110 protein-coding genes (2 of these 110 running past the window's edge) are annotated in these 111,039 nt (G+C 70.8%); 51 read left to right on the forward strand and 59 right to left on the reverse strand.

The genetic code is table 11. The features are described 5' to 3' along the window. Positions 1-743, reverse strand: the start of a protein-coding gene (locus ACIBX3_RS28610) for a glycoside hydrolase family 9 protein (RefSeq protein WP_397122186.1). Its footprint begins 1,768 nt before the window's first position; the window shows 743 of its 2,511 coding nt (coding positions 1-743); it begins with the start codon at positions 741-743; the stop codon falls past the left edge of the window. 86 nt (positions 744-829) lie between these two features. After that, the gene (locus ACIBX3_RS28615; protein WP_397122188.1) at positions 830-4,225 is read right to left on the reverse strand and encodes an ATP-binding protein; all 3,396 of its coding nucleotides are present in this window, start codon (positions 4,223-4,225) and stop codon (positions 830-832) included. 171 nt (positions 4,226-4,396) lie between these two features. Between ACIBX3_RS28615 and ACIBX3_RS28620 the strand changes: the two genes are divergently transcribed. Continuing rightward, entirely contained in the window at positions 4,397-4,879 is a 483-nt protein-coding gene (locus ACIBX3_RS28620) for a hypothetical protein (RefSeq protein WP_397122190.1), read from the forward strand. Positions 4,880-4,922: 43 nt separating this feature from the next. On the opposite strand, the gene ACIBX3_RS28625 is transcribed toward ACIBX3_RS28620, so the two are convergent. The 3 genes from ACIBX3_RS28625 to ACIBX3_RS28635 are packed head-to-tail and all read right to left on the reverse strand — an operon-like array spanning position 4,923 to position 7,737. Next, the gene (locus tag ACIBX3_RS28625; RefSeq protein WP_397122192.1) at positions 4,923-5,573 is read right to left on the reverse strand and encodes a GNAT family N-acetyltransferase; all 651 of its coding nucleotides are present in this window, start codon (positions 5,571-5,573) and stop codon (positions 4,923-4,925) included. A 19-nt stretch (positions 5,574-5,592) separates the two neighbouring features. After that, positions 5,593-7,074, reverse strand: coding sequence for an APC family permease (locus ACIBX3_RS28630; protein WP_397122194.1), 1,482 nt, complete (start codon positions 7,072-7,074; stop codon positions 5,593-5,595). Positions 7,075-7,104: 30 nt separating this feature from the next. Beyond that, complete coding sequence (locus tag ACIBX3_RS28635) at positions 7,105-7,737, reverse strand: GPP34 family phosphoprotein (protein WP_397122196.1); 633 nt, start codon at positions 7,735-7,737, stop codon at positions 7,105-7,107. A gap of 348 nt (positions 7,738-8,085) precedes the next feature. On the opposite strand from ACIBX3_RS28635, the gene ACIBX3_RS28640 reads away from it, so the two are divergent. From ACIBX3_RS28640 to ACIBX3_RS28655, 4 genes are all read left to right on the forward strand, one after another. Then, positions 8,086-8,328, forward strand: coding sequence for a hypothetical protein (locus ACIBX3_RS28640; RefSeq protein ID WP_397122198.1), 243 nt, complete (start codon positions 8,086-8,088; stop codon positions 8,326-8,328). A gap of 519 nt (positions 8,329-8,847) precedes the next feature. After that, a complete protein-coding gene (locus ACIBX3_RS28645; protein WP_397122200.1) occupies positions 8,848-10,872 on the forward strand; it encodes a hypothetical protein in 2,025 nt (674 codons plus the stop codon). Between the two features lies 1 nt (position 10,873). Then, complete coding sequence (locus ACIBX3_RS28650) at positions 10,874-11,563, forward strand: hypothetical protein (protein WP_397122202.1); 690 nt, start codon at positions 10,874-10,876, stop codon at positions 11,561-11,563. 79 nt (positions 11,564-11,642) lie between these two features. Then, the gene (locus ACIBX3_RS28655; protein WP_397122204.1) at positions 11,643-12,431 is read left to right on the forward strand and encodes an N-acetylmuramoyl-L-alanine amidase; all 789 of its coding nucleotides are present in this window, start codon (positions 11,643-11,645) and stop codon (positions 12,429-12,431) included. On the opposite strand, the gene ACIBX3_RS28660 is transcribed toward ACIBX3_RS28655, so the two are convergent. Further along, positions 12,409-13,053 carry a TetR/AcrR family transcriptional regulator gene (locus ACIBX3_RS28660; RefSeq protein WP_397122206.1) on the reverse strand — a complete coding sequence of 215 codons (645 nt, stop codon included), beginning with the start codon at positions 13,051-13,053 and terminating at the stop codon, positions 12,409-12,411. The genes ACIBX3_RS28655 and ACIBX3_RS28660 overlap by 23 nt on opposite strands. 82 nt (positions 13,054-13,135) lie before the next feature. Here ACIBX3_RS28660 and ACIBX3_RS28665 point away from each other — a divergent pair, with 82 nt between their 5' ends. After that, complete coding sequence (locus tag ACIBX3_RS28665; protein WP_397122208.1) at positions 13,136-14,236, forward strand: serine hydrolase domain-containing protein; 1,101 nt, start codon at positions 13,136-13,138, stop codon at positions 14,234-14,236. A 14-nt stretch (positions 14,237-14,250) separates the two neighbouring features. Here ACIBX3_RS28665 and ACIBX3_RS28670 read toward each other — a convergent pair whose 3' ends face one another. Beyond that, the gene (locus tag ACIBX3_RS28670; protein ID WP_397122210.1) at positions 14,251-14,436 is read right to left on the reverse strand and encodes a hypothetical protein; all 186 of its coding nucleotides are present in this window, start codon (positions 14,434-14,436) and stop codon (positions 14,251-14,253) included. 270 nt (positions 14,437-14,706) lie between these two features. On the opposite strand from ACIBX3_RS28670, the gene ACIBX3_RS28675 reads away from it, so the two are divergent. After that, positions 14,707-15,525: an SAM-dependent methyltransferase gene (locus ACIBX3_RS28675; RefSeq protein WP_397122212.1), complete on the forward strand. Its 819-nt coding sequence runs from the start codon at positions 14,707-14,709 to the stop codon at positions 15,523-15,525. Here the strand turns inward: ACIBX3_RS28675 and ACIBX3_RS28680 are convergent. The 3 genes from ACIBX3_RS28680 to ACIBX3_RS28690 all read right to left on the reverse strand — a co-directional run bounded on the left by ACIBX3_RS28680 (position 15,515) and on the right by ACIBX3_RS28690 (position 20,639). Further along, positions 15,515-16,087 (reverse strand): hypothetical protein, encoded by a 573-nt coding sequence (locus ACIBX3_RS28680; RefSeq protein ID WP_397122214.1) that lies wholly within the window; start codon positions 16,085-16,087, stop codon positions 15,515-15,517. The two genes, ACIBX3_RS28675 and ACIBX3_RS28680, sit on opposite strands and share 11 nt — an antisense overlap. A 33-nt stretch (positions 16,088-16,120) precedes the next feature. After that, positions 16,121-17,266 (reverse strand): FAD-dependent monooxygenase, encoded by a 1,146-nt coding sequence (locus tag ACIBX3_RS28685; protein WP_397122216.1) that lies wholly within the window; start codon positions 17,264-17,266, stop codon positions 16,121-16,123. Positions 17,267-17,333: 67 nt separating this feature from the next. Beyond that, positions 17,334-20,639, reverse strand: coding sequence for a BTAD domain-containing putative transcriptional regulator (locus tag ACIBX3_RS28690; protein ID WP_397122218.1), 3,306 nt, complete (start codon positions 20,637-20,639; stop codon positions 17,334-17,336). A gap of 304 nt (positions 20,640-20,943) precedes the next feature. Between ACIBX3_RS28690 and ACIBX3_RS28695 the strand changes: the two genes are divergently transcribed. Beyond that, positions 20,944-21,762 (forward strand): BTAD domain-containing putative transcriptional regulator, encoded by an 819-nt coding sequence (locus tag ACIBX3_RS28695; protein ID WP_397122220.1) that lies wholly within the window; start codon positions 20,944-20,946, stop codon positions 21,760-21,762. Positions 21,763-21,767: 5 nt separating this feature from the next. Here the strand turns inward: ACIBX3_RS28695 and ACIBX3_RS28700 are convergent, their stop codons facing one another. The 7 genes from ACIBX3_RS28700 to ACIBX3_RS28730 all read right to left on the reverse strand — a co-directional run bounded on the left by ACIBX3_RS28700 (position 21,768) and on the right by ACIBX3_RS28730 (position 28,119). Further along, complete coding sequence (locus ACIBX3_RS28700) at positions 21,768-23,636, reverse strand: ABC transporter ATP-binding protein (RefSeq protein WP_397122222.1); 1,869 nt, start codon at positions 23,634-23,636, stop codon at positions 21,768-21,770. 5 nt (positions 23,637-23,641) lie between these two features. After that, entirely contained in the window at positions 23,642-24,187 is a 546-nt protein-coding gene (locus ACIBX3_RS28705; RefSeq protein ID WP_397122224.1) for a TlpA family protein disulfide reductase, read from the reverse strand. Between the two features lie 14 nt (positions 24,188-24,201). Beyond that, a complete protein-coding gene (locus ACIBX3_RS28710) occupies positions 24,202-24,717 on the reverse strand; it encodes a MauE/DoxX family redox-associated membrane protein (protein ID WP_397122226.1) in 516 nt (171 codons plus the stop codon). A gap of 14 nt (positions 24,718-24,731) precedes the next feature. Beyond that, a complete protein-coding gene (gene lepB / locus ACIBX3_RS28715; protein ID WP_397122228.1) occupies positions 24,732-25,184 on the reverse strand; it encodes a signal peptidase I in 453 nt (150 codons plus the stop codon). Positions 25,185-25,195: 11 nt separating this feature from the next. Further along, positions 25,196-25,375, reverse strand: coding sequence for a hypothetical protein (locus ACIBX3_RS28720; protein ID WP_397122230.1), 180 nt, complete (start codon positions 25,373-25,375; stop codon positions 25,196-25,198). Positions 25,376-25,558: 183 nt separating this feature from the next. After that, entirely contained in the window at positions 25,559-26,761 is a 1,203-nt protein-coding gene (locus tag ACIBX3_RS28725; protein ID WP_397122232.1) for a tetratricopeptide repeat protein, read from the reverse strand. Continuing rightward, on the reverse strand, positions 26,758-28,119 hold the full coding sequence (locus ACIBX3_RS28730) for an AAA family ATPase (RefSeq protein WP_397122234.1): 1,362 nt from the start codon (positions 28,117-28,119) through the stop codon (positions 26,758-26,760). Before ACIBX3_RS28730 ends, ACIBX3_RS28725 begins: the two co-directional genes overlap by 4 nt. 125 nt (positions 28,120-28,244) lie before the next feature. Between ACIBX3_RS28730 and ACIBX3_RS28735 the strand changes: the two genes are divergently transcribed. Beyond that, positions 28,245-28,958 (forward strand): hypothetical protein, encoded by a 714-nt coding sequence (locus tag ACIBX3_RS28735; RefSeq protein WP_397122236.1) that lies wholly within the window; start codon positions 28,245-28,247, stop codon positions 28,956-28,958. 7 nt (positions 28,959-28,965) lie between these two features. Here the strand turns inward: ACIBX3_RS28735 and ACIBX3_RS28740 are convergent, their stop codons facing one another. The 5 genes from ACIBX3_RS28740 to ACIBX3_RS28760 all read right to left on the reverse strand — a co-directional run bounded on the left by ACIBX3_RS28740 (position 28,966) and on the right by ACIBX3_RS28760 (position 32,780). Continuing rightward, positions 28,966-29,094: a hypothetical protein gene (locus ACIBX3_RS28740; RefSeq protein ID WP_397122238.1), complete on the reverse strand. Its 129-nt coding sequence runs from the start codon at positions 29,092-29,094 to the stop codon at positions 28,966-28,968. Positions 29,095-29,124: 30 nt separating this feature from the next. After that, entirely contained in the window at positions 29,125-29,874 is a 750-nt protein-coding gene (locus tag ACIBX3_RS28745) for a sulfite exporter TauE/SafE family protein (protein ID WP_397122240.1), read from the reverse strand. A gap of 272 nt (positions 29,875-30,146) precedes the next feature. Continuing rightward, positions 30,147-30,335, reverse strand: coding sequence for a YbdD/YjiX family protein (locus ACIBX3_RS28750; protein WP_397122242.1), 189 nt, complete (start codon positions 30,333-30,335; stop codon positions 30,147-30,149). Further along, positions 30,332-32,464: a carbon starvation CstA family protein gene (locus ACIBX3_RS28755; RefSeq protein ID WP_397122244.1), complete on the reverse strand. Its 2,133-nt coding sequence runs from the start codon at positions 32,462-32,464 to the stop codon at positions 30,332-30,334. Before ACIBX3_RS28755 ends, ACIBX3_RS28750 begins: the two co-directional genes overlap by 4 nt. A 79-nt stretch (positions 32,465-32,543) precedes the next feature. Continuing rightward, positions 32,544-32,780 (reverse strand): DUF3311 domain-containing protein, encoded by a 237-nt coding sequence (locus ACIBX3_RS28760; protein ID WP_397122246.1) that lies wholly within the window; start codon positions 32,778-32,780, stop codon positions 32,544-32,546. Between the two features lie 103 nt (positions 32,781-32,883). Here ACIBX3_RS28760 and ACIBX3_RS28765 point away from each other — a divergent pair, with 103 nt between their 5' ends. Genes ACIBX3_RS28765 through ACIBX3_RS28775 form a run of 3 tightly spaced genes read left to right on the forward strand, consistent with a single transcriptional unit; the run spans position 32,884 to position 35,248 of the window. Continuing rightward, positions 32,884-34,419, forward strand: a complete 1,536-nt coding sequence (locus ACIBX3_RS28765; RefSeq protein ID WP_397122248.1) for a sodium:solute symporter — start codon at positions 32,884-32,886, stop codon at positions 34,417-34,419. Further along, positions 34,416-34,967 carry an RNA polymerase sigma factor gene (locus tag ACIBX3_RS28770; RefSeq protein WP_397122250.1) on the forward strand — a complete coding sequence of 184 codons (552 nt, stop codon included), beginning with the start codon at positions 34,416-34,418 and terminating at the stop codon, positions 34,965-34,967. The genes ACIBX3_RS28765 and ACIBX3_RS28770 overlap by 4 nt, the downstream gene beginning before the upstream one ends. Continuing rightward, complete coding sequence (locus tag ACIBX3_RS28775) at positions 34,964-35,248, forward strand: hypothetical protein (RefSeq protein ID WP_397122252.1); 285 nt, start codon at positions 34,964-34,966, stop codon at positions 35,246-35,248. Before ACIBX3_RS28770 ends, ACIBX3_RS28775 begins: the two co-directional genes overlap by 4 nt. Before the next feature lie 20 nt (positions 35,249-35,268). On the opposite strand, the gene ACIBX3_RS28780 is transcribed toward ACIBX3_RS28775, so the two are convergent. Together ACIBX3_RS28780 and ACIBX3_RS28785 are read right to left on the reverse strand one after the other, a co-directional pair. Continuing rightward, positions 35,269-36,480: an MFS transporter gene (locus ACIBX3_RS28780; RefSeq protein WP_397122254.1), complete on the reverse strand. Its 1,212-nt coding sequence runs from the start codon at positions 36,478-36,480 to the stop codon at positions 35,269-35,271. Between the two features lie 19 nt (positions 36,481-36,499). Beyond that, positions 36,500-37,453 carry an NAD-dependent epimerase/dehydratase family protein gene (locus ACIBX3_RS28785; RefSeq protein WP_397122256.1) on the reverse strand — a complete coding sequence of 318 codons (954 nt, stop codon included), beginning with the start codon at positions 37,451-37,453 and terminating at the stop codon, positions 36,500-36,502. A 72-nt stretch (positions 37,454-37,525) separates the two neighbouring features. Between ACIBX3_RS28785 and ACIBX3_RS28790 the strand changes: the two genes are divergently transcribed. The 3 genes from ACIBX3_RS28790 to pyrH all read left to right on the forward strand — a co-directional run bounded on the left by ACIBX3_RS28790 (position 37,526) and on the right by pyrH (position 39,406). Next, positions 37,526-38,443 (forward strand): AEC family transporter, encoded by a 918-nt coding sequence (locus ACIBX3_RS28790; RefSeq protein WP_397122258.1) that lies wholly within the window; start codon positions 37,526-37,528, stop codon positions 38,441-38,443. A gap of 46 nt (positions 38,444-38,489) precedes the next feature. Next, positions 38,490-38,615 carry a hypothetical protein gene (locus tag ACIBX3_RS28795; protein ID WP_397122260.1) on the forward strand — a complete coding sequence of 42 codons (126 nt, stop codon included), beginning with the start codon at positions 38,490-38,492 and terminating at the stop codon, positions 38,613-38,615. Positions 38,616-38,686: 71 nt separating this feature from the next. Further along, positions 38,687-39,406 carry a UMP kinase gene (gene pyrH / locus ACIBX3_RS28800; RefSeq protein WP_397122262.1) on the forward strand — a complete coding sequence of 240 codons (720 nt, stop codon included), beginning with the start codon at positions 38,687-38,689 and terminating at the stop codon, positions 39,404-39,406. Between the two features lie 13 nt (positions 39,407-39,419). Here pyrH and ACIBX3_RS28805 read toward each other — a convergent pair whose 3' ends face one another. From ACIBX3_RS28805 to ACIBX3_RS28830, 6 genes are all read right to left on the reverse strand, one after another. Then, entirely contained in the window at positions 39,420-39,671 is a 252-nt protein-coding gene (locus ACIBX3_RS28805) for a hypothetical protein (RefSeq protein WP_397122264.1), read from the reverse strand. 204 nt (positions 39,672-39,875) lie between these two features. Further along, positions 39,876-42,962 carry an ATP-binding protein gene (locus tag ACIBX3_RS28810; RefSeq protein ID WP_397122266.1) on the reverse strand — a complete coding sequence of 1,029 codons (3,087 nt, stop codon included), beginning with the start codon at positions 42,960-42,962 and terminating at the stop codon, positions 39,876-39,878. Between the two features lie 44 nt (positions 42,963-43,006). Next, positions 43,007-44,203 carry a cytochrome P450 gene (locus ACIBX3_RS28815; RefSeq protein ID WP_397122268.1) on the reverse strand — a complete coding sequence of 399 codons (1,197 nt, stop codon included), beginning with the start codon at positions 44,201-44,203 and terminating at the stop codon, positions 43,007-43,009. A gap of 144 nt (positions 44,204-44,347) precedes the next feature. Then, positions 44,348-45,190: an ABC transporter permease gene (locus ACIBX3_RS28820; protein WP_397122270.1), complete on the reverse strand. Its 843-nt coding sequence runs from the start codon at positions 45,188-45,190 to the stop codon at positions 44,348-44,350. Next, the gene (locus ACIBX3_RS28825; RefSeq protein ID WP_397122272.1) at positions 45,187-46,155 is read right to left on the reverse strand and encodes an ATP-binding cassette domain-containing protein; all 969 of its coding nucleotides are present in this window, start codon (positions 46,153-46,155) and stop codon (positions 45,187-45,189) included. The genes ACIBX3_RS28820 and ACIBX3_RS28825 overlap by 4 nt, the downstream gene beginning before the upstream one ends. Before the next feature lie 10 nt (positions 46,156-46,165). Continuing rightward, on the reverse strand, positions 46,166-46,732 hold the full coding sequence (locus ACIBX3_RS28830; RefSeq protein ID WP_397122274.1) for an NADPH-dependent FMN reductase: 567 nt from the start codon (positions 46,730-46,732) through the stop codon (positions 46,166-46,168). Between the two features lie 412 nt (positions 46,733-47,144). Here ACIBX3_RS28830 and ACIBX3_RS28835 point away from each other — a divergent pair, with 412 nt between their 5' ends. Beyond that, positions 47,145-47,582, forward strand: coding sequence for a hypothetical protein (locus tag ACIBX3_RS28835; protein ID WP_397122276.1), 438 nt, complete (start codon positions 47,145-47,147; stop codon positions 47,580-47,582). A gap of 114 nt (positions 47,583-47,696) precedes the next feature. Here ACIBX3_RS28835 and ACIBX3_RS28840 read toward each other — a convergent pair whose 3' ends face one another. Together ACIBX3_RS28840 and ACIBX3_RS28845 are read right to left on the reverse strand one after the other, a co-directional pair. Further along, a complete protein-coding gene (locus tag ACIBX3_RS28840; RefSeq protein WP_397122278.1) occupies positions 47,697-48,692 on the reverse strand; it encodes a polysaccharide lyase family 1 protein in 996 nt (331 codons plus the stop codon). 106 nt (positions 48,693-48,798) lie between these two features. Further along, positions 48,799-49,812, reverse strand: coding sequence for a LacI family DNA-binding transcriptional regulator (locus ACIBX3_RS28845; protein ID WP_397122280.1), 1,014 nt, complete (start codon positions 49,810-49,812; stop codon positions 48,799-48,801). 251 nt (positions 49,813-50,063) lie between these two features. Here ACIBX3_RS28845 and ACIBX3_RS28850 point away from each other — a divergent pair, with 251 nt between their 5' ends. The 6 genes from ACIBX3_RS28850 to ACIBX3_RS28875 all read left to right on the forward strand — a co-directional run bounded on the left by ACIBX3_RS28850 (position 50,064) and on the right by ACIBX3_RS28875 (position 56,916). Further along, a complete protein-coding gene (locus ACIBX3_RS28850; protein WP_397122282.1) occupies positions 50,064-50,912 on the forward strand; it encodes a carbohydrate ABC transporter permease in 849 nt (282 codons plus the stop codon). Further along, a complete protein-coding gene (locus ACIBX3_RS28855) occupies positions 50,909-51,781 on the forward strand; it encodes a carbohydrate ABC transporter permease (RefSeq protein ID WP_397122284.1) in 873 nt (290 codons plus the stop codon). Before ACIBX3_RS28850 ends, ACIBX3_RS28855 begins: the two co-directional genes overlap by 4 nt. After that, complete coding sequence (locus ACIBX3_RS28860; protein ID WP_397122286.1) at positions 51,778-53,217, forward strand: glycoside hydrolase 43 family protein; 1,440 nt, start codon at positions 51,778-51,780, stop codon at positions 53,215-53,217. Before ACIBX3_RS28855 ends, ACIBX3_RS28860 begins: the two co-directional genes overlap by 4 nt. A gap of 6 nt (positions 53,218-53,223) precedes the next feature. Further along, positions 53,224-54,525: an ABC transporter substrate-binding protein gene (locus ACIBX3_RS28865; protein WP_397122288.1), complete on the forward strand. Its 1,302-nt coding sequence runs from the start codon at positions 53,224-53,226 to the stop codon at positions 54,523-54,525. A 70-nt stretch (positions 54,526-54,595) separates the two neighbouring features. Then, complete coding sequence (locus ACIBX3_RS28870; protein ID WP_397122290.1) at positions 54,596-55,399, forward strand: SAM-dependent methyltransferase; 804 nt, start codon at positions 54,596-54,598, stop codon at positions 55,397-55,399. A 107-nt stretch (positions 55,400-55,506) separates the two neighbouring features. After that, complete coding sequence (locus tag ACIBX3_RS28875; RefSeq protein WP_397122292.1) at positions 55,507-56,916, forward strand: hypothetical protein; 1,410 nt, start codon at positions 55,507-55,509, stop codon at positions 56,914-56,916. A 39-nt stretch (positions 56,917-56,955) separates the two neighbouring features. On the opposite strand, the gene ACIBX3_RS28880 is transcribed toward ACIBX3_RS28875, so the two are convergent. Then, positions 56,956-58,287: an esterase/lipase family protein gene (locus tag ACIBX3_RS28880; protein WP_397122294.1), complete on the reverse strand. Its 1,332-nt coding sequence runs from the start codon at positions 58,285-58,287 to the stop codon at positions 56,956-56,958. A 228-nt stretch (positions 58,288-58,515) separates the two neighbouring features. On the opposite strand from ACIBX3_RS28880, the gene ACIBX3_RS28885 reads away from it, so the two are divergent. Continuing rightward, positions 58,516-59,850, forward strand: a complete 1,335-nt coding sequence (locus ACIBX3_RS28885) for a trypsin-like peptidase domain-containing protein (RefSeq protein ID WP_397122296.1) — start codon at positions 58,516-58,518, stop codon at positions 59,848-59,850. 163 nt (positions 59,851-60,013) lie between these two features. Here the strand turns inward: ACIBX3_RS28885 and ACIBX3_RS28890 are convergent, their stop codons facing one another. Both ACIBX3_RS28890 and ACIBX3_RS28895 read right to left on the reverse strand, forming a co-directional pair. Further along, entirely contained in the window at positions 60,014-60,193 is a 180-nt protein-coding gene (locus ACIBX3_RS28890; RefSeq protein WP_397122298.1) for a helix-turn-helix domain-containing protein, read from the reverse strand. 14 nt (positions 60,194-60,207) lie between these two features. Then, the gene (locus ACIBX3_RS28895; RefSeq protein ID WP_397122300.1) at positions 60,208-61,386 is read right to left on the reverse strand and encodes a PucR family transcriptional regulator; all 1,179 of its coding nucleotides are present in this window, start codon (positions 61,384-61,386) and stop codon (positions 60,208-60,210) included. An 89-nt stretch (positions 61,387-61,475) separates the two neighbouring features. Between ACIBX3_RS28895 and ACIBX3_RS28900 the strand changes: the two genes are divergently transcribed. The 9 genes from ACIBX3_RS28900 (at position 61,476) to ACIBX3_RS28940 (ending at position 69,088) form a co-directional block, all read left to right on the forward strand. Next, the gene (locus ACIBX3_RS28900; RefSeq protein WP_397122302.1) at positions 61,476-62,627 is read left to right on the forward strand and encodes a lactate 2-monooxygenase; all 1,152 of its coding nucleotides are present in this window, start codon (positions 61,476-61,478) and stop codon (positions 62,625-62,627) included. Next, positions 62,624-63,406, forward strand: coding sequence for a class II aldolase/adducin family protein (locus ACIBX3_RS28905; RefSeq protein ID WP_397122304.1), 783 nt, complete (start codon positions 62,624-62,626; stop codon positions 63,404-63,406). Before ACIBX3_RS28900 ends, ACIBX3_RS28905 begins: the two co-directional genes overlap by 4 nt. Positions 63,407-63,672: 266 nt before the next feature. Beyond that, positions 63,673-64,131, forward strand: a complete 459-nt coding sequence (locus tag ACIBX3_RS28910) for an Hsp20/alpha crystallin family protein (RefSeq protein ID WP_397122306.1) — start codon at positions 63,673-63,675, stop codon at positions 64,129-64,131. Between the two features lie 21 nt (positions 64,132-64,152). Then, positions 64,153-64,722, forward strand: coding sequence for a hypothetical protein (locus ACIBX3_RS28915; protein WP_397122308.1), 570 nt, complete (start codon positions 64,153-64,155; stop codon positions 64,720-64,722). 6 nt (positions 64,723-64,728) lie between these two features. Next, entirely contained in the window at positions 64,729-65,079 is a 351-nt protein-coding gene (locus ACIBX3_RS28920) for a hypothetical protein (RefSeq protein WP_397122310.1), read from the forward strand. 39 nt (positions 65,080-65,118) lie between these two features. Continuing rightward, positions 65,119-65,394: a hypothetical protein gene (locus tag ACIBX3_RS28925; RefSeq protein ID WP_397122312.1), complete on the forward strand. Its 276-nt coding sequence runs from the start codon at positions 65,119-65,121 to the stop codon at positions 65,392-65,394. Between the two features lie 249 nt (positions 65,395-65,643). After that, positions 65,644-67,029: a family 2B encapsulin nanocompartment shell protein gene (locus ACIBX3_RS28930; protein ID WP_397122314.1), complete on the forward strand. Its 1,386-nt coding sequence runs from the start codon at positions 65,644-65,646 to the stop codon at positions 67,027-67,029. A 28-nt stretch (positions 67,030-67,057) separates the two neighbouring features. Beyond that, positions 67,058-68,215 carry a family 2 encapsulin nanocompartment cargo protein terpene cyclase gene (locus ACIBX3_RS28935; protein WP_397122316.1) on the forward strand — a complete coding sequence of 386 codons (1,158 nt, stop codon included), beginning with the start codon at positions 67,058-67,060 and terminating at the stop codon, positions 68,213-68,215. An 18-nt stretch (positions 68,216-68,233) separates the two neighbouring features. Then, the gene (locus ACIBX3_RS28940; RefSeq protein ID WP_397122318.1) at positions 68,234-69,088 is read left to right on the forward strand and encodes a geranyl diphosphate 2-C-methyltransferase; all 855 of its coding nucleotides are present in this window, start codon (positions 68,234-68,236) and stop codon (positions 69,086-69,088) included. Positions 69,089-69,143: 55 nt separating this feature from the next. Here ACIBX3_RS28940 and ACIBX3_RS28945 read toward each other — a convergent pair whose 3' ends face one another. The 6 genes from ACIBX3_RS28945 to ACIBX3_RS28970 form a co-directional block, all read right to left on the reverse strand. Then, on the reverse strand, positions 69,144-70,370 hold the full coding sequence (locus ACIBX3_RS28945; protein WP_397122320.1) for a S1C family serine protease: 1,227 nt from the start codon (positions 70,368-70,370) through the stop codon (positions 69,144-69,146). A gap of 219 nt (positions 70,371-70,589) precedes the next feature. Beyond that, positions 70,590-71,252: a class I SAM-dependent methyltransferase gene (locus tag ACIBX3_RS28950; protein WP_397122322.1), complete on the reverse strand. Its 663-nt coding sequence runs from the start codon at positions 71,250-71,252 to the stop codon at positions 70,590-70,592. Positions 71,253-71,310: 58 nt separating this feature from the next. Next, positions 71,311-71,994, reverse strand: a complete 684-nt coding sequence (locus tag ACIBX3_RS28955; RefSeq protein WP_397122324.1) for a response regulator — start codon at positions 71,992-71,994, stop codon at positions 71,311-71,313. Then, positions 71,991-73,259, reverse strand: a complete 1,269-nt coding sequence (locus tag ACIBX3_RS28960) for a sensor histidine kinase (RefSeq protein WP_397122326.1) — start codon at positions 73,257-73,259, stop codon at positions 71,991-71,993. The genes ACIBX3_RS28955 and ACIBX3_RS28960 overlap by 4 nt, the downstream gene beginning before the upstream one ends. 156 nt (positions 73,260-73,415) lie before the next feature. Further along, on the reverse strand, positions 73,416-73,799 hold the full coding sequence (locus ACIBX3_RS28965) for an STAS domain-containing protein (protein WP_397122328.1): 384 nt from the start codon (positions 73,797-73,799) through the stop codon (positions 73,416-73,418). Between the two features lie 157 nt (positions 73,800-73,956). Beyond that, positions 73,957-74,532 carry a helix-turn-helix domain-containing protein gene (locus ACIBX3_RS28970; protein ID WP_397122330.1) on the reverse strand — a complete coding sequence of 192 codons (576 nt, stop codon included), beginning with the start codon at positions 74,530-74,532 and terminating at the stop codon, positions 73,957-73,959. A 67-nt stretch (positions 74,533-74,599) separates the two neighbouring features. Here ACIBX3_RS28970 and ACIBX3_RS28975 point away from each other — a divergent pair, with 67 nt between their 5' ends. From ACIBX3_RS28975 to ACIBX3_RS28985, 3 genes are read left to right on the forward strand one after another with little or no spacing between them, the layout of a single operon-like run. Next, positions 74,600-75,175, forward strand: a complete 576-nt coding sequence (locus ACIBX3_RS28975; RefSeq protein WP_397122332.1) for a CGNR zinc finger domain-containing protein — start codon at positions 74,600-74,602, stop codon at positions 75,173-75,175. Continuing rightward, complete coding sequence (locus ACIBX3_RS28980) at positions 75,172-75,615, forward strand: protein-tyrosine phosphatase family protein (protein ID WP_397122334.1); 444 nt, start codon at positions 75,172-75,174, stop codon at positions 75,613-75,615. Before ACIBX3_RS28975 ends, ACIBX3_RS28980 begins: the two co-directional genes overlap by 4 nt. Positions 75,616-75,652: 37 nt before the next feature. Next, on the forward strand, positions 75,653-76,189 hold the full coding sequence (locus tag ACIBX3_RS28985) for a GNAT family N-acetyltransferase (RefSeq protein WP_397122336.1): 537 nt from the start codon (positions 75,653-75,655) through the stop codon (positions 76,187-76,189). Here the strand turns inward: ACIBX3_RS28985 and ACIBX3_RS28990 are convergent. After that, positions 76,176-77,570 carry a hypothetical protein gene (locus ACIBX3_RS28990; protein WP_397122338.1) on the reverse strand — a complete coding sequence of 465 codons (1,395 nt, stop codon included), beginning with the start codon at positions 77,568-77,570 and terminating at the stop codon, positions 76,176-76,178. The genes ACIBX3_RS28985 and ACIBX3_RS28990 overlap by 14 nt on opposite strands. A gap of 29 nt (positions 77,571-77,599) precedes the next feature. After that, positions 77,600-78,571, reverse strand: coding sequence for an SDR family oxidoreductase (locus tag ACIBX3_RS28995; protein ID WP_397122340.1), 972 nt, complete (start codon positions 78,569-78,571; stop codon positions 77,600-77,602). A gap of 105 nt (positions 78,572-78,676) precedes the next feature. Between ACIBX3_RS28995 and ACIBX3_RS29000 the strand changes: the two genes are divergently transcribed. After that, positions 78,677-79,870 carry a site-2 protease family protein gene (locus tag ACIBX3_RS29000; protein ID WP_397122342.1) on the forward strand — a complete coding sequence of 398 codons (1,194 nt, stop codon included), beginning with the start codon at positions 78,677-78,679 and terminating at the stop codon, positions 79,868-79,870. Positions 79,871-79,879: 9 nt separating this feature from the next. On the opposite strand, the gene ACIBX3_RS29005 is transcribed toward ACIBX3_RS29000, so the two are convergent. Then, positions 79,880-80,107 carry a hypothetical protein gene (locus ACIBX3_RS29005; RefSeq protein ID WP_397122344.1) on the reverse strand — a complete coding sequence of 76 codons (228 nt, stop codon included), beginning with the start codon at positions 80,105-80,107 and terminating at the stop codon, positions 79,880-79,882. A gap of 140 nt (positions 80,108-80,247) precedes the next feature. Then, positions 80,248-81,591: an MFS transporter gene (locus tag ACIBX3_RS29010; protein WP_397122346.1), complete on the reverse strand. Its 1,344-nt coding sequence runs from the start codon at positions 81,589-81,591 to the stop codon at positions 80,248-80,250. A gap of 165 nt (positions 81,592-81,756) precedes the next feature. Here ACIBX3_RS29010 and ACIBX3_RS29015 point away from each other — a divergent pair, with 165 nt between their 5' ends. The 4 genes from ACIBX3_RS29015 to ACIBX3_RS29030 all read left to right on the forward strand — a co-directional run bounded on the left by ACIBX3_RS29015 (position 81,757) and on the right by ACIBX3_RS29030 (position 85,411). After that, a complete protein-coding gene (locus ACIBX3_RS29015; protein WP_397122348.1) occupies positions 81,757-82,434 on the forward strand; it encodes a GntR family transcriptional regulator in 678 nt (225 codons plus the stop codon). A 48-nt stretch (positions 82,435-82,482) separates the two neighbouring features. After that, a complete protein-coding gene (locus ACIBX3_RS29020; RefSeq protein WP_397122350.1) occupies positions 82,483-83,373 on the forward strand; it encodes a dihydrodipicolinate synthase family protein in 891 nt (296 codons plus the stop codon). Continuing rightward, positions 83,370-84,506 (forward strand): exo-alpha-sialidase, encoded by a 1,137-nt coding sequence (locus ACIBX3_RS29025; RefSeq protein WP_397122352.1) that lies wholly within the window; start codon positions 83,370-83,372, stop codon positions 84,504-84,506. Before ACIBX3_RS29020 ends, ACIBX3_RS29025 begins: the two co-directional genes overlap by 4 nt. A gap of 107 nt (positions 84,507-84,613) precedes the next feature. After that, positions 84,614-85,411, forward strand: a complete 798-nt coding sequence (locus tag ACIBX3_RS29030) for a lytic polysaccharide monooxygenase (RefSeq protein ID WP_397122354.1) — start codon at positions 84,614-84,616, stop codon at positions 85,409-85,411. A gap of 56 nt (positions 85,412-85,467) precedes the next feature. On the opposite strand, the gene ACIBX3_RS29035 is transcribed toward ACIBX3_RS29030, so the two are convergent. After that, the gene (locus ACIBX3_RS29035) at positions 85,468-86,916 is read right to left on the reverse strand and encodes a serine/threonine-protein kinase (protein WP_397122356.1); all 1,449 of its coding nucleotides are present in this window, start codon (positions 86,914-86,916) and stop codon (positions 85,468-85,470) included. Positions 86,917-87,038: 122 nt separating this feature from the next. Here ACIBX3_RS29035 and ACIBX3_RS29040 point away from each other — a divergent pair, with 122 nt between their 5' ends. Both ACIBX3_RS29040 and ACIBX3_RS29045 read left to right on the forward strand, forming a co-directional pair. After that, on the forward strand, positions 87,039-87,467 hold the full coding sequence (locus ACIBX3_RS29040) for a hypothetical protein (RefSeq protein ID WP_397122358.1): 429 nt from the start codon (positions 87,039-87,041) through the stop codon (positions 87,465-87,467). Positions 87,468-87,506: 39 nt separating this feature from the next. Further along, positions 87,507-88,235, forward strand: coding sequence for a winged helix-turn-helix domain-containing protein (locus tag ACIBX3_RS29045; protein WP_397122360.1), 729 nt, complete (start codon positions 87,507-87,509; stop codon positions 88,233-88,235). Between the two features lie 23 nt (positions 88,236-88,258). On the opposite strand, the gene ACIBX3_RS29050 is transcribed toward ACIBX3_RS29045, so the two are convergent. Continuing rightward, a complete protein-coding gene (locus ACIBX3_RS29050; protein WP_397122362.1) occupies positions 88,259-88,600 on the reverse strand; it encodes an STAS domain-containing protein in 342 nt (113 codons plus the stop codon). A gap of 143 nt (positions 88,601-88,743) precedes the next feature. Continuing rightward, entirely contained in the window at positions 88,744-90,207 is a 1,464-nt protein-coding gene (locus ACIBX3_RS29055; protein WP_397122364.1) for a DUF5994 family protein, read from the reverse strand. 203 nt (positions 90,208-90,410) lie between these two features. Here ACIBX3_RS29055 and ACIBX3_RS29060 point away from each other — a divergent pair, with 203 nt between their 5' ends. Beyond that, the gene (locus ACIBX3_RS29060) at positions 90,411-90,614 is read left to right on the forward strand and encodes a cold-shock protein (RefSeq protein ID WP_397122366.1); all 204 of its coding nucleotides are present in this window, start codon (positions 90,411-90,413) and stop codon (positions 90,612-90,614) included. Positions 90,615-90,673: 59 nt separating this feature from the next. Here ACIBX3_RS29060 and ACIBX3_RS29065 read toward each other — a convergent pair whose 3' ends face one another. The 3 genes from ACIBX3_RS29065 to ACIBX3_RS29075 all read right to left on the reverse strand — a co-directional run bounded on the left by ACIBX3_RS29065 (position 90,674) and on the right by ACIBX3_RS29075 (position 92,776). Then, a complete protein-coding gene (locus tag ACIBX3_RS29065; RefSeq protein WP_397122367.1) occupies positions 90,674-91,084 on the reverse strand; it encodes an ATP-binding protein in 411 nt (136 codons plus the stop codon). 148 nt (positions 91,085-91,232) lie between these two features. Continuing rightward, positions 91,233-92,069 (reverse strand): SAM-dependent methyltransferase, encoded by an 837-nt coding sequence (locus ACIBX3_RS29070; RefSeq protein ID WP_397122369.1) that lies wholly within the window; start codon positions 92,067-92,069, stop codon positions 91,233-91,235. Between the two features lie 275 nt (positions 92,070-92,344). Next, positions 92,345-92,776: a VOC family protein gene (locus tag ACIBX3_RS29075; protein WP_397122371.1), complete on the reverse strand. Its 432-nt coding sequence runs from the start codon at positions 92,774-92,776 to the stop codon at positions 92,345-92,347. 311 nt (positions 92,777-93,087) lie between these two features. Between ACIBX3_RS29075 and ACIBX3_RS29080 the strand changes: the two genes are divergently transcribed. Next, on the forward strand, positions 93,088-93,822 hold the full coding sequence (locus tag ACIBX3_RS29080) for a response regulator transcription factor (protein WP_397122373.1): 735 nt from the start codon (positions 93,088-93,090) through the stop codon (positions 93,820-93,822). Positions 93,823-93,893: 71 nt separating this feature from the next. Here the strand turns inward: ACIBX3_RS29080 and ACIBX3_RS29085 are convergent, their stop codons facing one another. The 4 genes from ACIBX3_RS29085 to ACIBX3_RS29100 form a co-directional block, all read right to left on the reverse strand. After that, positions 93,894-94,313: a MerR family transcriptional regulator gene (locus ACIBX3_RS29085; protein WP_397122375.1), complete on the reverse strand. Its 420-nt coding sequence runs from the start codon at positions 94,311-94,313 to the stop codon at positions 93,894-93,896. Positions 94,314-94,389: 76 nt separating this feature from the next. Continuing rightward, entirely contained in the window at positions 94,390-95,142 is a 753-nt protein-coding gene (locus ACIBX3_RS29090) for an MBL fold metallo-hydrolase (protein WP_397122377.1), read from the reverse strand. A gap of 52 nt (positions 95,143-95,194) precedes the next feature. After that, a complete protein-coding gene (locus ACIBX3_RS29095) occupies positions 95,195-96,733 on the reverse strand; it encodes a multicopper oxidase family protein (protein ID WP_397122379.1) in 1,539 nt (512 codons plus the stop codon). An 11-nt stretch (positions 96,734-96,744) separates the two neighbouring features. Further along, positions 96,745-97,209, reverse strand: coding sequence for a hypothetical protein (locus tag ACIBX3_RS29100; RefSeq protein WP_397122381.1), 465 nt, complete (start codon positions 97,207-97,209; stop codon positions 96,745-96,747). A 206-nt stretch (positions 97,210-97,415) separates the two neighbouring features. Here ACIBX3_RS29100 and ACIBX3_RS29105 point away from each other — a divergent pair, with 206 nt between their 5' ends. The 3 genes from ACIBX3_RS29105 (at position 97,416) to ACIBX3_RS29115 (ending at position 99,041) form a co-directional block, all read left to right on the forward strand. After that, complete coding sequence (locus ACIBX3_RS29105; protein ID WP_397122383.1) at positions 97,416-97,883, forward strand: hypothetical protein; 468 nt, start codon at positions 97,416-97,418, stop codon at positions 97,881-97,883. An 83-nt stretch (positions 97,884-97,966) separates the two neighbouring features. Beyond that, a complete protein-coding gene (locus ACIBX3_RS29110; protein ID WP_397122385.1) occupies positions 97,967-98,599 on the forward strand; it encodes a TetR/AcrR family transcriptional regulator in 633 nt (210 codons plus the stop codon). Position 98,600: 1 nt separating this feature from the next. Then, positions 98,601-99,041, forward strand: coding sequence for an acyl-CoA thioesterase (locus ACIBX3_RS29115; protein ID WP_397122387.1), 441 nt, complete (start codon positions 98,601-98,603; stop codon positions 99,039-99,041). 75 nt (positions 99,042-99,116) lie between these two features. On the opposite strand, the gene ACIBX3_RS29120 is transcribed toward ACIBX3_RS29115, so the two are convergent. Both ACIBX3_RS29120 and ACIBX3_RS29125 read right to left on the reverse strand, forming a co-directional pair. Next, complete coding sequence (locus ACIBX3_RS29120) at positions 99,117-100,280, reverse strand: pectate lyase (RefSeq protein WP_397122389.1); 1,164 nt, start codon at positions 100,278-100,280, stop codon at positions 99,117-99,119. Positions 100,281-100,635: 355 nt separating this feature from the next. Beyond that, positions 100,636-103,620, reverse strand: a complete 2,985-nt coding sequence (locus tag ACIBX3_RS29125) for a BTAD domain-containing putative transcriptional regulator (RefSeq protein ID WP_397122391.1) — start codon at positions 103,618-103,620, stop codon at positions 100,636-100,638. Between the two features lie 338 nt (positions 103,621-103,958). Between ACIBX3_RS29125 and ACIBX3_RS29130 the strand changes: the two genes are divergently transcribed. After that, positions 103,959-104,693, forward strand: a complete 735-nt coding sequence (locus ACIBX3_RS29130) for a dienelactone hydrolase family protein (protein ID WP_397122393.1) — start codon at positions 103,959-103,961, stop codon at positions 104,691-104,693. Between the two features lie 55 nt (positions 104,694-104,748). Here the strand turns inward: ACIBX3_RS29130 and ACIBX3_RS29135 are convergent, their stop codons facing one another. Continuing rightward, the gene (locus ACIBX3_RS29135; RefSeq protein WP_397122395.1) at positions 104,749-105,318 is read right to left on the reverse strand and encodes a hypothetical protein; all 570 of its coding nucleotides are present in this window, start codon (positions 105,316-105,318) and stop codon (positions 104,749-104,751) included. A gap of 225 nt (positions 105,319-105,543) precedes the next feature. On the opposite strand from ACIBX3_RS29135, the gene ACIBX3_RS29140 reads away from it, so the two are divergent. Further along, positions 105,544-106,971, forward strand: a complete 1,428-nt coding sequence (locus ACIBX3_RS29140) for a ricin-type beta-trefoil lectin domain protein (protein WP_397122397.1) — start codon at positions 105,544-105,546, stop codon at positions 106,969-106,971. Positions 106,972-107,016: 45 nt separating this feature from the next. Here the strand turns inward: ACIBX3_RS29140 and ACIBX3_RS29145 are convergent, their stop codons facing one another. Continuing rightward, a complete protein-coding gene (locus ACIBX3_RS29145) occupies positions 107,017-108,045 on the reverse strand; it encodes a LacI family DNA-binding transcriptional regulator (RefSeq protein ID WP_397122399.1) in 1,029 nt (342 codons plus the stop codon). Between the two features lie 175 nt (positions 108,046-108,220). Here ACIBX3_RS29145 and ACIBX3_RS29150 point away from each other — a divergent pair, with 175 nt between their 5' ends. Together ACIBX3_RS29150 and ACIBX3_RS29155 are read left to right on the forward strand one after the other, a co-directional pair. Continuing rightward, complete coding sequence (locus ACIBX3_RS29150) at positions 108,221-109,717, forward strand: serine/threonine-protein kinase (protein WP_397122401.1); 1,497 nt, start codon at positions 108,221-108,223, stop codon at positions 109,715-109,717. A gap of 32 nt (positions 109,718-109,749) precedes the next feature. Next, positions 109,750-111,039 carry the 5' portion of a serine/threonine-protein kinase gene (locus ACIBX3_RS29155; protein WP_397122403.1) on the forward strand. Its footprint extends 153 nt past the window's final position, so the window shows 1,290 of its 1,443 coding nt (coding positions 1-1,290); the start codon lies at positions 109,750-109,752; the stop codon falls past the right edge of the window.

Genomic DNA, 111,039 nt, shown 5'->3' on the forward strand with positions numbered 1-111,039 from the left:
GGCTTGCGGTACGCGCTGAAGTCGAGCGTGTGGACGTTCTGCCCCGAGCTGGAGTCCACGCCTCTGGGAGTGGTCGTGCCCTTGGCGACGGTCTCCTTGGCGGCGTTCTTGAGCTCCCAGTTCAGCGCGGTGGTCGCGGTGGTGACCACGGTGGCCTTCTTGGGACCTGAGGGGAGGTAGCCGACCATGTTCACGCGGACGCGCGGGCCCGTGTCCGGCTCGTAGACCTCGGGCTCCGCGCCGCCCTTGAGCGACACGTCGTCCATGCAGAACCTCCAGGGCTCGGCGCTGCCACCCAGTTGGAACGCGACCTGGGCGTTCGGCAGCGACGCGGGGGCGGTGAACGTGTAGGAGTAGCTGTTGCCCGAGCCGCTCATCTCCGGAGCGGCCGACAGATACTGCGTCCACGGGTCCACGGGGAGCTGGATCAGGGCCCTGCCGACCTTGGCGGGGGTCGCGGAGGCGAAGAACCCGTAGGCGTAGGTCTCGCCTTCCACCAGCGGGATGTTGTCCTGGCCGATGATGACGTCCCACGGGTTGGCGGTGCCGCCGGGGATGTCGGCGCAGAGCCGTCCCTCGTCGAGGGTGAGGGTGACGTTGGCGGTGCCCCACCAGGGGGCGGTCGTGGTGTCGAAGGTGCCGTTCACGATCTGCTCGGGTCCCTCGTCGGCGTGCGCTGCCGTGACGGGGGACAGGGCGACCATGGTGAGGAGGGCCAGTAAGGCGGCCCGGCATCGGGTCATGAAGGTCCTCTGGAGAGTTGGGAGCGCTCCCAATAGGAGAGGATCCGATCCTCCTTTCCCACCGCCCCTCCGTCAACGGCTCGCGACTATCGGCCGAGGAAGACTGTGAAACTTTCATCCCCGGCGACCAGGCCGGCCACCTCCTCCGCCCTGCGGCGGTCGTACGGCGCGGACAGCCGCTCGGCGGCGGTCGCGGCCTGCTCCGCCGCCCTCAGGGCAGCCTTGCCCTTGCCCGCCGTGGCCAGCACCAAGGCCCGGGACCAGCCGATCCTGGCCGCCGCACCGGGGTTGTGGGCCGCGTACCGGGAGAGATGGGCGTGCAGCAGGCGCGCGCTCGCCCGCTCCTGCGGTTCGTCGATCCGCAGGCCGGTGGCGAGGGTGTGGGCATCCCAGAGCAACTCGGCGAGTCCGGCCCAGCACTCCAGCATGCCGGGCTGCCCTGCCGGCAACCGCGCCGCCAAGGCGAGTGCCTGGACCAGCGCGTCCCACGCCCTGGCGTGGCCCTCGCCCACCGGCTCCCGTCGCTCGGAACCGTCACTCATGGGGTCGTGCGGGGCACAGGCCAAGCCAGGCGTGGGCGGCCGGCGGAGGTCGAGGCGGGCGGTGGCGGTGAGAAGGCGCAGGCGCTGGGTCACTTGCGCGGCGGGGCCGTCACGCAGGCCCAGCTCCTTCGCGTGCGTGTGGCGGCGCTCGACCGAGGCGCGGGCGGCCGCCAACACGTCCCTGATCCGCTCCACCGGCACCCTGTCCAGGCGCAGCAGTGCCTCCGCTCGGCCGGTCAGGCACCAATGGCGGCCGATGTCGTCCCCGCCCACCCGGGCGACCGCCAGCTCCTCCGTTTCGGCGAACAGGCTCGCGGCGCCGGCGAAGTCCCCCTGCCACAGCGCGGTTTCCGCGAGCATCCCCGCGCAGTTCTCCGCCATCCGAGGGTCGAACGTCCTGGCCCGGCTTTCGGCGAACGAATGGCGGGCGGCCTCGAACGCGCCCGTATAGAGCTGGTGGAGCCCTCTTGCCAGCCGGGCGCGATTCGCGGCGTCTGTGGGGTGCCGGATGTCGGCCAGGGCGCGGTCGGCGAGCGTGCCGTAGCGGGTGGCCAGGCGGTGGAGCCGGGCGAGGTGGGCGATGGTGGCGAAGTTCGCGTACGCCTCGGCTTTCAGAGCGGGGTCCGATGCGCGGTCGGCGGCGTTGAGCTGGCGTAGCGAGGTCACCAGCATCGTGGTGAGATCCTGCTGGAGAAAGGCGAGCCGGGCCAGCAGCGTCAGTGCTTGTGCCGCCTCCGATCCGGCGGCGTCCGCGGGCCGGGTCGGCAGGAGATGGGGCAAGGGCTGCTGGGTGGATGGAAGGCGGGGCGCGGACCGGCGGGCAGGTAAAAGGCGATAGAGGGTCTGTCGCGCGGCGGCGGCCACCAGGGCGGCGGTGCGGCCGGCGGACGAGGTCGGCAGCGGCTCGCCCAAGGTGTCGAGCGCTTCCCCGGCCAGGCGGGTGGCCTCGCGTTCCCTGGCGAGCTGGTGCTCGCTCACCGCCGCCATCCTGAGCCGGCGCGCACGCAGGTGCCGCAGCTCGGGGACCTCCGGGATGCGGGCGAGGTGCCGCCGGACGATGGCCCCCGACTCCTCGTACAGGCGTAAACGCAGGCACAACGTCCAGTAGTGGTCCAGGAAACACGCCTTTCCTGACACCCAGGCCAGCCTGATGTTGTCCATCTCGACGCCCAGCACGCGGGTGACCTCGGTGTCCGATCCGTCCTGGAGGGCCGTGGCGTGCTCGTCGAGGAGGCGGGCGAAGTGGCGGGCGTGCCGCTGGTGTACGCGGGGGTCCTTCAAGTGGGTCGCGGCGAGCTGCTGGATGAGGGGATGGAGGGCGTAGCGGCCGGAAGGGGTGAGGTGGATCATGCTGTGGTCCACCAGGCGGACCAGCACGTCCGGGGTGGTTCCGGCGACCTCCAGGGCCGCGCCGAGCGTGCAGCCGCCCCCGAACACCGACAGGGCGGCCAGCGCCTCCTGCGCCGCCGGGTCCAGCAGGTGCCAGGACGTCTCGAAGACGGTACGCATGCTCGCATGCCGGGAGCGGGTGGCGGGCCCGGAGGTCGAGAGCAGGCCCGGGTCCACGCCGAGGCGCTGGGCCAGGTCGGCGCACGGGACGGCGCGCAGCAGGCTGGCCGCCAGCTCGATCGCCAAGGGGAGCCCGCCGGTCGCGGAGCAGATCGCGGCGACCAGCGGGGCCTCGCGATCGGGATCGAACGCCGGTTGGGCCTGCAGCGCCCGCGCGGCGAAGAGGGCTTCGGCGGCCGGACCCGGCAGGCCCTCCACCGGGACGATCAGCTGATCGGACAGCTCCAGCCGCCGCCTGCTGGTCACCAGCACGCGGACCCCCGGAGCGGCGCGCAGGATCTCGCCGATCACCACGTCGAAGGAGGGCAGGTGCTCGAGGTTGTCGAGCACGAGGAGGGTCGAGCGGCCGGCGAGGGCGGCGAGCAGCAGCTCCACCGCGGGGCGAGGCGGGGAGAGGTCCACGCCGAGACGGCGGGCGAGCGTGGTCACGGCCGCTTCCGGCCGCACGCCTACAAAGGAGACGAACGCGACATCGCACTCACCGTCCGTAGCCGCGGCGATGGCGAGACGGGTCTTGCCGATGCCGCCCGGGCCGAGAAGGGTGACCAGGCGTTCGCAGGCGAGCAGGGTGCGGAGATGCCTGATCTCGGCGTCTCTGCCGATCAGCTCCGTGCGGGGGACGGGCAGGGGAGCATGGCCTGGTGGCACAGGTCCCCGCGCAAGGCCCCGTCCGCCGCGCGGCGCAGGTCTCGGCGCCAGCTCCTGCCTGAGCGCCCGCGTCTCGGGCGCGGGGTCCACCCCCAGCTCTGTGGCCAGGCGCCGGCGCAGCTCCTCGTAACAGACCAGTGCCCCGGCCCGGTTGCCCGCCCGGGCCAGGGACGCGATCAGCAGCCGGTGCGCCTCCTCGTCGAACGGGTCCGGCTCGGTCACGATGCGCGCCAGCCGCACCACCTCGTCCGAGGCGGCGGGCCCGGTGCGTACGAGCAGGTCGCGAAGCAGCAGCCGGACCCGGTGCCGCTCCGACTCCAGCCACTCGGCGAAGGCGGGGGCGTCGCGGAAGGAGACGCCGTCCAGGAACTCCCCACGCCACAGCCGCAGCGCCGCGGCCACCGTCACGCCCTGCGCGAGCTGCCGGTGGTCCACGTAGCAGGTGTCGTCGGCGCGGAAGCGGACCTGCTCCCGGGTGATCTCCAGCCAGCCGCCCACCTCCCTGCGCAGCTCCGTCAGCGCCAGCCGCAGGCTGCCCCGGGCCTTGGCGTCGGGCCGCTCGCCCCACAGCAGCGCCGCCAGCTCCGCCCGCGAACGCGCACCCGGCGTGGCTGCGAGGTGGCAGAGCAGGGCCCGGGTCTTGGCCGATCGGATGCCCACCGGCGCCCCGTCGACGACCAGCTCCGGCGTGCCGAGCAGCAGCAGGGTGAGGGAGTCTCCCATACCTGAAGGAGACTAGACGCGAGCCTTCCGCCTGGCTGTGTCAAAGGGCACGGAGAGCATGTGCTCTGTGCTACTGACCTGCGGTCTAACGATGCGCTCACGATGCCTCTCCCACCCTGATGCCGCGTTTCGCGAAGGTCGCGAAGCGTCAGCATCTCGAGGGAGAACAGCATGCGCTCTCGTAAGACGATCGCCGCACTCGCGCTGGCAGGAGGCCTGGCCGCACCAGTGGTCCTGGCCGCGTCTCCGGCGGCCGCCATGGCCGCCACGTGCCGTGTGGAACTGTACGACATCGACGCCGGCAGTCCGGCCGAGCGGGACGGCCAGGACGAGCTCCGGTTCATAGTCCAGGGGAACCTGTTCCCCAGATTCGACGACACGCACTACCCCATGAGGTCCGGCGACGACGGGGACCCCGCCGACTTCGAGAACCCGACCGCGATCATCTCTTCCACCGAGAACGTCGCCTTCAATCTGCGCGAAGCCGACGGGCCGATCTGGGGGCAGGGCGACGGCCTCGGCATCGTGACCGCATTCGGCGCCACGTGCGCCGGACTCGACACGGATGAGACCGAAATCGTGGATGAGACCCTTGAGGGGTTCCAGCCGACGGAATACGACTACAGGGTCAGGCTGAAGATGACCGGCCTGTAACCGTCTTCACACGAAGGCCCCGCCCGTCCCCTCGGGGCCTTCATCACGCGTCACCGGGTGCACGGTCGTTTCCGGGTGCAGGGCCGTTTCCCGGTGCAGGGCCGTTTCCCGGTCGCCACATTGGCCAGAACAGTGTCCCGTCCGGCAGCGCGAACGGCTCCCGCGTCCGGTAGCCGTGCCTGGCGTACAGGTCCCGGCTGCGCGTGCTGCTGGCCTCCAGGTACGCCGGCATGCCGTTCATCCGGTCATGGTGGTGCCTCAGGAGGGACGAGCCGAGCCCTTGGTTCTGCCGGTCGGGGTGCACGGCCAGGAACGCCAGGTGGTGGTGCGGCTCGCCCGGATGGTGCTGCTCGAACAGCGTGTCGAGCACCCGGAAGCGGTCTGCCCACTCGCCGGTGCACTCGGCCAGGCGAACGTCGTAGTCGTGAGGGACAGGCAGCGGCGCGAGCCGGGGGAACCAGACGGCGACCGCCGGGCCGTCGTCGATGAGGTGGATCTCGCCGTGTTCGAGCGCGTGGTCCACGAAGATCTGGAAGTTCGCGGTGAGGATCTTGTGCCGGGACCGGCGGTCGGGCACGAGGTAGCTCACCGCCTTGAGCTCTGCGAACGCGGTCGCGATGAGCTCGGCGACCTGCGTCGCGTCCTCGGCCGTCGCCCGCCGGACGTCCGGCCGCATCGTGAAGGTCTCTCCCATGGCCCAGGTCTCCTCTCGGTCAGACGGTGTCCTGGGCGGCGGCCGCCTTGGCGCCCATCCCGACCAGAGAGTAGACCGCGGGCTGCCCGGAGCGCAGCACAAGCGCCCAGATCACGCCCACGACCGCGGCGAGAGCGTAGATCGCGGGCAGGATCCAGGCCAGCGGGTCGCCCTCGGGCACCCCCAGCAGCGTCGCGAAGTTGGACAGCGCCAGCCACACCATCACGGCCAGCGCGATCGCGGCGGGCACGGGAGCGACGAGCCGCCGCGTGACCGTCTCGCCGCTCGGCTCGCGGAGGAAGAACACAATGACCGCGATCGACGTCACGAAGATCAGCAGCAGCACCCCGAACCCGCCGAACGAGCCGCCGTAGAAGAACAGCTGCACCAGCGGGTCGAGCCCGAGCACCGCGTAGATCGCGATGACCGCCAGCCCGAACACGCTCTGCGCGATCGAGCCGGCCTTGGGCGCTCCGCTGCGCGCCCGCGTACGGCCGAACACGGCGGGCAGCACCCGCTCGCGCCCGAGCGCGAAGAAGTAGCGGGCCGTGGTGTTGTGGAAGGAGATCATCGCCGCGAACAGGCTGGTGGCGAAGAGCACCCGGGCGATGTCCACCACCGTGGCGCCCAGGTGCTGCTGGGCGAGCGCGAAGATGGTGTCGGCCTGGTCGCGCTGCGCCGTGGCCACGATGTTGCCCGGCCCGGTGGCGACCGTCATCGCCCAGGACGACAGCGCGTACACGAAGGCGATGATCGCCACCGCCGAGTACGTGGCCAGCGGCACGGTGCGCCGGGGCTCGCGGCTCTCCTCGGAGAACACCACGGACGACTCGAACCCCACGAACCCCAGCGTCGCGATCACCAGCAGCGCCCCCACGCCGTCCGCGAACAGCGCGCCGGGTGCCAGCGCCTCCATGGAGACGCCCGCCGGGCCAGGGTTGATCAGGTCGGCGAAGTCGAACAGCAGGATGACCGCCACCTCGGCGGTGAGCAGGACGCCCAGCAGCCGGCCGTTGACGTCCACCCGCATCACGCCCAGCGCCGCCACCAGCGCCCACGCGACCAGCGACACCACCCACCAGGGCGGCGTGACCCCGAACCACTGCTCGATCAGCGGAGTCGTCGCCGCGCCGAACGCGCCGTAAAGTCCCACCTGCAGCGCGTTGTACGCGATCAGCGCCACCCAGGCGGCCGCGATGCCCGCCGGGCGGCCGAGCCCCCGGGTGATGTAGGTGTAGAACGCGCCGGCGTTGGCCATGTGCCTGGCCATCGCCACGTATCCGATGGCGAACACCGCCAGGACGATCCCCACCACCACGAAAGCGATCGGCAGGCCGGTGATCCCGGTGACCGCGTACGCGGTGGTGACGACCCCGGCGACGACGGTCAGCGGCGCCGCGGCGGACAGGACGAAATAGACGACCGAGGGCGCGCCGAGCCGGTCGGCGGCCAGGGCGCCGGAGATCGGATCGGGTCCGGCGACGGTTCTCGCGGTACGCATCGTGTTCCTTTCTGGGGGGTGGAGGGCCGGTCAGATGCGGTAGGTCAGCACGGCGTCGCCCACGGCCGCGCTGACCTGGCGGCTCAGGTCGCTGAGCGGCGGGGGCATGGCGGCCAGCAGCGTGGTGAGGTATTGGCGGGCCACCCGCCGGTCGGCCGGGTCGTCCAGCACGGTGTCGGTCAGGTCGCACGCGTCCACGAGCGTGGCCAGCGCCATGTCCTGCGGCGACAGCGGCTCACACCGGACCAGCGCCAGGCGCAGCCGTGTCGCCGGCCACATGGCTCGGCTGAAATCACTGGAGGAAAAGCGGGGTTGTTTGCGCTTGAGGAGTTTCGGGGTTTCCCGTTGGACCAGCCCGACCGCCGTCAGCCGCCCGCTCACATCCGCTATCGAGCGTTGCGCGAGGTAAGCGAGCCACGTACGCACATCGGTATGTTGTGGGGAATTACAGATTTCGGACAGCACTTTGTCGGCCACGCTCTCCTGGACCCGCCGCGAGTCGGCCACGCCGAGTCGCACCCCGCGCACGGCGACCCGCTGCGCCAGCACCAGCTCCGCGATCAGCGCCCCGGCCAGGCCCAGTGCGATTCCCTGGAGGTGCATGCGCGGCTTGCCCGAGCCGGTCGTATCCCATGCGACGAGGAAGAAATCATCGGCAAGCACCTTAAATCGGTCCGCTCACTATGCTTATAAGGGATGACGGGCTGAGAAGGTAGTGCATAGCCGCCAGCGGAAATGTCTATCAAGAATGCCATCGTCCGGGTAGGCCCATTTCACGTTAGATCCTGGTGGACGACTATCCGTATTTATCCATTTGGGTTCGTGGAACGAGCCAGTTTGCCCCGCGGAGTGGCGAGGTCGCTCTCCGTGTCGGTGGACGGCCAGGTAGGCAAGGAAAGCCGTCTGGCTGGGGAGGCCTTCTGCCGTCTAAGATTTCCCATTCGTCCCGCAATCCGTTCACTTCCCAGTAGCGTGGTGTCATCTGGCATTAGAGGTACGAAAGGTGCATCTGTGGCGGACGTATTCGAGACGGCGATCGAGGAGCTCGCGGGGGAGGCCAACCAGCAGGTCGACTGGGCCACCGCGGCGGTCACCGAACAGGGAGGGCGGCTCCTGACGCCCCTCATCCCGGACGGCGTGCCCTTCGAGGCGGTCTTCGGGGAACGTGCCACGCTCGACGCGTTCCTCCCCGGCCCCGTGGAGCCCGCCCGCGACTACGAGCGGGCGGAGCTTTCGCCCGCCGGTGACACCTGATCATCCGTGGCACTCGACCGAGATCTTCCTCCCGGCCCCCGGGACCCTCGTCCCGGCTTCGGCGACACTCTCGACACTCTCGACGCCCCGGGACACCACCCGGCCTCCGGCCGTGCCCGCCACGCCGCGGACGATGCGCCCGGCTCCGTGACGAGTCCCCAGCCGGACTCGGACGCGGCCGTGCGCTCGGACCAGGGCACCTCGTTCAGCTGGTTCGCCGATTCGGCCACGGAAGCGCCCGATCAGTCCGCCGTTCCGGACGGTGAGCCGCGCCGTCCCGCCCCGGAACGTGCCGATACCGCGCCGCCCCGCCAGACCACGGGCGCGGCGGACGTCGCGCCGCCCCGTCATGCGGCGGGTGGGCCGGACGTAGTGCCGCCCCGTCATGCGGCGGGTGGGCCGGATGTCGCGACACCTCGTCATGCGGCGGGTGGGCCGGATGTCGCGACACCTCGTCACGCGGCGGGTGGGCCGGACGTCGAGCCGCCGCGTTCGGCGGGCGAGCGGGGCGCTGGGGCGGTGCCGCGTCAGGCGGATCTCCCCACCGTGCCCGACCAGGCCCCGGACGGCAGGCGCGGCGACAAGGTACGCATTCCGTTCGACCCCGAGCGGTTCCACAACGATCCGCGCTGGTCAGTGGAGGCCGGCAGGCTCGAGCAGCGTCTGGGCGCGTACTACGTCAACAGCCCGCAGGCCCTCGACGGCGCCCGCACCGCGCTGCGCAGGATGCGCGAAGTCCTCATGGACCTCACCCCGCGACGGCCGGACGAGGGCCCCGCGGACTTCGCCCGGCGCGTGGAGAGCGTCTTCTTCGCCGACGATTCCATCACCTCTGAGGAGGCAGGCACAGGCGGTGCCACCGTGGACGCCCTGCTCGAGCATGCGAACGTGCGCGAGCTGGTGACGGCCTTTGTCAACGCCGCCTACTACAACCGGCGCAACCCGTACGTCTTCGGCAACGCCCTGCTCGACATCATGGACACCGAAGCCTGGGATCGGGCCCGCGCCGCCGGCCTGGACGTCGACGCGATACGGCGCACCCAGCACGGGGAAGGCGTCGCGCTGGACGACACCACGTCGAGCCGGCGGGCGAGCAAGATCGCCAACGAGGACCTCCCCGTGGGCGACGGGATCTCGGGAACCGCGGCCAAGGTGCTCACCGCGGTCAAGTTCCTCACCCTGGGACCCAGCATGAACAAGCGCTTCCTCGGCGCGGTCATGGCCTGCATGCTGCCGGGTCAGAACCACTCGCTGTTCGAGGTCCTCAGGGGCGCGCAGATCGCCGACGTGGGCGGCGTACGGCTGGAGCCCGGCGCCTGGGCCACCGCCCTGGACTTCTACCGGAACCTGCCCTGTCTCGACCTGGGCACGCTCCGGCGCGAGATCCTGCCCGACGGCATGTTCCCGCACGAGTCCAGATATTTCGCGAACGCCACCGATCCCGCCGGTTTCTCAGAGACGCAGCACCCCGAGATCGGCTACCTCCGCGACCGCCTCTGGCCCCAGCTCGAAAGCGGCCGGGTGACGGACCCGGACCTCGCGGGCTGGCTGCACCGCAACGGCATCGATCCAGCAGACCCCGGGAAGGTGCGGGCGCTGGGCGAGCGGCTGTCGCCCGCACACGTGATGGCGCTGACCGTCTACACCAGGCACAGCCACTATCTGATCAACAACGTGACGCGCACCCACCCCTGGACCCCCGGCTCGTCGCCGTCGCTGGTCGAGCACGGCATGGTCAACAAGGTCAACACGCTGGTCGGCCACTACCTGGACAACCTCGCCGCGAACACGAAGGCGCTGCCGCTCCCCATGGCGCTGCGCCCCATGCTGCACGTGGGCGACGCCAACCTGGACTCGACCTCGCCCCTGAACCCGCTCGCCGAGTTCTACGTCCACGCTGTCCGGCGTACGGAGGAGGCCTCCCGACGGCTCGAGGAGTTTCGCGCGGAGGGACGTACGCACGAGGCACGTGAGGTGGGCAAGGAGCTCAGGGAGGCGCGCAGGGAGGCGCGGGCGGCGTTCAACGCGATCAAGGAGCGCCTCGGCCAGGTGACGCCGCGGTTGTTCGACGAGATGCGCCGGCACGCCGACATGGTGCACGAAGCCATGACGCAGCTGCCCGCGGTCGGTTCGCCCGACGCTCCCGTGCGGGCGTACCGCGGCGACTGGATCACGCCGCTCCACTCGCCGGTCTACGGATCGAAACCGTATCCGTACGGGACGGCCAGGGAGTTCCTCAGCGTGAGCAGGCAGATGGAGGTCGCGATCCGCTTCATGGCGGAGAACCCGGCGGGCAACCGCAAGGTCCTCGTCGTCTACCGGCTCACCGGGCAGCAGGCCAGGGACGTCTCGGTGTTCTCCTCGTACGCGGTGGACGAGGAGGCGGTCTTCCCGCCTCATTCGCTCACCCGCCGGGTCGACGATCCCGAACTGGCCGCGAGCGTGCGCGCGGAGGCGGACCGGCTGATGGCGGACATGTCCTGGCGCGGCGTCATCCCCGAGATTCCCCACGCCTACGAGATCATCATCATGGAGGAGGGCTGACGTGAGCGCCGGGTGGGGCGAGCTGGACGACAGGGCCTGGCACCTCTACGCCGGCGTGCACCGGCTGCTCCTGCGGCTGGCCGGGCAGGTCTCCGACGAGGTGCTCACCGGCGCCCGCGCCATGCTGGCCCAAGGTGATCTGTCCTACCTGCCGGACACGCTGACGATGGCCGTGGTCGAGCATGGGGCCCCGCTGACGGTGTGGGAGATCGGGATCCTGCGCGACCTGCTCGTGGCGCTGGGCATCGACGCCGAGCCCGCGGCCATGGACCGGGTGGCGATCGCCGACGTCGTCCCCGCGGGTGTTCACCGCTTCTTCCCCGACGCGGCCGATCCCGTACGCGTGCCCGCGGGTCTCGACCTGAGCGACGGCGTCCCCGCCGAGTTCGGCCGGCTGGAGGGGTTGTTCGACCTCACCGACCAGCTCGTGACCGACGCGCTCGGCCAGCACTCGGGCGTCGTGGGGGTCTGGCGTGCCTGGCGGTCGGGGCCGGTGCGCCGGCGGCGGGTCTACCTGGCCGAGGTGGAGCCGGGCGTGCCGGTTTGGAAGTTGACGCTGGAGGCCCAGGCGGAGCTGGCCCAGTCGGGTGAGCGCGATCCGCAGGTCGAGGTCTATTGGTACGGCGATGAGTTGCCGCCGTACCAGCGGGCCGCGCGCGACGGCGCGGTCCTGCTGTGGCGCCGCCGCTGAGCGCTCCTGCGCCGCGACATGAAATAGCAGGTCAGAGCGGTGCTGGGCTTGCCGTCCCGCGCCCGGTACGGTCGGAAGCATGCGCGCGTACCTCGTGGCACTGACTGCGCTGGCCGCGCTGTCCACCGCGTGTGGCGACGCCGCCCCCGCCGCTCGCGAGACGGCGCCTCCCGCGGCGCCGTCGCCCACCCCGTCGCCCGGCGGACGGGCCCTGGCCGGGAAGATCGTCGTGATCGACCCCGGCCACAACGGCGGCAACGCCTCCCACCCGGAGGAGATCAACCGCCAGGTCGACGTCATCACCGGCCGCAAGGCCTGCAACACCACCGGCACGCAGACCGACGACGGCTACCAGGAGCACGCCTTCACCTGGGACGTCGCCGGCCGGCTCAAGCCGGTTCTGGAACGTATGGGAGCCAAGGTCGTGCTCACCCGGCCCGACGACAAGGGCGTCGGCCCGTGCGTCACCGAGCGGGCCGCCATCGGCAACGAGGCCAGGGCGGACGCGGTCCTGTCCATCCACGCGGACGGCGCGGTGCCGGACGGTCACGGGTTCCATGTGATCATGCCGGGGCTGCTGCCCGGGCACAACGACGACGTCGTCAAGCCGTCCCGCCGGCTCGGGCGCGCCGTGCGCGACGCCTACCGGGCCGGCACCGGCCTGCCGTACTCGAACTACCGGGGTGAGGACGGCCTGCAGACCCGCACCGACCTGGGCGGGCTCAACCTGTCGAAGCGGCCGGCCGTGTTCATCGAGTGCGGCAACATGCGTAACCCAGGCGATGCGGCCAAGCTGTCCGATCCCGCCTTCCGCCGGCGCATCGCCGCCTCCCTCGCCGACGGGATCAAGAAGTTCCTGAACCGGTAGCCCCGTACGCGCGCAGGAACGCCGCGACGCCCGCCTCGGAGAGCCGGTCGAGGTCTGCCTGGGTGTAGTGGTCGCCGGCCCCGGAGAACATGACCTTGTTCACCGGGATCCACAGCAGCAGGCCCATGAAGTGATTGGCGGCCAGCCACGGATCGTCCAGGCGCAGCAGGCCGCGGTCGGCCAGGCCCGTGAAGGTGGTGGCCAGGGTGGCCAGCACGCGGTCGAAGCCCTGCTCGTACCAGGTCCGGCCGAGGTCGGGGAAACGGTCGGCCTCGGCGATGATCAGCCGGCGCAGGCGGAGCACGTCCGGCTGCATGAGCGAGTCGAGGAACCGCCTGGCCAGCTCGCGCAGGCCCTTCTCCGGATCGTCGCCCTGGTCCAGCGCCGCAGTGATCATCTTGGTCAGCGCGTCCAGCTGGCCCGTGGTGTCGAGGATGAGGCTCGTGAAGAGCTGCTCTTTGTCGGTGAAGTGCTTGTAGACGGTCTGCTTCGACACCGCCGCCAGTGCCGCCACCTCGTCCATGCTCGTGCCCACGTAGCCGTTGCGCAGGAACACCGGCCGCGCGGCCTCCAGGATCTGCCGGCGTTTGCGTGCGGTCCGGCTGTCTTCTTCCGCTGTCATGGAAGCACAGTACTAGACAGTTCCGTACTGTTGTCAGTACTGTACCGTCTAGTTCCAATGAGCGAGAGAGAAAGGCATCGTCATGAGCGACCTCCAGAAGCAGGTGCAGGAAGCCGCGGACAAGCTCGTCGAGTCCGGCGAGGAACGCGGGCTCCAGGTGGCCGTCTATCGCGACGGCAAGCAGATCGTGGACGTGGTGGCGGGTGTGGCCGACCCTGAGACCGGGCGGCCCGTCACCCCCGACACGCCTTTCTACAACTTCTCGATCGGCAAGGGCGCCACCGCGACGGTCGCGCACGTGCTGGTCGAGCGGGGCCTGTTCGGCTACGACACGCCCGTGGCCGAGCTGTGGCCGGAGTTCGGCCGGCACGGCAAGGAGGGGGTGACCGTGCGGCACGTGCTGTCGCACACGGCGGGCGTGCCGGGCGTGCCGCTCGACACCACGCCGGAGGACGTGTGCGACTGGGGCAAGATGGTCGCCGCGCTGGAGGACGCCGAGCTGTGGTGGGAGCCGGGCACCAAGGTCGGATACCACGCGTACACGTTCGGGTTCCTCGTCGGCGAGATCGTCCGGCGGGTCACCGGCAAGCCGATCTCGCAGGTCCTGCTCGAGGACGTGACGACGCCGCTGGGCGTGGCCGACGAGCTCTACTTCGGGATGCCGGAGAAGGAGCACGCGCGGCTGGCCGAACTGGAGGACGTCCCCATGGACATGTCCGCGTTCGCGGACATGCCGGACGACCTGCCGATGTTCAAGGCGGGCCCGATGACGCTGATGCCGAACGCCGAACTGGGCAACCGGCCCGACTACCTGTCCGCCGACATCCCCGCGGGCGGCAAGACCTCCGCCAGGGCCATGGCCCGCATGTACGCCGCGCTGCTCGGCGAGGTGGACGGGACGCGGCTGATCTCCGCCGAGCGGCTGCGCGAGGTGACGGCCGTGGTCGCCGGCGGCGTCGACGAGGTGTTCGGCATGCCTTCGTCATGGGGGCTCGGGTACGCCATCGGCGGCGTGACCTCGACGGCCGAGGAGAAGCCGACGGTGTTCGGGATGGCCGGCGCGGGCGGCAGCGCGGCATGGGCCGACACCGCGACCGGGGTGGCCGTCGCCGTCACCAAGAACCGGCTCACCAACGATTTCGCGGTCGCCGGGCTCATCGAGGGCATCGTGGAGCGCGGCTGATCGACTCAGGCCGCTCAGCCGTCGCGGCAGAGCGGTTTCCCGCCGACCACGCAGGCGATGTCGTCGAGCTGGCAACTGAGCAGGGTACCGTCCATACCGAGCACGAGCACGAGGTCGCGCCGATAAGGATGAGCCAGCATGACTCTGCCGACCACGCCATTGTCCAAGACCACGGTCGGGCGGCCTGCCGCGTTCTCCATGCCCTCGTGACTCCTCTCAGATGGGACCGTTCCCCACCAGGATGCACAGGCCTGAGGTCAAAGCGCATCGGTCCTTCGGCTGTATTTACAGTCCTGCCAGGCAGTACAATCCCGCCTCGGCAGCCCGGTCGATCAGCTGCCGGCGGAGCGCGTACGGGGCCTGGCCGTACGTCTGGCCGATTCTGTGAAAAATAAACCGTCTGGAACTTGGTTCGGTGCGTCAGAGTAGGATGGCTTCTACGCTGCATGTGGCTAAGGAGACGGCCTTTCGTGACCGAGCTAGAACGTGTTCCGCCCGGTGTCGACCCGAGCATCCCGAGTTCCGCCCGGGTCTACGACTACCTGCTCGGTGGCAAGGACAACCTGGCCGTCGACCGCGCCGTCGCCGAGAAGCTCCTCGCGGTCGCCCCTGACACCCGCCTCGTGGCCAGGGCCAACCGCCGCTTCCAGGTGGAGGCCGTCCGCTACCTCGCCGAGCAGGGCGTACGCCAGTTCATCGACCTGGGCACCGGCGTCCCGACCTCGCCCAGCATCCACGAGACCGCCCGCGAGGTGCACCCCTCCTGCCGGGTGATCTACGTGGACTACGACCCGGTGGTGCGGTTGCACGCCCAGGTCCTGCTGGCCGACGCCCCCGGGATCGCCTCCGTGCGGGCCGACCTGCGCCGCCCCGCGGACATCCTCACCGACCCGCACGTCACCGGCCTGATCGACTTCGAGCAGCCGGTGTGCGTGCTGATGATCGGCGTGCTCCACTTCGTCATGGACGAGGAGGACCCCGCCGGCATCGTGGCCGCCTTCAGGAAGCGTATGGCGCCCGACAGTTATCTGATCATCTCCCACGCGATGGCGGAGAGCGACCCGGAGGCGATCAGTCAGCTCCAGATGGCGACGGCGGGCACGTCGGCTCAGTCGAGGTTCCGCACCCATGAGGAGGTGCTGCGGTTCTTCGACGGGTTCGAGCTGGCCGGGCCGGGTCTCGTGCCGGTCCACGAGTGGCACGTCGGGCCCAAGGAAGATCACATCCCGCTGCTCGACGGCGTCCCGAGGCTTCTCGTCGAGGGCGGGGTCGGGCGGCTCAGAGCCTGATCCCCTTGATGATCTCGCCGAGCTGGGAGACCAAGGGCTCGGAGGCCATCACGGTGACGATCACGCCGTCGCGCTCGACCCAGCCGGCGTACCGGCCGTGGCCCAGTGCGCCGTCGCCCACCTTGGTGAGCACCTTGCGGCCGCCGATCTTCGCGGTCACCGCGGTGGCGAACGTGCCCTCCACCAACGGGGCCTTCCTCAGGTGGGCCAGTGTGCGCGCCTTCGGCCAGCACACCACCCGCACCCACAACGACTTGTGCTTCCTGTCGACGTCGTCGCGGTTGTCCGACCACCTGTAGCCGTACTCGGTGATGCCGTCGTGCTTGTTCACGTTGACCACGCCGTACGTGAAACCCTTCGGGATGCGGTTCACCCGGACGCCCTTGATGGCCGTCGCGCCCCTGGGGGGCTTGTCGGTCTTGGAGTCGTCCGAGCGCTTCGTCTCCGCCTTGGACGCGGTCGGGCACGACGGGCGTTCGGCGGCGTGGGCGGCGGGGGCGGCGATCACGGTGGCGGCGACGGCCGCGGCGGACAGAGCCGCCAGCTGGTGGAACTTGTTCATGTCCGGGTTGGATGCGGCTGATGTGACAAAGGTTCAATAGTTTTTGATCTCGATGTCGGTCGCGAACTTGTCGCCCATCTTCATCATCAAACCGAGCAGGAAGCGGTACTTGAAGATCCAGTTGCGCATCCGGATCCGGGCCGGGGTCGCGGGGGCGAGGAAGGGACCGGCGTTGCCGTTCTTGGCGATTTTGGCGTATCCGCGCAGCTGGCGCTCGTACTCGGCGAAGGCCACGTGGTGATCACCGCCGGCCGCGGCCAGCTCGCCCGCCAGCACGTACGCGCCCACCACGGCCAGGCCGCTGCCGAAGCCGCCCAGCGTGTTCCCGTACGCCGAGTCGCCGAGCAGCACCACGCGGCCCTTGTGGTAGCGGTCGATCCTGACCTGGCTGAGCGAGTCGAGGTAGACGTTGCCGGCGCGGCGCACCGCGTCCATGACTCTGGGGATCTGCCAGCCCATGCCCGCGTAGGCGCGTGCCAGGATGTCCTTCTGCTGCCGGACGTCGTAGCGGTCGTAGTCCAGCGGGTCGGAGGCGAAGACGAAGAACGCCGGCGCCTTCGGCCCGCCGACGGCCGCCAGCCTGCCGGGCTCGTTGTACATCCTCGGGACCGCGCCGAAGCCCTCGTCCAGCTCCACCAGGGCGTAGTAGTGGCCGAGGAATCTCACGTAGTCGGACTCGGGGCCGAAGGCCAGGCGGCGGACGTTGGAGTGGATCCCGTCCGCCCCCACCACCAGGTCGAACGTGCGGGGCGCGGAGCGCTCGAAGGTGACGTGCACGCCGCCGCTCGCGGTCTCGGTGAGCGAGGTGATCGAGTCGCCGAAGACGTACTCGCAGGCCGGGGCCGTCCGCTCGTACAGGAGCTGGGACAGGTCGCCGCGCCTGATCTCGAGGTCGCCGCCGGTGAACTCGCCGGGCATGATCGCCAGGGTGCGGCCGTTGGCGTCGACGATCTCCTGATCCGTGCCGCCGGTCTGGCGCTTGCGTACGTCGTCCAGGATGCCCATGCGGGCCAGGACCGTACGGTGGGTCTCGCCCTTGAAGTCGACCGCCTGGCCGCCGAGGCGCAGGGCAGGGGCCTTCTCGACGATCGTGACGGTGAAGCCGCGGCGGACGAGGCAGTGGGCGAGGGCCGGGCCGGCGATACTGGCGCCGGAGATGAGGATGTTCGCGTTCTTCATGCCCGGCAGCCTCGCCGCCGCCGCTGACAGCGCAGCCATCACCGGCTGACAGTCGCGCCACCGCCTGTCAGCGGCCACCCGACAGGACCGCCATCGCCGCGTCCCCGCCCATGCGTGCTCCCTTGGCGAAAGCCGCCGCGAAGCCCTCCGGGCCGAGGACGCCCGTGGCCTCGGCGGTGATCCTCGCAACGTCCCGATCGCCGGCCACCGTCGTCCCCCGCAGCCGCACCCCCACCCCGAGCAACACGGCCGCCCGCTCGGCCGCCCGGGCCATGCGGTTCGCCGTCCCGTCTGCCTGCGTGGCCGCACAAGCCGCAGGGCTCGCCGCGCCGGGCGCGTTCTCGTGTCCGGCGGGCGCCACGCCGGCGAGGAGGGCGTGTCCCGCCAGGCCCTCGGCGACGTCGGCCAGGTCGGTCGCCAGCGGGGATGCCAGAGCGGCGGTCAGCGCCTCGTGGTGCCTGCGTCCCGCCTCCGCCACATCGCCGTTCGCCTCGGCCAGGCGGCCGAGAGCCGTCAGCACGCGTGACCTCGTCCCCGTGGCCGTGAACGCGCCTGTCTCCGTTGACCTGCCCAGCGCCGCGCCGAGCCGGTCGGCGGCGTCGGCCAGGTCGCCCTCGAAACGGGCGATCTCGCCCAGCCGCAGGTGCACCACCGTCATCAGCTCGGGCCTGCCCATCCGGCGCACCAGATCCGCCGCACGCTCGCAGTCCGCGCGCGCCGCCCGGACATCCCCCGCCCGCCGGCGGGCCTCCGCCCGCCGGCCGAGCACGTCCACCAGCTCCTCCAGCGCGCCGAGCTCTTCGAGCAGCCCGATCGTGTCCTGCCACAGCCCCATGGCTCGCGCCCATTCACCACGCCACCCGGCGATCAGCGCGAGCCAGTCGAGCGCCTGCGCCTTCCCCCAGCGCTCGCCCACCGCGCCGAAGTCCGCCAGCACCGCGTCCAGTTCCCGCTCGGCCGGCGCGATCTGCCCGCTCAGCAGCGCGATCAACGCATGGCCGAGCCTGCCCAGCGCCCGGCTCCACGGATCCGTGTCCAGCAGCCGCGGCCCCCACCCCGTCGCCGGCTCGGGCGGGCCCGCGATCATCCCCCACAACGCCGGGCCGAACCGGGACCGCATCGGCCGGTCCAGCGCCCCGACGATCTCCCGCGCCCGCTCCCAATGCGGCGACCCGGCGTCAGGCGGGGCGTGGAGCACGGTCAGCGCGTACTCCTCGCCCAGCTCGGCAGGCGGTTCTGTGCCGATCGCGCCGAGGAGGCGTACGGCGTGCCCGGTGGCCTGGCCGCGCCGCCCGCTCAGCCACCAGTACATCGCCAGAGCCGCCACCAGCCGCAACGCCGTCGCCCTGTCGTGCTCCACGCTCCAGCGCAGCGCCGCCCGCAGGTTGGCGTTGTCGGCCGACAGGCGGGCCAGCCAGTCGAGCTGCTCGGCCCGGTACAGGTGGTCGTCGCCGCGGCGCGCCAGCTCCAGGAACCAGGCCGCGTGGGCCCGGCGCAGCCGTTCCTCCTCGCCTGCCGCGGCGAGCCGTTCCGCGCAGAACAGCCGGATGGTGTCGAGCATTTGGTAGCGCGCGCCGTCGGTCTCGATCAGCGACTTGTCCACCAGGCCCGCGAGCGGTCCGGCGGCGTCCTCGCCGCAGACCCGCTCGACCGCCTCCAGGGTCGCGCCCCCGGCGAACACCGAGAACCGCCTGGCCAGCGCCTGCTCCTCCGCGTCGAGCAGGCTCCAGCTCCACTCCACGACCGCGTGCAGCGTCTGGTGGCGGGCGGCGGCGGTGCGGTCGCCGCGCGAGAGGAGCTTGAACCTGCCGTGCTCGGCCAGGCGGGCGGCGATCTCGTCCACGCCGAACGTCCGCACCCGGGCCGCGGCCAGCTCGACGGCCAGCGGCAGGCCCTCCAGCGCCGCGCAAATGCGCAGGACCGCGTGCAGGTTGTCCGGGCCGACCGTGAAGCCCTGCCGCACGGCCGCCGCCCGGTCGGCGAACAGCCTGACGGCGGGGTAGCGGTACGGGTCCTCGGCGTTGGGCGGCGGGGTGGGCAGGGGAGCCAGCGGGACCAGGTGCTCGCCGGTGATGCCCAGCGGCTCCCTGCTGGTGGCCAGGATGGTCAGGCGGGGGCAGGCGGCGAGGAGGCGGCGGGCGAGCGTGGCGGCCTCGGCGATGACGTGCTCGCAGTTGTCGAGGGCGAGCGTCAGGTCCTGCTCGGCCAGCGCCGCCACCAGCCGCCCGGCGAGGTCTGGCGCCCCGGACCCGGCCGCGACCGGGGGCCCGAGCGCCGACTCCCGAAGTCCGAGCGCCCCAAGCACCGCCGGCGCGACCTGCCCCGCCTCATGCCCCCGCGTCGCACCGTCCACCGCCCGCGCCGCGTGCGCCACACCTCCCGCGCCGTCCACCAGCGACAGGTCCACGAAACACACCTCGCGCACCGGATCGCCTCCCGCTCCGATGGCCAGATCTTCGGCCGGTGTGGCGGGTCGGCGGGTCGCGGACTCGATGGCGAGGCGGGTCTTGCCCGTGCCGCCCGGGCCGACGATCGTCACCAGGCGGGCGTCGCGGAGGGCGGCGATGCGGGCCAGCTCGTCCTCCCGGCCCACGAAGCTGGTGAGCTGGGTCGGCGGGCGTACCCGGGCCACCCGCGCGCGCGGACGTCCGCCGCGCAGGATCTCCAGGTGCAGGGCGGCCAGCTCCGGTGACGGGTCGGCGCCGAGCTCGGCGGCGAGGAGCCGGCGTGTGTCCTCGAAGACGGCGAGTGCCTCCGCCTGCCGTCCGGCCGCGTCCAGAGCCCGCATCAGCAGGCCCCGCGCCCGCTCGCGCAGCGGATGGGCGGTCACCAACTCCCGCAGCGGGGCCACCGGGCTCGCCTCGGGGAGCGCCAGTTCGGCCTCCGCCAGGTCCTCCGCGGCAGACAGCCGCAGCTCATCCAGCCGCCGCGCCTGCGGCTCCGCGAAGGGCGCGCCGGCGACGTCCGCGAGCGCCGGCCCTCGCCACAGGTCCAGGGCATCTCTGAGCAGGGCGGCCGCCCCGGCGAAGAGTCCCCTCGCGAGCAGCCGCCTTCCCTCGCGGACGAGGCGCTCGAACCGGTGCGCGTCCACGTCCTCCCGGTCCAGGGCCAGCCGGTAACCCGACCCGTGGAACTCGATCAGGTGAGCGGGCAGGGCGCGCCTGAGCCGGGAGATCTGCGCCTGGATGGCGTTGGCGGCGCCGGCCGGGGGGTCGTCGCCGTACTGGCCGTCGATGAGACGCTCGACGCTCACCACCCGGCCCGCGTCGAGCAGCAGCAGCGCGAGCAGGGCACGTGGCCGGGGACCTCCGACCACGATCGCGTCGCCGTCGGGCGACCGCGCCACGAGCGGCCCCAGGATGCCGAACTGCACGCTCGTATCCTAAGGAGCGATTCGGGCCCGGGATTTCCCCGCGTCTCCGCCGCCAGGAGGCGGTCTGGGCGCGGGTGCGGGACGGTCTGGCGCGCGCACGGGCGTGAGCGAGCGCCCGTCCCGCGGTGGCCGTCGATAAACGCACCCTTCCTGCTGCCCTGACCTGGGAGAACGGCTGAAAGTTTCATGCCGTCCGGCCACTTCGGACACATCGCCCTTGCTGGGGTTGAGCGGCCATTGACACATGATCGACACGTACGTACCGTGTCGTGGGAGCGCTCCCATACTCGTGTTCGGGGGGAAAATGGGTCTTCGATTCGGCATCCTCGGACCGGTACGGCTGTGGCGAGACGGCACGATGGTGCCGCTGGGGACGATGAAACAGCGTCTCCTGCTCACCCGTCTCCTGCTGGAGCCGAACCGCGCGGTCTCTCACGATCGGCTGTTCAGCGCAATGTGGGAGGACAGCCCGCCGAAATCGGCCCTGGCCAACGTACGCAGCTACGCCAACCGGCTGCGCAAGGACCTCGCCGGCCGCCTGCGGGCGCACCCGCCCGGCTACCTCCTCGCCGTCGAAGCCGGTGAGCTGGACGTCGCGGAGTTCCACGAGCTGGTACGGCAAGGGCGTGGCGCGATGGGCGGCGACCGCTACGAGGAGGCGCTGGGTTACCTCACCGCGGCACTGGCGCTGTGGCGGGGCGCCGCGGCCGACGACATGCCGAGGACGGTCGGACTGGCCGCCCAGCTCGACGCGCTGGAAGAGCAGCGCTACCTGGCGATCGAGGAGTGCGCGCGGGCCCGGCTGGCGCTCGGCAGGCACAGCGAGATCATCGGCGGCCTCCGTGAGACGCTCGCGCTGCGGCCCACCAGAGAGCGCCTGTGGGGGCACCTCATGGTGGCCCTGTACCGGACCGGGGACGTGGCGGGCGCGCTGACCGTGTACGCCGAGGCGCGGCGGGCGCTCGACCGCGAGCTCGGCATCGCGCCCGGTCCGGAGCTGGCCGAGCTGCACCACCTCATGCTGAACCGGGATCCGCGCCTGAGCGGCCCGGCACTGGGCTGGCAGGGCCGCCGCCCCCGCTGCCCACGCCGCCCCCTCCGGCTCCGCTTCACGCGCCGATGATCGGATCAGGCGTCGGCGGGTTGATAACCCTGGGCCTGCAGGGTGAAGAGCCTCCGGTAGAGACCGTCGAGCATGATCAGCTCGTCGTGAGTTCCCTGCTCGGCCACCTGCCCGTCGTCGAGCACCACGAGCGCGTCCGCCTCCCGCACGGCCCCCAGCCGATGCGAGATCAGCAGGCTGGTACGCCCCGCCCGATACCGGCGCAGGCGGTTGTGGATCTCGTGCTCGGCCTCGGCGTCGAGCCCCGAACTCGGCTCGTCCAGGATCAGCAGATCACGCTCCGCACCCAGCATCGCCCTGGCCAGCGCGAGCCTCTGCCACTGTCCGCCCGACAACACCACCCCGGCCTCGGGGTCGGGTCCGAAGAACATCCTCGTCAGCAGCGTGTCGTAGCCGCGCGGCAGGGCGCTGACCGCGTCGTGGACGCCTGCCTCCCGCGCCGCGGCCTCGATCCGGCCGGCGGAGGCGGTCAGCCTGTCGCGGCCCGCCACGTCGCCGATCGCGATGTTCTCGGTGGCGGTCAGGTCGTACTCCATGTAGTCCTGGAACACGGCGCCGATGCGACCGCGCAGCTCCACGGGGTCGAGGTCGCGCAGGTCGACGCCGTCCCACAGGATCGACCCCCGGTCCGGGTCGTAGAACCGGCACAGCAGCTTGACGAGCGTGCTCTTGCCCGCGCCGTTCCTGCCGACCAGCGCGACCGCTGAGCCGTGCGGGATCGTGAGGCTGACGCCGCGCAGCGACCACGGATGGTCGGGGGAGTAACGGAACCACACGTCGCGGAGCTCGATGCCGCGCCTCAGCACGGGCGGCGGCACCGCCCGGGCGGGCACGGGCAGGTCGGGCTCGGCGCTGGTCACGGTCAGGTAGTGGTCGAAGTTGAGCAGCTGCTGGTGCGCCATCGTCACCTCGCGGACCAGCGCGGCGAGCGCCGACTGCACGCCGACGATCGAGGTGGCCAGCAGGGCGATGTCGCCCGCGGTGAGCCGGCCCTCGACGGCGGCGAACAAGGCCCAGATCAGCCCCGCCCCGGAGATCACGCCGGACAGCAGCCCGAGCCCGCCCTCGACGCCCAGCTCGCGGCGGTCGAGGTGGCGGCGTTCTGAGTCGGCGGCGACCCGCTCGGCGTTCATCCTCGACCGGAAATACCGGCCGGCGCCGAACAGACGCAGCTCCTTGGCGGCCCGCACGCTGGTCAGGAGCTGCCGGTAGAACAGCTCACGCCGTTCCATCGGCCCGATCCGCCACATCATGGACGCCCGCTGGCGCGACAGGCGCAGCTCGGCGGCCAGCGCGGGGAGCGCCGCCACCAGGACCGCGCCGGCCAGCAGCGGGCTGACGACCAGCAGGGAGCCGAGGAACCCCAGCACCGTGACGAACCCGCGGCAGATCGCCAGCGTCCCCGAGACCACCGCGCTCGGGGTGGCGCCGCCCGACGTGTGGGCCAGGCTCATCCGGTCCAGGAACGCGGGGTCCTCGAACTTGGCCAGGCCGGCGAGGCGCTCCACGCCGGCGAAGAGCTGGTCCTGAGCCAGTCGACCGGTGCGGCGCTGGAGCTCCTGGCGCAGATAGCTGGAGATGTGCGGGAGCGTGACGGCCGCCACGCCCGCCGCCGCCAGTCCCGCGCCCACCGCGACCAGCGTGGACGAACCCGACGTCCGGTGCGCGATCACGTCCAGCGCCGACTTGGTCAGCCAGGCTGCGGCCACGGGCACGGCCGCTTCGATCAGGGTCAGGACCGCGTACACGAGCACATGCCACCGGGCCGCCTGCCAGGCCAGCCCGAGCGCGCGGGCGAGAGCCGCAGGGCTCGCCTTCATCCGTACGTCCACCGCCGGCGCGGCGATCTCCGGGAAGGTGGTCTCCGAGGTCACGGCGGCTATGCCCGGGCGAACGAGAAGACCTGGTTCAGCCGCAGCCCGCTGGCCATGATCCGGCCGTCGCCGCCCACCAGCGCGAAGACCGGGAACGCCTGCACCTGCAGCGCCGACGTGACCGGCCCGCCCATCTCCTCGACGACCACCCGGGCCACCGGCTCCAGCTCGGCCCGCAGCGGTCCCGACTCCCCCTTCTGATCGACGATCACGGCGAGGACCTGCTCGGGGCCTCCGGGGAAACGTTCGGCCGAGGCGAGGAAGTCCGGCATCGCCTTGTGGCAGGCGTCGCAGCCGGGCGAGAAGACGCCCACCAGGACCGGCTGCGTGATCAGATCACGGGAGACGGTGGATCCATCGGTGGCCACGGTGTCGTACGGCGGCGCGACCGCGCCCTCGGGCAGGATCGCCTGCCGCCCGTGCCCGTCGTCGGAGCGGTCGGCGAGGGCCTCGGAATGCTTGCGCAGCCGCCGGATCACGCCGACGGTCAGCGCCAGGTTCAGCAGGCAGAGGACGCCCAGCAGGATGACGAGCGTGACGACATAGGGCATGGCTGACCTCCAGGTCAGGCAGTCGGGCTGAACAGGTCGATCAGGTCGTCGCCGAGGGCCACGACGATCGCGGCGACCGCTCCGGTGGCGACGGCGGTCAGCATGGCCGCCACGTCGCCGGTCACGGGCGCGTACGCGAGGAGTCCCAGGGCGGATACGGTCATGAGGATGAGGTTGCGTGCCACGTGGCCGTAGCCGAGCGGGCGGCCGGAGGCGCCGAAGCACGCGCAGGGAGCGCGCTCGGCCCGCCGCAACGCGGCTGCGATCGCGCAGGTGAACGCCGCCAGCAGGCCCAGCGCCAAGGCGAAACCCGCCCGTACGGTGCCGGGCACGACGACGAGCGCCGCGATCGCGAGCTCGGCGGCCACGACGGCCGCGCCCGCCACGCGGACCGGCGGCCACGGCGGCGCGAGCCTGCGGGTCGCGGCCAGGAAATCGGCGTACGCGCTCCTGCCGCGCAGCTTGCCCGCCGCCGACATGATGAACAGCAGGGCCACCAGGCTGCGGCAGCCGAGGGCAACGTACTCCACGGAGCCTTCCTCCACTAAGACAGACGGCGGAGCGCCACTCCGAGCAGGGTGCCGGCGTCGATGAGCCCGCACTGCCGGGAGTCGAAGCTGGCCGACGGGTTGTCGCCGAGGACGATCAGGCGGTCCGGCGCCACCCGGCGCTCCGGCACCACGGCCCGCACAGAGTCCGGGACCGGGTCACCGGGCAGCGCCACCACGCGCTTGACCATCCAGCGCCGCTCGGGCGGCGGCGGCTCGCCGATGCCCAGCCAGTCGGGCGTCTCGAACACGACGACGTCTCCGACGGAGATCCGGGCCAGCCGGGTCCGCCTGACCAGGAGCCGGTCGCCCGCGTGGAAGGCCGGCTCCATGCTGAGGCCGGACACCACGACGACGGCGAGCCGGCGCCGCAGGATCAGCAGGACCAGCAGGACCAGCAGGAGTCCGGCGACCACGAGGAGACCGGCCGTCCACGCGAACATGGTCATCTATGCGGTCGTCAGCAGCAGTTGCAGTGCCAGGGACCGCACGACTCGCCGGTACCGCAGGAGGCACCGTAGGTGCAGCACCTGCGGACCAGGCACGTGGTGCCCTCGTACCAGCACGGGCACGCGGCCTGCGCCGAGTGCTCCGGGACCACCTTGGCCAGCAGCCAGTCGCTCAACTTTCCGATTCTCACGCGAACCGCCTCTCTGTGGGCGTTTTGGGGATCACCGGAGACGTTAGAAACGGACGGGACAATTCACGTACCAGGCGGATACGTCACGCATACATTGAGGCCCGCCGCGGTTCCGCCGGGCGGGCGGACCGGCATGGCCCGGAAAGAGGCCCGAGCCATCGCCCGCCGCCCGCTCCGGAAGGGTCAGACCTCGGCACGGTTGTGGTCGCGGAAGAAGCGCCGTGCGCCGGCGGCCAGCCAGATCGTGCCGAGGCCGGCGTACACGCTCAGCAGCGCTCCGGGCTGGGAGCCGACGATCAGTGCCGTGGCGATGGCCGCCACCAGCAGGCCGGTCCAGGAGTACAGGACCCCGCGCCCGCGGGGCGAGCTGGTGTGCGTGGACTCCTGGACGGGGGTGATCAAGGCCATGATCGCCACGCCCGCCGTGCCGACGGCCTCCTGGCCGAGCGTGATGCCCAGCGCGAGCACACCGGCCCCGGCGAGCAGCAGGCCGCAGCACGCCATGGCCACGCGGGACTCGGCGCGCTCGAAAAGCAGCCGGGTGGCCCTGGAGCGGGCCAGCCGCAACACGGTCACCGACTCGGAGACCCACGCCGCCCAATGCAGCAACGCGACGAGAATGAAGATCGCGATGACCGGCGGAGCCACGGGCAGCAGGAAGACCAGCCGCCAGCCGCCGCGGTACCGGCGGCGCAGGTTCGACAACATCCGCTGGAGCGGATTGCGCTGCTTGAGCGCCGTCACCAGAAGGTCCCTGGCCGGGCCGTATTCGGGGTCGAGGCGGAGCACCTCCCGGAACGAGTCGGCGGCCCCCTTGGGGTCGCCGAAGGCCAGCGCCACCTGCCCGGCTACCAGGTGCGCGGTGGGGTGCTCCGGGTCCAGCTGGATGGCGTGCGCGGCGGCGGCCCTGGCCGGTTCGGCCTCTCCGAGCTTGGTGTAGGCGAAGGACAGCAGGCTCACCAGGACCGACACCTGTGGATCGACGGCCAGCCCGCTCCGGGCCGCGTCCGCCATCTCGGGCCACTGTCCCTTGCGATGGTGGGCACGGGCCAGCAGCTCCCACGTCGACGTGTGCTCGGTGGAGTGCTTCAGTGACTCCTTCGCGCAGTTGATCGCCGGGTCGGCCAGGCCGAGGTGCAAGAACACCTGCCCGGCCACGTAGTGCGGATACCAGTCGTCGGGCAGCAGGCGGATCGCCTCCCGCGCCGTGACCATCGCCTCGGCCGCCTTGCCCTGGTGAACCAGGGCGAAGGCCAGCAGGCAGTGCGCCATGTACTGTTGCGGCTCGACGGCGAGCACGCCGCGCAGCTCCCGCTCGGCGTCGGCCTGCCGCCGCAGCCGCAGCAACATCCTGGCCCGCTCGATCGACTCGTCGACCTTCGTCATTTGGCCTTGATCCACGGCATCAGCTCGTCCCACGCGCCGGACTCGTTGGCGTGCAGCACGTAGTTGCGGGCGGTGGCCAGCCACTCGCGTACCGCCGTGGGCCGGGTGCCCTTGGCGGCGGCCAGCAGGTCGGCGGTGGACATCGGGATGGGGCGGCCCGCGCTGATCGACTGCTGGAGCTTGACCTCCACCGCGCGGTCCACCACGCCCTTCAGGTCCGCGCCCACCATCTGCTCGGTGGCCCGGGCCACCGCGTCGAAGTCCATCTCGGCCAGCGGTTTGTCGCGGCAGAGGATGCGCAGGATGGCCGCGCGGGCCGCGGCGTCGGGCGGCGGCACGAACACCATCTGGTCGAACCGGCCCGGCCGGCGGAAGGCCCCGTCGATGTACCAGGGCGCGTTCGTGGCCGCCAGCACCAGAACGCCCTCGTTGGCGTTCTGGTCCACGCCGTCGAGCTCGGCCAGGAACTGGTTGACCAGCTGCCGGGTGTGCGCCTGCCGCATGTCGGAACGGCGGGCGGCCAGAGCGTCGACCTCGTCGAAGAACAGCACACAGGGGCGGTTGCGGCGGGCCAGGTCGAATGTGGCGCGCAGGTTGCGCTCACTGGAGCCGACGTACATGTCGAGGATGTCGGCCAGGCCGACGTCGACGAACGACGCGCCCAGTTCGCCGGCGGCGGCCCTGGCCAGGTGGGTCTTGCCCGCTCCCGGCGGGCCGTACAGCAGGACGCCGCCACCGGCGCGCTTGCCGTACGCGGCGAAGAGCTCCGGTTGCTGGATCGGGAGCAGCAGTTTGATCCGCAGTGACTCCTTGACCGCGTCCATCCCGGCCACGTCGGCGAAAGTCAGCTTCGACCGCTCCACCTCGCCCGGCTTCTCCTCCAGGGGCGCATGCACCGGTGCCGGTGGGCCCGACGGCGCCACCGCCGGGATCGTCATGCGGGATTCGAGCTCCGAGTCCGCGACGGACGGATCGCGTGAGACCGCCTCGTGGTAGCGATAGGCCGCCTTGCTCGTCTCGCCCTCCCCGAGCAGCGCCCGCGCCGCGACGATCCCGAGGCGGGGCGGGTATCCCGGCGCGGCGAGGAACGGCTCCAGCGCCGACAGCGCCGCACCATATGCGCTCTGCCGCACGAACGCCTCCGCCAGCCCTGCCGTGACGTCAGCGTCCTGGGGCGCGAGCACCAGTGCGGCGCGGAACTCGGCTTCAGCGTCCGCCAGGTATCCCCTGGTCAGGAGCTGCTCGGCGAGATGCCGCCGGAGCGGGAGATTGTCCGGTGACAGACGCGCCGCTTCGCGGAGCGCCTGGAGGCCGGGGTCGTCGAGCACCAGCTCGATCCCTTCTGTCGCGGAATTCACATCCGTATCAAGCTACGCAGGCTACCGAATACCAGCTCATAAGGTCTCAGGTAGTGCTGGGTATACCGGCCACTCTCGTGCCGGCACCCGTGTGCCCGAGCGCGGCCGCCGCTTGGATCGGTGGCATGACGATGACACATGTCCCGGGCCGCTGGGTCGAGGGCGCCGGGCTGGTGCTCGGGCCGCTCCTGCTGCTGGCCGGGGTGCTGGTCCGGGCCGGCGAGGACGACTTCTTCCACGGCCAGCTCGCCGCGTACGCCGCCGCGCCGGACAAGATGGTTCTCTCCTACAGTCTGTACGCGGCCGGAGCGGTGCTGTTGTGGCCTGCGGTCGTCGCCCTCGCCCGCGTGATCGGGGCGACGCGCCCGGGCTGGGCCACGTGGGGCGCCACGCTGGTGGTCCTCGGGCTGTTCGGGCGGGTGTTCCACGCCGGGGCGAGCCACCTGGCCTTCCGGATGGTGGACACGCTCGGGCTCGAGGCGGCGCAGCGGGCGGTCGCGGACACCTATGGCGCCTTCCACGTCTTCAAGGCCGTCAACATCTGCATCATGGCCGGCTGGATCGTGCTGGCCGTCGGCGCGTTCCTGTCCAAGGCCCTCGGCGCCACGGTGCTCGGCGTGATCAGGTGCGTCGCGCTGGCGTCGGCGGCGGGGCTGCCGCTCGGCGTGCTCAAGGGCAGCAGCGACCCGATCTCCCTGGTCGCGCTCGCCGGCCTCGCCGTCGCCCTGGTGCCCCTCGGCGTCTCCGTGCTGCGGAACGGCCCGGCGCCCCGCTGGTGGGCCGTCGCGCTCACGGTCGCGCTGATCCCCACCGCCTTCGTCCTGGGGCTGACCGGCTGATCGCGGCCTACTGGACGGGCACCTGGAGAGCACGGAAGGTCCCGATCTTGACGGTCAGCGTCGCGACACCCGAGGGCAGCTCGAACAGACCCCAGAACATCTTCTCCGCCTCGGGCCCGAACTTCTCGGTACCCAACCGCACCCCGTACTGGGTTGAGCATCCTCTCTAGTCTGTAAGGAGCTTCGCAATCGCCGCCACGCCGATGCAGACGATCAGGCCACGCAGGACCGGGGCCGGGAACCTGCGCCCGACCTTGGCCCCGAGGAAGCCGCCCGCCGTCGAGCCCAGCGCCACCAGGAGGACCGCGAGCCAGTCCACGTCCGCCACCAGCGTGTACAGCACGGCGGCCACGGTGTTCACCAGCAGCGCGAGCACGTTCTTGGCCGCGTTGAGCCGCTGCAGGTCCTCGTCGAGGAGGATGCCCATCAGGCCGAGGAGCATGATGCCCTGCCCGGCGCCGAAGTAGCCGCCGTAGGTGCCGGCGGCCAGCGTGCCCGCCCACAGCCACGGGCCGCCGTGCGTGCGCCCGGGGTGCGCGGCGAGCAGGCGGGTGAGTCTGGGCTGGATCAGGACCAGCACGCAGGACACCGCGATCAGCACGCTCACGATCAGGTTGAAGCTGCTCTCCGGCAGGTTGAGCAGCAGGAGGCCGCCGATCAGCGAGCCGATGACGGAGGCGGAGGCCAGCCTGAGCAGGCGCTCGCGCTGGCCCTTCAATTCCGGCCGGTAGCCCATGACGCCGGTGAAACCGCCGGGGACCAGGCCGATGTTGTTGGAGACGTTCGCGGTGATCGGCGGCAGGCCGACGGCCAGCAGGGTGGGGAACGTGATCAGCGATCCGGACCCGACGACGGTGTTGATGGCTCCGCCCGCCACGCCGGCCGCCAGCACCGCGGCCATCTCCCAAGGTGTCATGGCGGTTGACTCTAGGGCATGTCTTACTTAATAAGACGATCGCTCTCGAAATATGAGACACGGGTGATTGCCCGTTTGAGTATCTTGCCAGTGTGACTCACGGGAAGTTCGTCCACGAACGAAATGTGCCGGGGGTACTTGTACGCGGCCTGCCGCACCACCGGGTGCTCGTACAGGATGCAGAACGTCCAGATCGACACACGTAAGGAGTTCGGCCCGCTGGCGGGCTGAACCGGCTGGGGCGATCATGCGGAACATGATCGCCCCAGCCGTCAGCAGCACCGGGTGCCGGGGTTCTCGTCGAGGCGGGACAGGCGGCGCCGTTCGTACGCGCGCCTCGACAGGGCGGGGGAGCCCGGGTGGGTACGGTGGTGCCGCTCGACGTAGCGGTCGTAGCCGGCCTCACCGGTGAGCTCCCGCAGATACCACCGGACGAGACGGAGCAGGCGGGCGGGCGTCACGACCGGTCCGGCCCCCCATCGGCGCCGGCGCCCACCAGCTCTCGCCCGATCACCAGCCGCGACTCGACGTACGGCGCCTCCGTCGTCGGCAGCGGCTCGCGGGAGCGCACGGCCCGCAGGCACACCAGCACGGCGTTGCCGATGACCAGGATCACCAGCACCGCGAACAGGGCGGCGAGCACCCCGTCCACCGTGGAGTTGACGACGACGGTCCGCATCCCGTCCATGTCCTTGGCAGGCGCGAGCACCTTGCCCTGCTCGATGGCCTCGGCGAAGCGGGCCCGCTGGGCGAAGAAGCCGATCCTCGGGTCGGCGGAGAAGATCTTCTGCCAGCTCGCGGTCAGCGTGACCGCCGCGTCCCAGGCCAGCGGGAGGCCGGTGACCCAGGCCCACTTCAGCCGCCCGCTCTTGATCAGCACAGTGGTGGCGACGGTGAGCGCGACGGCGGCCAGCAACTGGTTGGCGATGCCGAACAGCGGGAAGAGCTGGTTGATGCCGCCCAGCGGGTCGTTCACCCCGGCCCACAGGAAGTAGCCCCACGCGAGCACGACCACGGCGCTCGTCCCCCACAGGCCCGGCTTCCAGCCCACCCGGCCGAGCGGCTTCCAGACGTTGCCCAGTGTGTCCTGCAGCATGAACCGGCCGACGCGGGTGCCGGCGTCCACCGTGGTCAGGATGAACAGGGCTTCGAACATGATCGCGAAGTGGTACCAGAAGGCCTTCATCGCGTCACCGCCGAGGACTGTGGAGAAGATCTCCGACATGCCGACCGCCAGCGTCGGGGCCCCTCCGGTACGGGCCACGAGGGTCTGCTCCTGCACCGCGGCGGCGGCCGCCTGGAGCTCCTGCGGCGAGATGGTGAATCCCAGGTCGGCCACGGCCGCCGACGCGCTCTCCACGGTCGTGCCGAGCAGACCGGCCGGGGAGTTCATGGCGAAGTACAGCCCCGGGTCGAGGATGCAGGCCGCGATCAGCGCCATGACGGCCACGAAGGACTCCATGAGCATGGCCCCGTAGCCGATGAGCCGCACCTGCGACTCCTTCTGGATCATCTTCGGCGTGGTGCCCGACGCGATGAGAGCGTGGAACCCCGACAGCGCGCCGCAGGCGATCGTGATGAACACGAACGGGAACAGTGCGCCGGAGAAGACCGGCCCCGTCCCGGTCGTGGCGAACTCCGTGATCGCCTCGGTCCGCAACACCGGCGCCGCGACCAGCACGCCCACCGCGAGCAGGCCGATCGTGCCGAGCTTCATGAACGTCGACAGGTAGTCGCGCGGCGCCAGCAGCATCCACACCGGCAGCACCGAGGCGAAGAACCCGTACACCACCAGGCAGACGACCAGCGTCTGCGGGCTGAGCGTGAACGTCTCGGCCAGCGGCGAGCTCTGCACCCAGCCGCCCGCGACGATGGCGAGCAGCAGCAGCGCCACGCCGATCACGCTGGTCTCGACCACCCGGCCGGGCCGCAGCACCCGCAGGTACAGGCCCATGAAGAGGGCGATCGGGATGGTCATCGCGATCGAGAACGTGCCCCAAGGCGACTTGGCCAGCGCGTTGACCACGACCATGGCCAGCACCGCGAGCAGGATGATCATGATGGAGAACACCGCGATGAGCGCCGCGGTGCCGCCGACCCGGCCGATCTCGTCCCTGGCCAGCTGTCCCAGACTGCGTCCGTCGCGGCGCATCGACAGGAACAGCACCACCATGTCCTGGACCGCGCCGGCGAAGATGACCCCGACGATGATCCATATGGTGCCGGGCAGGTAGCCCATCTGGGCGGCCAGCACCGGCCCGACCAGCGGCCCGGCCCCGGCGATGGCCGCGAAGTGGTGCCCGAGCAGCACCCGCCGGTCGGTTGGCTGGAAGTCCACCCCGTCGTCCAGCCGTTCGGCGGGCGTGGCGCGCCCGTCGTCCACCCGTAGCACCCGCCGGGCGATGAAACGGGCATAGAAGCGGTAGGCGATCGCGTACGAGCCGAGCGCCGCGGCGATCAGCCAGATGGCCGAGATCTCCTCGCCGCGCGACAGGGCGATCACTCCCCACGCGACCGCGCCGGCGACGGCGACGGCGGTCCAGATGACGATGGATCTGAGGTCGGGTCTGGTGCTGGTGGCACCCTTCACGGTGTTCCTCCGGGGGGTTTCGGGCGTGCGGCATCGCGCCGGCGGCCCTCGGGCCGCCCGCGTGCGGAGATGACAGGGGTTACCGGCGGCGCGTGCCGCCGCGGAGCAGGAGATAGGCGATGATCATCAGGATGATGCTCACCGGGACCCAGGCGAGCTGGTACCAGTAGAAGAACGGCATGCCGGCCAGAACCGGCCCTTCCCGCGCGTATGACGGCACCCAGAGGAGCGCCACGAACGGCGCGACCAGGCACAGGCCCGCCGCGATGCGCGCCGGCAGCGCAGGCGGCGGTCCACCGGTCGGGTCGCTCGTCATGGGGTCCTCCGGGACGTCTCGTATGTTGCCTGCTTGTTGCCGACACCCGTGTTTTGGTTTACGCGAAATTTCACCTAAGTTGCGAGTCAACCAAACGGCACCTGTGCGCAACTTCCAGGTGACCTCCTACGCCATGGCGGTGGCTATGACGAACAACCCGGCGACGGTCGCGGTCTTTCTCGCCGTGCTCGTGGGGACCTCCCTTGTCGCGGTGACCGCCCGGTGGTTCCGGCGCGTGGACGATCTTCCGACGCTGGAGGACTGGGCGCTGGCCGGGCGGCGGTTCGGCGGGGTCGTCACCTGGTTCCTGCTCGGCGGCACCATCTACACCGCCTACACCTTCGCCGCGGTGCCGGGGCTGGTCTACGGGGTGGGGGCGCTGGGGTTCTTCGCGCTGCCGTACACGGTGATCGTCTATCCGCTGGCGTTCCTGCTGCTGCCCCGGCTGTGGCGGGCCGCGCGGGAGCACGGTTGCGTGACGGTCGCCGACTACGTCAAGGCCCGGTTCGGCCTGGCGTCGCTCGCCCTCGTCGTCGCGCTCACCGGCATCCTCGCCACGATGCCGTACATCGCCCTGCAACTCGTGGGCATCCGCGCCGTCCTGAGCGCGGGCGGCCTCTACCCGCGAGGGTGGGCCGGCGACCTGGCGCTGGTCGCGGTCTTCGCCGTGCTCGCCGCGGCCACCTACCGGTACGGCCTGCGCGCCCCGGCGGTGATCTCCCTGGTGAAGGGGGCGGCCGTCTTCGGCGCCGTGATCGGCGTGGTCGCGGTCGTGCTGAACCGGCTGGGCGGGGCCGGGCGGATCTTCGAGGCGGCCGAGCGCAACCTGCCGGACCGGCCCGGCGCGCCGTCGCTGCTGCTGGAGCCGGAGATGTTCCCGGCGTTCGCGTCCCTGGCGCTGGGGTCGGCGCTGGCGCTGCTGATGTACCCGCACGTGCTCACGGCCGCCTTCGCCGCGGCCAGTGCGCGAACCCTGCGGAAGGTGACGATCGCGCTGCCCGTCTGGACGGCGGTGCTCGGGCTGTTCGGCCTGCTGGGGATCGCCGCGCTGGCCGCCGGGGTGCAGGCGCCGCCGGGCAACGCCGAGGCCGCGCTGCCGCTGCTCATCCAGCGGCTCATGCCGGCCGCGCTCACCGGGGCGCTGTTCGGCGCCCTCGCCGTGGGCGCCCTGGTGCCGGCGGCGGTCATGTCGATCGCGGCGTCCACGGCGTTCGTCCGCAACATCTACGTGGAGTACTTCAACCCCTTCGCCACGCCCAAGTACCAGACCCGGGTCGCGCAGTGGGTCTCGCTGACCGCGAAGGTCGGGGCGGTCGCGTTCGTGCTGGGGCTGCGCAACCAGGACGCCATCAACCTGCAACTGCTCGGCGGGGTGTGGATCCTGCAGACGTTCCCGTCCGTGGCGCTGGGGCTGTTCACCCGCTGGTCGAACGGGCGGGCGCTGCTCGGTGGCTGGCTGGCCGGCATGGTCGCCGGCACGCTGATGGTCGCGTGGGGAGGGTTCTCCGCGGTGATCACCTTGGGGGTGCCGGCGTACGCCGCCGTCGTCGCGCTGGCCATCAACCTCGTGGTGACGCTGGCGCTTGCTCCGTTCGCCCGGTCCGTTCCGTCCCGTCCCCTGCCCGTGAGGCCGGTATGACCATAGAACCACCCATCCTCCACGTGGCCGACCCGCCGGCCGATACGCGGGACCTCGGGGCCCTGAACCGCGACGCGGCGCTCGCCGAGTTGTTCGCCCGGCACTACACGCCGACGCTCCGCCTGGCCGTGCTCCTCGGCGCAGACGACGCCGAGGACGTGGTCGCGGAGGCGTTCTGGCAGCTCTACCGGCGCTGGAACAAGCTGCGCGACGTCGACGCCGCGCTGGCCTACCTGCGCGGCGTCGTGGTCAACCTGATCCGGATGCGCGTGCGTCACCTGCAGGTCGCGCGGAAGCACACCAGCACGGTGGAGGACGACGCGATCTCCGCGGAGAGCGAGGCACTGCTCCGCGACGATCAGCGGGAAGTCGTCGCCGCGCTCAAACGGCTGCCCGACAGGCAGCGGGAGGCGCTGGTCCTGCGCTACTGGCTCGGCCTGCGAGAGAGCGAGATCGCCAGGGCCATGGGCATCTCCTGCGGCGCGGTCAAATCACACACGGCCCGCGGGATGGCGGCGCTGACGCGGGCGATGGAGGGACGGTCATGACAGGGGGCTCGATCGGCGAGGAGCGGTTGCGCGAGACACTGAACGTGCTGGCCTCCCAGGTGCAGCCGTCGCCCGACGCCTACCGGCAGGCCCGGGCGGACTGGAAACGGCGCGAGCGGCGGCGCCGGCTGGTGCTGGCCACACTGGTGACGATCGTGTTCGCGCTGGCCAACATCATCGGCCTGTGGGCGCTGAACCAGACCCAGGACCGCCCTCAGGTGATCTTCAATGGCCCCGGTCAGACGCAGGTGCACACCCCGGCTCCGGCCGTCCGCCCCTGAGACGCCTCACCGGCGCAGGTCTAGGGGGCCGCGACGGCTTCGGCTCTGGCCTGGCGGGCGGCGGGTGACAGCCACGCCAGCGCCAGGGCCGTCGTCGCGGCCGCGAGCGCGGCGAGGATCGGGACCACCGGGGCGATCTCGTACAGGGAGGTGGACAGCAGCGGCCCCGCGATGAACGTCGATCCGATGACCGCGTTGACCAGCCCGGAGATCGAGCTCTGCTCCTCGGGTCCGACGAGCAGACCGGGCGCCGCCGCGAACCCCGGCATGGCCAGCCCGAGCCCCAACCCGAGCAGGCCGAACGCCACGGTGATCAGCCACAGGTCGTGGGCCACGGCGAGCAGCCCGTACGCCGCCACCGTGAGCGGGGCGCCGACGCGGATGAGCCGGAGCGCCCGCCACCCGAGAGCCGGCACCAGCCCGCCCTGCACGCCGACGATCACCAGGCCGGTGACGCCGAGCGCGAGGCCCACGCCGCCCGCGGTGGCCTGCGGATCCGCGTGGAGCCGGTCGGCGATCAGAAAGCCCAGGATCACCTGTACGAGCCCGAGCGACAGGAAGGTGCAGAAACCGATCGCGAACAGCGGCCACAACCGCGCGTCCCACGGTCGCAGCCGGGGTCCTCTGGGCGCCGCGGACGTTCTGGCCGGTTCGCGCCGGACGGCCACCAGCACCCAGATCGTGAGCAGCGCGCAGATCGCCGGCGACACGTAGACCGGGAGGAGCAGCGACGCCGCCGCCAGCACGCCGCCGCCCGCGGGCCCCACCACCAGGGAGAGTCCCTGCGCCGCGCCCACCAGTCCGGTGGCCCTGGTCCGATCGGCCTCCCCGGCCGTGATGAGGCCCGCCACGGTGAGGGCCGCGACCGGCAGCGCGGCGAGACCGACCCCGAACAGCACACTGCGGGTGAGGATCATCAACGCGAGCGTGACCTGCGGGGACACCACACCGCGGAGCCCGAGGGTGACGGCCACGGCGAACCCCGCCAGCCCGACGGCCGTGAGCCCGAGCCCCAGCGCCAGGACCGTGCGTAGCCTGAGCCTGCGCATGGCCCGGCCCCACATCGGGCTGGCCGCGGTCAGCGCGACAGCGGACACGGTGATGACCAGGCCGAGCTGCGTCTCCGTCAGCGCCAGCTCGCGCGCCAACGGCGCCAGGACAGGCGTGAGCAGCTGCTGTGCGGAGAAGACGGCGAGGATCGTGACGAGCAGGGGAGCCATGGTCTTCCGCACGGTCGCGATCCTCTCGCTTTCAGGTGGCGATGGTCCCGGCTCTCACCAGCCAGTCGACGGCTTCGGCGATGGCCTCCAGCGGTTCGTAGCGCGGCCGGTGGCCCAGCAGCCGCTCCGCCTTCTCCATGCTGCAGTGCGGGCTGTACATGATGTGGTCGTACGTGATCCGCGCGTCCTCCTCGGACACCGTGGCCCGCCACTGCTCCCACGGCAGGTACGTCAGCCGCGCCTCCCGCCCGAACCACCCGGACGCCGCCTCGGCGTACCCGCGCAGCGTCAGCGCGCCGGTGGCCACGGAGTGGAAGCTCTCGCCCACCGCCGCCGACGGATTGGCGATCGCGTCCATGAACAGCCGCGCCACGTCGTCGGCGTGCACGTGCTGCACGGTCTCCATGCCGAAGTTCGGCAGCGCGAGCTCCTCCCCGTCCGCCAGCGTCTGGAAGACGGCGGGATTGACGTTCCCTGCCGGATTGACCGGCACCCATCCCGGCCCGGTGATGTGCCCCGGATGGATGATCGTCACCGGGAACCCGTCCCGATGGGCCCGCTCCAGCAGATAGGCCTCGATGGCGGCCTTCTGCTTCCCGTATTCGCCGAGCGGCCGCTTCGGCCGGTCCTCGGTCGTCGGCACGCGCGCGCTCGGCCCGTGCGTCCAGATCGTCCCGCAGTGCAGGAACTGCCGGACCTTTCCCGTCAGGGCCTCGGTGATGTGCCGGGCACTGTCCTCCTGGAAGCAGATGAGGTCGATGACGACGTCGGCTTCCAGGTCCGCGATCCGCCGCCCGAACGTCCCGTCGGCGTCCTCCGCGTCCCGGTCCACCGTGACGGTGTCGACCCACTGCCACGCCCCGTGCGGGCTGTAGGGACCCCGCTTGCCCCGGCTCATCGCGACCACGTCATGACCCGCGTCGACGAGCCTGGGGACGAGGTATGTGCCGATATGGCCGCTGGCACCGATCACCACTACGCGCATGAATGCCAGCGTAAACCCGGACTTGGCGAACCGATACGCTGCTGAACGTCCGACTTCGGAGGTCAGTTCAGCGTGTCGGGGGTTGTCGCGGCGTTCGCCGCGCTGGTGTCGGTTGCCGTGCTCGGTTACGTCGTCGGTGTCGGCGGGCTGCTGAAGGCCAGGGACGAGCTGGTCCTGTCGCGGCTGGCGTTCTTCGTCGCGACGCCGGCGCTGATGTTCGTCACCGTTTCGCGGGCCGACCTGCACATCCTGCTCTCACCGGTGCTGCTGACCGAGGTGGTCGCCGTGGCGTGCGTGCAGCTGCTCTACGTCCTGGTGGCCAGGCTGCTCTGGCGGCGTGACCGCCGCGAGCTCACCATCGGTGCGCTGGCCTCCTCGTACGTCAACGCCGGCAACCTCGGCGTCCCCATCGCCATCTACGTTCTCGGCGACGGCGCGCTGGTCGCCCCGATCCTGCTCTTCCAGCTGATCGTGCTGACGCCCATCTCGTTCCTGATCCTCGACAAGGGCGCGAGATCGATCCGCTCGGCGCTGGCACTTCCCTTCCGCAACCCCCTCACGGTGGCCTCCCTCCTGGGCCTGGCCTGCGCCCTGACCGGCCTCTCCCTCCCGGTGACGATCATGCGCCCGATCGAGCTGCTCGGCGGCGCCGCCGTCCCCGTCGCGCTGCTCGCCTACGGCCTCAGCCTGTACGGCTCCCAGCGCACGCCGCCGGAGGGAAACAGCGTCGCCTGGGAAGTCTCCCTCGTGGTCGCGCTCAAGTCCGTCGTCCAGCCCGTGATCGCCTACCTGGTGGCCCGTTTCGCCCTGGGGCTGGACGGCGGCGCGCTGCTGGCCGCGACCTTGTTCGCCGCGCTGCCCACGGCGCAGAACATCTATGTGTACGCGGTGAACTACGACACGGGCCGCCGCCTGGCCCGCAGCGCCGTGCTGATCACCACTGTCCTGTCCATCCCCATCATGACGGCGATCGGCGCGGTCCTGGGTTGATCGCACCGTCACCGACCTGACCCAGCATGTAGGTGCGGTCTACAGCGTGGCCGAGTGGGGCGACGACTTCACCGACGTCCTGGGCGGCTCTCCCGGCCGGACACACGCGGTGCGGACGGACGGCGCGGAGTGGCGGGCGAAACCGTCGAAGGCTCCGGCAGACCCGGGGTGAGCCGCCAGGCCATCGATGGCTACGCTTGGCCAGGTCGCCGACCGCGCGGCCCGCTGGAGGGACTGAGCATCATGGGCCGATATTCGCGTGTCGTGGTCAAGGTCAGCGGCGAGGCGCTGGCGGGCCCTTCGGGCTGGGGCGCGGACCCGGCGAGTCTCGCGCAGTTGGCAGATGAGCTGCTGTCGGTGCACGAGCTCGGGATCGAGCTCGCCGTCGTCATCGGGGGCGGAAACTACTTCCGTGGCCGGATGGCCGACGGCTGGGGCATCGGGCGGGCCGAGGCGGACAACATCGGCATGCTCGGCACGGTGATGAACGCGCTCATGCTGCGCGGTGTCCTGACCGCACGGTCCGAATCGGACGTCCGGGTGATGACAGCGGTCCCGATGCAGAGCGTCGCCGAGCCGTTCATCCGGCTCCGCGCTGACCGGCACCTGCGGCGCGGCCTGATCGTGCTGCTGGCAGGAGGGATCGGCCAGCCGTACGTCACCACGGACTACCCGGCGGTCCAGCGGGCGCTGGAGCTGGAGGCGGACGCGCTGCTGGTCGCCAAGCGCGGCGTGGACGGCGTCTACGATCGTGATCCCAACCTCGATCCCGACGCCAAGCGTTTCACCAATCTCACGTATCGGGAGGCACTGGCAGCCGGGGTCAAGGTGATGGACCAGAGCGCTTTCGTCCTGGCCGACGAGCAGGGACTGCTCATGCACGTCTTCGACGTGGCCGCGGTAGGCGCGATGAGCGCGATCTGCCAAGGGGACGACATCGGCACCCGCATCACCCGCGACTGAGCTCCGGACGTCGTCACAGTGCCCGCCAGCCTCGTACGACGCTGTGCAGGTAGATCGCAGCCTCTTCATGCGCACCGATCGGAAAGCGGGGCATCTCGCCACGGCCAGTCGGCCGCACGAGGTACGCGCGGTCCTCCCCGTCGCCGACGATGTCCACTTGTGCTCGCAACGCGCCGTCTCCACCACGTACCTCCAGCACAGCGGGCTTGTGGTTGATGTAGCGAGGTGCCGCGGACTTCATGTCGAGGCGAATCACATTGATCACAACGGCGGAGACGTTCAGGGACAGAAGCGAACGGCGCAGTAAGCCGAGCAGAGCTCCGTTTTGGTCAATTTGACCCGCTGCTGTGGTGTTACTGATAGTTACACCTCACATGTTCCTTATGTGTGTACTTGGGGGTACGAGGAAGACGTGAGGGCAGTTCAACTTAGGACCGGCGACAACGGGGCCACCTGACGGGTTCGCCGTTCAGAGGCGCCAGGTGATCTCGTTCTCCGGCTGGTAGCGGCACGTGGACCCCGTGGAGACGGATGCGCGCAGGTGGGCGGCCAGCTCCGGGTGGGTGTGATCGAGCTTGCGGAGCACGTCACGGATCCTCGCCGTGACCGTCTTGCGGGCCCGCTCAGCCTCATCTCCCAAGCGGCGCGTACGCCCCCCGAGCCCCGCCGCCGCCCGCAACTCCTCCAGCAGCGCCGCACGCTCATGATCGAACTCGGCCGCCCGCCGATCGTCGCCCAGCTCCACGGCCCGGTCGATCTCCTCGTCCAGCTGGGTCAGCCGTCCGCGGTAGCGGGTCTTGGCCTCATCGTCGAGCACCTCGTCGCCGCCCATCCGGCGGGCCGCCACGACGAGCTCCCCGCCCTCCGGGTCGAGCAGGCGTACGGCGGGCACGTCCTGGCCGGGAAGGCTGAGGAGAGTGTGCAGGTCGCGCAGCCCCTTGGCGTCGGGCAGGTGGGCGGACCGGCCCGCGAACACCAGCGACCAGACCGGCCCCTCCCGCCTGAATCGCGCGTCGTCCGGGTCGCGCACGCTCGGCGGCAGGGTGCCCGGCCCGGAACGCGCCGGGCTTACGGACTCCAGCACCTGCCGCATCCCCAGCTCAGCGGCCTCCCGCCGGACCCCGCCCAGCAACTCCTCCGCCGCCTCCGTGTCGCCGGGCAAGGCGCGGGCGAGCAGCGCCTGAGCCAGGTGTGCCCGGGCCAGCACGGACCACGGCCGGGCCCGCATCCGGTCGGCCGAGCGGTAGGCGGCGGTGAAGCCGTCCACGGCCGAGTCCCAGCGGCCCTCCGCGGCGTCCACCCTGGCCAGCCACAGGTCGTACGGTCCGCTGATGTCCCAGCCAAGCAGCGCCACCGCCCATTGCCCGCGATGCGGTGACAGCGCGGCCCGGGCCGCGGCGCACAGCTCGGGGTCCTGGGTCGCCGCCGCCAGCTCGGCCTGGTAGCGCAGCCACAGCGGTTGCGCCATGCGGTCGCGCGGCTCCCCGTCCGGCAGGTGGCGCAGCGCGACGTCGAGGTCGCCGCCCTGCAGCGCCGTCAGCGCCTCCAGCAGTCCCGCGCACGGGTGCTGGGTGCCCCTGAGCTGGTCGAGCACCTCCTCCTGCTCCGCCACCTCGCCCCGCAGCCACAACAGCGCCCACCGGTGGTGCTTGAGCATGAAGGCGAAGTGTCCGTGCCGGGTGTCCAGCCGGACCTCCGAGAGCAGCGACTCCGCCTCGGCGAAGCGCCCGGCGAGGGCCGCGAGGATGCTGGCGTCGATCGCCGTGGTCATGACGTAGTGCGGCTGCTCACTGCGCCGGGCCTTGGCGGCGTATTCGTGGAACTGGTCGAGAAAGCGGGGGTCGCCCTGCTCGATCAGGGCCACCCAGCGCAGCGCCCTGGCGAAGTGCTCCAGCTCGGGGTCGGAGGTCCGCCGCGCCAGGCCGATCAGCTCGCCCGTCAGCGCCACCCGCTCCCCGGCCGTGCCCGGCCCCCAGATGATGTCGTGGTGCGCCCACAGGCTGAACACCAGCGCGTCGAGGTCGCCGCCCTGCCTGGCCAGCCGGGCGAGGTGGACGACCAGGTCGAGCGCCAGCCGCTCGTCCGGCACCGAGCGGCCCACCAGCCTGGCGTGGGCCTCGCGCAGCCGGTCCAGCGCCTGCGCCGGGCCGACGTGGGAATGGAGGACCAGCGCGACGCGGGCGGGCAGCTCGGGGTCGTCGAGCTCGCGGGCGATCACGGCGGCCTCCTCGAACAGCCGCATCGCCTCGTCGGGCGCACCGTCATGGTGCAGCTCCCGGCCCAGCTCGAGCGCGACCATCGCGTGCGCGCGCGGGTCTGCGGCGCTGCGCTCGTACGCCCGGCGCAGGTGGGTCAGCTGCTCCTCGGCGGCCATCCGGACCCGCGCGTCCCGGGCCGCGGCGAGCAGGAGGCCGGTCGCCCGGGCCGGGTCGACACGGTCGCCCGCGAGGTACGCGTGCCCGGCCAGGTCGCTCGGCAGCACCTTGCCCGTGAGGCCGGGCGCGCGATCGAGGGCGGCGACGATCGCGGCGTGCAGGTCACGGGGGTCGTCCAGGGAGTCGTAGAGGGTCTCGCGCACCAGGTCGTGCGCGAAGGCGAACACACCGCCGCCCTTGGTCACCACGAGCTTGGCGACCACGGCAAGCTCCAGCAGCCGGTCCACGTGTGCGACCGGCGCGGCGACGATGGCGGCCAGCACCTGCCGGTGGAACTCGTGTCCCAGCACGGCCGCGGCGGGCAGCAGCTCGGAGACGGGCCGGGGCAGAAGAGAGAGGCGGCGCAGCAGCGCGTCGCGGATGCCGGGCGCGATGGCGCTGGCCGAGCCGCCGCTGCGCCACAGCCTGGCGGTCTGCTCGACGAAGAACGGATTGCCGCCCGTACGGAGATGGACCTCGGCGACCAGGCCGGGCGGCGGCTCGTGGCCGGCCGTGCGGGCCATGAGCGCCGCCACGCCCGCCTGGTCGAGCCCGGTGAGCGTGATCGTGGTGGCCTTGGCGACGAGCGGGGACAGCAGGTCGCGCAGCGAGTGGTCGACCGGCTCGACCTCGGCGTCCCGGTAGGTCCCGATGAGCAGCAGCCGCTCGAACCACGTCTGCTGGGCCGCGAACTCCAGCAGCCGCAGCGAGGCCGGGTCGGCCACGTGCAGGTCGTCGATGACGATCACCACGGGGCGGCGTTGGGAGAGCGCGACCAGGGCGGAGGCTACGGCGTCGTAGAGCCGGAAGACGTCGGGAGCCTGGCCGCCCTGGTCCTCGCCCAGCAGCGGCGGGCCGCCGCGGGCCTCGCCGAGGAGAGCGCCCAGGTTGCCGCCCCCCGCCTCTTCCACCGCGGCCCACTCCGCGGGCTCGGCGCCGCGGCGCAGGGCGCGGAAGACCTGGGTCCACGGCCAGTAGCCCGGCGCGCTGCCGGAGTCCCAGCACGCGCCGCCCACCACCAGCGCGCCATGGCGCCTGGCCTCCCGGACCGCGCTGGTGACCAGCGTGGTCTTGCCGATCTCGGCACGCAGCAGCGCGGCCGGGTGCTCCCTGCCGATGAGCTCGTGCGCCGCGACGTCCATGGGCATGACGCTTGCACGCTACCGGCGAGGACCGACAAAGTTCGCTACCAGGCCACCTCCAGCGAGGACAGGCCGTACACGGCGAAGAACGAGCGGAACTGCGGCTCGGCGTCCGTCAGGCGCAGCCCGGGGAAGCGCTCGAACAGCGCGGGGAAGGCCATCTTCAGCTCCATGCGGGCGAGCGGGGCGCCCAGGCAGTGGTGTACGCCGTGACCGAAGGCGACATGCCCGGGCCCGCCGCGCGCCACATCGAGCGTGTCCGCGTCCGGGAGAAGCCCCGGGTCGCGGTTGGCCGCGGGCAGGGCACAGATCACCAGGTCGCCGGGCGCGATCGTCCGGCCGCCGAGCTCGACCTCCGTCGTGGCGACCTTCGTCGTGCCGGAGTGCACGATGCTGAGCCAGCGCAGCAGCTCCTCCACGGCGCCGTCGATCCGCTCGGGCTCCTTCTTGAGGAGGTCGAGCTGCTCGGGGTGGCGCAGCAGGGCGAGCGTGCCCAGGGCGAGCATGTTGGAGGTGGTCTCGTGCCCCGCGAACAGCAGCAGGCTGCCGATGCCGATCAGCTCGTCGGTGGTCAGGTCGTCGCCGTGCTCGCGTACCAGCATGCCGAGCAGGTCGTCGCCCGGGTCGGCCTGGATGCGCCGGACCAGGGCTTCCATGTACATCCGGGCCTCGAACTGCAGGCCCACCCGCTCCTCGGCGGGCACCGTCATGTCCAGCATCCGGCTGGTGCGGTGCTGGAAGCCCGCGCGGTCCTCGTACGGGACGCCGAGCAGCTCGCAGATCACCAGCGACGGGATCGGCAGCGCGAACGACGACACCAGGTCCGCCGGCGACCCGGAGGCCTCCATCGCGTCCAGGTGGTCGTCGATGATGCGCTTGACCCGCGGCTCCATCCGGCGCATCCGCCGGAGCGTGAACTCGGGGGTGAGCATGCGCCGCAGCCGCGTGTGCTCGGGCGGGTCCACGCCCAGCAGGTTGCCCGCGTTGAGCTTGGCGAGCTGCTCCGCGGTCATCTCGGGCGCTCCGGGCAGCCGCGCGAGGGTCTGCGGCGCGATCTTGAACCGCTCGGCGTCGCCCAGCACCTCGCGAACGTCCGCGTACCGGGTCACGAGCCAGGCGTCCAGGCCGTGTGCCGTCGTGATGCGCGTGACCCCCTCCTCTTCACGCGCCGCAGCCAGCTCTGGAGCCGGGTCGAACTCCACCCGCCGCATGTGCAGCGGCATCGCCGAGGACTCGGTCATAGGGAACCCCTAGAAGATCGTCGTTGGTGGCGTAAACGGTAACAATCCAGGGGTGCCGGCTCTAGAGCGATCTTCAACAGATGTGAGGTGAGATCATGATTGTTGTGGCGCCCGCCCGCTCCGGGCAGGCGGCCGCCGATCCTTCTACTTGCGGTTGTACAACCGCATCGTCAGCGTCCCGAACACCGCGATGAGCACGCCCGCCGACGCCAGCACCCACGTGATCTCCCCGACGTCCGGTGCGCCGCGCATCAGCGACCGTACGGCGCTCACCAGATGGGTGATCGGGCTCGCGTTCACAAATACCTGGAGCCAGCCCGGCATCGTGGACGGATCGACGTAGACGTTGCTCAGGAAGGTCAGCGGCATCAGCACCAGCATGCTGACGCCCATCACCGACTTCTCGCTCCGCATCAGCAGCCCGAACATCGTCCACAGCCAGGAGAACGCGAACGAGAAGGCGAGCAGGATGAGGATCCCGCCGGCCACCCCGGCGATCCCGCCCTCCGGGCGGAAGCCCAGGAGCAGGCCGACCAGCAGGATCACGATCGAGGCGAGCGTGTAACGCAGCAGATCGCCCAGCAGGTAGCCGACCATGGTCGAGGGACGCCAGATCGGCAGCGTGCGGAAGCGGTCGAAGACGCCCTTCTCGATGTCCTTGTTCACCTCCACGCCGGTGTACATGGTGATCATCACGACGCTCGTCACCATGATGCCCGGCAGCAGGAACTGCAGGTACTCGGTGGGCGAGCCGGCCAGCGCGCCGCCGAACAGGTACGTGAACATCAGCGTCATCATCAGCGGGAACGCGGTCACGTCGAAGAGCTGCTCGGGCACATGCTTGATCTTCAACATCGCCCGCCAGGCGAACGTGACCGACGCCGACCAGGCGCTCGGCCGCGGCGGTTTCGCCCCCGGCGCCAGGACCGTGCTCAAGGCCTCGGCCGCGGGCGCGTACGTGGTGCCGCTCTCGGTCGTCGTGCTCATGCTGCCGCCTCCTCGGTGGCGCGGTGGTCGGTGAGGGCCAGGAAGACCTCGTCCAGGCTGGGCTGGCCGAGGGAGAAGTCGTCGACGACGATGCCGGCGTCCGCGAGCCGGCCGAGGGCGCGCGAGGCCTGCTGGGCCTCGTTGCCGCCGCTCGTGACGCGGGCGGTGAGCGCCACCGGATCGGCCTCCAGGTAGACGGGGGCGTCCAGCGTCTCGGCGAGCAGGCGCTCGGCGTCCGGGCGGGTGGCCGGGTCGCGCAGCCGTACGTGGATCGAGCCCGAGCCGACGGACGACTTCAGCTCGCCGGGGGTGCCCTCGGCGATGACCTTGCCGTGGTCGATGACCGCGATGCGGCTCGCGAGCCGGTCGGCCTCCTCCAGGTACTGGGTGGTGAGCAGCACGGTCGTGCCGTGGGCGACGACGATGCGGACGATGTCCCAGACGTTGTTGCGGCTGCGCGGGTCGAGCCCGGTGGTCGGCTCGTCGAGGAAGAGCACATCAGGCGTGTTGAGGATGCTGGCGGCGATGTCGATCCGCCGCCGCATGCCGCCCGAGTACGTCTTGACCTGCCGCCCCGCGGCCTCCGTCAGCCCGAACGCCTCCAGCAACTCCGCGGCCCGCTCCCTGGCGGCCGGCTTGCGATGGCCGAGCAGGCGGGCGAGCAGGATGAGGTTCTCGGCGCCGGTCATCTCCTCGTCCACGGAGGCGTACTGGCCGGTCAGACTCACCCGGCTGCGTACGGCGTCCGCCTCGCGCACCACGTCGTGCCCGAACACGGTCGCCTGGCCGCCGTCCGGTCGCAGCAGCGTGGCCAGCATGCGGACCGCGGTGGTCTTGCCCGCGCCGTTGGGGCCGAGCACGCCGTACACGGCGCCGACCGGCACCTTGAGGTCGAGGCCGTCGACGGCCCGGGTCTTGCCGAAGGTTTTGACCAGTCCTGAGGTTTCTATCGCCAGTTCTCGCATGGCCTTCCTTTCAAGAGACGTACGGGTGGGCGCGGCGGGCGTCCCGCAACGCCCGGCCCCACCAGGTGAGCTGGTCGAGCATGGCCGTGATGGCGCGCAGGCGGTCGTCGGTGTCGCGGGGCCGCCCGCATCCCTCGAAGCCCCGGCCGAGCAGGTCGAGCCCCACCCAGTCGCGCACGGTCACGGCGTGCAGGGCGCAGAAGACGGTGCGGAGCTGCTCGACCGCGTACATGCCGGAGGAGCCCGACCCGTAGGACACGAACCCGACCGGCTTGGCCTGCCACTCGTCATAGGCGAAGTCGATCGCCTGCTTGAGCGAGGCGGGGAAGCTGCGGTTGTACTCGGGAGTGACCACGACGAACGCTTCGGCGGCGCCGATCGAGGCGGCGAAGCCGCACATGGCCGGGGTCGCCTCCTGCGGATATGAGCCGGGGAAGGCGTAGCCGGCCAGGTCGAGAACCTCGACCGCGAGGTCCTCGCGGCAGCGGGCCCGCTCGGCGAACCACTGCCCGACGGCGTCGCAGACGCGGCCGGCCCTGGTGCTACCGATGATCACCGCTACCCGCAACGGGCTCATGGCCGTCCCTCCCTTCTGCGCCGTCACCTGTCAGGCGCTAGAACGCCCGCTAGATCGGATCTAGCGGGCGGGCAAGGGGGTCCGGGCGCCCGGCCCGGCAGACCTGGCACCCGGCCCGGGTTGTGCATGAGGAACATGTGCATGGTCGTGACGAAGGCGGCCGAGGATCCTGAGAGCGAATCCGATGAGACGCTGAGAATCATCTAAGAGAAATGATGTGTTGCAGATCACCGATCCCAGGTCAGGGCCGCTGTCTGCACTTATCCGATACATAGATTCGTGACAGGCGGCTCTTAGATTCGATCTGCAGAGTGTTCGGCGTGGGGATGACCTTCGGGGCTGAATTCAGATGTTCGGCCGGGTCCGTCCCGGGATTGGATTCTCACCAGTGCGCTTCGCCAAGCCTCTCACCGTGACCCTCGTCAGCGCGGCCCTGATCGCCCTGCCCTTCTCGGGCGCGGCACTCGCCGACACGCCCAAGCCGCGGCCCACGGTGACGATCGAAGCCCCGCAGCCGACGCTCGTGGACGCCACCGCGAAGGACCGGAGAGTCCCGCTCACGGTGGAGGTCAACCCGAGGCGCGTGCGGGCCGGCGCCTCGTACGAGGTGACGATCACCGCGAAGGGCGGCCGCTCGGGCACGGCGCTCGTGACGAGCCCCGAGGGCAAGACCTATCGCGTCGCCCTGTCCGACGGCCGCGCCACCAAGACCCTGACCGTGCCGGCCAAGACCAAGCCCGGCAGCAAGACCGTGAGCGTCAAGGTGGGCAACAAGGTCGCCACAGCCTCCTTCACCGTGGTCGGCGGCAAGCACGACAAGCGCGACGACCACCGCCACGACGGCCGGTAACGATCGCAAGCCTCCCCGCCGAGCGTCGGCGCCCTGGTCCTCTCCCCTGTGACCGGCGCTCGGCGGGGATCATCGCCCGGCTCCAGCGACTGCAGGCCGTCGAAGGGGGCGGGCTCAGACGCCGATGTTGGCCTGCGGTCCCGCGTACGTCCTGAGCAGGGACGGGACGCCGGAGGCGGGGTCGAGTGCGTACGAGTAGAACGACGACGGGTTGAACGCCGAGCCGTTGGTCGTCTGTTTGCCCCGGCAGTTGACCAGGATGCTGCCGCTCTGGCGGAGCTGGGCGGCGGAGTCGTGGTAGTAGGGGTCCTTCACGTTGTCGTAATAGGAATTCTCGATCACCATCCTCGTCGCGCCGCGCGAGTAGTTGCCGTAGCCGGTGACGTTCTGCAGGTAGTTGTTGTACAGGTGCGCGTAGGCGACGTTGTCCGTGCTGGGGTTGCGCGAGTTCGTGTCGCGGATCCAGTTGTGGTGGATGGTCATGCGCGAGGTGACGTTGCTGGTCCAGCCGATGCCGAACGACTTGTTGTTCTCGGCGAGCACGTTCCAGGACACGGTCAGGTGCGTGGTGTCCTTACGGCTGTCGATCAGGCCGTCGTTCATCCGGGCGATGTGGTTGTGGTCGATCCAGACGTGGTCGGCGGTGTCGAGCTGGATGCCGTCGTAGTCGTAGGCGTCGTCGCCGGGGTCGTCGTCGGCCATGCGGGTGTCGCGGATGGTGAGGTTGCGGATGATCACGTTCTTCACGCCCGCGCCGACGAAGAAGCCGCCGTTGACGATGTGGCCCGAGGTGCCCACGCCGACGATGGTCTTGTTGGACTGGACGCGGATCTCGGTCCCGTACGGGGTGATCGGGATGGCCCTGCTGACCTTGATCACGTACGGGGTGCTCGACGTGGCGTAGCGGACCAGGTCGGCCTGGTTGGTGACGGTCACGGTCGGGCCGGCCGCGCCGCCGGTGGTGCCGTTCACGCCGTTGGCGTTCAGCGAGGCGAACCCGTCGGCCACGTTGGGCCAGGTCCGCAGGGCCGCGCTCTGCGCCGGCGGCGCCCAGGACACCAGTGTGGCGATCGCGAGCGCCGTCGCGCCCGCCGTTGTGCGCATGGACATCTGCGCTCTCCTTCCTCTCGGCCCCCGAGGAAGCGTCACCTCCACTATGTATGTCAAGTAAACAAACTAAAGGAAGTCGGAAATCCGCAGGTGGCGCCTGAAAGTTTCACGCCGGCGCCGTGCTGAACCGCACGACCAGCGCCGTGGGCAGCTCGGTACGCGCCGCCGGCTCGCCGGAGAGCAGTGCGGTCAGGGCGGCGGAGCCCAGCTCGGGCCAGGGCTGGCGGACGGTCGTCAGCGCCGGCGTGACGTGCTCGGCCGCCCACGAGTCGTCGTACCCGACCACGCTCACGTCGTCGGGCACGCGGTGCCCGCGCTCGCCGAGCGCCTGGTAGACCCCGATGGCCATCGAGTCCGAGCAGGCGAAGACCGCGGTCGGCGGCTCGGGAAGCGTGTCGAGCAGCCGCCGGGTGGCCCGCAGGGCGTCCTCGGTCTGGAAGTAGCCGCACACCTCCCACCGCGGGTCAACCGGCAGCCCGGCCGCGGCCATGGCCTCGCGGTAGCCGGCCAGCCGCTCGGCCGCGCACGGGACTCCGGGGCGTCCGGTGACGATGGCGATGCGCTCGTGCCCGAGGCCGATGAGGTGGTCGGTGGCGACCCCGGCCCCGGCCCGGTTGGCCGAGACGACGACCGGCACGCCCTGCGGTGGCTTGCGGCGCGGGTCCACCAACACCGCCGGGATCCCCCGGTCGGCCAGCCATGCCCGCTGCGTGCCGGTTGGCCACGTGCGCACCAGCAACACGCCCGCGCTGTCGCGGGCGCTGATCCGGTCCAGCCAGGCGGACGGCGGCTGGCCGTTCTTGGTGCGGTCGACCACGGCCGAGACCACCAGGTCCACGCCCAGCCGCCAGGCCGCGTCCTCCACGCCACCGAGGATGGCCAGCGCGTACACCGAGTCCAGGCCCTGCAGCATGACGTCGACCAGGCTGCCGCGCGCCGGCTTGACGCGCTGTCTGGGGTAGCCGCGGCGCTCCAGCACCTCGGCGACCAGGCGGCGGGTGCGCGCGGAGACGTCGGCTCTGCCGTTGAGCGCTTTGGAAACGGTTGCGACGGACACGCCGGCCTCGCGGGCGATCACCGACAGCTTGGGCAGCGGTGGGGGCTGGTGTTCGGCCGTCATGCCCTCCACTTTCCTCCGCCCTCCCCGCAAAAGGCCAGGCCATCGGCCCCGAAAATTTCGAGATTTCGGCATTTGCCCTGCTAGTGGCGTCCGGCGCGTTCATGTGCCATTGACGTTGCGCACCGGCTAACGCAACGTTTCCTGCAACCGATTGCACCCCTGTGCCCCCGAAGGAGTCGTGCACGTTGGCCGTCGTCCCGGCGCGTCCGCCCAGCTCGAAGCCACGCCGAAGCGGAACGTGGACGCCCTACGTGCTGATCGCCCCGTCGTTGATCGCGATGCTCGCGTTCCTCGTCTACCCGATGGGCAGCGTGATCTACTACAGCGTCCAGCGCTACAACGTGACCAAGCCGTGGGACAACGGTTTCGCCGGGCTGGAGAACTTCCGCAGGCTGCTGCTGGAGGATCCGATCTTCTGGCAGAGTCTCGGCTTCAGCCTGCGGTGGGTGGTCGTCGAGGTCGTGCTGCAGTTCGTGCTCGGACTGGCGCTGGCGCTGATCGTCAATGAGAGTTTCGTCGGCCGGGCGTTGTCGCGGGCGCTGGTGTTCTCGCCGTGGGCGGTGTCGGGGGTGCTGACCACGGCGATCTGGGTGCTGCTGTACAACCCGTTCACCGGGGTGTCGCGCTATCTGGCCGACCTGGGGTTGATGGAGTACGGCGCGGCGCCGCTGGCCAACCCCGGCACCGTGTTCTGGGCGGCGGTCCTGGCCGAGTTGTGGCGCGGGGTGCCATTCTTCGCGATCTTGCTGCTGGCCGACCTGCAGTCGGTGTCGAAGGAGTTGTACGAGGCCGCCGCGGTGGACGGCGCGGGCCGGTTGCGCCGGTTCCTGCACATCACGCTGCCGCACCTGCGGGACGCGATCATCTTGTCCACGCTGCTGCGCTCGGTGTGGGAGTTCAACAACGTCGACCTGCTCTACACCCTCACCGGCGGCGGCCCGGCGCACCAGACGACCACGCTGCCGCTGTACGTGGCCGCGCTGGCCGCCCAGTCGCACGACTTCGGCTACGCCACCGCGCTGACCACGGTGGCGTTCCTGATCCTGACCTTCTTCTCCATCGCCTACCTGCGGCTGAGCAAGTTCGGAGCGAAGTCATGACCCTGGTGAGCGAGCGCCCGGCGGCGACCCGGCCGCGGCAGGTCACGCCGGCGAGCAGAGCGAACCGGGTGTCGCGGTGGCAGATCTACGTGCCCTTGGGCCTGTACCTGCTGTTCACGCTGGTGCCGTTCTACTGGATGCTGGTCTTCGCGTTCCGGCCGACCGGCTCCATGGCGATCGTGCCGTGGCCGATCACGTTCGAGCACTTCGACGCGGTCTGGAACGGGATGGGGTTCGCGGTCTTCTTCCGCAACAGCCTGCTGGTGGGGATCGCCTCGCTGATCGCCACCACGGTGGTGGCGCTGGCCGGCGGGTACGCGCTGGCCCGCTACAACTTCCGGGGCAAGGCCGCGTTCATGGTCGGGATGTTGTGCACGCAGTTCATCCCCGGCGCCCTGATGATCATCCCGTTGTTCGAGATCTTCCGCACGCTGTCGCTGACCAACTCGCTGTGGAGCCTGGTCATCGCCGAGACGGTCTTCCAACTGCCGCTGTCGCTGGTCCTGATCAGCGGCTTCATCAGGAACATCCCGCAGGAACTGGAGCAGGCGGCCTGGGTGGACGGCTGCTCGCGGCTGCGCGGCTTCCTGGCGATCGTGCTGCCGCTGCTGCGCCCGGCGCTGGTGGCGGTCGGCTCGTTCGCCTTCATCCACAGCTGGAACAACTTCCTTTTCGCTCTCATGTTCATCAACGACCAGGAGAAGTTCACCGTGCCCGTGGGCCTGGCCTACAACCTCGGCGAGAACAGCGTCGACTTCGGCGCGCTCGCCGCCGGCGGCGTGGTCGCCGCACTGCCCGTCGTCATCGTCTTCGCCTTCATCCAGCGCTACCTGGTGCAGGGGCTGTCGGCCGGGGCGGTGAAGGGATGACCAGTGAAGAGATGGCGGGCACCTACCGCAACCCGGTGCTGAACGCCGACTGGTCCGACCCCGACGTGATCCGTGTCGGCGAGGACTTCTACCTGACCGTCTCCACCTTCACCAAGGTGCCGGGGTTGCCGATCCTGCACTCACGTGACCTGGTCAACTGGACGATCATCGGGCACGCCGTGACCAGCGGCTATGACGACGTGCGGCCCGGCTGCGGGGTGTGGGCGCCGTCGCTGCGGCACCACGACGGCCGGTTCTGGATCTTCTACGGCGACCCCGATGTCGGCATCTGCCAGGTCAACGCCGTCGATCCGGGCGGGCGATGGAGCGAGCCGCACGTGGTCAAACCAGGTCTGGGGCTGATCGACCCGTGCCCGCTGTGGGATGAGGACGGGCAGGCCTACCTCGTGCACGGCTGGGCCAGGAGCCGCGCCGGCGTCAACAACCGGCTCACCCTGCACCGCATGGCGCCCGACGCCCGCGAGGTGCTCGACGAGGGCACGCTGATCATCGACGCCGACCTGCTGCCGGGCTACCGGACGCTGGAGGGCCCCAAGCTGTACAAACGCGACGGCACTTATTGGATCTTCGCGCCGGCGGGCGGGGTCGAGCAGGGCTGGCAGTCGGTGTTCCGGGCGGAGTCGATCTTCGGCCCGTACGAGGACCGCATCGTGCTGGCGCAGGGGAGCACCGACGTCAACGGCCCGCACCAGGGCGGCTGGGTGGACACGGCGTCCGGCGAGCACTGGTTCATGCACTTCCAGGACCGCGGCCCCTACGGCCGGGTCACGCACCTGCAGCCCATGACATGGGGCGAGGACGGCTGGCCACTGATGGGTGACGAGGGCGAACCCGTCGCCGAGGCCCCGATGCCCGTGCCCGGCGGCACGCCGAGCGCGCCCGCGACCTCCGACGACTTCTCCGGGCCCGCGCTCGGGCTGCAGTGGAGCTGGCAGGCCAACCCCGACCCGTCCTGGTGGGAACTGCGCGACGGCACCCTCCGGCTGGCCTGCGTGCCCGGACCCGACGACCTCAGAGACCGCCCCGCCGTGCTCGGCCAGCGGCTGCCCGGCGACCCCTGCACGGTCACCACCACCCTCACCCTGGAGGGCGAGGGCCGGGCGGGACTGGTCGTCCTCGGCGACACCTACGCCTACGCCGGGCTGACGGGCACGCCGGACGGGCCCGTCCTGGTGTGCGGGGACGCCGAGCCCATCTCCGTCGAGCCGGGCAAGCCGGTCACCATCGGGGCGCGGATCGGCCCCGGCGCGGTCGTCACGTTCCTGGCCGACACCGGCGCCGGCCTCGCCGCGGTCGGCGCGCCCTTCCAGGCCACGCAGGGCCGGTGGGTCGGCGCGGTGCTCGGCCTGTTCGCCACGGGGGACGGCACCGGCCAGGCGATCTTCGACGCGTTCACCGTGGACATCGAAAGGTAGAAGCCCATGACACGACGTGCTGTGCCGGCCGCATCGGCAACGGTGCTCCTGGCCGTGGCCGTGCTGGCCGGATGCGGGTCCGACGGCGGGGGCTCCGGCGGCAAGACCGAGATCACGTTCTGGGACACCAACGCCGGGCCGGCCCGCACGCCGATCTGGCAGCACGCCATCGCGGAGTTCGAGAAGGTCAACCCGACCATCAAGGTCAAGTACGTGGGCATCCCGATCGCGCAGGCGCCCCAGAAGATCGACACGGCGATCGCCGGCGGTGGCACGCCGGACGTGGCCGACGTGGCCACGTCCGGGCTGGGCAACCTGGTGGCGCAGAAGGCACTGGAGCCGGTGGACCAGCGCATCGCCGCCAATCCGGCGCTGAACGGCAAGTTCAACCAGGCGCTGCTGACGACCGTCAAGAACGTCGTGCCGGACGGCAAGACGTACATCATCCCGCTGTCCACCAACGCGGGCGCGTTCTGGTACCGCAAGGACTGGTTCAAGGAGGCGGGGCTGGAGCCGCCGAAGACCTGGACGGAGTTCTTCACGGCCGTGGACAAGCTGACCGATGCGAAGCAGAACCGGTTCGGCTTCACCATCCGGGGCGGCGCCGGCTCGATCGCCCAGATGCTGGAGGTCGTCTACGGGCAGTCGGCGGTCACGGAGTTCTTCGACGCCTCCGGCAAGGCCACGATCAACGACCCGCGCAACGTGACGGCGCTGGAGAAGTACGCCGGGCTGTACAAGAAGAACACGCCCGAAGGCGACCTGCAGAACGACTACGTCAAGATGGTCGCCCAGTTCGACACCGCCGGCAGCGTCGCCGTCATGCAGCACAACCTGGGCTCCTACCAGGACCACATGAAGGCGCTCGGCCCCGAGAAGGTGGCCTCCTTCTCCGTGCCCAAGTCCGACTCCGGCACCCAGGCCGTGCTGTCCAACCCGGTCAGCGGCGTCGGAGTCTTCTCCGCGAGCGAGAACAAGGAGGCTGCGTTCAAGCTGGCGGAGTTCTTCGCCTCGAAGGAGATGGACGGCTACATCGCCGAGAAGAGCGGCGTCATCCCGGCCAACACCGATGTGCAGGGCACCCAGGCTCCGCACATCACCGAGGCCCAGCGGGTGCTCAACGACCCGGCCACCAAGGTCGTGCAGATGCCCTACCACCTGCCGGAGTTCAACGAGATCACCAAGACCTGGGCGGAGCCGCTGTTCCAGAAGGTGCTGCTGGGCGAGCTCAGCGCCAAGGACTTCCTGGACCAGTTCGCGGCCAAGCTGACCGAGGCGCAGGCCGGCTACAAGAAGAGGCACGGCTGACGGCCCCGGAAGACGGAGGCCTTTTGCGGACCGCCGCTCATAGATCGGCGGATGCATTTACGATCACATCGTGTCCTTTGACCCCCACACCCCTAATCTCGCCCGCATGTACGACTACATGCTTGGCGGGAAGGACAACCTCGCCGTCGACCGCGAGGCGGCCGACCAACTCGCCCAGCACATCCCCGACGCCGTGCCGCTGGCCAAGGCCAACCGCGCCTTCCTGCAGCGCGCGGTGCGGCACCTGGCCGCGGCCGGCATACGGCAGTTCCTGGACCTCGGCAGCGGCCTGCCGACCCAGGGCAATGTGCACGAGGTCGTCCGCGACATCTCGCCCGACGCCAAGGTGGTCTATGTCGACCACGACCCCGTCGTCGCCGCGCACGCCAGGGCGCTGCTGGAGGAGCAGGGCCGCGTCGCCTTCGCCCAGGCCGACCTGCTGCGCCCCAGGGAACTGCTGGCCATGCCCGAGGTCACGGGCCTGCTCGACCTGTCCGAGCCCGTCGCCGTCCTGCTGGTGTCGATCCTGCACTTCGTCCAGGACGCCGACGACCCGCAGGGCATGGTGAAGATCCTGCGCGACGCGCTGGCGCCGGGCAGCTACCTGGTGCTCACCCACGGCGTGTGGACCCTGGGCAACGAGGAGAAGGAGGAGGCGGAAGAACGCGCCAGGGACGTCTACCGCGGATCCTCCACCCGCGGGGCCGCAGGCCGCAGTGCGGAGGAGATCCGAGCGTTCTTCGGCGACTTCGAGCTGGTCGAGCCCGGCCTCGTGCGGGTCACCGACTGGCGGCCGGACGAAGAGCCGCTGATCGGCGATGCGCCGTTGTCCGGCTACCTGCTGGCGGGCGTGGCCAGGAAACCGCTCGGATAGGACCTTTACCCGCCACAGCCCCTAACCTTCGCGTAGTCATGCGAACACGCATAGTTACTATGTGTCAGGTTCGCGCATCTACGCATCGCAAACGCAGGGGGCTGGAAATGACGGACGAGACCAGGGCCGACAGGATAGACGCCGCCGAGATCGGCACGGAGGCCGAGGAACCGCTGCTGCACGCCCAGGACGACCCGGTGGCCGCCGCCGCGGTGGACCTGGCCGTCGAGACCGAGCTGCTGGAGGAAGACGACCTGGCAGACCGGGCGGCCGCCGAGGGTGAATGGCTGGCCGCCAAGCGGGAGAGCGAGCGCCAGATCGCCGAGCTGGACTCCAGGGACCAGGACCGCGTACGCCGGCTCCAGGCCGAGCTGCGTGCCCTGGGCGCCGAGGTCTGGCCGGTCGGCTGGTGGTGGGGCTTCGAGATCCAGCTCAACGAGACCGCGGCGGTGCGGTCCGCCGAGATCTCGGCGCTGATCGGGGAGACCGCGGGCGTCGTGCTCGGCGGCTGGCTGACGCCGATCGTCGAGTGGTCGGCGAAGAACCGGGCCGGCTGGATCGCCTCGGTCGGCCGCCCGCACGGCGCCAGGCTGATCGCGCCCTGGACCGCGCCCGCCACGCTCGTCCCGGCCGGCCTGGCCGGTCAGCCGGCCGGGGACGCCAGGCTGTGGTGGGCGGTCTACGAGCCGAGCGAGGGCTGGAGCGACGATCAGAGGTTCCTCGACCACTTCACCGCGTCGGGGCCGGCCGTCGCCGAATACCGTGACCGGCTGTACGTCGCGCACCGCGGCACCGACGGCGACTCCTCCCTGTGGTGGACGGCCTACGACGCGGAGCAGGGCTGGAGCGAGGACCAGCGGTTCCCCAAGCACTTCAGCACGAGTGCCCCGGCGCTGGCGGCGTACAACGGGCAGCTCTACTGCGTGCACCGGGGCAGCGCCGACGACAGCCTGTGGTGGACCCGGTGGGACGGCTCCAAGTGGAGCCCGGACGCCAAGCTGCCGAGGCACTTCAGCGCGAGCAGCCCGGCGCTGGCGGCGTACGACGGGCAGCTCTACTGCGTGCACCGGGGCAGCGCCGACGACAGCCTGTGGTGGACTGTCTGGGACGGCGCCAAGTGGGGCCCCGACCAGCGCTTCCCCGGCCACTCCAGCCGGTCGAACCCGGCGCTCGCGGTGTTCAGGGGCCACCTCTACTGCGTGCACCGCGGCTCGGCCGACGACACCTCCCTGTGGTGGACGCGTTGGGACGGCAGCGACTGGAGCGCCGACCAGCGGCTGCCCGGCCACTTCGCCGCCGAGGGCCCGGCGCTGACCGTGTACAAGGACCGGCTCTACTGCGTGCATCGCGGGGCGTCGGAGCAGAGCCTGTGGTGGGCCTCCTTCGACGGCTCCACCTGGAGCGCGGACGAGCGGCTGCCCGCCCACTACAGCGCCGAGGCTCCCGCCGTCATCGCCTACCGCGACAAGAACGCCACCCGCGACCAGCTCCTGGTCGTGCACCGGGGCACCCGCTGAAGGCAGGGTGCCGGCTCGGGCCGAGCCGGCACCCTTCGCTCACCAACCGGCCAGCTGTGCCACGAACCACTCCACCAGCGCCTTCGAGACGGCGCCGTGCGGGTGGTTGCCGGTGTCGCAGCAGAACGCGTCGAGGAACGTCTCGTCCTTGGGCAGCTCGCGCAGGTCGGTGTACAGGTCCGAGTGCCACTGGCGCGGGTCCCTGGCCAGCGCGATCGCGCTGACCGACGGGACGAAGCAGGTGCCGCGGAAGCGGCCTCGGATCGGCAGCCCCATCGCGTCGGCGACCCGGCCGAACGCGTCCAAGGTGCCGCCGGGCGCCCCGTCGAACGCGGCCACGTACGACGTCGCGCTCGTCCACACCGGCTCACCGAAGCCGATCGCGCCGACGTTGCGCAGCTCGCCCATGTCCGGCTGGATCCTGGCGACCAGCCGCAGCGGCCCCTCGTCCAGGTCGAGCACCGGGGTCCCGGGCTTCAGATCCGCCCCGAGGCCGTCGCCGGTCCCGTTGGTCAGACCCAGCTTGTACGGCCGCATCGGGAACCAGCCCACCTTGCGCAGGTCGTCGAGGAAGTCCCTGCGCAAGCTGGAGGCGGTCACCTGCCCCGAGTAACTCTCGCTCTCGACCCACCCCCACAGCAGCTGCTGCGCCGCCGGGCTGCGGATCAGCTCCGCCTGCCCGGCCCCGTCGTGACGCGGTTGCAGTGCCTCGTGGAGGTAGGCGAGCTGCTGGAGCACCAGCGGGATCCAGGCGCCGAGGTGCGGGGTGTCGTACGAGAAGTACTTGTCGGTCTGGTGGTCCACACGCTCGCTCTCCATGCGTGCCAGCGCGTACCTGGTGACCAGGCCTCCCATGCTGACCCCGCCCACGATCAGCGGGCTGTCGCCGCGCCGCTCGGCCAGTGCCCGCTGCACGCAGGCGACCGCCACGCCGGCGTTGGCCTGGATGTACGCCTGCCGCTGGTCGAACCCCAGCAGCACGACGTCGATCCCCATCGCCCGCAGCTGGTCGAGGAGTCCGGGGACGCCCTTCTCGTACGGGGCGTTGAAGTGCCGCCACATCGAGGTCAAGTCACTGGGCCCGTAGTTGAAGCCGTCGGCGAAGATCAGCGGCCGGGTCAGCGCGGAGTGGCCCTCCGCCAGGTAGACGCCTGCCCGGCCGGTCGCGATGTGTCCCAGATGCGGCTTGTCGCCCACCAGCTCCCACACGAAGTCGGGCCTGGCCGCCTCGCCCACGCGGACGGGCGGGGTGGCGAACCAGACCCCGGGGTCGCCGAGCGCGCTCGCGACCCGCTGGACCTGTTCCTGGGTCAGGCTGCTGTCGACGGTCCTGGCGTTGATCTCGACGTCGATCCTCGGCTCCTGTGCCATGGTCGATCCCCTCCCACCTGGCACTTACTGTGCTCACTACTCGTGATCACTCACAGTAATAGAGCAGGTGGGAGGGGTGGCGACGACGCGCGTGCCGGGTTCGCGGGCGGCCGCGCCCGGGCGTGATGTTCCATCCCGTGACATTCCCTGTATGTGGCTTATAAGCAGAATTCCAGCGGGCCGCCGCACACTCCGGTCACGGGTAACCGACAGAGACGGAGTGTGATCATGCGTAAGCCGGTACTGCGGTCAATGGTGATGACGGGCGCGATCCTGGCAGGGGCCACGGTCGCTCAGGGAAACGCGCTGGCCGATGGAGCGAAACAGACCTCGAAACCGGGTGATGTGGCGATCGGCACGCGGCTGGCGGCGCGGAGCGACCCCGCGGTGGTCCTGATCGAGCTGAAGTACACCGGGACCGTGGTCGTGCCCTTACCACGCCGTACCAAGGCGTTCGACGCGCTGACCGTCAAGGCCCGCCGGCACGCGAAGGCCGGGCGCATCCCGTCCGACCGGCAGAGCCAGATCAAGTGGATCCTGCGTACGGCCGCGTCGGACGTCGGGCGCTACCTGAAGCCGGGCGAGAAGAAGGTCGACTTCAAGAACCGGAGCTTCGGCGGCTACTGCACCGGTTGGTGGATCACGCCGAACGGATACATGGTGACCGGCGCGCACTGCGTGTCCACGCCGAAGGCGGTCGTGCGCCAAGGGTTCGGCAACATCGTGCTGCCCGGCGTCAACGCCGAGGAGGTCAAGGGCTACCTCAAGAGCATCGCGGGCGTGGCCCAGCCCGACGACGAGATGGTCAAGCTGGCCGGGGCGGTGTTCGGCGGGTTCAACACCAGGAACATGCGGGTGATCGGCGTCCGGAGCAAGATCGGCGTCGTGCGCGCGCTGCCCGGGGGCGGGATGGACGCCACCTCCAAGGTCACCCCGCTGCGGAGGGTGGCCCAGGGCCGGACCTACCCGGGCGAGGACTTCGCCCTGCTGAAGATGAACGGCGCCGGGAACCTGCCCACCGTGCCGCTCGGCGACGACGCCGACGTGCAGGTGGGCGACGAGCTCTACATCAACGGGTTCCCCGGGGTCATCACCAACAGCCCGATCTTCAACCCCAGGTCGAAGTTGTACCCGGCGCTGACCCAGGGCGCCTTCAACGCCAGGCGCACGACGATCGCGGGGGTGCCGTACATCCAGGCGCAGGCGCCGTCGTACGGGGGCAACTCGGGCGGCCCGGTGTTGGACGAGCGCGGCAGGGTCGTCGGCACGCTGATCGCGGGCCCGGGGAACGACGCGATGGAGAACCAGAGCTACATCCTGCCCGTGGGCATCATCAAGAAGCACCTGGCCACCGCGGGGGTCAGACCGGTGCAGTCGCGGACGTCGCGGATCTACAACTCCGCTCTCGACGACTTCTTCGCCCGGCGGTACCGGGCGGCGCTGCCGAAGTTCCGGCAGGTGCGCGAGCTGTACCCGGCGCATCCGTACGTCACCACGTACATCCGCGACACCCGCAAGGCCATCGCCGCGGGCCAGGACAAGACGCCCAAGAACGCGGCGTGACGGTCCAGCCCCCGCCGTAGAGGTGGAGGCGGGACACTGGGAAGCGGGTTTCAGCAGGTGGCCGACATGATCGCCGTCTTGGCCTCCGGGAAGCCGAGTACGGGTGCAACCTGGTCGGCATCGCCGGCCGTTTCGGCCGCGTCGAGGATGGAGACGCCTTGTCTTACGCCGGTGTGGCCGCCGTTCTCCGGTAGCGGGCAGGGCTGATGCCGTACCTGGTCCTGAAGGCTCGGGAGAAATGTGACGGGTCCTTGAACCCGACCGGGCGCGGTATCTGCAGGACCACCGAGCGGAACCGTTCGCCGAACCGGAAGATGTACGGCTTGGTGCTGTCGTCCAGCATGAGGTCGAAGGCGTCTATGCCCAGGTGAGTGCGCTGTTTTGGTATGTCGAAGTCGACATACCAGGCGAGCGGTTGATGATCGCTGCTCGGAGGCGGACGGTTTCCAGGGCGAGAAACAGTTCGGCCGCCTCGCGTGGGTGGTGGACGGAGCGGCCGGTGAGCGTCTCCAGGCGGCCGAGGCGGTAGCGGACTGTGTTGCGGTGGCAGAAGAGGATCTCGGCGGCTCGGCCCGTCGAACCGCCCATGGCGAACCAGGCGTGGGCGGTGGCGAGCAGGGTGTCGCGGTCGCCGGCGGGCAGCGCGAGCAGCCTGCCGAGGACCCGGCGGGCCAGATCGTCCGCGGTCTCAGGGCTGCTGGCGATCAAGGTGGCGACCGGGCGGTCGCCGTAGGTGGAGACGCCTTCGTCGCCGGGCGGGACGGCGGCCAGCGCCAGCCGGGCCAGCCGCAGGGCCGAGGCGGTCTGGGAGATCTGGTCGTAGGCGGGGCTGACGCCGAAGCGGCCACCCTGGAGCGGAGGGAACGGGGTGGCGTCGGGCAGGGACAGTACGGCCAGCCGCTCGGTGGGCAGGTGGCGCCAGACCGCGCCGGGCGGGAGTTCGGCGGTGACCTCGGCGGCGATGGCGTGGAAGCGGCCCCTGGTGGGCAGGCCGAGCGCGTCGGCGCTCTCCCGGATCCGTACCGGGTCCGTGCCGAGGAGGGCGTCGAAGAGCAGGTCGCGGTCGAGCCTGGCGCGCAGGTCACGCTCGGCCTCGGCCTCGCGGTAAGCCGTGCGGATGGCCTCCGACAACTGCTCCAGGCCGAGCCACAACTCGCTCGCGCTCTCGATGAGGACCGCGTGCTCGGCGACGCCGGCCTCGGCGACGAAGCTCTCCCACAGGAACTGGGTGCCGACACGGTAGCTGTGCAGCAGCGCGGCCAGGGGCACGCCCCGGTGCGCGCGGCGGCGCGCGTTTGCCTGCGTGGACTCGGTCGACATCGCTGAGCCGTCCGCCAGGTGGGTGAGCGTCATCCGCAACTGCTCGGCGCAGACCGCGGCCAGATCCTCTGGCGGCACCACCGCCAGGTCCGCCTCTGCCGCCCGCACCCGCCGGGCCAGCTCCTCGGCAAGCTCGTCCGTCCTGTCCAGCAGCCGGGCACTCAACGCCGCGAACCGTGGCTCGGCAGATGAGGGTGGCACGATCGGCTCGGTCACGTTCTGATTGTGCCAGTGCACAATCCAACGAACGGGATTCGGTCTCGGTGGACGTTGATATGGGGCAGCCAGGCAGACACGCTGGACCGGTGGCTTACTCCGACTTCCAGCTCGAGATCTACCTGAACGGGCTCGCCGATGTGCTCCCGCCGTACTCGGTGGATGTGACCAAGCTGCAGGCGGCCGCCCGCGACCTGCTGGACGACGGGGCCTACTGGTACGTGGCGGGCTCCGCGGGCAGCGGTGACACCGCCGCGGCCAACTGCGCCGCGTTCGGGCGGCACCGGATCGTCCCCAGGATGCTGCGCGATGCGACCGAGCGGGACCTGACCACCGAGTTGTTCGGCCGCACCTACCCAGCCCCGCTGGCGCTGGCCCCGATCGGCGTGCAGTCGATCGTGCACCCGTACGGCGAGCTGGCCACCGCACGCGCCGCCGCCTCGCTCGGCATCCCGGCGGTCCTGAGCACCGCCTCCTCCCACACGCTGGAGGAGGTGGCCGAGGCCGGGGGTCCCCGTTGGTACCAGCTCTACTGGCCGCACGACGACGAGGTCACGCTGAGCCTGCTGGAGCGCGCCCGCAAGGGCGGCTACGACACCCTGGTCGTCACCCTCGACACCTGGACGCTGGCCTGGCGTCCCAACGACCTCGACCGCGCCTACCTGCCATTCCTGCGCGGCACCGGCCTGGCGATCCCGCTGTCCGACCCGGTCTTCCGGTCCAGGCTGGCCGAACCGGTCGAGGAAGACCTCAATGCGGCGATCATGACCTGGGCGCCGATGTTCAACGGCCGTGCGCACACCTGGGACCAGCTCCCGCTGCTGCGTGACAACTGGGACGGCCCGATCGTCCTCAAGGGCATCCAGCACCCCGACGACGCCCGCCGCGCCGCCGACGCGGGGATGGACGGCGTCGTCGTCTCCAACCACGGCGGCCGTCAGATCGACGGCGCCCTGGCCTCGCTGGACGCGCTGCCCGGAGTCGCCGCGGCGGTGGGCGATCGGCTGACCGTGCTGTTCGACTCCGGGATCCGCACAGGGGCCGACATCTTCAAGGCCCTCGCCCTCGGAGCGCGTGCCGTACTGCTCGGCCGCCCCTACGTCTGGGGGCTGGCCTGTGGTGGCGAGGACGGGGTGCGGCACGTGGTCCGGAGCCTGCTCGCCGAACTCGACCTCACGCTGGGCCTGGCGGGTTTCCGCTCCCCGGCCGGCCTCGATCCCTCAGTGCTGGAGGCACGATGAACCTGGATCCGATCCCCACCGAACAGCTCACCTTCCGGCTTCCCGAGAAGTTCGACAACGTGGAGGACGAGCGCCGCCACCGCCAGGAGCGCCTGGTCGCCGCGCTGCGGCTGTTCGGCAGGTTCGGCTTCGAGGAGGGCGTGGCCGGGCACATCACCGCCCGCGATCCCGAGCACACCGACCACTTCTGGGTCAATCCGTTCGGCATGAGTTTCAAGCACATCAAGGTGAGCGACCTGATCCTGGTCAACCACCAGGGCCAGGTCGTCCACGGCAAGTACCACGTCAACCAGGCGGCCTTCGCGATCCACGCGATGATTCATCAGGCTCGCCCCGACGCGGTCGCCGCCGCCCACTCCCACTCGGTGTACGGCAAGGCGCTCTCCTCGCTCGGCACCTTGCTGGAGCCGCTGACCCAGGACGCCTGCGCCTTCTACGAGGACCATGGCCTGTTCGACGACTACACCGGCGTGGTGATGGAGACCGAGGAGGGCCGCAGGATCGCCCATGCCCTCGGCTCGCACAAGGCGGTCATCCTCCGCAACCACGGCCTGCTGACCGTGGGTGACTCGGTTGACGCCGCCGCCTGGTGGTTCATCACGATGGAGCGCTCGTGCCAGGCCCAGTTGCTGGCCAAGGCCGCGGGCGAGACCGTCTCCATCGACCATGACCAGGCCAAGCTCACCCACGGGCAGATCGGCGACGACCTCGTCGGCTGGATCAGCTTCCAGCCCCTCTACGACCAGATCCTCCGCTCCGACCCCGACATGTTCCACTGATCGGCCGCGCGCGGCTGGACACCACGGCGGGCACGTTCGACTGGACCGATCCCCGCGTGGCCGCCCTGCCGCTGCTGTCGGAGGCCAATGGCAGCCGGGAACAGGGTCAGGAGGTATCCGAGGGGTTCGTCAACGTTGAAACGCTGTTCACCAGAGTGTCAGGAAACGCCGTTTCGCCGCATTTGGGGATCGACGCCGGGGTAGGGGCGCGATGAGTCGCACGAGCAGGGCGATCAGGTTCCGGTAAGTCACGGAGGTAAGCGGCAATGGCACTGCCTATCAGGCGTAACAGGGCACCGGTGCAGTGGAGCGGCACCTGGCCGAGCCGGTCATGGGACCCCTTCACGGAGTTCCAGCAGTTGTGGGATCAAATGGGCCGGCTGTTCGAGCAGAGCGCTGAGATCGACGCCACCGGCTGGCGGCCCGTCGCCGAGACCGAGGAGACGTCCGACGCGTACCTGGTCCGCGCCGAGCTGCCCGGGCTCAAGAGGGACGACATCCAGGTCGAGATCGACGGCAACGAGCTGTGCGTGTCGGGGGAGATCAACGAGGAGGAGAAGGAGAACATGCTCCGGCGGCGTACCGGCAAGTTCGTCTACCGGACGATCCTGCCGAGCGACGCCGACACGGACAAGATCGGCGGCGAGCTGAGCGACGGCGTGCTGACCGTACGCGTGCCGAAGACCGAGCGGGGCCGCTCCCGCCGCATCCAGATCAAGGGCTGACCGGCGGCGAGGGGGAGGCGCATGCCCGGGACCCAGGCGTTCTGGATCGACGCCGCGCACGAGGGCACGCAGGCGCGGTACGGGGAGCAACTCCGCAGGTGGCGGCACGCGTTCGCGGCGGCGGAAGGGGAAACGGGCGCGGGCGGGATCACGCTCGATCCGCTGCACTTCGCGCTGGGCGCGTGGGAGGTGGCCACCCGCCCGATGGCCGAATCGCCGTACGTACGCTGCCACCCCCGCGTGCTCGATGCGACCTGCCACCGCCCGGAGGAGACGCGCGGCCCGCTGGCCGTGGTCGAGCTCGCCGTCCCGGCCCCGGTGCCGCTCCCCGGCGGCTGGTCGACCTGGCAGCGGCAGGACGATGACGAGCCGGCCTACATCGCGCCGCCGTACGAGCGGCGGACCGCGCTGACCACGCTGGAACTGCGGGTGCCGCTGGCGGCCGACCGCCTGCCGACGCCCACCCACGCGCGGGCCGACGGGCTGCCCAACCTGGACGACGCCCAGGCGTCGCTGGAGGCGCTGGTCAGCGAGCTGAACGACATCGTCACGCCCTTCCTGCGCGAGCTTGACGCCGCCGAGCCGAGGTGACATCCGATGAACAGGCCGAACGAGGACCCGGACGACGAGTTCTTCGCTCCAGTGCTGCGCGACCCGCCGCCGGCCGGGTCAGAGGAGGTCAGCGACACCGGGGTGCCCGGCGTGGCCGGCGCCGGCCGGGGAAAGTGGGCGAAGTCGCCGCCGCCGTCCGCCGCGCTCGGCGTGCGCCTGCTGGCGGGCGGCCTCGGCCTGCTCGCCGGGGTGGTCCTGGCCGTGCTGGCGCTGCTGGCCGGGCGGCCGCTGCTGGCGATCCCGCCCGCCGTCGTGGCGCTGGGGGCGGCGGCGTATCTGGTCGTGTTCGGGGTGCGGCGGGCCCGCTCGGACGGCGGCCCGCCGACCTTCGGGTGACCTCCGGTTTCAGGTCGGCGGGCCGGGTAGGAGGCCCGCATGAAGAACGACCCGCGAGGAGCGATAACCCGGCTCGTCGACCGCGAATGCGTCCGCCGGTTGCTCACCTCCGAGGACGACGACGCCACGCTGGTCTTCGTCCGCGGTGACTGCCTGGTCCTTCCGGCCGCCGAGGTGGACGACGCCCACAAGGGGCTGGTCATCGCCCGCCGCGACGAGCTGACGGTCCGGCTCCCGGAGGACGGCCTGACCGACCAGGTCCTTGATGACCTGGCGCACCGGCTGGACAACGTCGTCCGGGATCTGGGCGCCTGACGCCCGCGGCAGGCGGTGGTCTGCTCGGGGCTCACTGACACAGCGCCGCGTCGAGGGCGGCGTTGACGCCTTCGGCCGCCTTCTTGGAGGTGGGGAGGTACCGGCTCCGGCGTCCTTCCCGCTCGATCTAGCCTCGGGGCCGCCAGAGCGCCGTTCCCCACCGTAAGCATTCCCTCTCCGACCGGAGACTCTCCGTAGTGTGCTCGCGTGATTACGTTAAGTCACTGAGTCGGCGATTGCGGAGGGAAGATGCCCACGGAACCGCGGTTGAGCCTGGACACCCGGGCCGCACGCAACCTGGCCACGACCACCAAGACCCGTCCGCAGATGCAGGCCATCACCTCCCGGTGGCTGCTGCGCATGCTGCCCTGGATCGACGTGCGCGGCGGCACGTATCGGGTCAACCGGCGGCTCACGCACCGCGTCGGGCGCGGCCGGGTGAGCGTGGCCCAGCGCGGGGCGGACGACGTGCGCATCGTCCCGGAGACGCTCGCGGAGCTGCCCGTGCTGCGCGGCTTCGACGATGTCGACGTGCTGTCGGCCATCGCGGCGACGTTCACGCCGCGCGAGGTCCAGCCCGGCGAGGTCATCGCCGAGGCCGGTGCCCCCGTCACCGAGACGTACGTCATCGCCCACGGCCGCCTCGAAAAGCTGTCCACCGGCAAGTACGGCACCACGGAGGCCCTCGGCGTCATCGCCGACGGCGACCAGTTCGGCGACGAGGCTCTCGGCGAGGAGGACCCGCACTGGCCGTGCACGCTCAGGGCCGGCACCGCGGGGACGATCATGGTGTCGCCGAGGGCGGAGCTCCAGCGCATCCTCGGCGCGTCCGCGGCCCTGCGCGAGCACGTCCAGCGCTATCTGGCGGGCACGCGCAGGCCGGTCAACCGCCGCGGCGAGGCTGCCGTCCACATCGCCGCCGGCCACGTGGGGGAGCCGGACATCCCCGGCACGTTCGTCGACTACGACCTCCACCCGCGCGAGTACGAACTCAGCGTCTCGCAGACCATCCTCCGCGTCCACACGCGCGTGGCCGACCTCTACAACGACCCGATGAGCCAGCTGGAGCAGCAGCTCCGCCTGACGGTCCACGAGATCCGCGAGCGTCAGGAGTGGGAGCTGCTCAACAACCGCGAGTTCGGGCTGCTCCACAACGCCGACTACGGACAGCGGATCTACACCTGGTCGGGGCCGCCGACCCCCGACGACCTGGACGACCTGATCAGCATGCGGCGCAAGACGCGCCTGCTGCTCGCCCACCCCAAGGCGATCGCCGCGTTCTTCAGGGAGTGCAACAAGCGCGGGCTGGTCCCGGGGAGCGCCGAGGTCAACGGCCACGAGATCCCCGCCTGGCGCGGGATCCCGATCTTCCCGTGCGGCAAGATCCCGATCAGCAAGGAGCAGACCACCTCGATCCTGGCCATGCGGACCGGGGAGGACGACCAGGGCGTCGTCGGCCTCCACCAGACCGGCATCCCGGAGGAGTACGAACCCGGGCTCAACGTCCGCTTCATGGGCATCGACGCCAAGGCCGTGATGTCGTACCTGGTCAGCGCCTACTACTCGACGGCGATCCTGGTCCCCGACGCGATCGGGATCCTTGAGAACGTCGACATCGCAGCCCCGCGCTCCTGACCGATCGACCCTGGAAAGGAGCCGCGCCATGCCCGCGTACGAGACCCTGCCACCCCTTCCGACCGGCTTGGGGACCTTCACGCTCAGCTTCCGGGCCGCCGACCCCCGGCACGCGCCCGCGTTCGAGGAAGGGGACGGGCACGAGCCCGATTTGCCGCCGCCGTCCCCGTCGGGGTGCGACCTCGCCCCGCTGGCCTACCGGGAGCGGGAATGGGGCGACGGGTCGTATCCGCCGCTCTACTGCCCCGAGACCGTCCGGGTCGACGACGCCCTCGGCGAGGAGGTCGACCGGCGGCTGGTGGCGTGGGCGGAGCGGGCGGGCCTGCACGAGGGGCGGATGGAGGAATTCCGCGAGACCGGGTTCGGGCGGCTGGCCATGCTCACCCACCCCGACAGCGACGACCCCGACCTGCTGCTGGTCGCCGCGCAGATGAACACCGCCTGGTGGGCGGCCGACGACTACTACGCCGACGAGACCGACCTCGGCGCCAGGCCGACCGAGCTGCCGCCGCGGCTCGCGCTGGTGATGTCGGCCATGGACCCGCCCCCGCCCGCGGGCGACTACACGCGACAACTGGAGGAGGCGATCCGGGCCGACCCCGTGCTGGTCGCGTTGCGCTCGGCCACCAGCCACCTGAGCAGGCACGCCACCCCGTCGCAGGTCATGCGGGCCTGCGGGATCACGTTCCAGATGTACGTGAGCTGGTGCGCCTACGCCGCCTGGCGCTACCTGGAGACGCCGCCGCAGGTCTGGCGCTATCTCGCGGCCCGGCAGCACGACAGCTTCTACACCTCGATGACGCTCATCGACATCGTCGGCGGCTACGAGCTGCCCGCGAACCTCTTCTACGACCGCCGTTTCCACACCGCGCTCATGCAGGCGGGCACCGCCAGCGTCCTCGTCAACGACCTGCACTCGGTCGCCAAGGAAGCGGCCGACGAGCTGCCCGACTCCAACGTGATCCTGCTCATGGCCGCCGAGGACAACTGCTCCATCCGCGAGGCGACCGAACGCACCGTCTCGCTCCACAACGACTTCGTCAGGGGGTTCGAGACCAGCCAGCGCACACTGGCCGCCGTCCCGTCCCCTGAGCTGAAGCGCTTCCTGCGCGGCGCGCAGGCGTGGATGGCCGGATGCCTCGAATGGCACGGCAGCACCGGCCGCTACCAGTCACATGACACCTGACGGAAAGGAGTATCCCCGGTGACCGCGAACACGGAAAGCCCCGTGCTCAGCAGCCTCTACCAGCACTCTGTCGCCGACTATTGGAACGCGGAGAGGAACCCGGTCAACTTGCGGCTGGGCGAGGTGGACGGCCTCTACCACCATCACTACGGCATCGGCGACGTGGACTGGTCGGTGCTGGACGGCCCCGAGCAGACCCGCGAGAAACGCGTCGTCAACGAGCTGCACCGGCTGGAGACCCTGCAGGCCGAGACCCTGGTCAGCCGGCTCGGCCCGCTGCGGCCCGAGGACCGCGTCATGGACGCCGGCTCCGGCCGCGGCGGCTCCAGCTTCCTCACCAATCTGCGCTACGGCTGCCAGGTGGACGGCGTGTCCATCTCCGAGGCGCAGGTGGCCTTCGCCAACGAGCAGGCCAGGGAGCGCGGCGTGGCGGACAAGGTGCGCTTCCACTTCCGCAACATGCTCGACACCGGCTTCGAGACGGGATCCTTCCAGGCGATCTGGAACAACGAGAGCACGATGTACGTCGAGCTCGCCCTCCTGTTCGCCGAGCACTCCCGGCTCCTGCGCCGCGGCGGCCGGTACGTCTGCATCACCGGCTGCTACAACGACGCCTACGGCCTGCCGTCCCGGGCCATCAGCCAGATCAACGCCCACTACATCTGCGACATCCATTCCCGCAGCACCTATTTCCGGGAGCTGGTGGCCAACCGCCTCGTCCCCATCAGCGTCATCGATCTGACCGCCGCCACCATCCCCTACTGGGAGCTTCGCGCCAAGACGCATCTGGCGACCGGCATCGAGAAGTCGTTCCTCGACGCGTACAAGAACGGCAGTTTCCAATACCTGCTCATCGCCGCCGACCGCGTCTGACGCGGATCTCCCGGCCCCTCGGCGGCGTCTTCTTCACGTCGAGGGGCTCACGGAGTCACTTCTTCTCTTCCATGGTGACGGTCACGGTCTCCGTCTCGCCGTTGCGCACGTACGTCACCTGCACCTGCTGACCCACCTTGTAGCCGCGGACGTGGCCGACGACCGTGTCGCCGCCGTCCACCTTCGTGTCGCCGATCTTGGTGATGAGGTCGCCCTGCTTCAGCCCCGCCTTCTCCGCCGGGCTGCCCGCGGTCACCTGGCGGACCAGCGCGCCCGGCGCGTCACCGGCGGCGTCGGTGACGCTCACGCCGAGGAACGCGTGGCTCACCTTGCCCTTGCTGATGAGCTGCTCGGACACCACCTTGGCGGTGTTCACGGGAATCGCGAAGCCGAGGTTGACGCCCTCGCTGGACACCGCGCTGTTGATGCCGATCAGCTCTCCTGCCGCGTTCACGAGGGCGCCGCCGGAGTTTCCGGGGTTGATCGCCGCGTCGGTCTGGATCATGCCGCCGAGCGTGGTCGTCTCGCTCCCCGCCCCCTGCGGGCTCCAGCCGGGCGGGAGTTGTTGCTGCTGGTCAGGGCTGCCCCCGGCGGTCACCGTACGGTCGAGCGCGCTGACGATGCCGGCCGTGACCGATCCGTCCAGGCCGAGCGGGCTTCCGAGGGCCAGCACCTGGTCACCGACCTTGACCTGGTCGCTGTCCCCGAGCGTGGCCTTGGTCAGCCCCTTCACGCCCTCGGCCCGGATGACGGCCAGGTCGGTCGCCGGATCGGTGCCGACGACGGTGGCCTTGGCCGTGTTGCCGTCGTTGAACTTCACGGTCAAGGCGTTCTGCCCGGTCACGACGTGGTTGTTGGTGAGGACCAGCCCGTCGTCCGACAGCACCACGCCGGAGCCCTCGGCGGTCTGCCCCTGGATCATCACGACGGACGGCTGCACCTTCTCCGCCACCTGCGCGACCGTGAGCTGGTCGGCGACCGTGCGGAAAACGGGGCTCGGACCGGCCGTGGTGGCGGCCGGTACGGGCTGGGCGGCGCCGGCCACGTACGCGCCCACGGCGCCGCCGCCCAGCGCCGACAAGCCCAGGACGGCCGCGGCCGTCAGCGCGAGCCCGGCGATCGCCTTGCGGGTCAGCAGGAAACCCTGCCGCCGCGGCGGCGGTGGCGGCGGCAGGGCGGGGCCCACCGGGCCCCTCCCCGGGAACCCTCCCGGGGAGGGCGGTGTGTCACCGAACTGGCTCCAGCCGCCGGCACTGTGCTCGCGAGGCTCGTTCGTGTCCATGTCATCTCCTAGAGTCCCGATGACACAAGACTGATCAATGGCCGGTAAGTCCTGCTTAAGCCACAGATCCCCCTGACTGGCGCACCCTGATATCGGCCTTATCGCCCCTGGTGGCGGTGATCCACACAGCCGGTAAAAACAGGAGAATTCACAGCCCGGCTTCTGGGGCGCCGGCTCGTCCGGCGGGCGCCGCGCCGGGTGTCGGCGGCGTGACGGGCGTCAGGAGGCGATCTCGGACTCGCTCGCCGTCGACCGGTAGAGGGAGACCGAGAAGGGGCGATGGGCGTCCTGCTCGACCCGCTCGCCGATCTTGGAGACGTCCGGGGCCGCGTCCGCGTACCGGTGCAGCCGCGTCGCCTCCGGCCACGGGTGCACGAGGACGAGCAGGCCGCCGGCCGCCAGCAGCGAGGTCAGCCGGTGCGAGGCGTCCCGCAGCCGGTCGCCGCCGCCGACGTAGTAGAGGGTTTCCGCGCAGACCACCAGGTCGAAGTCCGCCCGCAGGTCGTGGTCGAGGATGTCGGCGTGGACGAAACGTACGCGGTCGGCGAAGCCCGCGTTGCGCTGGCGCGCGCGCTCGAGCGCCTTCTCCGAGATGTCGATCCCGACGATCTCGGCGTCGGGGAAGGTGGTCGCGAGGAGCTCGGTGAAGACGCCCTCGGCGCAGCCCGCCTCCAGGATCCGCCGGTAGGCGCCGTCGGGCAGCTCCTCGAGCGTGGTCTGGTATTTGCGCTGCTCGTACGCGTCCGTGGCCAGGCGCCACGGGTCGGGCCTGCGGTGCCACCAGTCGAAGTACCGGCGCAGGACCGCACCGTGGGACCGGCGGCCGAACAGGGCGAAGGACTTGAAGAGGGCTCGGTGCAGCATGTCGGGAAACCTGGTCACAGGGCTCCTCCGGAAGACGGTCTTCGACCGGAAACCTATGAGCCGGATCGGCCCGGGGTCATGGCGCTGCGGGAGGATTGTCGGATCTAGCTCCGCAGTAGGGGGTCACCAGCCCGGTCTCGTACGCGTACACCGCCGCCTGCGTCCGGTCCCGCAGCGCCAGCTTGGTCAGAATGTTGCTGACGTGCGACTTCACGGTCTGCTCCGCGATCACCAGATGGTCGGCGATCTCGGTGTTGGACAGCCCGCGCGCGATGAGGGTGAGGATCTCGGTCTCGCGCTGGGTCAGCGGCCCGTACGCGTCGCCGGTGAACGGCCGCGGCGGGGCCAGCCGGGCGAAGGCGCCGATCAGCCGGCGGGTGACGGACGGGGCCAGTAACGCGTCCCCTCCGGCCACCACCCTGACGGCCTCGCTCAGTTCGCGCGCCGAGGCCTTCTTCAGCAGGAAGCCGCTGGCCCCGGAGCGCAGTGCCTCGTACACGTACTCGTCGAGGTCGAACGTGGTCAGCACCAGCACCTTGGTCCGCGCGTTGACACGACGGGTGGCCTCCAGGCCGTCCAGCCCGGGCATGCGCACGTCCATCAGCACGACGTCGGGCCGCAACTGCTCGACCTTGGCCACCGCGTCGAGACCGTCGACGGCCTCGCCCACCACCTCGATGTCGGTCTGGGCGTTCAGCAGGATCGCGAACGCCTCCCGCACCATTGCCTGGTCGTCGGCGATCAGCACTCTGATGGTCACATGCCCTCCTTGAGCGGCAGCAGCACGGTCACGGCGTACCCGCCGTCGGGGCGCGGGCCCGCTTCGAACTCGCCGCCGAGCATGGCCACGCGTTCCCGCATGCCGAGCAGCCCATGCCCGGGCCGCCCGCTCGTCCGGGGCGGACCGGTCGCCGGGCCGTTCTCCATCCGGAGGCGGAGCCGGTCCGGCTCGTACGTCACCGCGATGTGTACTCCGGTGCCCGGGGCGTGCTGGAGCGCGTTGCTCAGCGCCTCCTGCACGATGCGATAGGCCGACAGCTCGACGCCGGGCGGGAGCGGGCGGCGGTCGCCGTCGACCCGCAGTCTCACCCGCATGCCGGTCTCCCGCATGCGGGCGGCCAGCTCGTCGAGCCGGTCCAGGCCGGGCGGCGGGCTGGCGTCGTACGGGGTGTCGTCCCTGAGCAGGCCGAGCACCCGGTGGAGCTCGTTGAGCGCCTCGATCGCGCTGGCCCTGATCGTGGCGAAGCTGCTGGTCAGCTCCTCGGGAGGGTCGGGCACGCGGTAGGGCGCGGCCTCGGCCTGGACGGCGACGACGGACATGTGGTGCGCCACCACGTCGTGCAGCTCCCGCGCGATCCGCGAGCGCTCCTCCAGCAGGGCGGAGCGGGCCTGCTCGGCGCGGGTCTGCCGGTCGGCCAGCGCCGCCCTGTGCAGGGCCCGGCGGCGCCCGCCCAGCGCGCCCACCGTGATCAGCACCATGCCGGACAACAGCGACATGTCCACCAAGCTCACCACCGTCTGCTCCCCGGGCAGCAGCGCCCACAACATCACCCCGGCCACCAGCGTGACCACCCACATCTGAACCAGCATCCGGTGACGCGCTCGGAAGGCGGCCAGGCCGAGGACACCGACGTGGGCGGCCAGCACCGGATTCGGCCACACCATTCCCTCCAGCTCGGGGCGCGACACCACGGCCGCCAGCACGGCGGATCCGAGCGACAGCCACCAGGCCGCGACCGGCCACAAGCGGCACAGCGCGATGGCGATCGCCGTGGCCAGGCCCAGCGTGCCCGCCGTCACGTTGCGTACGCCGTAGTCGTCGAGCAAGGTGTGCCAGACCATCGCGCCCAGCAGCACCGCGCAGCCGCCCACCGCCACCTGCGCCGCCGACCGGCGCGACAGCAGCCGGCCCGCCTGCCGGAGCGTGCGGCTCCCAGGCGTGAAGGCGCGGCTCCGCTCCCCGAACGCACGTTCGGCGCCCGTGCCGTCGAGCCCGACCAGGCCATGCCGTATCCAGTCGCTCACGCTCGCTCTCCCCGCCTCGTGTCTCTACCTTCTCCCGATCAGTCTGTCTCGCGAAGGCGGGACGGCCGCTAGATCGTGGGATCTTTTCCTGACGGGGAGAGGCGCGGGGAGCTCGAATTACCGGGCGCCCGTAGCCACAATTTCCGGCATTCCGAATCAGGCCTGGGTGAGCGTTTTCTCCAGCGCGTGGGATTGCCGGAGCGCGGCGATCACGGCCTCTTCGACCGTGTCGTGCACGTGCAGGACGGTATTCGCGTGGGTGATTTCCATGAATCGCGCGATCTTGGGGTGGGGCGCGGCCAGATGCAGGGCGCCGCCGTACTGGCGGGCGAAGGCGTGGGTGTTGAGCAGGACGCGAAGGCCCGCGCTGCCCAGGAACCCGGCCTCGCTGAGATCGATCACCAGGTGCTCGCCGGGTGTTCGACGGCTCTGCTGGATGTGGCGATCGAGTCGGCCCGCCCCGGCGGTGTCGATCTCCCCTGCCACGGAGATGACACTCACGCCCGGCAGCCTCTGGGTGGCGAACGTCAGATCCAGCATGTGATGCCCACCGATCGGAATTCGAGCGACGAATTCAAGGAAGACATGGACACAGGCGTGGCTTGCCTTTACCGCACAATATCCGGGCACCTGCCTGCTGCAGAAGATGTCCGGGCCTATTTCTTACCGGCCTCGGTGCGCGGCGTGCAGGTGATTGTCAAAGTGGCGGCTGCGCCCTGCGGGGGCGCATGATGAGCGCGGCGACGTAGTACGTGCACGGGACCGCGCCCGGGTTGGCGTAGGCGTGCTCGACATCGGCCGCGAAATAGACCGAGTCGCCCGCGGCCAGGTCGATGACCCGGTCGCCGAGGGTGAGCCGGAGGGTTCCCGACTCGACGGCGACGTACTCGTGGGAGCCGGCCGCGTACGCGGGGAACCGGCCCGCGTCGCACTCCGGCGGCAGCGTGGTGCGGATCCACTCGAAGTTCACCCCGGGCACCACCGGCGTGAGGATCGTCCGGCGCCAGCCGCCGGGCTCGTCGATGTGCTCCTGCTCGACGGAGCGGCGGACGACGACGCGGCGGTCCTCGGGCTGCGCCACCAGCTCGGCGACCGGCAGGCCGAGGCCGTCGGCGATGCGGGCCAGCACGACGATCGTGGGTGCCTTGTGCCCGCGCTCGACCGAGGACAGCATGCTGACGCTCACGTCGGCCGCGTCGGCCAGCTGCTGAAGCGTCATGGCCCGGTCGTGGCGGAGCTCCTGAATGTGCTTGCCCAGGGCTTCGAGGTTCACCAGGCCATCATCGTACGCTGAACCGATGTAAGGGTTATAGGCGCTCTATATCGGTTACACTCCGGGCGTGAACATCTCCATCACCGACTACGTGGTCGGGGCGGCCGTGGCGACCGACCTGGTCAACACCTCGCCCACCGTACGGGCCGCCGCGGGGGAGGCCCTTCCCGATCCTGACGCGCTGGCGGCCTTCCTGTCCGAGCACGGCGTCCGGCTGGACGCCCGGCCGGACGAGGACGCGCTGCGCCAGGTGCACCTGCTGCGCCGGGAGGTCCGCGCCATTCTGGAAACGGAGACCGAGGAGCAGGCCGTCGCCGGCGCGACGATCCTGGCCGGCCACGCCGGTCAGGCGCCGGTGCTGCGCCGCGAGGCCGACGGCGGCTGGCATTGGCACGTCCCGACCGCGCCGGGGGCGTCCCTCGTCGCCGAGCTGGCCGCGCTCATCGGCATCGGGCTCCTCGGCGCCATCCGGGCGCTGGGCCACGGCCGGTTCCGGCCCTGTGCGGCACCCGGCTGCCGCGGCGTCTTCGTCGACACCAGCCGGGCGGGCCGCCGGGCGTACTGCATGCCGGACGTGTGCGGCAATCGTGTCAACGTCGCCGTCCACCGCGCCCGGCAGCGAGCGGGGAGCGTGACCCGATGAGCGACGTGTCGCTCGTGGGGGCGATCGAGCTGCCGGACGGCTCCTGGGTGCGCGGCCGCGGCCTGCGCCGGCCCCTTCCGGCGGGGCCGGTGCCCGGCTTCGGCCTCTACCTGGGGTCGAGCCGGCTGCGCCGTCGCCACGACGCGGCATTGCCCTGGCCGCGCGAGTGGATCGAGTGGCCCGACTTCCTCCTGCCCCGCGATCACGATCTGGCCGCCCGGCGCATTCGCGCGCTGCACGAGCGGGCGGTGGCGGGGGAGGCGGTCGAGGTGGCCTGTGGCGGCGGCGTCGGCCGTACCGGCACCGTCATCGCCTGCCTCGCGGTGCTGACCGGACTGGACCCGGCGGCGGCGGTCACCTGGACGCGGGAGCACCATCACCCGCGTGCCGTCGAAACCCCGTGGCAGCGCCGCTGGATAGCGCGGTTCTCTACGCTATAATGGCATCAAATTTCACTATAGAGAAAAGGTGATCTCCGTGGTGTCCCCCCAAGCCGTCATCCGGCCGGCCGTGCCCGCGGACCTCAAGGCCGTGGCCGAGATCAACGCCCACTACGTCACCAACACCGTGATCACCTTCGAGGAGACCCCGCCGACCGTCGACGACTGGCACCGGAGGCTGGACGATCTGACCGGCCGCGGCCCGCCCTTCCTCGTCGCCGACCTGACCGGCGAGGTGGCGGGATACGCCTACGCCGGTCCCTGGCGCCCCAAGCCCGCCTACCGGCACACCGTCGAGGACACGATCTACCTGGCTCCAGGCCACACCGGCCGGGGACTGGGCGGCGCGCTGCTGGGCGAGCTGGTGGCGAGGTCGATCGCGGCCGGCCTGCACCGGATGATCGCGGTCATCGCCGACGCCGGCGACGACCGCTCCATAGCGCTGCACCGCCGCTTCGGCTTCACCGAGGCGGGCCGGCTCGTCGACGTGGGCTGCAAACACGGCCGCTGGATCGACACCACGCTCATGCAGCGCCCCCTGTCTCCGGATGGGCCGCCGGTCAGCGCCAGGTGAGGGCGTACTCCGTCCCCGCCTGGGCGAGGAAGTCGTCGACGGTGTCCGGGGAGAGGGGCGGGGGCATGGGGTGGCGGGCGGGGAGCGCGCGGTAGGCGGGCTGGTAGCGCAGCGAGCTGCCCGTGTCGGACGGGTAGGCACGGGTGTCGACGCCGATGATCTCCGCGTGCTGGGTGGCGTACTGGTTGATCAGCTCCAGCCACTCCGGGATCGGCACGACGCCGGGGGACCAGAGGCCCTGGGAGAAGAGGTTGAGGTGGATCGACCGGTACGGTTCGGCGGTCCCCAGGTAATGTTCCAGCTCCTCTCGGTCGTTGCCCATGTTGAACCGGAGCCAGAACGGCACCGAGCCCGTGCGCAGCATCCAGTGCGGGTCCGCCTGCACGTACGACTCGATCACCAGCCGGTCCGCGGGCAGGTCGCGGCGGCGGTACCACCAGCGGTGCAGGTCGGCGACGAAGGGGCTGAGGTCCTGCGGCTCGGCGAAGGACAGCCTGCGCAGCCGGTGGCCGTGCCGTCCGACCAGCTCCTCCAGGTCGGGGACGATGGCGGCGTCCAGGCCCCACTCGGCCTCGGCCCGCTTGTCGTCGGGCTCCGGCGGGTCCCAACGGCGGCGGGGCGAGCCCTCCCTCTCCAGGTAGCGTGCGACGCTGTCGTCGCCGTCGAAGTACTGCTCCTCCGTCAGCCCGCCCAGGCAGCCGAACTGGAAGCAGGACCGTTCGCCGGTCGAGGTCGAGCGCCAGGTCCGGGTGCAGTCGAGCAGGATGACCGTGCCGCCGCCGGCCAGCCGTTCCGCCAGGAACCGCGTGTAGGTCGGACCCAGCCGCAGCCGTTTGAGCCGCATGTACGCCATCGCCTCCAGCATCGGCCGGTCCTGCGCCGGGTCGTGCATGTGGTAGACGGACAGGTCCGGGTTGTTCGCGGCGATCAGGCGGGCGGTCGGGGCGAGCGCGTGCATGGCGCTGACCGGGTCGTCGGGGTGCGTGGCGAGGTTCCTGACCGAGACCAGCGTGGTCTGCGGCAGGAAGGGCGCCCCCAGCGCGGCGGCCAGGTGGAAGGCCGCGCCGCTGGCCGCGCCCACGACGACGGCGGGGTACGGGCCGCCCTTGTACTGCTGGACGACCCAGTGGTCGAGGTCCTCCCGGCTGACTTGCCGCGCTCTGTGCAGCGGTAACCCCTGGATCAGTCCCATGGCCCGGTACGTCAGCCGCCGCACCGGCGCCGGCGGCGCCGTGGCCAGGGCCGCCAGCGTACGGGAGCCGGGACCCACCGACATCGCCCGATGATCCTTGCCCCGCAGGAAGCGGCCCAGCGCGCGCACCATGTTGACGGAGGAATCGAAGTCGACCTGGGACCGCGCGGCACGCAGGCGGCGGCGCATGGCTGCTCCCTTCTCCCACGGCGTGCCGCTCAACGGAGCGCCCGCCGTCGTACGTAGACCACGGCCCCGGCCAGCGCCGCGGCCGTCAGGGCACGCCGTACCAGCGTCTTGCGGGCGCCGTGCCAGCCGCCGTCCACGGAGCCGGGACCGGTGGCGGGCTCGTACAGGTTGCCGGAGGCCGCCGGGGCGGGATGGGTCCTGGACAGGTGCGTGCGGTCCACCTGCACGGCCATCAGGCGCTCGGTCAGCCCGGGGGTCATCTTGGACTGCAGCGCCAGGTTGCGGGCGGTGGGACCGGTCACGACCTCCCTGCGCGGCCACCGGACGACGTCGACGATCGTCCGGGCGACCCGCTCGGGCGCGTACACCGGCGGCATGGCCCGCACCTCGCGGCCGGAGTGGTTCGCGGCGTGCTGGAAGATCGGCGTGTCGATGGTGCCCGGCAGCACCGTGCACACCTTGACGCCGCGGCAGCCCTCCAGGTGCAGCTCCTGACGCAGGCTCGCGCCGAGCGACCGGATGGCGGCCTTCGTCATGCAGTACGCGGACGTGTACGGCTGCGCCACCACGCCCGCCACCGATGACACGTTCACCAGCACGCCCCGCCCCTGATCGCGGAGGTACGGCAGCGCCGCCCGGGCGCCGTGCACATACCCCATGACGTTGACCTCCAGCACCCGCCGGACGTCCTCCAGCGGCACCTCCGAGAACGGCCCGAACGCGCTCACCGCCGCGCAGTTGACCCACGCGTCGATCCGCCCGAACCGATCGACCGCCCGCCGCGCCAGCTCCTTGACGGCCTGGTCGTCGGTCACGTCGGTCGGGACGTCCAATGCCGCGCCGCCCACGGCCTCGCATTCGCGCCTGGCCTGGGCCAGCGCCTCCTCCCGCCGGGCGGCCAGCACCACGGCGGCGCCCCTGGCGGCGAAGGCCCGCGCGGTCGCCCTGCCGATCCCGCTGGACGCACCCGTGACCACGATGACCTTGTCCTTGACCCTCATGAGCATCGCACCGTACCCGCGCCTACCTTCGCGAAACGGGAGGTTTCCGGACCCTCACCCGGGTAGCCGGATTTCGTCGGCGCTGATTGCGAAGGAAAAGGGCAGATGCGTTCATCGTTCCGTCTGGGCCGCATCGGCGGGGTCGTCGTCGGGCTCAACGTCAGCGTGCTGTTCATCGTGCTGATCCTGGTGGTGGGGCTGGCGTTCGGGCGGTTCCCGATCGTCTTCCCCGGCTACTCCGTGACGGCGTACGTGCTGGCCGGGATGGCCTCGGCCGTCCTGTTCCTGGCCTCGCTGCTGGCCCACGAACTCGCGCACGCCCTGGTGGCCAGGCGGCACGGCATCGAGGTGCCGCAGATCACGCTCTGGCTGCTCGGCGGGGTGGCGGAGCTGCGCAGCGAACCCCGGACACCGGGCGCGGACCTGCGGATCGCCGTCGTGGGGCCCGTGGCCAGCCTGGCATGCGGGGTGGTGTTCGGCGCCCTGGCGCTGCTCGTCTCCGGCGCGCCGCTGGCGGCCGGGATGTTCGCGTACCTGGCCGGGGTCAACGTGCTCCTGGCCGTGTTCAACCTGATTCCGGCCTCGCCCCTGGACGGCGGCCGGGTGTTGCGCGCCGCGCTCTGGGCCCGCTGGGGCGACCGGGTGCGCGCGGCCGTCACCGCCGCCCGCGCAGGCCGGGTGTTCGGGTACGTGCTCATCGCGCTGGGCTTCGCCCAGGTCGTCACCGGACTCGGCTTCCAGGGGCTGTGGCTGGCCCTGATCGGCCTGTTCCTGGTGAACGCCGCCAGCGCCGAGGAGCAGCAGGCACAGCTCGGCGCCACGCTCCACGGCGTCCGCGTCGGGGACGTGATGTCGGGGCCGCCCGTCGTCGCCCATCCGGACGAGACGGTGGCCGGGCTGATCGACCGGCTGGTGATGAGCCGGCGGCTGTCCACGTACCCGCTGGTGGACGAGGACGAGAGCTTCGTCGGCCTGGTGACGCTCAACCGCATCCGGCAGGTGGCCCCAGCGGCACGGGACGCGACCAGGCTGCGCGACATCGCCTGCCCGCCCGACGACGTGCCGCGAGCCGTTCCGGACGAGCCGCTGACCGGCCTGCTGGCGCGGATGGACGGCTGCGCCGACGGACGCGCCGTGGTGCTCGACACCTCCGGCCGCCTCGTAGGGCTTCTCACGCCGAGCGACATCAGCCGCGCCATCCAGACCGCCGGCCTGCAGGGGAACGACCCCTATCCCCATCCGCGCGGCGCCGACCTCGCCGTACCGCCTCGCGATCACACCCACCGCGACGCCGCCTGAACGGCCCCGCTACTCGAAGTCGTCGGGGTTGAGCTCCTTGAGCCGGTTGAAGGCCGCGTCGCGCTCGTCCAGGTAGTAGGCGACGGGTTCCTCGCTCCCCACGAAGCCGGGAGAGACACCCGGCGTGACGCCGGCCGGCCGCCTCGACGACTCCTCCTCCGCGGCGGTCAGCGGGGTGCCGGTCCTTTCTTCACTGTCTCCTCGCTCGACGTGCGGGCGAGATCTCTGCTTGCTCATCTCTTTCTCCCCCTCCGGGCGCTTCTGCCCGGCAGGCTCCCACTCATGCCCCATCCGATGCCCGGATCGGCAAGGCTCAGCCCCCGCCGGTCTCGTCGCCGCAGTGCGTGCACGATGCCTGACCGTGCACGCACGATCGTTCATCGGACCGTCTTGCCCGTGGCGGTGAGGTCGCGGCGGAAGGGCTCCGGCGCCTTGTACACCGCGAACATCGTGATCAGCGCACCGATCATGACGTAACCGGCCACCAGCGGCCACCGCGTCCCGTCCTCCCCGGCCAGCGCCGTGGCCACGAACGGGGTCAGCCCGCCCGCGAAGACCGAGGCGATCTCCCGCCCGGCCGCGGCGCCGGTGTAGCGGCGGTCGGCGGGGAACAACTCGGCGAAGAACGCCGGCTGGATGGCGTTGATGGCGTTGTGCCCGAGGTTGAGCACCAGCACGTACCCGAGCACGATCAGCGCGAACGACCCGCTGTGCAGCAGGGCGAAGAACGGGAACGCCATCACGAAGACCACGACCGCGCCGAAGAGGTACACCGGCCGCCGCCCGATCCGGTCGGAGATCGCCGCGAAGACCCCGTGGCTGACGAAGGAGAGCACGGCGGCGATGAGGATCGCGTTGTTGAGCTGGCTCTTCTCCAGACCGAGCGCGCTGGCGCCGTACGACAGCGCGAACACCGTGAGCAGGAAGTACGGCACCGATTCCGCGAACCGCAGTCCGATGATCAGCAGCAGGTTCCGCCAGTCGTCCACGAAGATCGTCCGGATCGGCCCGCGTGCGGGCCGATCCGGCTCGGCGCCCTTCTCCTGCTCGGCCGGCGCGACGGCCTTGGTGAAGACGGGCGTCTCGTGCAGGCTCCGCCGCATCCAGTACGTCACCACCAGGACGACGGCCGACAACAGGAACGGGATCCGCCATCCCCAGCTCAGCAGCTGCTCCTCCGACAGCGTGTAGACGTAGGCGAAGACCGCCGTGATGAGGATCTGCGCGGAGAACCCGCCGGTGTTGGGCCAGGCGCTGAAGAAGCCGCGGCGGTTCGGCGGCGCGGACTCCAGCACGATGATCATCGAGCCGCCCCACTCGCCGCCGACCGCGAACCCCTGCACCAGCCGCAACGCCACCAGCAGGATCGGCGCCCAGATCCCGATCGCCGCGTACCCCGGCAGCAGCCCGATGAGGATGGTGCTGAGGCCCATCACCACCAGGGTGACCATCAGTGTGGACTTGCGGCCGTGCCGGTCGCCGCGGTTGCCGAAGAAGAGCCCGCCCAGCGGCCTGGCCAGGAAGCCGACGGCGAACGTGCCGAAGGCGGACAGCGTGGCGACGAAGCCGCCGGCGTCGGGGAAGAAGACCTTGGGGAAGACGACGGCGGCCGCCGTCCCATAGACGAGGAAGTCGTAGTACTCGAGCGTGTTGCCGAGGAAGCTGGAGGCCGTGACCTTCCAGGTGTAGCGGAGGTCTGTCTTCGGAAGGGTCGCGACCATGGCGGCTCCCTTTCTGCCGGCGGCACGTGCGTTTCCGCAGGAACTCGGTTGCCGCACACTATGACTTGGAAAACGGTTAACCGTCAACGGTCATCGGTTTACGTTGACCGTCTACCGTGGAGCGGGATAGGCTCTGCGCGGGCGGCGTACACGAGAGGAGAGCTGGTGACGATCACCAATCCGTTGCGTAACCCCCCGCTCGGAGACCAGTTGCTCGCCCAGCTCCGCTCGCTCATCGTGCGCGGCGAGCTGAACGTCGGCACGCATCTGGTCGAGGGCAGGATCGCGGAGCGCTTCGGGGTGAGCCGCGGGCCGGTCCGCGACGCGTTGCGCCAGCTGGAGATCGAAGGGCTGGTCGAGACCCGCAGGCGAGGCGTCTTCGTCCGCGGGTTGTCCGACGACGATCTCGTGGAGCTCTACTCGCTGCGCGGCGCCCTGGAGGGCCTGGCCATCCGTGAGGCCATCGCGCGGCTCGACGCCGCCGACTGGACGCCGGTCGACGAGGCGATCGAGCAGATGCGCGCCGCGGCCGCCGCGCCCGACGCCGCCAAGTTCGCCGCCGCCGACCTCGACTTCCACAGCGCGTTCTACACGATCGGTGACAACCGGTGGCTCACCGCCACCTGGGCGCTGCACCGGCCGCTGTTCGCGACCGTGCTGGAGATCACCAACACCGATCGTGACCTGGTGCCCGTCGCCGACGATCACGCGCACCTGAGCGACGTCGTACGCTCGGGCGACGTCGATGCCGCGCTGGTCGCGCTCGCCGAGCACCTCGACGGCTCCTGCAGCCGGATCCGCGCGACGCTGAGCGAGCGGCCCCGCCCGCAGCCCGCCTTCTGACCCGAGCCGCCGTCCGCCCAGTCACCCACGACGAACCGAGGTTTCGCCATGCCAGAAACCAGCCGCGCTGAGATCCTCGCCGCCGTCCCGACCTTCTTCGACGCGGCGGGCGATCTCGACCACGCCACCACCAAGGCGCACTTCACGGATCTCGCGAGCCGCGTCGACGGCGTCTTCGTCTGCGGCACCACCGGCGAGTTCCCCGCGCTGGACCGCGCCGAGCGACACGCGCTGGCCGAGGCGGCGCTGGCCGTGTTCGGGCCCGACCGGGTCGTGGTGCACGTCGGAGCGGCGGCCACGCGGGAGGCGGTGGCGCTGACCCGTGACGCCGTGGCGCTGGGCGCCCGCAGGCTGGCCACGCTGACCCCGTACTACCTGCCCGCCGACACCGGCGCCGTCCTGCGGCACTTCGCCGCGGTGACGACGGCGGCGGGCCCGGCGTCGGTCTACGGCTACCTGTTCAGCGAGCGTTCCGGGGTGGTGGTCGAGCCTGGCGACTTCGCCGTGATCGCCGCCGAGACGGGGCTGGCCGGGGCGAAGCTGAGCGGCCTGGCGGCCGATCGGTTCGGCGAATATCGCGCGGCGCTTCCGGCCGGGGCCCGGTTGTGGTCGGGGGCCGACACCAGGCTCGCCGAGGTTGTCAGCCTGGGCGGGCACGGCGTCGTCTCCGGGTTGTCGGCGGCGTTCCCTGAGCCGTTCGCGCTGCTCGCCGATGCCGTGGCCGGCGGGGACACGAACGCGGAACGGTCCGCGCAGGCGCGGGTCGACGAGGTGCTGGCCGCGCTGGGCGGCACCGTTGAGGGCATCAAGCTGGCGCTGCGCCACCTGGGCCGAGGCACCGGTGCGCTCCGCATGCCCGCGCCCGAGATCGGCCCGGACACGCGGCAGCACATCGCGCGGCTGGCCGAGACGGCCCTGGCGTCCCGCGCACCCCGATGAGCCGGAGCGGCCCCCACGACCCCCGTACCCCGGCGAACCGGAACAGCTCCGACATGCCGCCCGGCCCGGCGAGCGTGGGGATCCGCCGGGAGTTCCTGACCGTGGACGATCCCCGGTGGAGACAGTGCCACGCGTCCACGCTCGCGGTGGTGGACGGCGCTCCCGTCGTCGCGTGGTTCGCCGGGACCAGGGAGGGCACGCCCGACAACCGCGTCCGCATCGCCCGCGGCGGCCGGACGAGCACCCTGGACACCGGCAGGGACGTCGCCCACTGGAACCCGGTGCTGGCCGTCGGGCCGGACGGCGCCCTGTGGCTGTTCTGCAAGGCAGGTGCGCGCATCTCCGAATGGATCACGCTGGTCACCCGGTCGTACGACGGCGGCGGCACGTGGGAGCCGGTACGCGAGCTCGTCCCCGGCGACCGTTCCGGCGGCCGCGGGCCGGTCAAGAACCCGCCCCTGCTCACCCCCGGTGGCCGGCGCTGGCTGGCGCCCGGCTCGACGGAGCGGTGGGGCGAGCCACCGCGCTGGGACCCGTACGTCGACGTCTCCGACGACGCAGGACAAACCTGGACCCGAGCCCCGATCCCGGTCGACCACGACGCGCTGACCGGCGCGGGACACATCCAGCCCGTGCTGTGGTGGGCAGCGGCCGGCCCGGTCGCGCTGATGCGCAGCACCGAAGGCCGGGCGTACCGGTCAGTGTCGGACGACGGCGGCCTCACCTGGTCCCCGGCCGAGCCCACCAGCCTGCCGAACAACAACAGCGGCCTCGCCGCGGTCGCGCTGCCGTCGGGGCGGGTGGCCTGCGTGCACAACCCGGCCGCCGAATCGTGGGGCAGCCGTTGCCCGCTCGTCGTCTCGCTGTCGGACGACGACGGGCTGACCTGGCACCCGGGGCCCACCGTGGACGACGGCGTGACGCCCGTCGACCCGTCCGTGCCCCGGCTGCGCCACCAAGGTGTCGCGTCCGGGTTCGCACCGGGCGACGCGGGGGTCGTCACCAGCGGCGTCGCGGAGTACAGCTATCCCTCCGCCGTCGTCACCGCCGATCATCTCCTCGTCACCTACACCTGGCAGCGGCGGGGGATCGTCCTCGCCCGGCTTCCCCTCGCCGATCTGGAGGCGCCATGACCGGTCCGTACCGCATGCCGGTCCCGCGCCAGGAGACGTGCACGATCTGAACCCACCCGGGCGCGTGGCCGTACCTCACGGTGGAACCAAGCTGGGAGGTCGGCCACGTGCGGCACCGGATCACGAGCGCAGGCGTCGGGCTGTTGTTGTCGATGGCGCTGGTCGCCGAGCCGGCGGGCGCGCACGGCGCGCTGGAGAGCCCGCTCAGCCGGGCCGCGGCCTGCGGCGCGACGAGCACGGCGGCGGCCAAGTCGGCGGCCTGCCGCGCGGCCGCGGCGGTGAAGGGCTCGGCTCTGCCGGGCGACTGGGACAACCTCAGGGTGGCGAACGTCGCGGGGAGGGATCGCGCGGTCATCCCCGACGGCAAGCTGTGCAGCGGCGGCATCGCGGCCTTCAGGGGCCTCGACCTGCCCCGCACCGACTGGCCCGCCACCAAGCTGAAGTCCGGGGCACGCTTCACCTTCAAGTACCGCGGCACCATCCCGCACCAGGGCACATTCCGGCTGTACATCACCAAGAAGGGTTACAACCCGTCGAAGCCGCTGAAGTGGTCCGACCTGGAGCGCAAGCCGTTTCTCCAGGTCACCGACCCGAAGCTGGCCAACGGCTCGTACGCCCTCAAGGGCCGCCTGCCCGCCGGCAGGACCGGCCGCCACCTGATCTATACGATCTGGCAGAACTCCGACACTCCGGACACCTACTACTCCTGCTCAGACGTGATCTTCAGCTCCTCCGCCGCCGGGGCCGCCGGACCTCCGGCCGCCAGACCCGCGGCCGCGTTCCAGGCCACCGCCGACTACGGCGGCGGCATTCCGTGGCAGGCGGGCGTGGCGGCGCTGCTGGGAGTCGGCATCGGAGCGGCGATCATCACGGGCGCCCGGGCGGCCCGGCGGCGTAGCGGGTGAGATCCGCCTGATCCGCCCGCGACGCGGATGAACCGGGCGGCGACCCACATGCGGCCTCAGGCCGGCTGGTAGTCGCGCATGTAGCGGGAGACCTTGCCGGTGTAGTCGCGCCACTGCTCCGGGATGCCGTTCGCCCGCTTCAGCGGGTCGACGCCGCTGCGATAGAGGGCGGCGAGCTTCAGCGCGGGATCCCCGGGCAGGTCCCTGACCTTGGGACCCAGCGCGCACATGAACCGCCCCATGGAGAGGATCGACAACTCCGCGCTGAACGGCGGCTCGGGCTTCGGGCTCTGCAGGCCGCCCGGCTGCCAGTGCCACAGCACCCTGGGCGTCCACCTGGCGATGCCGTACTCGTCGCTCTCCGGATCGGAAAGGCCGGGATCGTAGCCCGACTCCACCTTCAGCATGGCCGCGATCAGGGCGGGGCTCAGGCCGGGCTCCTTGCAGGAGGTGCCGGCCCGCACGATCAGCTCGCGGTACTCGTCAGGGATGCCGGAGTCCGCGCGCAGCCAGCCGCTGGTCGCGGTGCCCGTGTGAGGCGGGCTCGACGTCGTCCCCGGAGCGGGCGGATCGGGCCGCTGCGAAGCGGTGACGGCCATGGCGGTGACGGCGGCCGCGGCCGCGACGACCACCGCCGTGCCGCCGGCCAGTGCCATCCGCCGCCCCGGCCGGCGCGGCCGCTCTTCCTGCGGCGCCTCGGGCGGGTCCTCCGGCAGGGCTACGGTCGGCGACGACAGGGCCGCGGCGTACGCGGCGGCATCGGACCAGCGGACCTCCCTGTCGGGGTCCAGCGCGCGCATCACCGCGGCGTCGACCGCCTCCGGCACTCCGGGGCGCAGCGCGCTCGGCGGCACCCGCTGCTCCGGCTTGGCGGGCACCCGGCCGGTGAGCATGTGGTACGTCAGCGCGCCCAGGCCGTGCACGTCGGCGCGCGCGTCCGGCGCCCCGTCGAAGTAGAGCTGCTCGGGAGCCTGGTAGCCGGGCGAGCCCGCGGGCAGTGTCAGCCCGCTCAAGTGGTCGGTGGACCTGGCGATGCCGAGATCGGCCACCATGACCCGCTCGCCGCCCTCGGGCCGCGAGCAGAACAGCACGTTGGACGGCTTGAGATCGCGGTGGACCACCCCGATGCTGTGCAGCACGGCCAGGCCCTGGCAGATGTCGCTCATCAGCCGCAGCGTCTCGTCCACCGCGAGCGGCCCGCCGGCCAGGCGCTCCTCCAGGGTGCCGCGGTCGGCGTACGTCATCACGAAGTACGGGCGGCCGTCGTCCAGCTCGCCGATGTCGAAGACCTGCACGAGCAGATGGGAGTCGGCCCTGCGCAGCAGCCGCGCCTCCTGGAGGAAACGTTCGCGCACGTCGCGCCGGCGGGCCCAGTTGTCCGCGAGGATCTTGACCGCCACCGGCGAGCGCAACTCGTCGTCTTGGGCCAGGTGGACGGAGGCGAACCCCCCGACGCCGATGAGCTGCTCGATCCGGTAGCGACCTGCGTGGGTCGGAGCCGTCATTCAGCTCATCATGACCGACGACCCCGGATCCGTCCACGTGCCCTGGCAGCTACCAGGTTACGGAACCCGCCCTCCGTCCCGCACGATCGACGCAGCGACACCGGCAAGGGGGAGGGAGACACATGAGGATCCGACGGACCGCGATCGCCACGGCGTTCGCGCTGGGGATCTTGGGTGCCGCCGCACCGGCCGCGCAGGCCACCGCGGGGGACGCCCAGCCATGCGGCCGGCCGCACCAGCACAACGGCCGCCTGGTCCAGAACTGTCCCGACTGGTCGCCGAGCGGGCGCATCCCGGTCTACGCGTCGCCCGCGAAGGGCACGCCCATCGGCTACATCAACCCGGCGGGGACGGACTGGTACGTGTGCGAGAAGCCCGGCGGCCCTTACGCGCTGGGTGACTACCAGAACTTCTGGTGGGCCTTGACCATGGCGGACAACGACAAATGGGGGTTCGTCAACGAGGTCTACTTCCGCGGGGGCGGGAACAACCAGCCCGACGGGGGCCTGCGGGAGTGCCCGCGACCAGGTGGGAAGCCGCTTCCCGAATGACCTGGACGCCGTCACCGGAACGCGAGTAGGGTCCCGCCGATGCACAGCACCATCTTGATCCAGATGGCCGCGACGCCGACCGACGACCGGCCGTACTCGCTGGAGCTCGCGCCCGGAGAGCAGGCGCTCTTCGGGCGCGGTGCTCCCAACTCGCCTGTGGACCTCGTGCTGGACGATCCCGCGGTCTCCCGCCGGGCCGGCAAGGTCGTGGCGGTGGGGGACTATTGGCTGCTCTCCAACCTCAACACGTCGAAGACGTACGTCGTGGAGAACCCGGAGGGCGGCGGGGAGTTCGTGAAGGTGCCGCCGGGGCGCATGGGGGCGCCGATCCCGTTCGAGTTCTCCCGGGTGAGCCTGCCGGCGGTCGATGGCACGGTGTCCTTCCTGGTGTTCGCGCCGCAGCACGTGCACGTGCCGCCGAACACCGCGGACGGGGGCGCCGCCACGCAGGTCGCCTATCCTCTCGACCGGAACGCCAAATACTTCCGCATCCTGGTGGCGCTGTGCGAGCCCCGCCTGCGCGACCCGGCCACGTCACGCATCCCGACGATCCCCGAGATCATCGAAAGGCTGTCCGACCTGGGGCTGAGCCGTACCGCGATCGGGTTCCACATCGGCTATCTGGCCGAGAAGAAGCTGCACGTCAAGAGCCCGCAGGGCGGCGAGGGCAAGGCCGACTGGCAGCGCCACGCGCTGGTGTCGCTCGCGCTGAGGTTCGACCTGGTGACCAGCGAGGACCTCGCCCTGCTGCCCTTGCCCCGCCGCTGAGGGAGCTCCCCGCACTCAACCGCTCATGAGGCCATCGGGAAACGGCGGTCCAGGCCGGTGCTGCGTAAGAGGGCGGACATGTAGGGGCTGGGCGTGGAGAGAGCGAGCGTGATCCCCATCGACCTGGCACGACGCTGGACGCCCACCAGGACTCCCAGCCCGGAGGAGTCGCAGAACACCAGTCCGGAGAGGTCGAGGATGAGCAGGTCCGAGCTGTGGCGGAGCGCGGCCAGGAGCTGGCCGCGCAGCGCGGAGCTGGTGAAGATGTCGATTTCACCAGTGAGCTGGACGATGGTCGGGACGGAGGGTTCGTCGGCGTCGGGCGATGACGTGTCAAGAATGCTGATGAGCTGCGTTCGTGCCATGCTGGACGGCCCGTTCAGGCCCATGGGGGCCGAAAGTGATGTATCGCCGTGGGCGACGCCGACTCTGATGCCAACGCACGAAATGTCCGCGGTAACGCCAGACTACCTTTGGACACTCCCCATGTGGGGGTCTCGTGAGCCGATCACTGGAAAGGCTCGTCCGCGGTTGTGACGGGCAGGGCGTAGGAGACGAGATGGTCGATCTCCTCGAAGCCGGCGGCCTCGAACATCGCCCCCGCGGGTTGACGGCAGGCCGGATCGCCGTCCGCGTACAGGATCGTCTCCGCCGCACCGTGCTCGTGCAGGAGGGCGACGCCCTGTCGCAGCATCGCCTGTTCCAGCGCCTGGTCGGTGTGGGCCGGGTCCGCGCCGAACCACCACAGGACGCCTGTGCCGCCGACCGGCGCCTGCGCCACGACCTCGGCGGCGAGATCGTCCTCCCGGGCCTTGAGCCACCAGCCCGGCGGGGAGGTGCTGGAGATCACATCGAGGAGGGGGCACGCCCCGGCCGGTTCGGGGGCCCGTCGGACGCGGCGCAGGTAACGCCATGAGTTACGGCCGGTGAACCCGGCATGCTCCAGGATCTTGCGTGTCACCGGTCTGCGTTCCGAGGGAAGCGCGGCCAGGCCGAGGCCCACCGCGGACATGAAGGCGTGCAGGGTCTCCTGGCGGCCGAGCGCGCGCAGGGTGTGGCCCACCAGGGTCTCGACGACGGCCACCACTTCGCGCCCGTGCAACCAGAGCAGCAGCCCGGCTCCGTCCCCCCGGCGTAGCGTGTACGAGACCACGCCCACCACGAGGCCGTCCTCGTCCGCCAGCACCTGGGTGGTGGGCCGGTCGAGTCCGGCCCAGGGGACCGGATCGTGGGCGGACGTTCCCGCCAGGGCCGCTTCGAGCACTTCGGGCACGCACACCGGTTGGCCTGGGAGCCGGTCGGCCTCGATCAGCGCCAGCACGGCCGGCTGGTCGGTGTTCCGGTAGGGACGCATCACCGTGCCGGGCACGGACGATCGGCAGCGCATGAGGATCCCGGTCGCGGACAGCGTGTTGCCCGTGCGGGCGGCGGTCCGCATCGCGGCCGTGGCCGTGGGCCCGGACGTGTGCGGAGGGATTACCAGCAGCAGGTAGCCGTCCTGGTTGCCGCGGATGATCCTGATGGTGTCGGAAGCTCCGGAGAAGCCGCTGACGCGGACGAACCGGCCGTCGATCACCAGGTGGGCGGGGACGTCGGCCCAGGCCGACAGGTCGAGCCGCACGCGCATGATCGGGCCGAGCTCGGATTCGAGCGCGCGGATGAGGGCGGGCAGCTCGCGACGGAGGTCGGTGGAGCGGGGCCACCAGGCGCCGTCGAGCGCGCCGTCGCGGGTGAGGGTGGGCTCCAGATGCACCCGGGCCGGTCGGTACCTGATGGGAGCGGGTTGCGGATCATGGTGTGACATCAGGCGTGCCGCCTGTCTCCGGCGTGCGGGACCGGTCGCGCCTGGGACGATGCCGGCGTGGCTGCCCGCATGCGGAATGCCCCAGGTCAGTTCAGCGTACGCCTCGTGACCGGCGCGCTCCTGGGACGCGCCACCGAAGGCGACGATCAGGCTGGCGCGTGTTCTCACGCGCGCCTCCTATGAGACCGATGCGTGATAGCGTGAAAGCGTTGCAGTTTTGGTCCCCATGAATGTCGTGTGCGCCTGACGCTGTGTGTGGCCTCAGGTGCATTTCTTATTTCGCCGGTCATTTCCGGATGGGTCATTGCGGCGACATAAGGGACCCGCGAGGTGCGGGTTCCGGGCTTCAGCGCCGATCGAAGGAGATCGACATGGCGACCGGCACCGTGAAGTGGTTCAACGCCGAAAAGGGATTCGGCTTCATCGAGCAGGACGGCGGCGGCGCCGACGTCTTCGCGCACTACTCCAACATCGCCACCCAGGGCTACCGCGAGCTGCGCGAAGGCCAGCACGTGAGCTTCGACATCGTCCAGGGCCAGAAGGGCCCGCAGGCGGAGAACATCGTTCCCGCCTGACGACGGATGCCACGATCGGGCCCGGTCCCCGGCAGGGGGGACCGGGCCCGAGTGTTTCGTCAGGCGGTGGTGCCGACGGAGAACCAGACGATCTTGCCGCCGTTCGCCGCCCTCACGCCCCAGTCGTCCGCGATCGCCGCGACGATCTGCAGTCCTCGGCCGGAAAGCGCGTCGACGTCGGGTGAGCACGGGCGCGGATCGCCGTCGCCCGGATCGAAGACCTCGCCGTACAGCCGATCCTCGTGGTCTTCCAAGCGGAGCGCGTACGCCGAACCGCCGTATCGGACGGCGTTGGTGACCAGTTCGCTGACGATGAGCAGACAATCGTCGATCACGTTGCCCAGGCCCCATCCGGCCAGGTCCGTACGGACCAGGGAGCGCGCCTGACCGACACCGGCCGGCACCGAGGGCAGCAGGTACTCCACCGTGCGAATCGGCGTGGCCGACAAGGGGGCGGGGTGGAGGGACATATGCATCACATCTCTCGGGGTTGGGAGCGCTCCCAATTCCACGATAATGTCCCGCGTTCACTCTTGTGAATCCGCTACAGGAAAGATTGTTGCGATTCCGTGTCTCGGACGCCGTCCGGAATGGAGCCCTTACCGAGAAGGCGATCGTTCAGGGAATGCGGGCCACGGCGCCGTAGTTGCCCGACGAACTGGGCTGGTCGGCGCAGGCCAGGTCTCGTGCGAGAGGGCGCCATTGCGGGACCCATACCAGCCCGGGCTCCACCAGGTCGAGACCCTCCAGGAGGGCGCTGACCTCTTCCCGGGAACGGATCGTGAGGCCGGGCAGCGTCATGGCGAGCATGTCGCGGACCGCGGGCAGCAACTCCGGCGGAACGCCGTCGAACGTGGTGTGCAGCAGGCCGAGGAAGCTGCCTCTGGGGGCGCTGTGACGGAGCTGTTTGACGACGTAGTGGGCGTATTCGGCGTCGTCGAGACTGTGCGTCGACAGCAGCAGCACGGCCAGAGGGCGGTCCCAGTCGAGGAATGTCTGGACCACGTGATCCTGGAGCATCTCGTCGATCTCCCGAACGTCGCCGTCCACCACGCGGATCAGGTCGGTGAAGGGCTCGATGGTGGCCTGGGCCATGGTCACCACCATCGGGTCGTTCTCGACGTACACGACGCGTAAATCGGGGTTGGCGGAGGCGCGGCGGGCTATGTCGTGCAACCGATGCCCCGCGGAGAGGCCGCTGGGGACTCCGCTTCCCACGATCATGAATTGGTCCACGCCTTCGACGGCGGCCAGGTGATGGACCACCCGGGACAAAAACTGCAGAACGGCGCGGGCGGCGGTCGTGATGGCAGGGGTTACTTGATCGAAATGGCGCACCGTGTCCTTGTCCACCAGGAAGTTGTTCTTCCCGCCCGCGGCAGCGTCGAATATCCGCGTGATTCTGGCTTGCGTCGTATCGAGCTTGGCCAGGTTTCGGACAGCACGGTCATGCATGAGCGTTGTCCCCTTTCCCCTCGCCGCCACCTTCTTGCGGTAAGCGATCTTTGGACCTCACTCGATGACTCTGACCATATGTTCCAACAATTCCAGTCAATGACAATACGGTAGACCGGTTATTTCGGGAAATGTTTGTTACCAGAATCTTCGTGACAGTACGCCGTAAGTGATCAAAAGGGAGGAGAATGTGGGCGTTCATGCAGGTTGGCGACGCCTTGCGGGTGGACTCCAGGGCGCCCGGCCGATCCGGGCGCCCGGGTTGCGGTGCCCCGTCAGACGGCGAAGACCTGGGAGTCGTCGGCGAACGCCTTGAACTCCAGCGCGTTCCCCGCCGGGTCGAGCAGGAACATCGTCCACTGCTCGCCGCTCTGGCCCTCGAAACGCACGTAGGGCTCGATGACGAACTCGGTGCCCGCCGCCCGCAGCCGGTCGGCGAGCTTGTGGAACTCCGGAACCGTCAGGATCAGGCCGAAGTGCGGCACCGGCACGTCATGACCGTCCACAGGGTTGTGGATGCGCTGCGAACGGCCCGGCGCCAGGTGCGTGACGAACTGGTGGCCGTGCAGATTCCAGTCCACCCAGCTGTCCGAGCTGCGGCCCTGCTCCAGCCCCAGCACCTCGCCGTAGAAGCGGCGCGCGGCGGCCAGGTCGTCGACCGGCATGGCCAGGTGGAATCGCGGGATCGGGGAGTCGAGAACGGTCATGGGTATGGTCGCCTTCCTGAATGGGATAATTGTCGCAATGTTAACATTGCCCTTTCGGAGTTCACTGAACGGCCGGCCAAGAAGATCATTACAGCCTTGGCGGGAGGGGCGAGGCCGGCCGCGGCAGTTCGACGGACGCGCTCATTCGCCGGCTGCTCTGGCTGATGAACGATCACGCGCTTGTAAGGCGGTTTCCTTGGTCAAGTAAACGATGAACGGCCGCTCATTACGGAATCCTGGGGATGGCGAAAACGCCGCCGGCCACCATACTGGCTGCGCCCGGTGCGACGAACGAGTGCTATGGCGGATCCGTGGAACAGCTGGAATACCGAAAGCTCATCAAGGTTCTGGAGCAGGTGGCCGGGGCGCGGCAGGGAGAGCTCTATCCGGTGCTGGCCGACGCCTTGGCCGTCCATCTCGGGTGGATCGACGCGTTCGTGGCCGAGAACCCGGCGTACCTGGCGCTGGGGACGGGCGGCGACGAGCAGTACCACACGATGTTCCGGCCGGACTTCGTGGAGGAGTACGTCGAGCGCTGGCGCGCGAACAATCCTTTTGCCTCGCCCGACGGGGTCGTCTGCCTGAGCCGCCACGGCGTGGCGACCCTCGGGCAGCTCCGCCCGCGGGCGACCGGCCTGGAGCGGGACTTCGCGGACAAATTCCTGCGCCGCCACGGCATCGACGACATGCTGAAGATCGTCCTCAAGTCCCCGGTCACGGGAACGGTCAGCACACTGGGGGTGCCGTTCGACGGCGCCCGTCGCGCCGTCGAGCCGGGCGACCGGCTGATCGCGGCCACGCTGGGCCCGTTGCTGAGCCCCTACTTCGACGCGAACGCCGAAGCGACCTCCGCGTGGGAGCTCACCTCATGTGAGCGCGACGTGGCGGAACTCCTGGCGCTCGGGCTGGCCGACGAGCACATCGCGCGGCGGTTGAACGTCAGCGAGAGCACGGTCGAGAAACACCTCACCCGCATCCTCGCGAAGACGGGATACGGCGACCGGACCGACCTGATCGCCCAATGGAACCGCCGCCCGATGGGCTGACCGGCCCACTCGTCGGACAACCCCATCCGGTACGCGGCGGCTACCCCACATCCCTCAGGGGTCACGATGCCTCATCGAAGCGGACGTGCCGCCGGAGCGGGCGGGATGCGGGCGTCGATCTGCTCGCGGGCGTGGGGGCACTCGTCGAAACTGAGCGGGCATCCCAGGGCGTGCTCGATCAGGTCCTTGGCCGCCTGGGCGTGGGCGATGCGGCGTTCCAGTGTCTCGAGGTGGGCGACGAGCACGTCGGCATGGTCCATCGGGTCCGGGGTGGACAGGAGCCGGCAGAGGGCGCCCAGGCCGAGCCCCGCCTCCTTGCCCATTTGGATCACGGCCACCCGCCGCAGGTCGGCCGGGCCGTAGCGGCGGTGCCCGCCGGCGTCCCTGGCCGGGGCGAGCAGGCCGACGCTCTCCCAGTGGCGCAGGACATTCGTGGGCAGCCCGAACCGCCCCGCCAGCTCGCCGATGGTCATGGCCGGGTTCCTGGACATGGACAAGTAGCTCCATCTCGCTCTATCGCTGTCGAGGCGAACCGTCACAGAGATCATCCCACCAGCCTGATCACGCTCAGTGTGCCGGCTCCCACCGCTTGCCCGTCGGCAGATCCACCACGCGCAGCTCCGGCCCCGCCAGTGCCACCGCGTCAGCAGCGGTGCCGTTGGTGCGGAACAACCTTGAGAGCGGATCATGCCCGTGGGCGTCGTGCACCGGGATCAGGACGCCCGCGCCGAGCACGCCCGCCCCTGCCACGGCCAGGGCGGGATCCATCACCAGACGCGGGCCGATCCTCGGCTGCAAGCCGTTGACCGGCAGCAGGGCCAGGTCCACCGGCGGATGCCCGGCTCGGTACCGCTCCAGCGGCGCGACGCCGCCCGCCTCTCCGCCGAAGAACACCCGGGCGGCGGCGGTGCCGAACACGTAGGCGTTGTTGGGCCACACGAGGGTCCGCCCGGAGGGCACCACGTGCATCGACAGACCGGGCGCGATCTCTCGGGTCTGCCCCCACCGCAGTCGCTCGGCGTGCCGGAACCCCAGTGCCCTGGCCCTGCGGGCCATCCCTGCTGTGGGCACGTACAGCGGGGTCGAGTCCTTGTCCGGGACCATGCGCAGGCCGCGTAGATCCCAATGGTTGGTGGCCAGGTTGGTGACCACGATGGCGGTCAGCGGGGGCAGATCGGAGATCCGCAGGCCCAGCGGCTCGCCACGGCGCAGCCACCATCGTTCGGTGAACCACGGGTCGGTGAGTACGGCGTGACCGTCCAGTTCGAGCAGTACGCAGGAGTTGACCACCCGGGTGACGGCGATCGATCGATGTGTCATGGCCCCGACGATCGGGGTTCATGTGCACATGAAGTCAAGCAAGGCCGCGAACTCACTCCGGCTCGTTCTCGTCCGGGCCTCCCACCGTGAACGGGGTGGTCACGCCCTCGTACATCAGATGGGCGGTGAGCCCTTCGGAGGCGTGGGGCAGGTTGTGGCAGTGGTCCATCCAGATCCCGGGGTTGCCGGCGACGAAGGCGATCTCGTACGACTCCTCCACGCCGACCTCGAGGGAGTCCACCCACCAGGGACTGCCGGTGGCGGGCACGCCGTCGCGGCTGAGCACCACCGCGTGGTGGCCGTGCAGGTGCATGGGATGGGCCTCGCCGCTGTTGTTGACGATGCGCATGCGCACCACGTCCCCCTCGGACACGTGGAACATCGGCACGTCGGGATAGAGGTGGCCGTTGACGGTCCACCACAATCCGGGCACCCCGTCGAGGAAGCCGGGGCGGCGCCCGATGTCGTACGCGAACCGCCGGTCCGGCTTGCCGGGGTCGAAGGCGAGCGGCGCCCGGGTGCCGTACGTGAGCAGGTCGAGCGTCGCCGCCGGCCGGGAGACCGCGGGCGCGTCGTACGATTTCGAGCCGAGCACGACGCCGGCCGGTCCGCCGAGGTGGACCCGGACCGGTGAGCCGTCCTCGGGCATGGTCACCTCGATGTCGGTGCGTCCTCCGGCAGCCACGCCCACGGCTTTGTCCTGGACCGGCGCGGGGCCGTTGACCTCCGTGCCGTCGACGGCGGCGAGCCGGTACGGCGCACCGCTCACCCAGGCCGGCATGACGCCGTACTCGGTGTTGATCACCCGAACCCGCACGCGCGCGCCGGGCGGCGCCTCGACGGGGACGTCGCCCTCGCGTCCGTTGACAGTCCGGACGCCGTTGTACAGGTGCACCAACGCCACGACGTCGGTCACGTCCTCCTCGGCGGCGCTCTTGCCCGGCGCGGGCGCGACCACCAGTGCTCCGAGCAGTCCCCCGCGTACCTGCGCATGCGACATCTGGTGCGAGTGATACCAGAAGGTGCCGGCTTGGTCGGCGACGAACCGGTAGGTGAACTCCTTGCCGACGCCGACCGCGTCCTGGGTGACGCCGGCGACTCCGTCCACGGCGTTGGGCACGTCGACACCGTGCCAGTGCAGGGTGATGCCGCCCGGCACCGACTCGTTGATCAGCCTCACCTGGACCAGCTGCCCCTTGGTCGCCTTGATGACCGGGCCGGGCGACCGGCCGTTGAGCGTGTAGCCCTCGAAAGCGCGGCCGGAGGGCAGCGTGAAGCGCTGCTTGCGGGCGACCATGGTCACCGCGACGTCGGCCGGCAGGTCCGCGTCGGCGATCAGCTCGGTGACGTCACGCCCGGCGGCCTCCTGCCGCCCGTGGCCCGACGCGCCTCCTCCCGAATGCGCCGCGTGCTCCGCGGCGGCGACCGGCGGCCCGCCCCCGACGTCCGCGTACCCCATGTCCATGACCGAGTACGCCTCCGGCAGCAGGCTGTCCTGCCAGAGCCAGACCAGGGGTCCCAGTACGGCCGTGGTGGCGGCGCACGCGACGGCGAGTCGGACGCGGCCACCACCCTGGCGATTGCGACGCATGGGACGTGCCCTCAGCTGCGGGCCGCGAGCGGCGCTTCCGGCATGGCCGGCGCCTTCCCGGCCGCGCCGCGCCGGGCGGCGTACAGCGCCGCGGTGAACAGCAGCAGCGCGTTGAGACCGTGCACGGCGCCCACCAGCGAAATGCTGTGGCCGACGATGCCGAAGGTGACCTGCAGAACGACGAGCAGGAGCACCAGCCCGGCCGCCTTCACCGCTCCGGGGACCTTCGCCCAGAACGAGGAGATCAGCAGGAGCAGCGCGAGGACCGGGATGGCGATCATCCCGTTGATGCCGTGCACGATCACGCCGAGGAACTCGGGGAACGGCGCCTCACCGCTTTCGGCGAGCGTCTTGTCGACCACGCCGCCCCCTTCGATGAACTTGCCGAGCCCCGCCTCGAACCAGACCACCATCGCCGCCTGTACGGCCACCTCGATCGCCACCAGATAGGCCAAGACCTTGTAGACGTGTTTCACGACGCCCCTCCCCTCCGGAGGCCGGCTACCACGCGGCCTTTCCCGTCGCGTGTCACGCTAGGGAGCGCGACTTGGGGCGGAGCTGTCAGCGACTTGGAGCGGACTTGTGCGGCATTCACCCGTGCCGCCGCGCACGACGTAGGGTCCAGATCAGCAACCGATCCCCGGCCGCACCCACGGGCGGCCCCGGCGAGATGGAAGCCCGCATGACCGTCACTCCCGCGCACCTGCGCGTCCTCGCGAGCCGCGCCGAGGCGCTCACCGCCGAGCTCAGGAAACTCTGCGACAGCGCCCCGCACGGATCGCCGGAACACGACCACCTCGCGACGGCGCGTCATGCCGCGGACTGGCTGGCCCGAGGCGCCGAGGAGTTGCAGCGCGCGGCCGCTGACCTGGCCAGACTCGAGGCCCAGCCGTGCGGCCTGCCGTGGGCCGTCTGCCCTGAGCACGGCAACACGCTCTCCTCCCAAGCCGGCGTCTCCACGTGCCGGGTGTGCCGCCGCAGCTGGACCTACGACCGGCCCGGCCAGCCGTGCCGGGAGCCGGTGACGTGGAAGGTGATCGACCGGGCCGGGACGGAGACGAGGATGTGCGACGGGCACGTCCTGGGCGCCCGAGCGGCCGCCCAGGGCGCCACCTTCGTCCGCCTCGGCGCAGGGGGCACGCAGCAGTAACGGCGACCGGGCGACTGGCCCGGCCTGCCGCGATCACGGCCAGAACTATACGACCGATCGGTCGTTCATATAGTGTGGTCCACATGACGAACGACGGCAGGCGGCTGCGCGGGATGCGGAGCCGCGAGGCGATCCTCCAGCAGGCGGTGGGGCTGGCCTCCGTCGAAGGGCTGGACGGGCTCTCCTTGGGGCGGCTGGCGGCGGCGACCGGCGTCAGCAAGTCCGGATTCTTCGCCCACTGGCGTGACAAAGAGCAACTGCAGCTGGATGCCGTGGAATGGGCCGCCCGCCAGTGGACCGAGCAGGTGGTGGAACCCGCCCTGCGCGCCCCCGCAGGCGTACGGCGGCTGCTCGCGCTGCACGAGGCGCGGCTGACGTTCTACGGCGACGGCGTGCTGCCCGGCGGATGCTTCTTCTTCGCCGTGCAGGCCGAGTTCGACGACCGTCCCGGTGTGGTGCGGGACCGGATCGCGCGGGCGATGCGCGAGTGGCAGGGGTTCATCCGCCGCCTGGTGGCCGCGGCCGTGACCATGGGCGAGCTGGCCGAGGACGTGGACGCGGCGCAGCTCGCCTATGAGATCGACGCGCTGGGGGAGATGGTCATCCTCCATTCCCGGCTGCTCGACGGGGCCGAAGCCCTCGTCCGTGCGCGGCGGGCCGTGCTGCAGCGGCTGCGCGCGCTCTGTCCTGACCCAGCGCTACTCCCGGAGGATTGACATGACTGAAGGCGGCGTTTTCGAGCCGGTCCAGGTGTACTTCGATGACCTCGACGCGATGGGGTTGTTGCACAACTCCCGGTACGCGTTGCTCATCGAGCGGGCGATCGGCGCGTACTGGGGCCGGCTCGGCTGGGCGTCCGACCCCGTGCGGTCGGTGTTCAAGGACGTGTTCCTGGCCGTGCGTGAGTTCAAGGTGACCTACAACGTGCCCATCGCCGGGGCGGGCGAGCCGCTGGTGCATTTCTGGATCGACCGGTTGGGCCGCACCAGCGGCGTGTACGGCTTCCGCGTGTTGTCGGAGGACCGGTCGGTGGTGCATGCGGAGGGCTATCGCGTCAACGTCAATCTCGACCCGGCCACGTTGCGGCCGGCGCCGTTCAGTGACGAACTCCGTACCGCTGCCGCGCCGCTCATGCTCACGCCCGCGGGGGCGCGATGATCGCCGGTGCCGTGCACGTCACGGGAAGGCATGGCCGGCCTTCCCGTGACGGCGCTTCGCGAACCCCTATGGGGGTTATCGGTAGGTGATGTCGGACGAGGAGTAGAAGCAGTTGGTCCCGTCCGCTCCGGTGCCCACCTGGGTGGGCTCGTCGCCGGTGTTGTTGCCGTTGTACTTGCGGCAGATCACCATCGCCCGGCTCGGGTCGTTGACGATCGTGATCCCGGTGAACCGGGCGGTGTCGCCGTAGTTGACGTTGATGCCGGCCACGGTGTTGCCCGGACGGGTCAGCGTGACGTTCCGGATCATCACGTTCCGCTGGTGCTGCGTCGAACAGTTGCCGCACGAGCGGTAGAACGTGCCGAAGTTGCTGGCTTGGAAGTTCTGGACGGTCAGCGTCCCGGGCCCGTTGTGCTGGAAGACCTTGTCGCCGGCCGCCCGCGCACCACCGCCGTCCACCAGGAAGGCGGGCGAGCCGCTGCCGCGGAACGTGGCCGCGTCCTCGCCGACGTCCTCCCACCACACGTTGCGCAGCGTGCACGGGCCGGTGCAGTGCACGCCGTCACCGGCGGGCGCGCCGATGATGACGTTCGACAGCGTCGCGCCGGCGGCGAGCCGGAACATCGGGTCCTGGCTCTCCTCCTGGCTGCCGTCGCCGATGCAGCAGTACCGGCGCATGCCGCCGTCCAGGCCGCCGGCCGGCACCTCGACGGTGCCGTCCACGTTGACCTGGCCGGTCGGCGTCGGCCAGGTCGGGTTGGGCTGCTGGCCGCCGACCTCGAAGTCGAGGTAGTCGAGGTTGGGCAGGCCTCCGGCGGAGGTCGGGTTCAGCCGGATGGTGTTGCCGCCGGCGTTCACCGAGATGGTCAGCGTCTTGGTGACCCACGTCGACCAGGCGCCGGTGCCTTCGAACGACGGGCTCTGCACGGTGGACCCGTTGACGATCAGCCCGGCCGGCCGGGCCGTGGTGGTCCCGTTGGCGAACCGGATCCCCAGCGTCGCGGTGCCGGAGGCGGAGGCGTTCACGGTGAACTGGGCGTAGGCGCCGGTGGCGTTGGTGCCGTTGCAGAAGCCGCCGCCGGAGTAGCCGGCCCAGTTGGAGTCGATGGTGCCGGTGCAGACCGCCGGCGAGGTCTCGGCCTCGTACCGCGTGGGCGCGGCTTGTGCGGCCGATGGTGACAGTGCGACCAGTAAGCCGGCTACCAGGCCGGCGCACGCGATGACAGCTTTCAGGCGCATCGTTCGTCCTCCGTCGGGGTTGGCTCGCCGCACGGCGAGTGGAGGCGGGATCACGAGGTCGAAAGCGCTTACCCGCCTTTGGTAAACGCTTTCCCGAAGTGGTGAGCAGAGTTAAGCACGCGCCGCCGGGCGTGGAAAGGCCACGGGTGACGGGCCCACGTGAGCGTGGCGCGGCCGCCCCGCCGGGTGACGGCACGTCACCCGAGGTCGCAGGCGGCGGAAAAGGGCGTGGAGTGAAGCCTCGCCCTCATGGTGTGCGGCGGCGCGGCCGTGAAACTTTCAGCAGGACAGCGATCGACGGCGGCCATTGAACCGGCGTGAGGTCGTTCTTGAGCCTCCCTGAGAAGAAAGCGGCCTATTGTGTGTGCTTCATGAGCTCGCTGACCTGCACGGCTTCCGCGGAACCCAGGCCGGTGAACAGGTCGAGCGCCTCGGTCCACGCGGCCATGGCGGCGGCCCGGTCACCGAGGTCGGCGTGCGCCCGGCCGATCTCGCGGAGGGCGCGGGCGCGCCACAACGACGCTCCGAGCTTCCCGATCAGATCGCCGCTGCGGGTGAAATGCCGGAGCGCCTCCCGCACCCGGCCCTGCCGGTGGCAGATCTCACCGAAGGCGTACGTCGTCAGGGCCTCGCCGAGCGCGTTTCCCGATCGCACGAACTCCTTCAGGCTCTGGCCGAGCACGTGGGTGGCCTCATCGAACCTGCCCACCGCTCCGTAGGCCTCCCCGAGACGGCGTAGCGTCTTCGGCTCCCCGCCGTCGTCATAGTCGAGGTCGCCGGTGAGCCGCAGGCTCTCCTCGTAGTACCTGATCGCCGCGTCCACCTGCCCCTTCTCGTAGTGGGCGATTCCCAGGCCGCGCAGCAGCCGGGAACGGTCGAGGGGGTTCCACCCGCCGGCCGTCAGCTCCAGTCCGGAATGGCAGACGTCGATCGCGTCGTCGTAACGACCGACCTCCAGGTAGACGGCGGACAGATCGAGCAGCGCGTGCAGAGCCCCTCCGTCGTCGCCCAGCTCACGGAACACCGACACCGCTCCGGTGAGATCGGCCAGCGCCGCCTGGTGGTCACTGAGGACGTGCCTGCAGACACCGCGGCCGGTCATCGCATAGGTCGCCGCGTGCCGGTCGCCGGTCTCCGTGAAATGGTGAAGCAGCGCCTCGAACTCGGAGAGCGCGTCGTGGTACCGGCCGCGCTCGATGTCCATGTCCGCGAGGATCAGCCGGGCCCTCATGACGTCGTGCGCGTCCCCGGCCGTCATGACGGCCCGCTGGACGCGTACGACATCGTCGTAGAAGTGGTGGGCCGCGAGGTACGACGTGAGGTGGTAGGCGAGCTCCGACGCGCCCGCCGTGTTCAGCTCCACGGCGAGGGCCACGGTCGCGACCAGGTTATGGCGCTCGGCGGCGAGCCATTCGTAGCCGACGGCGCGCTGAGGAGGCGAGCACGGCGGCGGAGGCGCGGCCGGCCGGGGGAGGTCGCGCACCGCGGCCCGGACCCTGTCGAGGCATTCGGTGACCAGACCGCACACGGCTTGGTGCCGTTGTCGCTCGTTCTCCTCCACATCGGCCAGGTCCCTGGCGTACACCCGCAGCAGGTCGTGCATGCCGTACCTCGGCTGACCGGCCGTGTCGGTCCCTCCCGGGGTGAGCAGCCCGCCCAGGACGAGGGCCTCGATCGCCGTGTCCGCGTTGCCTCCGGGCTCGCCCAGCAGAGCCGCCACCGACCACTCGGCCGCGCTCTCGAAACCGGCCAGGCCCAGCAGCCGGAAGGCGCGCCGCGCGGCGGGCGGCAATGCCGCGTAGCTCACCGCGAAGTTCGCCCGCACGCTCAGCTGGCCGAGGGCCAGCTCGTCCAGCCGTCTCCTGGTGTCCTCGAGCCGGGCGGCGAGATCGCGCAGCGGCCACGCCGGCCGGGCCGCGAGCCGTGCGCCGGCGATCCTGATGGCCAAAGGCAGCCGCCCGCACGCACGCAGAATGGCATGAGCGGCATCAGGGTCGCTCTCGATGCGAGCCGCTCCGGCCATCTGCGCGAGGAGATCTCGTGCCTCCGTGCTCGACGGCGGATCGAGAGAGAGCACGGCGGCTCCCTCCAGCATGAGACGGCTCCGGGAGGTGGTCAGGACCGCGCTGCGCGGCGTGCCCGGGAGCAGCGGCCGTACCTGGGCCTCGTCGGCCGCGTCGTCGAGGAGCAGCAGGACCGCGCGATCGGCCAGTCTTGATCGGTAGAGCGCGGCACGCTCGTCACGCGACTCGGGGATCGACGCGCCGTCCACGTGGAGCGCTCGCAGCAGCTCCGCCAGCAGGTCGCTCGGATCCCGGGGAGTGGGCGAGCCCCCCGCGAGCCGGAGGAACAGCTGCCCATCGGGGAAGTGCGGCCGCAGCCGGTGGGCGAGGTGGACGGCGAGGGTGCTCTTCCCGACGCCTGGCGTGCCGTGGACGGCCGCGATGACCGGCGCGTCGGCGCGGCTGCCGAGCATCACCGAGCTCAGCGACTCCAGCTCCTGCTCCCGGCCGACGAAGTCACCGATGTCCGATGGAAGCTGGCAGATCGCCGTCCAGTCGCCGGCTCCTCCCCGTACGGCGGGCCGGTCCAGCGACGGGTCGTCCTTCAGGATCGCCGCGTGCTGCCGGGTCAGCTCGGGACCGGGTTCGACGCCGAGCTCCGTCACGAGGACCATGCGCGCCTCGCGATAGACGTCCAGGGCCTCGGCACGCCTTCCTGCCCGGTAGAGAGCGTGCATGAGTTGCGTACGGGCGCGCTCCCACAGGGGGTGGGCCTCCACGATCGTCCGCAGCTCGCCGATCAACCGGTCGTGCCGCCCCAGGTCGAGGCGTACGTCGATCCAGTCGGCCCGCGCCTGCGCCAGCTGTTCCTCCAGCTCCGTGATGCGCGCGGTCATGGTGCTGCTGAGCGGCGCGTCCTCGGCCGGCCTGCCGCGCCAGAGCGCGAGGGCGCGACCGAACTCGTGGTCGGCGGCGATGAGGTTGCCGCGTCTGGCCTCACGGCGGGCCCGCTGGACGGTGTCGTCGAAGACGAGCAGGTCGAGCCGGTCGCGCTCAAGGGGAAGCAGGTAGCTCGATCCCTGCGTGCGTAATGAGGCGATGCCCGTCAAGGCCCGCCGTAAGCGCGAGATGTAGGTCTGGAGATTGGCCACCGCCGATGAGGGGGGCTCGTCCCACAGAGCGGCTATCAGCCGGTCCTTGGTCACCGGGGTGTTGAAGTGGAGCAGGAGCGTGCTGAGCACGGCACGCGGTTTGCCGCTGAGCGCTACCGGTCCACTCGATCCGCGGACAAGGACGGGTCCGAGAATCGCGAAGTCCGGCCGGGGGGTGTCGTTCACCGCGTAACCTCCAAGCCGCAGGCCGCCGGGCAGACGGTACCGCGTCGCTGACGAAGATCGCTGGCATCATGACTGGTGTACCACGCCCATGTTCGCGGGCTGCCGCATGCCTTCCCGCTGAACGCCGGATTCCGTGGCCCGCTTCGCGTGTCCGGGCGCGAAACCTCGCTGATCCCGCACAGAAGTGAGGCGTTTCGTTGCGTATAGGGAATTTATGGAGGCTGTGTAGAACCCCCGGACATCACGGATCCCAGAGCTCCGGCCACCGCACCGCTGATGTCGCCGCATTGGCTCCGCTACGTTGTGTTTCGCGTTATCGGCCGGCTGAGGAGTGCTTGATGAGGCAAGAGGTGCGCATTCCGCTGCCAGATGGCAGTTCACTGGGCGCGACGGTGGCGCTGCCGGACGGGACCGCGCCCGCGGCCGGATGGCCGGGGATGGTGGTCGTGCACGAGATCTACGGCGTCGAACCCGAGATGCTGGATGTGGTGGACCTGTTCGCCGACCATGGATACGCGGCGATCTTGCCTGATCTGTACAGCCACGGCACCAGGATCGGATGCCTGTCGCGGGCGATGCACCAGCTCATGACCGGTAAGCCGGGGCGGCCGGCCGCCGACATCGACGCCACCCGGCAATGGCTGGCGGGCCGTGAAGACGTCGACGGCGGACGGCTCGGGGTGATCGGGTTCTGCATGGGCGGTGGGTTCGCCCTCGGGTACGCGGCGAGCGCGCCGCCCGGCGTACGAGCCGCATCGGTGAATTACGGCGCGGTTCCCCAGGACCGGGAGGAACTGCGGTCGGTGTGTCCGGTCGTGGGCTCATACGGCGGCCGCGACCTGGGGTTCCGGTCGCACGGCGCGCGACTGCGGGAGCACATGCGGGCGCTCGGCATCGAGCACGACGTCGAGATCTATCCGGCCGCCGGGCATTCCTTCCTGACCGGCGGCCACCACCCGATCGCGAAACTCGCGGTGTTCCCGCTGCGCCACGGCCTCAACCGCCCGGCCGCGGACGACGCCTGGCAGCGCACCTTCGAATTCTTCGACAAACACGTCGCGAACCACGAGTAGACGGGCGGGGAGCCTGACCGGGACCCTGGCGCGCGCCATTCGTGGGAGAACGCGGCTAGAAGCGGCGGCACTGGTCTTCCTTGTTGCCGCCGACCGTGTTCTTGCCACCAGTCGGCTTCGGGCGGTTCTCCTTGCACTGCAGGTCGCCCTTGACCGTGTTGCGGCGGATCTCGGCGCCGCCGCGGTTGCCCATCACCTGGATGTTGCCGCCCACCCGGTTGCCGTTGACTCGCTGGTATCGGCGGTTGTCGTCAAGCTGGACGTCGCCGTTGACCCGCGACGAGGTGACCGTGGCGGCGCCGCCCTGCTTCACTTGTACGCTGCCGTCCACCACCGAGCCCGCGATCACCGACACCGACCGCGCCCCCTCGGCCTGGACGTTGCCGTCGACCCTCACCTTGCGCGCCACCAGCGTCGCGTTCCCGCCGACCTTGATGTCACCGTCGATCCGGGTGCCCACGAGGGTGCACGTCGCGCCCTTCGGCACGTACACGCCCTCCACCGACACGGCCCGAATCGTGCCCCGGCAGGTCCGCTCGTCGGCGAGCGCCGGGCCGGCGGCCACGAGCCCGCCGAACACGGTGCCGAGGGTGGCGCCTGCGAGGACCAGCTTGATCTTGTGCATTTCATGCCTTCCCATTGGTTATCGGCCGTTATGAGAAGGATGTCGACCGGCGGTGAGGGCGCAGTGAGACGGACATTAGCCCCTTCTCATCTGCCCTTCAGGAGATGGCAGCCGTAGGACCGAGTGTTGACACGGTGACCGCCGCGCTTCAGTATCCCTTCAAATGGTTGCGCAACCATCACCCTCCGTCTCCGCCCCCCTCACTCACCTGGAGAACTCATGCGCATGGCTGCGCTGACACGCGGGCTGGTCCCGCGCGCGATAGCAGCGGCCGTCCTGCTGGCGAGCCCTCTCATCGCCGTGCTCGCCCAGCCGGCCGTCGCGCACACCCGCGGCACGAGCGAATTCCGCGGGGTGAACTGGGCCGATCCCCGGGACAACTACGCGGCCGACGCCGTCGTCCCGAGCGGCCTGTCCACCTCCGACGGCTACTCCGCCACCCACGTCAAGGCCAAGCGGATCGTCTCGGGATTCCGGTCCGTCCTGGGCGCCAACACCGTACGGATGCCGATCAATCCCTCCAGCGTGGGGACCACCTGGTGGTCCTCCTACACCGGCGCGATCGACGCCGCGCTCGGCCGCGGGATGAAGGTCATCCTCAGCTACTGGGAAGCCAATACCAGCAAGGACGGCAAGATCGACGACATGGCGGCGTGGAACGCCATGTGGGACACCGTGGTCCGCAAGTACGGCAGGCATCCCGGCGTCTACTTCGAGCCGATGAACGAGCCGTTCGGCTACAGCCTGGACCAGTGGGTCGCGATCAACTCCGAATGGCTGGCCGCGCACCGCCAGGTGCCACGCGGACGACTCATCGTCAGCGGCACCGGCTACAACGACAACGTCACCGGAGTCGGCGCCGCACCCGAGCTCCAGGGCACCCTGCTGTCACTGCACTTCTACGGCTTCTGGGCGAGCCACACCACAGAGGCCGAGTGGAAGGCCAACCTGGCCCCGCGCATCGGCGAGTACGCCCACCGCACCCTCATCGACGAGGCCGGCGCGCCGATGACCACCGGGCTCAACTACGGCGCGTGGAACGGCAACATCTACACCTCCTACTTCGCGGCCGTGACCAACACGGCCCGGGACAATCGGATGGGCCTGGTCTACTGGCCCGGACTCCGCGCCGGGGACGCCTACTCGCTGCTCTCCCAGAACGCCGACGGCAGCCTGGCGCCCAACAGCGCCACCGGTCTCGCCCAGCTGAGGTGGGGCTGGGGCATCGGGGACGAGCCGCCGGTCAACGACGACCCGCCCGCCCCGCCCGGCGAGGTGATCAGGGGAGTCGGCTCGGACCGATGCGTCGACGTGCCCGGATGGAGCACCACGAACGGCACCCAGCTCGACCTGTGGGACTGCAACGACGGCGCCAACCAATCCTGGAACCACGCCGCCGACGGCAGGTTCATGGTCTACGGCAACAAGTGCATGGAGATCGGCGGCGACGGCGTCTCACCGGGCAGCCCCGTCCAGATCAACGACTGCGCCGGCACGCCTGCCCAGAAATGGGCGATCAACGCCGACCTCACCATCACCAATCCGGCGACCGGCCTGTGCCTGCAGGCCGCCGGCGCCGGAACGGGCAACGGCACGCTGATCGACGTCGGGACCTGCAACGGCACCGCCGGCCAGCAGTGGAAGCGCTCATAAGCGCATGACACGGTGGCGGGAGCGGATGACGTTCTCGCCACCGCGTCACGCGGGCGGTGGAGGCGCGGTGCTCTGCCGTACGACCAGCGAGGTCGGCACGATGTGGGTGCGCAGCGCACCGGTGTGGTGGCGGATCTCGTCCAGCAGGCTGTCCACGCAGAGCCGCCCGATCTCGTCGAAGTTCTGGCGGACGGTGGTCAGCGGCGGCCAGAACGAGTCCGAGTCCTCCATGTCGTCGAAGCCGACCACGCTCACGTCGCCCGGGATGGACCGTCCGGCCTCGTGCAGGGCCCGCATCGCCCCGAGCGCCATCTGATCGTTGGCGGCGAAGATCGCCGTGACCGAAGGGTCCGCTGCGAGGGCCTTCCCGTGCCGGTAACCGGACCGGGTGGTCCAGTCGCCGCCGAGCATGGGCGGGACGCGGACACCCGCCGCACGCAGGCTCTCCTTCCACGCCTTCGCCCGCGCGGCGGCCGCGTACGACCGCATCGGACCGGCGATGTGCCAGACGTCGCGATGCCCCAGCGACAGCAGGTGCTCGGTGGCCAGCCGCGCGCCGCCCGCCTGATCGCTGTCCACCACGCAGAATTCCGACGCCCCGCCCGAGTCGGCCACCACGATCGGGATGCCGGGCGGGAGGGACAGCTGCTCGCCGCCGAGCAGCTGCGCTTCCACGATCACGATGACGCCGTCGACGGCCTGCATCTTCAACCTGGACACGGCGCTGTGCACCTCGTCCTGGCTGGTCGACGGGGCGGTCAGCAGCGTCACCGCGTAGCCCTGGCGTTCGGCCGCGGCGACGGTCGCCCCGACGGTGCGGGCGTTGCCGTACGTCGCCATCGTGAACGTGATGACGCCGATCGTGCCGAACCGGCCGGTGGCCAGGGCACGTGCCGCGGTGTTGGGCTGGTAGCCCACCTGCGCCATGGCGTCGAGCACCTTCTTGCGGGTGGACTCGCGTACCTTGGCCTGGGCGTTGGCCACGCGGGAGACGGTGATCGGGGCGACGCCCGCGACGCGTGCCACGTCGATCAGCGACGGCCGCTTGCGCGGCCCCAGCGACTTCTCACTCAACGCCGGCTCCCGACGGCCACGGTGGAACCAGACACACCGATGCTACGCCCGCCCTCATCAATATGTTGATCCGTACGCCCGATCTTTGAGGGCCTGGTTTTACCGGACTCGCTCACTAAGTCTGACATTTCTCGCTATGGTGCCGAAGATCCCTAACATTCGTCACAGGAGCCCCATGTCGCACGTCGAGCCTCTCCGGGAAGGCGACCCCACTGCCGTGGGCCCCTACCGGCTGCTCGGGCGGCTGGGTGCGGGCGGCCAGGGGGTCGTCTACCTGAGCCAGGGGCCAGACGGCCGGCCGGTCGCGGTCAAAGTGCTGCGCGACGGACTCGCCGACGAGCGTTTCGCCAAGGAGATCGAGGCGGCGCGCCGGGTGGAGCCGTTCTGCATCGCTCAGGTGCTCGACGCCTCGCTGGGCGGCCGGCCGTACATCGTGACCGAGTACGTCGAGGGGCCCTCGCTCCAGCAGGCGGGCCGCCACGTCGGCGCCGACCTGCAGCGGCTCGCGGTGGCGACCGCGACCGCGCTGGCGGCCATTCATCAGGCGGGCATCGTCCATCGCGACTTCAAGCCCGCCAACGTGCTGCTCGGACAGGGCGGGCCACGGGTGATCGACTTCGGCATCGCCCGGTCTGTCGAATCGGGGATGACGGCCACCAGCAGCATCGTGGGGACGCCCGCGTACATGGCGCCGGAGCAGCTCGCCGGCGAGCGGATCGGGCCGGCCGTCGACGTGTTCGCGTGGGCGTCGGTGATCGTGTTCGCCGCCACCGGGGTGCCACCGTTCGGTGAGGACTCACTGCCCGCGATCATCAATCGGATCCTGCACAACGAGCCGCAGCTCGGCGAGCTGCCGCAACCGCTGCGCGCGATCGTCCTGGGGTGCCTGGCCAAGGACCCGGCGCGGCGGCCGACCATGCAGGACGTGTTGCTGCAGCTCATCGGTGGACAGGCCCCCGTGCGTCCGGTCGGTCCCGGCAGCCGCGGTCCGTCCACGGTTCCCGGGCGGCGACGGCGGCGCGGGAACGGGACGGCGGTCATCGTGGGCCTCTCCGGTGTGGGGGCGCTGGCGGTCGCGGGCGCCGTCGCCTGGGGGGCCACGAGCGTTCTGGGGGTCTGGGAATCGCAGCCGAGTACGCAGCCGCTGGCGTTCACCTCTTCCGGTACGCCGACTGCGACCCCGGCGAAGACACGCCAGCGCCCGAAAAGGACCAAGGCCTCGTCACCGTCCAAACCGGCGACCACGACGAAGCCCACGACGAAGCCGACCACGACGAAACCGACCGCGAAACCGACCGTGAAGCCGACGCAGTCCGCTCCCAAGCCGGCGACCTCATCGGCGAAACCCGCGTCAGGCAGCGGTTCCGTCCGCATCGTGTGGGTGCGGATCATCGGTCCCCGGCACGAAAGCAGGCCGGAGTGCGAGGTGGTGAATCACGGCAACATCTCCGCCCTGGTCGAGTCGACCAAGCGGGGCACCGATTTCCGCTACCAATGGGTCCTGGACGGGAAGGTGGTGCAGGGTTATGAGGCCGACACCGGCGACTCCTTCACTCACCAGGTCATCGGCCCGCTCGTGCAGACCGAGGGCCCTCATAAGGTGACTCTCCGCCTCACTTCGCCCACAGCGGGGTCGAAGTCGCTCTCGTTCACCGTCTGCGGGTCGGAATGACGGATCCGCTCCTACCTGAAGATCCTCCAGCCGTGGGGCCCTACCGGCTGCTCGGGCGGCTGGGCGCGGGCGGCCAAGGGGTCGTCTACCTGGGCCAGGGGCCCGACGGGCGGCCGGTCGCGGTGAAGGTCTTGGCGGATGGCCTGGCCGGTGACCATCGCTTCGCCAAGGAGATCGACGCGGCGCGCCGGGTGGAGCCGTTCTGCATCGCTCAGGTGCTCGACGCCTCGCTGGGCGGCCGGCCGTACATCGTGACGGAGTACGTCGAGGGGCCCTCGCTCCAGCAGGCGGGCCGCCACGTCGGCGCCGACCTGCAGCGGCTCGCGGTGGCGACCGCGACCGCGCTCGCGGCGATCCACCGGGCCGGGGTGGTGCATCGCGACTTCAAGCCCGCCAACGTGCTGCTCGGGAGGGATGGGCCGCGGGTCATCGACTTCGGCATCGCCCGCGCGTCCGGCCATTCGCTGACCGTGACGAGCAGCATCGTCGGCACCCCCGCCTACATGGCGCCCGAGCAGCTTGCGGGCGCCCCGCTCGGTCCCGCGGTGGACGTCTTCGCGTGGGCATCGGTGATCGTGTTCGCCGCGACGGGAAGTCCGCCGTTCGGCAACGACTCGCTGCCCGCGGTGATCCGCCGCATCCTCCACGACGCGCCGTACCTGGGCGACCTGCCGGGTCCGCTGCGCCCGATCGTGCTGTCCTGCCTGGCCAAGGACCCCGCCGTCCGGCCTGCCATGCAGGACGTCCTGCTCCGGCTCATCGGCGCCCCGCTCGCCGGCCCGGCAGGCGGTCCAGGCGGTTCAAGCGGTCCAGGCGGTCCGACGGTCCCCGCCGCGAGTCGCCCCCGCTGGAAGGCGATGCTGGTGGGCGCCGGGGCACTGGCGGTTTCCGGGGCCCTCGTGGCCGGGGCGATCATGTGGATGCCCGCCCCGGCGACGACTGACACGCCCACCCCGTCGGCGGCCGCGGAACAGGGCCCCACCACGACGCCCGGTACGCCCACCAAGAGACCGGGTGCCGGCAAGACACCCAGGACGCCGGCCAAGAAGACCCGCCCCACCAGGACCGTCGCCTCGACCCCCACCGCCTCCCGCAAGCCGGCGACGCCCGGACCCGCGAGCTCCCCGGCGAAACCCAGGACCACGACCACGACCGCGGCGGCTGCGGGGACCGTACGCCTGGTGTCGTTGACACTGCAGGGGCAGCAGACGGAAAAGGGCTGCTGGTCGTCCAGTCTCTTCCCCGAGGCCGTGATCAAGGGCCCGTCCGGCAGGCTGGTGGAGTACACCTACCGCTGGGTCGTGGACGGCCAGGACGAAGGG

The organism is Nonomuraea sp. NPDC049480 (assembly GCF_044465905.1).
Taxonomy (GTDB): domain Bacteria; phylum Actinomycetota; class Actinomycetes; order Streptosporangiales; family Streptosporangiaceae; genus Nonomuraea.

Excerpts from the sequence above, each read along its gene's own strand:
- ACIBX3_RS28615 (WP_397122188.1), bottom strand. The coding sequence starts at position 4,225 with ATGGGAGACTCCCTCACCCTGCTGCTGCTCGGCACGCCGGAGCTGGTC.
- ACIBX3_RS28875 (WP_397122292.1), top strand. The coding sequence starts at position 55,507 with ATGACGGACGAGACCAGGGCCGACAGGATAGACGCCGCCGAGATCGGC.
- ACIBX3_RS28785 (WP_397122256.1), bottom strand. The coding sequence starts at position 37,453 with ATGCGCGTAGTGGTGATCGGTGCCAGCGGCCATATCGGCACATACCTC.
- ACIBX3_RS29090 (WP_397122377.1), bottom strand. The coding sequence starts at position 95,142 with ATGACACATCGATCGATCGCCGTCACCCGGGTGGTCAACTCCTGCGTA.
- ACIBX3_RS28820 (WP_397122270.1), bottom strand. The coding sequence starts at position 45,190 with ATGAGCACGACGACCGAGAGCGGCACCACGTACGCGCCCGCGGCCGAG.
- ACIBX3_RS28860 (WP_397122286.1), top strand. The coding sequence starts at position 51,778 with ATGACCAGTGAAGAGATGGCGGGCACCTACCGCAACCCGGTGCTGAAC.
- ACIBX3_RS28775 (WP_397122252.1), top strand. The coding sequence starts at position 34,964 with ATGACAGGGGGCTCGATCGGCGAGGAGCGGTTGCGCGAGACACTGAAC.
- ACIBX3_RS29050 (WP_397122362.1), bottom strand. The coding sequence starts at position 88,600 with ATGGCACGAACGCAGCTCATCAGCATTCTTGACACGTCATCGCCCGAC.
- ACIBX3_RS28685 (WP_397122216.1), bottom strand. The coding sequence starts at position 17,266 with ATGAAGAACGCGAACATCCTCATCTCCGGCGCCAGTATCGCCGGCCCG.
- ACIBX3_RS28965 (WP_397122328.1), bottom strand. The coding sequence starts at position 73,799 with ATGCTGGATCTGACGTTCGCCACCCAGAGGCTGCCGGGCGTGAGTGTC.
- ACIBX3_RS28660 (WP_397122206.1), bottom strand. The coding sequence starts at position 13,053 with ATGACAGCGGAAGAAGACAGCCGGACCGCACGCAAACGCCGGCAGATC.
- ACIBX3_RS28925 (WP_397122312.1), top strand. The coding sequence starts at position 65,119 with ATGAAGAACGACCCGCGAGGAGCGATAACCCGGCTCGTCGACCGCGAA.
- ACIBX3_RS29115 (WP_397122387.1), top strand. The coding sequence starts at position 98,601 with ATGACTGAAGGCGGCGTTTTCGAGCCGGTCCAGGTGTACTTCGATGAC.
- ACIBX3_RS28945 (WP_397122320.1), bottom strand. The coding sequence starts at position 70,370 with ATGGACACGAACGAGCCTCGCGAGCACAGTGCCGGCGGCTGGAGCCAG.
- ACIBX3_RS29120 (WP_397122389.1), bottom strand. The coding sequence starts at position 100,280 with ATGCGCCTGAAAGCTGTCATCGCGTGCGCCGGCCTGGTAGCCGGCTTA.
- ACIBX3_RS28890 (WP_397122298.1), bottom strand. The coding sequence starts at position 60,193 with ATGCTGGACGACAGCACCAAGCCGTACATCTTCCGGTTCGGCGAACGG.
- ACIBX3_RS29020 (WP_397122350.1), top strand. The coding sequence starts at position 82,483 with ATGCCAGAAACCAGCCGCGCTGAGATCCTCGCCGCCGTCCCGACCTTC.
- ACIBX3_RS28630 (WP_397122194.1), bottom strand. The coding sequence starts at position 7,074 with ATGCGTACCGCGAGAACCGTCGCCGGACCCGATCCGATCTCCGGCGCC.
- ACIBX3_RS28760 (WP_397122246.1), bottom strand. The coding sequence starts at position 32,780 with ATGACGAGCGACCCGACCGGTGGACCGCCGCCTGCGCTGCCGGCGCGC.
- ACIBX3_RS28810 (WP_397122266.1), bottom strand. The coding sequence starts at position 42,962 with ATGGACGTCGCGGCGCACGAGCTCATCGGCAGGGAGCACCCGGCCGCG.
- ACIBX3_RS29070 (WP_397122369.1), bottom strand. The coding sequence starts at position 92,069 with ATGCATGACCGTGCTGTCCGAAACCTGGCCAAGCTCGATACGACGCAA.
- ACIBX3_RS29035 (WP_397122356.1), bottom strand. The coding sequence starts at position 86,916 with ATGACGGCTCCGACCCACGCAGGTCGCTACCGGATCGAGCAGCTCATC.
- ACIBX3_RS28905 (WP_397122304.1), top strand. The coding sequence starts at position 62,624 with ATGAACCTGGATCCGATCCCCACCGAACAGCTCACCTTCCGGCTTCCC.
- ACIBX3_RS29065 (WP_397122367.1), bottom strand. The coding sequence starts at position 91,084 with ATGTCCCTCCACCCCGCCCCCTTGTCGGCCACGCCGATTCGCACGGTG.
- ACIBX3_RS29000 (WP_397122342.1), top strand. The coding sequence starts at position 78,677 with ATGCGTTCATCGTTCCGTCTGGGCCGCATCGGCGGGGTCGTCGTCGGG.
- ACIBX3_RS28845 (WP_397122280.1), bottom strand. The coding sequence starts at position 49,812 with ATGACGGCCGAACACCAGCCCCCACCGCTGCCCAAGCTGTCGGTGATC.
- ACIBX3_RS28725 (WP_397122232.1), bottom strand. The coding sequence starts at position 26,761 with ATGACGAAGGTCGACGAGTCGATCGAGCGGGCCAGGATGTTGCTGCGG.
- ACIBX3_RS28680 (WP_397122214.1), bottom strand. The coding sequence starts at position 16,087 with ATGAACAAGTTCCACCAGCTGGCGGCTCTGTCCGCCGCGGCCGTCGCC.
- ACIBX3_RS28670 (WP_397122210.1), bottom strand. The coding sequence starts at position 14,436 with ATGGAGAACGCGGCAGGCCGCCCGACCGTGGTCTTGGACAATGGCGTG.
- ACIBX3_RS28625 (WP_397122192.1), bottom strand. The coding sequence starts at position 5,573 with ATGGGAGAGACCTTCACGATGCGGCCGGACGTCCGGCGGGCGACGGCC.
- ACIBX3_RS29085 (WP_397122375.1), bottom strand. The coding sequence starts at position 94,313 with ATGTCCAGGAACCCGGCCATGACCATCGGCGAGCTGGCGGGGCGGTTC.
- ACIBX3_RS28695 (WP_397122220.1), top strand. The coding sequence starts at position 20,944 with ATGGGTCTTCGATTCGGCATCCTCGGACCGGTACGGCTGTGGCGAGAC.
- ACIBX3_RS28920 (WP_397122310.1), top strand. The coding sequence starts at position 64,729 with ATGAACAGGCCGAACGAGGACCCGGACGACGAGTTCTTCGCTCCAGTG.
- ACIBX3_RS29135 (WP_397122395.1), bottom strand. The coding sequence starts at position 105,318 with ATGCACAAGATCAAGCTGGTCCTCGCAGGCGCCACCCTCGGCACCGTG.
- ACIBX3_RS28855 (WP_397122284.1), top strand. The coding sequence starts at position 50,909 with ATGACCCTGGTGAGCGAGCGCCCGGCGGCGACCCGGCCGCGGCAGGTC.
- ACIBX3_RS28665 (WP_397122208.1), top strand. The coding sequence starts at position 13,136 with ATGAGCGACCTCCAGAAGCAGGTGCAGGAAGCCGCGGACAAGCTCGTC.
- ACIBX3_RS29105 (WP_397122383.1), top strand. The coding sequence starts at position 97,416 with ATGACCGTCACTCCCGCGCACCTGCGCGTCCTCGCGAGCCGCGCCGAG.
- ACIBX3_RS28620 (WP_397122190.1), top strand. The coding sequence starts at position 4,397 with ATGCGCTCTCGTAAGACGATCGCCGCACTCGCGCTGGCAGGAGGCCTG.
- ACIBX3_RS28770 (WP_397122250.1), top strand. The coding sequence starts at position 34,416 with ATGACCATAGAACCACCCATCCTCCACGTGGCCGACCCGCCGGCCGAT.
- ACIBX3_RS28865 (WP_397122288.1), top strand. The coding sequence starts at position 53,224 with ATGACACGACGTGCTGTGCCGGCCGCATCGGCAACGGTGCTCCTGGCC.
- ACIBX3_RS29060 (WP_397122366.1), top strand. The coding sequence starts at position 90,411 with ATGGCGACCGGCACCGTGAAGTGGTTCAACGCCGAAAAGGGATTCGGC.
- ACIBX3_RS28880 (WP_397122294.1), bottom strand. The coding sequence starts at position 58,287 with ATGGCACAGGAGCCGAGGATCGACGTCGAGATCAACGCCAGGACCGTC.
- ACIBX3_RS28655 (WP_397122204.1), top strand. The coding sequence starts at position 11,643 with ATGCGCGCGTACCTCGTGGCACTGACTGCGCTGGCCGCGCTGTCCACC.
- ACIBX3_RS29150 (WP_397122401.1), top strand. The coding sequence starts at position 108,221 with ATGTCGCACGTCGAGCCTCTCCGGGAAGGCGACCCCACTGCCGTGGGC.
- ACIBX3_RS28735 (WP_397122236.1), top strand. The coding sequence starts at position 28,245 with ATGACGATGACACATGTCCCGGGCCGCTGGGTCGAGGGCGCCGGGCTG.
- ACIBX3_RS28815 (WP_397122268.1), bottom strand. The coding sequence starts at position 44,203 with ATGACCGAGTCCTCGGCGATGCCGCTGCACATGCGGCGGGTGGAGTTC.
- ACIBX3_RS29095 (WP_397122379.1), bottom strand. The coding sequence starts at position 96,733 with ATGCGTCGCAATCGCCAGGGTGGTGGCCGCGTCCGACTCGCCGTCGCG.
- ACIBX3_RS28885 (WP_397122296.1), top strand. The coding sequence starts at position 58,516 with ATGCGTAAGCCGGTACTGCGGTCAATGGTGATGACGGGCGCGATCCTG.
- ACIBX3_RS29075 (WP_397122371.1), bottom strand. The coding sequence starts at position 92,776 with ATGACCGTTCTCGACTCCCCGATCCCGCGATTCCACCTGGCCATGCCG.
- ACIBX3_RS28840 (WP_397122278.1), bottom strand. The coding sequence starts at position 48,692 with ATGTCCATGCGCACAACGGCGGGCGCGACGGCGCTCGCGATCGCCACA.
- ACIBX3_RS28910 (WP_397122306.1), top strand. The coding sequence starts at position 63,673 with ATGGCACTGCCTATCAGGCGTAACAGGGCACCGGTGCAGTGGAGCGGC.
- ACIBX3_RS29110 (WP_397122385.1), top strand. The coding sequence starts at position 97,967 with ATGACGAACGACGGCAGGCGGCTGCGCGGGATGCGGAGCCGCGAGGCG.
- ACIBX3_RS29040 (WP_397122358.1), top strand. The coding sequence starts at position 87,039 with ATGAGGATCCGACGGACCGCGATCGCCACGGCGTTCGCGCTGGGGATC.
- ACIBX3_RS29130 (WP_397122393.1), top strand. The coding sequence starts at position 103,959 with ATGAGGCAAGAGGTGCGCATTCCGCTGCCAGATGGCAGTTCACTGGGC.
- ACIBX3_RS28830 (WP_397122274.1), bottom strand. The coding sequence starts at position 46,732 with ATGAGCCCGTTGCGGGTAGCGGTGATCATCGGTAGCACCAGGGCCGGC.
- ACIBX3_RS28990 (WP_397122338.1), bottom strand. The coding sequence starts at position 77,570 with ATGCGCCGCCGCCTGCGTGCCGCGCGGTCCCAGGTCGACTTCGATTCC.
- ACIBX3_RS28825 (WP_397122272.1), bottom strand. The coding sequence starts at position 46,155 with ATGCGAGAACTGGCGATAGAAACCTCAGGACTGGTCAAAACCTTCGGC.
- ACIBX3_RS28995 (WP_397122340.1), bottom strand. The coding sequence starts at position 78,571 with ATGAGGGTCAAGGACAAGGTCATCGTGGTCACGGGTGCGTCCAGCGGG.
- pyrH (WP_397122262.1), top strand. The coding sequence starts at position 38,687 with ATGGGCCGATATTCGCGTGTCGTGGTCAAGGTCAGCGGCGAGGCGCTG.
- ACIBX3_RS28705 (WP_397122224.1), bottom strand. The coding sequence starts at position 24,187 with ATGCCCTATGTCGTCACGCTCGTCATCCTGCTGGGCGTCCTCTGCCTG.
- ACIBX3_RS28935 (WP_397122316.1), top strand. The coding sequence starts at position 67,058 with ATGCCCGCGTACGAGACCCTGCCACCCCTTCCGACCGGCTTGGGGACC.
- lepB (WP_397122228.1), bottom strand. The coding sequence starts at position 25,184 with ATGACCATGTTCGCGTGGACGGCCGGTCTCCTCGTGGTCGCCGGACTC.
- ACIBX3_RS28745 (WP_397122240.1), bottom strand. The coding sequence starts at position 29,874 with ATGACACCTTGGGAGATGGCCGCGGTGCTGGCGGCCGGCGTGGCGGGC.
- ACIBX3_RS29045 (WP_397122360.1), top strand. The coding sequence starts at position 87,507 with ATGCACAGCACCATCTTGATCCAGATGGCCGCGACGCCGACCGACGAC.
- ACIBX3_RS28980 (WP_397122334.1), top strand. The coding sequence starts at position 75,172 with ATGAGCGACGTGTCGCTCGTGGGGGCGATCGAGCTGCCGGACGGCTCC.
- ACIBX3_RS29005 (WP_397122344.1), bottom strand. The coding sequence starts at position 80,107 with ATGAGCAAGCAGAGATCTCGCCCGCACGTCGAGCGAGGAGACAGTGAA.
- ACIBX3_RS29140 (WP_397122397.1), top strand. The coding sequence starts at position 105,544 with ATGGCTGCGCTGACACGCGGGCTGGTCCCGCGCGCGATAGCAGCGGCC.
- ACIBX3_RS28915 (WP_397122308.1), top strand. The coding sequence starts at position 64,153 with ATGCCCGGGACCCAGGCGTTCTGGATCGACGCCGCGCACGAGGGCACG.
- ACIBX3_RS29025 (WP_397122352.1), top strand. The coding sequence starts at position 83,370 with ATGAGCCGGAGCGGCCCCCACGACCCCCGTACCCCGGCGAACCGGAAC.
- ACIBX3_RS29010 (WP_397122346.1), bottom strand. The coding sequence starts at position 81,591 with ATGGTCGCGACCCTTCCGAAGACAGACCTCCGCTACACCTGGAAGGTC.
- ACIBX3_RS28930 (WP_397122314.1), top strand. The coding sequence starts at position 65,644 with ATGCCCACGGAACCGCGGTTGAGCCTGGACACCCGGGCCGCACGCAAC.